Raw genomic sequence first — 115,092 nt, forward strand, 5'->3', positions numbered from 1 at the left:
CGTCTGGCGTCAGCTGAGCGGTGGCGAAGGGGCGGAAGAGTTAAAAGACTTTATCCCTTACGGCAAAGGCCTTGCACCCGCCACGCAGTACGACGTGCTGATCCACATTCTTTCCCTGCGTCACGACGTGAACTTCTCCGTAGCCCAGGCTGCTGTTGAGGCCTTTGGCGACAGCATTGAGGTGCAGGAAGAGGTTCATGGCTTCCGCTGGGTGGAGGAGCGCGATCTGAGCGGCTTCGTTGACGGCACCGAAAACCCGGCAGGCGAAGAGACGCGTCGCGACGTGGCGGTGATCAAAGACGGCGTGGACGCGGGCGGCAGCTACGTGTTCGTGCAGCGCTGGGAGCACAACCTCAAGCAGCTTAACCGCATGAGCGTGCACGACCAGGAGATGATGATTGGCCGAACCAAAGAAGCCAACGAAGAGATCGACGGCGATGACCGTCCCGTAACCTCTCACCTGACCCGCGTTGACCTCAAAGAAGACGGAAAAGGGCTGAAGATTGTCCGCCAGAGCCTGCCGTACGGTACGGCCAGCGGCACGCACGGCCTTTACTTCTGCGCCTACTGCGCGCGCCTGTATAACATCGAACAGCAGCTGCTGAGCATGTTTGGTGATACCGACGGCAAGCGCGACGCCATGCTGCGCTTCACCAAACCGGTGACCGGTGGCTACTACTTCGCCCCGTCCGTTGAGCGACTGCTGGCACTGTAAAACCGCTCTCCATACGTAGGCCGGGTAAGCGTTAGCGCCACCCGGCAATTTTCCCCGCACCCTTATTCCCTTTTCTGCTTCTAAATCACCAAACGGTATATAAAACCGTTACTCCTTTCGACCTCGTTATAAATATTATGACTATAAGATAGTCATCACATTTATAAGGGTGCGCAATGGCCGTTACTGTACTAAAAAAAGGATCGCTGGCACTGGCAGGTTTACTGCTGGTGGCGCAGGCGCAGGCAACCGAGCTGCTTAACAGTTCGTATGATGTCTCCCGCGAGCTGTTTGCCGCCCTTAACCCACCGTTTGAACAGCAGTGGGCAAAAGACAATAACGGCGACAAGCTGACCATCAAGCAGTCCCATGCCGGTTCATCCAAACAGGCGCTGGCCATCCTGCAGGGACTGAAGGCCGATGTGGTGACCTATAACCAGGTGACTGACGTGCAGATCCTGCACGATAAAGGCAAGCTGCTCCCGGCGAACTGGCAGAGCCGCCTGCCAAACAACAGCTCGCCGTTCTATTCCACCATGGGCTTCCTGGTGCGCAAGGGCAACCCGAAGAACATCCACGACTGGAACGACCTGGTGCGTTCCGACGTAAAACTGATTTTCCCGAACCCAAAAACCTCCGGCAACGCGCGTTATACCTATCTGGCGGCATGGGGCGCGGCGGATAAAGCTGACGGTAACGATAAAGCGAAGACCGAGCAGTTCATGACCCAGTTCCTGAAAAACGTCGAAGTGTTTGATACCGGCGGCCGCGGCGCGACCACAACCTTCGCAGAGCGCGGTCTTGGCGATGTCCTGATCAGCTTTGAGTCCGAAGTCAACAATATCCGTAAACAGTACGACGCGCAGGGCTTCGAAGTGGTTATCCCGAAAACCAACATTCTGGCCGAGTTCCCGGTGGCCTGGGTGGATAAAAACGTGCAGGCAAACGGTACCGAGAAAGCGGCAAAAGCCTATCTCAACTACCTGTACAGCCCGCAGGCGCAGACCATCATTACCGACTACTACTACCGCGTGAATAACCCGGACGTGATGAACAAGCTGAAAGATAAATTCCCGCAGACCGATTTGTTCCGCGTGGAAGACCACTTCGGCTCATGGCCTGAAGTGATGAAAACGCATTTTGTCAGCGGCGGTGAGTTAGATAAATTGCTGGCGGCGGGGCGTAAGTAATGTTTGCAGTATCGACAAAACGCGTGCTGCCGGGCTTTACCTTAAGCCTCGGAACCAGCCTGCTGTACGTCTGCCTGATTTTGTTGTTACCGCTGAGCGCGCTGGTGGTGCAGCTCTCTGATATGAGTTGGGCCCAGTACTGGGAGGTAATCACCAACCCGCAGGTGGTGGCAGCCTATAAGGTGACGCTGCTGTCGGCGTTTGTGGCGTCGATTTTTAACGGCCTGTTCGGCCTGCTGATGGCGTGGATCTTAACCCGCTACCGTTTCCCGGGTCGCACGCTGCTTGATGCGTTGATGGATCTGCCGTTTGCACTGCCGACGGCGGTGGCGGGCTTAACGCTGGCTTCGCTGTTCTCGGTGAACGGTTTTTACGGCGAGTGGCTGGCGAAGTTTGATATCAAAGTGACCTATACCTGGCTCGGTATCGCGGTAGCGATGGCCTTCACCAGCATTCCGTTTGTGGTGCGAACCGTACAGCCAGTGCTGGAAGATTTAGGCCCGGAATATGAAGAAGCGGCGGAAACGCTGGGGGCGACGCGCTGGCAGAGTTTCCGCAAGGTTGTGCTGCCAGAGCTTTCTCCGGCGCTGCTGGCGGGCGTGGCGCTCTCCTTCACCCGCAGCCTCGGCGAGTTTGGTGCGGTGATCTTCATCGCCGGGAACATCGCCTGGAAAACGGAAGTGACCTCGCTGATGATTTTTGTGCGTTTGCAGGAGTTTGATTATCCGGCTGCGAGCGCGATTGCTTCGGTGATCCTCGCCGCGTCGCTGCTGCTGCTGTACTCGATTAACACACTGCAAAGTCGCTTTGGTCGACGTGTGGTAGGTCACTGATGGCGGAAGTTACTCAATTGAAGCGTTACGATGCGCCCCGCATCAACTGGGCAAAATGGTTTCTGATTGGGACGGGCGTGCTGGTATCCGCGCTTATTCTCGTTGTGCCAACGGTCTATATCTTTGTCCAGGCATTCAGTAAAGGGATTATGCCCGCGCTGGAAAATCTGGCGGACCCGGATATGCTGCACGCCATCTGGCTGACCGTGCTGATTGCGTTGATAACCGTCCCGGTTAACCTGGTGTTCGGTACGCTGTTGGCCTGGCTGGTGACGCGCTTCAACTTCCCGGGACGTCAGATGCTGCTGACCCTGCTGGATATTCCATTTGCCGTGTCGCCTGTTGTTGCCGGTCTGGTTTACCTGCTCTTTTACGGCTCTAATGGCCCGCTGGGCGGCTGGCTGGATGAGCACAACCTGCAGATCATGTTCGCCTGGCCGGGCATGGTGCTGGTGACCATCTTTGTGACCTGTCCGTTTGTGGTGCGTGAACTGGTGCCGGTGATGCTAAGCCAGGGGAGCAACGAAGACGAAGCCGCGGTGCTGCTGGGCGCTTCCGGCTGGCAGATGTTTCGCCGCGTGACGCTGCCGAACATTCGCTGGGCGCTGCTTTACGGCGTGGTACTGACCAACGCCCGCGCGATTGGGGAGTTCGGGGCTGTTTCTGTTGTATCCGGTTCCATCCGTGGTGAAACGCTGTCGCTGCCGCTACAGATTGAACTGCTGCAGCAGGACTACAACACCATCGGCTCCTTCACTGCCGCAGCGTTGCTGACGCTGATGGCGATTTTGACCCTGTTTTTGAAGAGTGTGGTGCAGTGGCGTTTAGAGAATCAGGAAAAACGTCAGCATCAGGAGGGAAATCATGAGCATTGAGATTGCCAATATTAAGAAGTCTTTTGGTCGCACCCAGGTGCTGAATGATATCTCGCTGGATATCCCTTCCGGACAAATGGTCGCGCTGCTGGGGCCGTCAGGTTCCGGTAAAACCACGTTGCTGCGTATTATCGCCGGGCTTGAGCATCAGACCAGCGGGCAGATCCGCTTTCACGGTACCGACGTGAGCCGTCTGCACGCCCGCGACCGTAAAGTGGGCTTTGTTTTCCAGCACTACGCGCTGTTCCGCCACATGACCGTGTTTGACAACATCGCGTTTGGCCTCACCGTGCTGCCGCGTCGCGAGCGTCCAAATGCGGCAGCTATCAAAGCGAAAGTGACCAAACTGCTGGAGATGGTGCAGCTTGCGCATCTGGCAGACCGTTTCCCGGCCCAGCTTTCCGGCGGGCAGAAACAGCGCGTGGCGCTGGCGCGCGCGTTAGCCGTTGAGCCGCAAATTCTGCTGCTGGATGAACCCTTCGGCGCGCTGGACGCGCAGGTGCGTAAAGAGCTGCGCCGCTGGCTGCGTCAGCTCCACGAAGAGCTGAAGTTTACCAGCGTGTTTGTGACCCACGATCAGGAAGAGGCGATGGAAGTCGCGGATCGCGTGGTGGTCATGAGCCAGGGCAACATTGAGCAGGTTGACGAGCCGGAGCAGCTCTGGCGTGAACCGGCGACGCGTTTTGTTCTGGAGTTTATGGGCGAAGTGAACCGTCTGCAGGGCGCCATTCGCGGCGGTCAGTTCCACGTCGGCGCGCACCGCTGGCCGCTGGGCTATACCTCCGCGCATCAGGGGCCGGTCGATCTGTTCCTGCGTCCGTGGGAAGTGGACGTCAGCCGCCGCACCAGCCTGGATTCGCCGCTGCCGGTACAGGTGCTGGAAGCGAGCCCTAAAGGTCACTACACCCAATTGGTCGTACAGCCGCTGGGCTGGTATACCGAGCCGCTGACCGTGGTGATGCGCGACGAAGAGCCGCCGCACCGGGGGGAGCGCCTGTTTGTTGGGCTGCAGCATGCGCGTATTTATCACGGGAAGGAGCGCATCGAGACGCGCGAGGATATTGCTCTGGCAGAGACAGCCTGATAGGTTATTAGGATGTTTATCGCCCGGTGGCGCTGCGCTTACCGGGCCTACAGTTATCACTGCGTCTTGTAGGCCGGGATCGCTGCGCGCCCCCGGCTTTTTTATTGAGTAAAAAACGTGAATACACTCGAAAACACCATCGGCAACACGCCTCTGGTCAAGCTTCAGCGCATGGGGCCAGACAACGGTAGCGAAATCTGGGTCAAACTCGAAGGCAATAACCCAGCGGGGTCGGTGAAAGACCGTGCCGCACTGTCGATGATTGTTCAGGCCGAAAAGCGCGGTGAAATTAAGCCGGGCGACGTGCTGATCGAGGCCACCAGCGGCAACACCGGTATCGCGCTGGCGATGATCGCCGCGCTGAAAGGCTACCGCATGAAGCTGCTGATGCCGGACAACATGAGCCAGGAACGCCGTGCCGCGATGCGTGCCTACGGGGCCGAGCTGATTCTGGTGACCAAAGAGCAGGGAATGGAAGGCGCGCGCGACCTGGCGTTAGAAATGGCCGAGCGAGGGGAAGGTAAACTGCTCGATCAGTTCAACAATCCGGACAACCCGTACGCGCACTACACTACCACCGGCCCGGAAATCTGGCAGCAAACCGAGGGGCGAATCACCCACTTTGTCTCCAGCATGGGCACCACCGGCACCATTACCGGGGTGTCGCGTTTTCTGCGCGAGCAGGAGAAAGCCGTCACCATAGTTGGCCTGCAGCCAGAAGAGGGGAGCAGCATTCCGGGTATCCGCCGCTGGCCTGCGGAATATATGCCGGGCATCTTTAATGCTCAGCTTGTGGACCAGGTGCTGGATCTTCACCAGCGCGAGGCGGAAAATACCATGCGTGAGCTGGCCGTGCGCGAAGGCATCTTCTGCGGCGTCAGCTCGGGCGGCGCGGTAGCGGGCGCGATTCGGGTAGCAAAGGCAAACCCGGGTGCCGTCGTGGTGGCGATTATTTGCGATCGCGGCGATCGTTACCTCTCTACCGGCGTCTTTGGTGAAGAGAGTTATTCGCAGGGGGCGGGGATTTAAGCGCCATGGAGATGATTTTATTCCGGGATAAAACCCGGGCGCAGCAAACCGATATTGTTGCGGTGCAGTCGCAGGTGGTTTACGGCAGCGTGGGCAACAGTATCGCTGTGCCGAATATTCGTACCCATCGGCTGAACGTGACTGCCGTGCCGACGGTGCTGTTCAGCAACACGCCGCACTACGACACCTTCTACGGCGGGGTGATCCCTGACGAGTGGTTCAACGGCTATCTTAAGGCCCTGAACGAGCGCGAAATCCTGCGCGAGCTTAAGGCGGTCACCACTGGCTATATGGGCAGTGCCAGCCAGATAAAACTGTTGGCCCAGTGGCTCAAGACCATCAAAGTGCAGCATCCCGATCTGCTGGTACTGGTCGACCCGGTTATCGGCGATATCGACAGCGGGATGTACGTGAAACCGGATATCCCTGAAGCGTATCGCGAGCATCTGCTGCCGCTGGCGCAGGGGATTACGCCGAACGTCTTTGAGCTGGAAGTGTTAAGCGGCAAGCCGTGCCGTACTCCTGAAAGCGCGATTGTCGCCGCGCAGGGGTTGCTCTCAGATACGTTGAAATGGGTTGCGATCACCAGTGCGCCGGTGGCCGATGACCCGGAAAATATCCACGTGGTGCTGGTGAGTAAAGAAAGCGTGACCGTGAGCGCGCACCCTCGTGTCGAAACCGATCTGAAAGGGACGGGCGATCTGTTCTGTTCGGAGCTGGTCAGCGGAATTGTCGAAGGCAAAACCATTGCTGAGGCGATTCGCAAAGCAGGGGATCGGGTGACGGACGTGATGGTTTATACCCAGTCGAAAGGCTACGACGAGCTTATTCTCCCCGCATAAACAAAAATGGCGCCCTAAGGCGCCATTTCTTTGTGCGGCAAGAATTACTTCTTGATGCGGATAACCGGGGTTTCGCCCACGGTAACGCTGCCGGACAGTTTGATCAGTTCTTTGATTTCGTCCATGTTGGAGATAACAACCGGAGTCAGGGTAGACTTCGCTTTTTCTTCCAGCAGTGGCAGATCGAATTCAATCACCGGGTCGCCAACTTTCACACGCTGGCCTTCTTCCGCGATACGCTTGAAGCCTTCGCCTTTCAGTTCAACGGTGTCGATACCGAAGTGAACGAACAGCTCGATACCGCTATCAGATTCGATAGAGAACGCATGGTTGGTTTCAAAAATTTTACCGATGGTGCCGTCAACTGGAGCAACCATTTTGTTGCCAGTTGGTTTGATAGCAATGCCATCACCAACGATTTTCTCAGCAAACACTACATCCGGCACGTCTTCGATGTTGACGATCTCGCCGGAGAGCGGAGCAACAATCTCAATAGTTCCGGAGTCTTTCTTATCATCAGAAACCAGAGATTTCAGTTTATCGAACAAACCCATGATCTTCTCCTAAGCAGTAAATTGGGCCGCATCTCGTGGATTAGCAGATTGTTTTTTCTTCAATGAACTTGTTAACCAGCGTCATTAACTCGTCCGTTGTCGGTTGAGCAAGAGCTTGCTCTGCTAACACCTTCGCATCTTCGAAGTTCGTGTTACGAATAATCTTCTTAATGCGCGGGATGGAAATGGCGCTCATAGAGAATTCGTCCAGACCCATACCCAGCAACAGAAGTGTAGCACGTTCGTCGCCTGCAAGCTCACCACACATGCCAGTCCATTTACCTTCTGCATGAGAAGCATCAATTACTTGCTTAATAAGCGTCAGTACGGACGGTGACATTGGCTGGTAGAGATGTGAAATCATATCATTACCACGGTCAACTGCCAGGGTGTACTGCGTTAAATCATTGGTGCCGATACTAAAGAAATCAACTTCTTTGGCTAAATGACGCGCAATGGTCGCCGCTGCAGGTGTTTCCACCATCACGCCGATCTCGATCGACTCGTCAAACGCTTTACCTTCGTCACGCAGTTCCTGTTTGTAGATTTCGATCTCTTTCTTCAGTGCACGCACTTCTTCAACAGAGATGATCATCGGGAACATGATGCGCAGTTTACCGAAAGCAGAGGCACGCAGGATGGCGCGAACCTGGTCGCGCAGGATCTCTTTACGATCCATGGCGATACGCACGGCACGCCAGCCCAGGAACGGGTTCTCTTCTTTCGGGAAGTTCATGTACGGCAGCTCTTTGTCGCCACCGATGTCCATAGTACGGACGATGACCGCCTGAGAGCCACAGGCTTCAGCCACGGCTTTGTACGCAGCGAACTGCTCTTCTTCCGTTGGCAGCGCGTCACGGTCCATGAACAGGAATTCAGTACGATAGAGACCGACACCTTCCGCACCGTTGCGCTCAGCGCCTTCAACGTCGCGTACGGTACCGATGTTCGCGCACACTTCAACCTGATGGCCGTCCAGCGTAATGGCTGGCAGGTCTTTCAGTTTAGCGAGTTCCGCTTTCTCGGTTGCAACCTGCTCCTGAACGGCGCGCAGCTGCTCGATCTCTTCGTTAGTTGGGTTGACGTAAACCTGGTTGTTTACGGCATCCAGAATCAGATAGTCGTCGTTTTTCACCTGAGCAGTGACGCTACCGGTACCCACGATGGCAGGCAGTTCCAGAGAACGCGCCATGATAGAGGTGTGGGAGGTACGGCCACCTGCATCAGTGATGAAACCCAGCACCTTTTTCAGGTTCAGCTGTGCGGTTTCTGACGGGGTCAGATCGGCGGCAACCAGGATAACTTCGTCCTGAATCGCGCTCAGATCGATAATGGCCAGACCCAGGATGTTGCGCAGCAGGCGCTTACCGATGTCACGTACGTCAGCCGCACGCTCTTTCAGGTATTCATCATCCAGTTCTTCCAGGGCAGTTGCCTGACCTTCGATAACTTCATGCGCAGCCGCGTCGGCCGTCATGCCTTTATCTTTAATCAGGGCTATGATTTCCTGCTCCAGCTCCTCATCTTCGAGCAGCATGATGTGCCCTTCGAAGATGGCTTCTTTTTCTTCACCGAAAGTTTCGCCAGCTTTAGTTTTGATCGCTTCCAGTTGCGCAGATGCCTTGGCACGACCGCTCAGAAAACGTTCAACTTCCTGATCAACCTTGTCGGCAGAAATTTTTTTCCGGTCAATGACGATTTCGTCTTCTTTCAGCAGCAGTGCTTTGCCGAAAGCGATACCCGGGGATGCTAAAATGCCTGAAATCATAACCCTACCTTACTTGTGACTGATATTGAAAAGAACCCGTAAACTTACTCGAGCTCAGCCATCAGTTTAACCAGATGCTCAACTGCTTTCTGCTCGTCTTCACCTTCCGCAGAGATGGTGACAACGGTGCCCTGAGTCAGGCCCAGAGTCTGCAGTTTGAACAGGCTTTTTGCGCTAGCGCTTTTGCCGTTGGAAGTTACAGTGATTTCAGAAGTGAAGCCTTTCGCTTCTTTAACAAACTGAGCAGCAGGGCGGGTGTGCAGACCGTTCGGAGCGGTAATGGTAACTTCTTGCTGGAACATTGTATTTCCCCAACTTATAGGTTTAGTGTTGTGGAACTAAAGTCTAGCCTGGCGGCTTAACTTTAGCCTGTATTGTTAGCGCTGACGTTTCAATCGTCATTAAACATTATGCAGCGAAAGCAAGACTTGAACCAAATCATAAAATCGATTCAGCAAGGCTATTTCGTTCACTGATTAATTTCACGCTTCAAAATAATTGCTGGTTTAAATACCAGACACAACGGGGTGAAGCAATGCCAGGAGGGGTAAAACTTTGAAGCAGGCCACAAAAAAGCACCTGGAAAGGTGCTTTTTTACGCGTTTTTAACATGCTGGCATCACTGTTGCAGTTCTTTCTCAGTGAAGAGATCGGCAAACAGTGCAGTGCTCAAGTAACGCTCACCCGAAGATGGAAGGATAACCACAATATTCTTATTGGTAAAGGTCTCATCTTCCTGAAGTTTGAGTGCGGCCGCCACGGCAGCACCGGAAGAGATCCCCGCCAGAATGCCTTCTTCGTCCATCAGACGACGTGCGGTTGAGATCGCTTCTTCGTTGGTAATGGTCACGACTTTATCAATCAGCTTCAGATCCAGGTTACCTGGAATGAAGCCTGCGCCGATACCCTGAATTTTGTGCGGGCCCGGTTTCAGCTCCTCACCTGCCAGAGCCTGAGTGATAACCGGTGAGTCAGTCGGTTCGACGGCTACGGTAATCAGGTCTTTTTTACCTTTCGTGCCTTTAATATAGCGGGACACGCCGGTTAGCGTACCGCCGGTACCGACGCCAGAGATAAACACGTCAACCTGGCCGTCCGTATCTTCCCAGATTTCCGGGCCGGTGGTTTTCTCATGGATTTCCGGGTTTGCCGGGTTGCTGAACTGCTGCAGCAGCAGATATTTTGCCGGATCGCTGGCCACAATTTCTTCGGCCTTCTGAATGGCACCTTTCATGCCTTTCGCGCCTTCGGTCAGAACCAGGTTTGCACCCAGCGCTTTCAGCAGCTTGCGACGTTCAATACTCATGGTTTCAGGCATGGTAAGCGTCAGCTTATAGCCACGCGCCGCGGCGACATAGGCCAGAGCGATACCGGTGTTGCCGCTGGTCGGCTCAACCAGCTCTACGCCTGGCTTCAGTACGCCACGTTTTTCCGCATCCCAAATCATGTTTGCACCGATGCGGCATTTTACGCTGAAGCTTGGGTTACGTGATTCGACCTTCGCCAGAATGCGTCCATTACCGATACGGTTCAGTCGAACCAGGGGCGTGTGACCGATAGTCAGCGAGTTGTCTTCATAAATCTTACTCATGGCCTGTCCTTAACTGTATGAAATTGGGATACCGACCCAGCATACCTGTTGAACAGGTAGGGGGAAGTAAGGAATTCGCATATCTATATACTGCAAGGAAATAATGGGGATCAGTATGGAATAAGGGGCGGCATAAGCCACCCCTGCTTTACACATTTTTGCATTATTTCCATAACGCGTGCTTAGCACGGTAGCAGTCCACCCACATCGCCGTCGCGCCGCAGACGGCGACGGGCATGATGAACAGATTCAGGAACGGGATCATGGTGAACAGGCTGGTCAACGCGCCAAACTGCATATTGGCAACCTTCTGGCTGCGCAGGGCGGTGCGCATCTCTTTAAACGGCACCTTGTGGTTATCGAACGGGTAGTCGCAATATTGAATGGCCAGCATCCAGGCGCTGAACAGGAACCACAGCACCGGTGCCACCGTCTGGCCGATACCGGGCACAAAATAGAGAATAAGCAGCACAATCGCGCGAGGCAGATACCAGGCAAACTTCTGCCATTCGCGTTTCATAATGCGCGGGAGATCTTTCATGATCCCCCATATGCCCGTGTCCGGCGGCGTCGCGCCGGTGAGTCGTGCCTCAAGCTGTTCCGCCAGCAGGCCGTTAAACGGTGCGGCTATCCAGTTCGCAATCGTTGAGAAGAAATAGCCAAACACCAGCAGCACGGAGATCACCGCCACCGGCCAGAGAAGGTAGTTCAGCCACTGCAGCCAGTCCGGCACATGGCTCATCAGCGACGGGATCCAGCTCTCCAGCTTTGTGAACAGCCACCAGAACGCGCCGCCCATCAGAATAATGTTGATCAACAGTGGGAGAATGACGAAGCGTCGAATACCCGGCAGGGAGACCAGTTTCCAGCCCTGAGAAAAATACCAGACGCCGCTGCGCGGGGGAGAAGAAGATGTTGAAACCATAACCAGGCTGTACTCCTTTTTACACAACCAGTGGAATTGCCCGCCTATATTATCCAGTTACGGACCAATGACCAGTTCGGAAATGTTCGAAAAAACAGCAAAAAGCACGTTTTAGCGCATCTTTATGCTGTGAATGCTCTGCATACACTTGCACTTGAGTTAAACGGCAAATACTCTTAGTGAGTAAATGTTTGCCGTGGTGGCAAGGTGTTAGAACAACAGAGAATATAATGATGCAGGATTTGCGTCTGATATTAATCATTGTTGGCGCGATCGCCATAATCGCTTTACTGGTACATGGTTTCTGGACCAGCCGTAAAGAGCGTTCTTCTATGTTTCGCGATCGCCCACTGAAGCGCATGAAGTCCAGTCGTGATGACGATGACGTTGAAGACGACATCGACGGTAGCGACGACGACGGCGTGGGTGAAGTTCGTGTTCATCGGGTCAATACTGCGCCCGGCGCAGGACATGGGGAGCAAGAAGCGCCTCGTCCTTCGCAGCACCAGTATCAACCGCCGTATGCTTCCGCACAGCCGCGCCAGTCAGCGCCACAGCCTGTGGAAGAGCCGGTGCGTCAGCCGCCGCAACAGCCGGTTCATCAGCAGCCCGCTGCGCCGCAACCTGTGCCTCAACAGCCTGTGCAACAACCCGTGCCTCAACAGCCTGTACAGAAGCCAGTGCAGCCGATTCAGCAACCGCAACAACAGCCTGTCCACGCGCAGCCAGCGCCTCAGCCAGCGCCCGCGCCACACGTTGAGCCAGAGCCCGTTGTAGAGCCGGAGCCGGTTGTCGAAAAACCGCAGCGCAAAGAAGCGGTAATCATCATGAACGTTGCCGCTCATCATGGTAGCCACCTCAATGGTGACGTGCTGCTCAACAGCATTGAGCAGGCAGGTTTCAAATTTGGCGACATGAATATTTTCCATCGTCACCTGAGCCCTGACGGGAGCGGCCCGGCGCTGTTCAGTCTGGCAAATATGGTCAATCCAGGTACCTTTGACCCGGAAATGACCGGTGATTTCGTGACGCCGGGTGTGACGATCTTTATGCAGGTTCCGTCCTACGGTGACGAGCTGCAAAACTTCAAGCTGATGCTGCAGTCCGCTCAGCACATTGCCGACGAAGTGGGTGGTGTCGTGCTCGACGATCAGCGTCGAATGATGACCCCGCAGAAATTGCGCGAGTATCAGGACCGCATCCGCGAAGTTAAGGAAGCCAACGCGTAATCGCCGCGATGACTTCGACTCCTCCTCAACCCCCGCCTGTCGGGGGTTTTTTCTCATTGATGGTGCGATATGGACTCAATCGAACAACAACTCACTGAACTGCGAACCACGCTTCGCCATCATGAATACCTCTATCATGTTATGGACGCGCCGGAAGTACCGGATGCGGAGTACGACCGCCTGATGCGCGAGCTGCGCGAACTGGAGGCGCAGCATCCGGAACTCATCACGCCGGACTCCCCGACGCAGCGCGTCGGTGCGGAACCGCTGGGTGCTTTCAGTCAGGTACGCCACGAAGTCCCGATGCTGTCCCTGGATAACGTCTTTGATGAAGAAAGTTTCCTGGCGTTTAACAAGCGCGTCCAGGATCGTCTGAAAAGCAGTGATTCGCTGAGCTGGTGCTGCGAGCTGAAGCTGGACGGCCTGGCGGTCAGCATTCTTTATGAAAATGGCGTGCTGGTGCGTGCGGCGACGCGTGGTGACGGTACCACGGGCGAAGACATCACCACCAATGTGCGTACCATCCGCGCGATCCCGCTCAAGCTGCACGGCGAGAATATTCCTGCGCGTCTGGAAGTGCGCGGTGAAGTGTTCCTGCCTCAGGCGGGCTTCGAGAAAATAAACGAAGAGGCACGCCGCACCGGCGGGAAAGTGTTTGCTAACCCACGTAATGCGGCGGCAGGCTCTCTGCGCCAGCTTGATCCGCGTATCACCGCGAAGCGACCGCTTACTTTCTTCTGCTACGGTGTTGGTATTCTGGAGGGTGGCGAACTGCCGGACACGCACCTCGGACGTCTGCTGCAGTTTAAGGCGTGGGGTCTGCCGGTCAGTAACCGCGTTCAGCTCTGCGACTCTCCGGAGGAGGTCCTGGCGTTCTACCACAAAGTGGAAGAGGATCGTCCAACGCTCGGCTTTGATATTGATGGCGTTGTCATCAAGGTCAATTCACTGGCGCTGCAGGAACAGCTGGGCTATGTGGCGCGCGCGCCGCGCTGGGCGGTGGCGTTTAAGTTCCCTGCTCAGGAGCAGATGACCTTCGTTCGTGACGTAGAGTTCCAGGTCGGCCGTACGGGGGCAATTACTCCCGTTGCGCGTCTGGAGCCGGTCCATGTTGCTGGTGTGCTGGTGAGTAACGCCACGCTGCATAACGCCGATGAAATCGAACGACTGGGCCTGCGCATTGGTGACAAAGTAGTAATTCGTCGCGCGGGCGACGTTATTCCGCAGGTGGTTAACGTTGTGGAATCAGAGCGTCCTGACGATACGCGTGAGGTTGTCTTTCCGACCCACTGCCCGGTGTGCGGTTCGGACGTTGAGCGTGTGGAAGGCGAAGCGGTGGCGCGCTGTACGGGCGGCCTGATTTGTGGCGCGCAGCGTAAAGAGTCGCTGAAGCATTTCGTCTCCCGGCGGGCGATGGACGTCGACGGCATGGGCGATAAAATTATCGATCAGCTGGTTGAGAAAGAGTACGTTCACACGCCAGCGGATCTGTTCAAACTGACCGCGGGTAAACTGACCGGCCTGGATCGCATGGGGCCGAAGTCAGCGCAGAATGTCGTTAACGCGCTGGAAGCGGCGAAAGAGACCACTTTCGCCCGATTCCTGTACGCGCTGGGTATTCGTGAAGTCGGCGAAGCGACAGCGGCAGGGCTGGCGGCGTACTTTGGTACGCTGGAGGCGCTGGAAAAGGCAAGTATCGACGAGCTGCAAAAAGTACCGGATGTCGGTATTGTCGTCGCCACGCACGTCTTTAACTTCTTTGCTGAAGAGAGCAACCGTGAGGTCATCGGCAAACTGCTGGAAGAGGGCATCAAATGGCCCGCGCCGGTAGTGGTCAATGCAGAAGAGATCGACAGTCCGTTTGCCGGTAAAACCGTGGTGCTGACCGGTAGCCTGAGCCAGCTTTCCCGCGACGACGCTAAAGCGCGTCTGGTGGCGCTGGGGGCCAAAGTGGCGGGCAGCGTATCGAAGAAAACCGACCTGGTGATCGCCGGGGAAGCGGCGGGTTCTAAGCTGGCGAAAGCCCAGGAACTCGGCATTGAGGTTATCGACGAAGCGGAAATGATGCGTCTGTTAGGAGAGTAACGTGGAGAAAGAACAGCTCGTGGAGATCGCCAATACCGAGATGCCGTTCGGTAAATACAAGGGCCGCAGGCTGATCGATTTGCCGGAGGAGTATCTGTTGTGGTTTGCCCGCAAGGATGAATTCCCGGCAGGGCGACTGGGCGAGCTGATGGCTATCACGTTACTGATCAAAACCGAGGGGCTGACCCAGCTGGTTCAGCCCCTGAAACGTCCTTAAGCCTTCGCGGCGCGGGTCTCTTCCTGCGCCAGCTTTTCGGTCTGGCGTTTGTAGCGACGCGCCAGCACCGCGCAGACCATCAGCTGGATTTGGTGGAAAATCATCAGCGGCAGCACCATCATCCCAATCACCGAGGTTGGGAACAGAATGTTCGCCATCGGTATGCCGTTCGCCAGGCTCTTTTTCGAGCCGCAGAAGACAATCGTGATTTCATCCGCTTTATTAAAGCCGCATTTGCGCGCCACAAACACATTCACCGCAATCACTATCGCCAGCAGAATAATGCTGACGACCACGATAAACAGCAGTGAACCTGCGCCAACCTTATGCCAGATGCCGTTGACCACCGCTTCACTGAAGGCGGAGTAAACCACCAGCAGAATCGACGTCTGGTCGGTTTTTGAAATCCATTTTTTATGCTTCGCCACAAACGCGCCGGTCCACGGCCGGGAAAGATGCCCAAGCACAAACGGCAGCAGCAACTGCAGACAAATTCTTCCGACCTGCTCCAGGTTGCCCTCTGCACCGTGCATGTTCATCAGCAGGCCCACCAGCAGCGGCGAGACGAAAATCCCTAACAGGCTGGAAGCGGATGCTGAACAAACTGCCGCCGCCACGTTGCCGCCTGCCAGCGAGGTAAAGGCGATAGCAGACTGCACGGTAGCGGGAAGAATGCACAGATACAGGAATCCGGTATACAGGGCTGGATCGACATTTACCGGAGCCCACCAGGCAAACAGTACGCCCAGCACAGGGAAGAGGATAAAGGTGCTGCACATCACCCACAGATGCAGTCGCCAGTGTCCACCGCCTGCAATGATGGCCTCGCGGGAGAGTTTGGCGCCATGCATAAAGAACAGAAGGGCGATGGCCGCTGTGGTCAGCCCCTCAAAGAAGGGGACGAAACCGCCGCGAGCCGGGAAAAACGAGGCCAGTAAAACGGTAACGACCAGAGTAAGCGTGAACGGATCAAGGATACGAAAAAGTTTCATAATCACTCCTGAAAGCAGATGACGCTATTGTGCTTTCTTCCGTTTGAGAAATAAAATTGATTTATTGCATCTATTCATGAATTAAACAGATGAATTATTCATTACGTCAGCTTCGTGTTTTTGTCACCGTGGCGCAGGCTCGCAGTTTTAGCCGGGCGGGGGAGATGATCGGCCTGAGCCAGTCGGCCGTCAGTCATAGCGTTAAGGAGCTGGAAACGCAGACGGGAGTGAAGCTGCTCGACCGAACGACGCGTGAGGTGGTGCTTACCGAAGCGGGGCAGCAGCTGGCGACGCGTCTGGAAAGGCTGCTGGACGAGCTGAACAGCACGCTCAGGGATGTGGGGCGGCTCGGACAACAGCTTTCCGGCACGGTGAGGGTGGCGGCGAGCCAAACCATCTCCGCGCATCTTATTCCTCAGTGTATAGCCGAAAGTAATCATCGCTATCCGGATATTGATTTTGTTTTGCATGACAGGCCGCAGCAGTGGGTGCTGGAGAGTATCCGTCAGGGGGATGTGGATTTCGGCATTGTTATTGACCCGGGTGCGGTAAGCGACCTGGAATGCGAAGCGGTGCTCTCAGAACCCTTTTTGTTACTTTGTCGCGATGACGACGCGCTGGCATCAATGCCGCAGGTGACATGGCAGGCGCTGCAAGGGGCAAATCTGGTGCTACAGGATTATGCTTCAGGAAGCCGCCCGTTGATTGATGCCGCGCTTGTCGCACAAGGTGTGAAGGCAACCATTGTGCAGGAGATAGGGCACCCGGCCACGCTGTTCCCCATGGTCGAAGCCGGGATTGGGATAAGCGTACTACCGGCGCTAGCGCTGCCGTTGCCGCAGGGGAGTCGCTTAACGGTGAGGCGTTTTACGCCCTGCATTCAACGCCAGCTGATGCTGGTTCGACGCAAAAACCGTTCTCTCTCAGGGGCGGCTCACGCCTGCTGGGACGTGGTGCGCATGCAGGCTCAGCGCTTAATGGAAGCCCGCACGCGCGATCCCCTGTTTAACGATCAGATATAGATATCAATCTTGTGCTCAGCGGAAGGGTTGTTGACGCCTTGCGCCACTGGCTGACCGTTTTCCTGTTTTGGCATCTCTTCCTCTGCCTGCTGACGCTGCAATTGCGCCAGCTGTGCCTGCAGCATAGTCAACTGCGATTCGAGTAACTCCTGCTGCTTTTGTTTTTCTTCTGTTGTTGCATCACTCAGTGCCACTTCTTTGAGTTGCTGAGTGGCTTTTGTTATCTGTTTCATCAGCCGATTGATCTGGGAGGCAATGTCATTGCTACCAGAACTGTTATCAGGGCTGCCGATTTCCATCGCCGACAGAGAAACTGCATTGAGGGTTGTCATAATGAGATCCTTTTCGCCATAAAACAGAGGTATCGGCAAGGAAAGGATTAGCTTGAGCAGAACTGCCATATCTGGCAGGTTCGAATTGATTAAATCGCAGATAGCAAAAAAGCGCCTTTAGGGCGCTTTTTTACATTGGTGGGTCGTGCAGGATGACTCGCTTCGCTCACCCTTTGGGCCGTCGCCGTAAACGGCTCCGTTGCCTCTCTGCGTTCGGCTCGAACCTGCAGCAGGTTCGAATCGTCCATATCGCAGATAGCAAAAAAGCGCCTTTAGGGCGCTTTTTTACATTGGTGGGTCGTGCAGGATTCGAACCTGCGACCAATTGATTAAAAGTCAACTGCTCTACCAACTGAGCTAACGACCCGAAATGGTGGGCGATGACGGGCTCGAACCGCCGACCCCCTCCGTGTAAAGGAGATGCTCTACCAACTGAGCTAATCGCCCATTTCGGAACTGCTGCGATAAGATGAGAATGGTGGGCGATGACGGGCTCGAACCGCCGACCCCCTCCGTGTAAAGGAGATGCTCTACCAACTGAGCTAATCGCCCAATCTCAATTCTTATCTGCACTGCGAGTCTACTTAAAGTAGATGGTGGGTGATGACGGGCTCGAACCGCCGACCCCCTCCGTGTAAAGGAGATGCTCTACCAACTGAGCTAATCACCCCCGCTGTGTGGAGTCGCATTATAGGGAGAGTTGAAAATGAGTCAACGCATTTTCTAAAGTTTTTATTCGTTCGTCGTAAAATTAGACAAAACGATCGCGAAATGGGCGGTGTCGCATGATTTCTAAACAAAAACAGTAAACTCAGGCCCGATTCAGGGAACAACATTGAGGAATCGCCGCACAGTGATAGAATATTGCCCATTGTTTTTTCCCCAGGATTTGCCGATTGCCGGCATCTTTATAACGTAAGGCCATTTCATGAAAATCAAAACTCGCTTCGCGCCGAGCCCGACAGGCTATCTGCACGTCGGTGGTGCACGTACCGCTCTCTATTCCTGGCTTTTTGCACGCCACAACAAAGGTGAGTTCGTGCTGCGTATTGAAGACACCGATCTTGAGCGCTCCACGCCGGAAGCAATCGAAGCCATTATGGATGGTATGAACTGGCTGAATCTGGAATGGGACGAAGGCCCGTATTTCCAGACCAAACGTTTTGACCGCTATAACGCGGTCATTGATGAAATGCTGGTCGCGGGCACGGCGTATAAGTGCTATTGCTCCAAAGAGCGTCTGGATGCCTTACGTGAAGAGCAGATGGCGAACGGTGACAAGCCGCGTTATGACGGTCGTTGCCGCCACGACCATAGCGAGCATGCGGCCGATGAGCCGTGCGTTGTGCGTTTTGCTAACCCGCAAGAGGGTTCTGTTATCTTTGATGACCAGATCCGTGGCCCAATTGAATTCAGCAACCAGGAGCTGGACGATCTGATCATTCGCCGTACCGACGGCTCACCAACCTACAACTTCTGTGTGGTGGTGGACGACTGGGATATGGAGATCACCCACGTTGTTCGTGGTGAAGACCATATCAACAACACGCCACGTCAAATCAACATCCTGAAGGCGCTGAATGCGCCCGTGCCGGTGTATGCACACGTATCCATGATCAACGGTGACGACGGTAAAAAACTGTCTAAGCGCCACGGTGCGGTGAGCGTGATGCAGTATCGCGACGACGGTTATCTGCCGGAAGCGCTGCTGAACTATCTGGTGCGTCTGGGCTGGGCTCACGGTGACCAGGAGATCTTCAGCCGCGAAGAGATGATCGAACTGTTCTCTTTGAACTCTGTGAGCAAATCAGCGAGCGCATTCAATACCGATAAGCTGCTGTGGCTGAACCATCATTACATCAACACCATGCAGCCAGAATATGTCGCGACGTATCTGCAGTGGCACATAGAGCAGGCAAATATCGATACCCGTACCGGGCCTGAACTGGCCGATCTGGTGAAACTGCTCGGTGAGCGTTGCAAAACGTTGAAAGAGATCGCCGAAAGCTGCCGTTACTTCTACGAAGAATTCGATGAGTTTGATGCCGACGCGGCGAAGAAACACCTGCGTCCGGTTGCCCGCCAGCCGCTGGAAGTGGTGCGTGACAAAATCGCCGCTATCACGGAATGGACCGCGGAGAATGTGCATCATGCGATTCAGGCAACCGCAGATGAGCTTGAAGTCGGTATGGGCAAAGTAGGGATGCCGCTGCGCGTCGCCGTGACCGGTGCAGGCCAGTCTCCAGCGCTGGACGTTACCGTTCATGCTATTGGTAAGTCTCGTAGCGTGGCGCGTATCAATAAGGCACTGGGTTTTATTGCTGAGCGTGAAAGCCAGCAGTAATCAATCGCCAGTGAATCAAACGGCAGGGGAACCTGCCGTTTTTTTTGTCTGCTATTCAGCAATACCGAGACGTGAGAGAAATCCTTTTACCCCCTCGCGCTTCAGCAATACGAGAAGACGCTCCTGTTCAACCTGCGTCATGTTCTCCAGCGAGTCGATGATCTGTGGGAGCAGGGTAGACGATGACGGTATCCCATAAAGAGAGGGCGTTTCGGCCACCTGATAAATCGCCTGCCGGTGACGGATGGCAGGAAGGCTAATAATATGTTCCTTCACTCGCGCATCGACATGGATCAGTCTTGCTCTTCCACCTTTTACGCCGTTAACACCCTCCGTTTTCCATCCCTTCTGGCGTATCCAGCGGTTGACGGTTTGCCTGGCGACGCCCAGACAGTCAGCCAGTTCATCCGTGGTCATTTTGCTGCGTAATCTTTTCATATTAGTTCTGGTCGCGAATCCCTAAACGTTGCAACAATCCGGTAATCCCTTCCCGCAGTAACAGCGATGTCAGCTGCTTTTGCTCATCCGGCGTCATTTCATTTGCCAGTGTCAGAAGTAAAGTATGAAGTGAACCCTCGTAGCCAGCGCTGTCTGGCATTTCAGGCGTCTCAGACGCCCTGCGGGCACTGCGGATAAACTCCCGTACCTTTTCATTCACATGCACCAGACGCGCCTTACCACCCTGAACGCCTGGTTTTGGCGATGTAATCCAACCTTCTTTACGTACCCATTTATTGATGGTCTGACGGCTATAACCAGTGAGCACGGCTAACTCTTCTGGCGTCATTCGTTCCTTGATCATGCAATTTCCTGAGCGTTCGTGGGGTTAATTAGTGGTTCATCTTATAGCACCGTTTTACTAGAAAACGTGACAGGCTTAACTCCTGGCTGCGAGCAGGCTCGCAAAGTGATTCATTTGCATGATTTTTCAGCGATTGAAAGGTGGGGGCTGATTTTGCCGTTGACACTCAGCGGCGGAATTCATATTATGCCGCCCGTCAACATGACAGCTTTACGACGGGGCTATAGCTCAGCTGGGAGAGCGCCTGCATGGCATGCAGGAGGTCAGCGGTTCGATCCCGCTTAGCTCCACCAAACTCTGAACCCAACAGAGTGCGGTAAGTAAAGTAACATGTGGGGCTATAGCTCAGCTGGGAGAGCGCTTGCATGGCATGCAAGAGGTCAGCGGTTCGATCCCGCTTAGCTCCACCAAAATTTGAACCCTCGTCGAAAGACGGGGGTTTTTTTATGCCTTTGTAAAATGTTTATACTGCTTTTGTTGCGATAAAACGCTTTTTCTATACCTCACCTCAATTCAAACCAATAAACGAGTCTATAAATAGACTTGAACTTGATTCGAGCAATTAATAAACCTATTATCCATCCGGTCAATGATATGATGGTAAAATAGATTCCCTGACTGAATGAATAGAAAAACTTACAATAACGTAAAAATATTTATGATTGCCTTCGCGCTATGCCTGATTGCGGTGCCATTTTCCCGTTATATCTCCCCGCGCGCTATTGTTAACGGACATGACGTCTATTTAGCATGGCTACCATTAAGCGTTATGCTGGCCGTTATTTTGTTGTTTGGCCGCCGGGCAATTATTCCCATTCTGTTATGTTTTACTATTACTAATATATTTGTAGTTGATTTAGCGCCGCTACAATATGCAGTTCTTCTGTTTTGTCAGACTTTTTCAGTTTTTGCTATATGTGGCATTATCCGTCTTATGCTGGGCAGGCGCTGGCGCCACAGCGTGCCTAATAAATACATCGGGATCCGTATTTTCTGGCTGGGTTTTATGGTGCCGATAGGTATCAAAATATCAATGTATCTGGCTGGTTATTTATTCGATTTCCCGGTAACCATCTCCACTTACTTCGGTGAAGGCACCCTTATTTACAGCGTTGTGGATATTCAAAGCCTGATCTGCGCGGCGTTGATTTTCACCATGATGTTCTATTATCCATTAAGAATGATTATTAATCCCCGCTACGCCAGAACCTTCTGGCTGCGGAGCGTGAAGCCCGTGTTTTTTCACAAGAAAGCATTGTTGATATTTGTCTGGCTGACGCTTCTGATCGCCCTCATGGCAATTTTATGTGCACCGCTAGAGTCACCTATAATTGCAGGATATCTTGTGCCCATAATTTTTATTCTTTTTACGTTGGGCATCAGTTGTTTAAGCTACGCGCTCATGTCATTGCTTTGGGCGGCATCCGCACTCCTGCTACTGACCTACAACGACAACTTTCTGAACGGCGTGGAGTCGGGGCACTCGCTCTCCTTTATCCTGTCTGTACTCATTTCTTTCGCCATCTGTTTGCTTTATATGTCGCGGATTTACCGGCGAAGCGAATGGATGAAGAAGGGCTGGCAGGACAGGGCGTTAACCGATCCGTTGACCGGGTTGCCTAACATTCGCGCGCTGGATGACTTTCTCATGATCCACCCTGATACCAAGGTGTGCTGCCTGCGAATGGATAATCTGGAATTTCTGAGCCGTCACTACGGCATTCTGATGCGGGTTCACTGCAAGCGTATGATTACCGCATCGCTCCAGCCCTTACTGCAAAAAGATGAGCAGCTTTTCCAGTTGCCTGGCAGCGAGCTGGTGCTGGTATTGCTGGGGCCGGGAACGTCAGAGCGTCTGCAGCATATGGTTGATCAACTGAATAGCCGCAAGATTTACTGGAACAACACTGGGCTGGATATAGAGTTTGGGGCTTCCTGGGGGGAGGTTGAAGACGGTGAGAACCTGCACCATACGCTTGGTCAGCTTAGCTGGCTGGCAGAGCAGTCGTGTGCTGCGCATAATGTGCTTGCTCTGACGAACAGCATTGAGGACGTCTCCGGGCAAACCACCGATAGGGTGCTGATGTTAGGGCGCATTAAACGTGCGCTTGATGCCGACGGGCTCCAGCTGTACGCCCAGTCGATTCAGAATGCCGAGGGGAAAGGCTATTACGAAATCCTCTCGCGCCTGGAGAGCGAGGGAGAGACGATCGCCCCCGATCGCTTTATTCCGCTGATTGCCCAGTTTAACCTGAGCCATCGCTTTGATCTGAACGTTGTTGAAAAGTTACTGGTCTGGCTGCGGGATAATCCCGCCACGCATGCCGGTACCCGTTTCTCCGTCAATTTGATGCCGATGACCTTAATGCAAAAAGAGGTCGCCACGGAGATTATCGCGCTCTTCGCTCGCTATAACGTCCCGCCGCAGGCCGTGGTCATCGAGATAACCGAAGAACAGGCTTTCTCCAATTCGGGCAGTAGCATTAACAATATCCAGCAGCTGAGGGATCATGGGTTCCGTATTGCTATTGATGACTTTGGAACAGGCTATGCCAACTTTGAGCGTCTGAAGCGCCTCCAGGCCGACATCATCAAGATTGATGGTTGTTTCGTAAAAGATATCTGCAGCGACAACATGGATGCGATGATTGTGCAGTCGATCTGTAATCTGGCGAAAACAAAATCGCTCTGCGTGGTAGCGGAATATGTTGAAACTCCGGCGCAGCGGGATATGTTGCTGCACCTTGGCGTCGACTATCTGCAGGGCTACCTGTTAGGTAAACCCAGACCGCTTGCCGAATTACGGGCATAAAAAAACCGGGAGCTTTCATGCTCCCGGTTTTTTTCACTCTGTGAGTTAGAGTACCAGCGCTGCGATAGAGGCAGACAGTACGCTCACCAGCGTAGAACCGTATACCAGCTTCAGGCCGAAGCGAGAAACCACGTTACCCTGCTCTTCGTTCAGGCCTTTAATCGCACCGGCGATAATACCGATGGAAGAGAAGTTTGCGAAGGAAACCAGGAACACGGACAGAATACCTTCCGCACGTGGAGAGAGCGTGCTGGCAATTTTCTGCAGATCCATCATTGCCACGAACTCGTTAGAAACCAGTTTGGTTGCCATGATGCTGCCAACCTGCAGTGCTTCATGAGCCGGAACACCCATCACCCATGCAATTGGATAGAAGATGTAGCCCAGAATGCCCTGGAAGGAGATACCGAGCACCGCTGCGAACAGGGCGTTCAGGCCGGCGATCAGCGCGATAAAACCAATCAGCATAGCGGCTACAATGATGGCGACTTTGAAGCCCGCCAGAATGTATTCACCCAGCATTTCGAAGAAGCTCTGTCCTTCATGCAGGTTTGACATCTGGATGTTCTCTTCGCTTGCGTCAACACGGTAAGGGTTGATCAGCGACAGCACGATAAAGGTGCTGAACATGTTCAGCACCAGCGCCGCCACCACGTATTTTGGCTCCAGCATGGTCATGTACGCACCCACGATAGACATGGATACGGTTGACATTGCCGTTGCCGCCATGGTGTACATGCGGTTGCGGGACATTTTGCCCAGAATATCTTTATACGCGATGAAGTTTTCTGACTGACCGAGGATCAGTGAGCTCACGGCGTTAAAGGATTCCAGTTTGCCCATGCCGTTCACCTTGGACAGCAGGAAGCCAATCGCGCGGATAACCACCGGCAGAACGCGGATGTGTTGCAGAATACCAATCAGTGCAGAGATGAAGACGATAGGGCACAGTACCTTCAGGAAGAAGAAGGCCAGACCTTGATCGTTCATGCTGCCAAAGACGAAGTTAGTCCCTTCGTTAGCAAACCCGAGCAGTTTTTCGAACATCTCGGAGAAGCCTTTCACGAAGCCGAGGCCTACGTTGGAGTTCAGGAAGAACCACGCAAGTAATACTTCAATGACCAGCAGTTGGACAACATAGCGAATACGAATATTTTTGCGGTCTGTGCTGACCAGCAATGCGAGTGCAGTAACGACAACGAGTGCCAGGACAAAATGAAGGACGCGGTCCATATTTGCTCCAAATATGAGGCAGGTTTAATTTTCGTGCACATTCTATGTAACAAGCGAAAAGAAAACGAGATCAAGAACACATTATAGTTACATCCTGTGACGAGTCTCAAAAATAGTGATCCACAATACATTTTTGTTATGTTAGGTAAATGAGTGAAAAGTTAAGTTTGTGTGCTAGGCTTCACAAAAGTATGCGCTAACTCTGTCTCATTTAGAGCGCCCGCATCTCACCTGCCCATCTATCGTCAAAAGCTATCAGAGAAATCATTACAAAGCTTACAAATGATCTTGATAATCATTCTCATTTTGATAGCATTAAACATAGCAAAGGCTATATTTCAGAGGCAGAAATGACAAACAGTCGCGTAGAGGGTAGCAATGGCAGAGCAGCGCGCAAGTTGCGGTTCGCATTAATGGGACCTGCGTTCATTGCTGCCATTGGCTATATCGATCCGGGCAATTTTGCGACCAACATTCAGGCCGGAGCCAGCTTCGGCTACACATTGCTGTGGGTGGTCGTCTGGGCAAACCTGATGGCCATGCTGATCCAGATGCTCTCAGCGAAGCTCGGCATTGCCACGAGCAAAAACCTGGCCGAGCAGATCCGCGACCACTACCCGCGTCCGGCGGTTTGGCTGTACTGGGTCCAGGCTGAAATTATCGCCATGGCAACCGACCTTGCCGAATTCATTGGGGCTGCGATTGGATTTAAACTGATCCTCGGCGTGTCATTGTTGCAGGGGGCTGTGCTGACCGGGATTGCGACTTTCCTTATTCTGATGCTGCAGCGCCGAGGACAGAAGCCGCTGGAAAAAGTCATCGGTGGTCTGCTGCTGTTTGTTGCTGCAGCCTATATTGTGGAGCTGATCTTCTCCCAGCCAAATCTGGTGCAGCTGAGTAAAGGGATGGCGATCCCAAGTCTGCCCACCTCTGAAGCGGTATTCCTGGCTGCTGGCGTCCTCGGGGCGACCATTATGCCGCATGTGATTTACCTGCACTCCTCCCTGACACAACATCTGCACGGTGGCACCCGTAAGGAACGCTATTCCGCGACAAAATGGGATGTCGCGTTTGCCATGACGATTGCCGGTTTCGTGAATCTGGCGATGATGGCGACCGCCGCTGCCGCTTTCCACTTTAATGGTCACACGGGGATTGCCGATCTCGATCAGGCTTATCTGACGCTGGAACCGTTACTGAGCCATGCCGCAGCAACGATATTTGGCCTGAGCCTGGTGGCTGCCGGCCTCTCTTCCACGGTGGTAGGCACCCTGGCGGGACAAGTGGTGATGCAGGGATTCGTACGTTTTCATATTCCGCTGTGGGTGCGTCGCGCCGTCACCATGCTGCCGTCGTTTATTGTGATTCTGATGGGGCTGGATCCTACCCGCATTTTGGTAATGAGCCAGGTCCTGCTGAGTTTTGGTATTGCCCTTGCGCTGGTGCCGTTGCTGATTTTTACCAGCGATAAAACGCTGATGGGCGACCTCGTGAACTCGACGCTGGTGAAAAGGGCCGGGTGGGCGATTGTGGTCGTGGTGGTGGCGCTGAATCTGTGGTTGTTAGTCGGAACCGCGCTGGGTCTTTAAAACAAAAAAGGAGCCAAAGGCTCCTTTTAACGTTAGTGACGATGGCCGTGACCACCGTGACCGTGTTTACCACCGCGTCCGCCCCAGCCTCGACGGTCATCGCGATCGTTCCAGCCTTCACGGTAGCCGCGTTCATAGGCGTTGTTTTTGTACCAGCCGCGATGCAGGCCATTATCATGCCTGCGCCAGCGGTCACCACGCCATTCATAATGACGGTTCCAGTAATCACGGTCGCGCCAGTAGCCACCGTCCCAGTATCTGCCGTAGTCATCGCGATCGCCAATTTGTAATTTTACTGATGGCAACAGGGTGATCTCGCCAGCAGTGGCGACCAGCGGGGCAGAAGCCAGTAATACCGCTGCTAAAATCAGTGACCTGAACATACTCTTCTCCTTCACGATCGGGGCCTTGTGGGCCTGTTAACGCAATATTACGAGTTGGTAAAGCCTCGTTTCATCGCCTCAACTCCGAATTCATAGATAAGAGCACTTTTTGCTAAAAGCGGCTTTAATTTGTTCAGGCCAGAATATCTTCGATTCGCGTCAATTCATCTTCCGAGAAATGGCGATTGTCCAGCATGCCCACCGCGTCATCTATTTGCGCGGTTTTACTGGCCCCAATCAGTACTGAAGTCACAGTATCGTGGCGTAAAATCCAGGCCAGAGCCATCTGCGACAGCTTCTGTCCACGGCTTTCTGCCATGGCGTTTAACTTGCGCACTTTTTCCAGCTTTTCTTCGGTGAGCTGATCCGGGTTCAGGAACTTGCTGCCGCTGGCCGCACGGGAGTCCGCTGGAATGCCGTTCAGATAACGGTTGGTTAATTGACCACCCGCGAGAGGAGAGAAGGGAATACACCCCACCCCTGTCTGCTGCAGTACCTCCAGCAAACCCGCTTCAGGGGCACGCTCAAACATCGAATATTTAGGCTGATGGATAAGACAAGGCGTACCGAGGTCGTGAAGGATTTCAATAGCCTGGCGCGCCAGTTCAGCAGGGTAGTTGGATAACCCGACGTACAGTGCCTTGCCCTGTCGCACCAGATGGTCGAGCGCTTTCATTGTTTCCTGAAGCGGTGTTTCCGGGGCCGGGCGGTGATGATAGAAGATGTCGACATACTCCAGCCCCATGCGCTTCAGGCTCTGATCCAGACTCGATACCAGATATTTACGCGAGCCCCAGTCGCCGTAGGGACCGTCCCACATGGTATATCCCGCTTTCGTCGAGATAATTAACTCATCGCGCCAGGGGAGAAAATCTTCCAGCAAAATGCGCCCGAAATTACGTTCGGCTGAACCGGGAGGAGGGCCATAGTTGTTGGCAAGGTCGAAATGCGTAATCCCCAAATCGAACGCGCGCTGTAAAAGTTGACGGCTGTTTTCGATGAACGTGGCATCGCCAAAGTTATGCCAAAGCCCAAGCGAGATGGCGGGCAATTTCAGTCCGCTTTGTCCGCAGCGACGATACTGCATTGTCTGATAACGATTTTTATCCGGCTGATAATGCATGGTCATGACCTCTGACGCTGATAAGAAAAATGAGTGTATACGGTTACACTAACGCGAAGAAAGAGAGAATAGCGCAGCATTTTTTGTAAAGCATTCTTTCCAGGTCCTTCTTACTGCCTTTTCTGGACAGTCATCACGCTTATTTAATACTCAAGGTGAGAACAACATTAGAAGGATACCTGTATATGCGTACCCCATACTGCGTCGCCGATTACCTGCTGGACCGTCTGACTGATTGTGGAACCGATCATCTGTTTGGCGTGCCGGGCGACTATAACCTGCAGTTTCTCGACCATGTAATAGACAGCCCGGATATCTGCTGGGTGGGTTGTGCCAACGAGCTGAACGCGTCATATGCCGCCGACGGCTATGCCCGATGTAAGGGCTTTGCCGCGCTGTTAACCACATTCGGCGTCGGAGAGTTAAGCGCCATGAACGGGGTGGCGGGGAGCTTTGCCGAACACGTTCCCGTGTTGCATATTGTGGGGGCGCCGGGAATGGCGGCGCAGCAAAAAGGCGAGTTATTGCACCATACCTTAGGTGACGGTGAGTTCCGTCATTTTTACCATATGAGCGAACCCATCACCGTCGCGCAGGCGATCCTGACCGAACAAAATGCCTGCTACGAAATTGACCGCGTGCTGACCACCATGCTGCGCGAACGCCGTCCGGGATATTTGATGTTGCCTGCGGATGTGGCAAAAAAAGCCGCGACGCCACCTGTAAGCGCTCTCACCGTTAAGCCTGTTCACGCGGACAATGCCTGTCTTAAAGCGTTTCGTGATGCCGCCCGGAGTCGCCTGGCCGTGAGCAAGCGGACCGCGCTGCTGGCCGATTTTCTGGTGCTCCGCCATGGGCTAAAACCTGCGCTGCAGAAATGGGTGAAAGAGGTGCCGATGGCACACGCCACCATGTTGATGGGGAAAGGGATTTTTGATGAGCGGCAGGCGGGTTTTTACGGTACTTACAGTGGTTCAGCGAGCGCGGAGCCGGTCAAAGAGGCGATTGAAAGAGCTGACACGGTGTTGTGCATTGGAACGCGGTTTACCGATACCCTGACCGCCGGGTTCACTCACCAGCTTACTCCCGCTCAGACCATCGAAGTGCAGCCTCATGCTTCCCGCGTGGGCGACGTCTGGTTTACGGGCATTCCCATGCTGCAGGCGATTGAGACGCTGGCAGAGTTATGCAAACAACACGTGCATGAAAGCCCTGCACCCTCGACACACAGCGGTTTTTCCTGGCCTGCAGAGGGCGCTACGCTCACGCAGGAGAACTTCTGGAGCACGCTGCAAACCTTCATTCGCCCCGGCGACATCATTCTTGCCGATCAGGGAACCTCGGCGTTTGGCGCGATCGATCTTCGCTTACCTGCCGACGTTAATTTTATCGTTCAGCCGCTATGGGGGTCGATTGGCTATACGCTGGCTGCGGCCTTTGGCGCGCAGACGGCATGCCCGGACCGGCGCGTGATTGTCCTGACCGGGGACGGTGCCGCACAGCTGACGATTCAGGAAATGGGCTCAATGCTGCGCGATAATCAGCACCCGATTATCCTGGTGCTCAACAACGAAGGGTACACGGTTGAGAGGGCCATACACGGGCCTGAACAGCGCTATAACGATATCGCCCTGTGGAACTGGACGCAGATCCCGCAAGCGCTCAGCCTGGATCCTCAGGCTGAATGCTGGCGGGTCAGTGAAGTCGATCAGCTGGCGGACGTGCTGGAAAAAGTGGCGCACCATGAGCGGCTTTCGCTCATTGAGGTCATGCTGCCCAAAGCGGATATCCCCCCGCTGTTGGGCGCGATAACCAAAGCGCTGGAGGCGCGAAATAGCGCCTGATCACTTATCGTTTCGCCAGGCCATCATCATCGGTTTGCCCGCCAGCAGGAGCCAGGCGGGCAACATCACGATACAGAGCAGAGGGAAGAGGGTAGAGTCAGGCACCACGACGGCGGCCATGAACAGGCTTAGCCACGCATCCCGCGTCACTACCAGTACCAGCCCAAGAATCGAGCACGAAACGGTTATCGCAGCCGGTACGGCGTCCACATGCTCGTGCAACATCAGACCCAACGCGACCCCGACAAACACTGCCGGGAAGATGCGTCCGCCTCGAAAACCGCACGCGGCGGCCACGACCAGGGCCGCCAGCTTTATCACCGCAAACAGCAGATAATCGGACACGCTAAACACCTGACTGAATGCCAGCTGCTGCATTTCATCCAGGCCTTTAAACAGCGTCACTTTTCCGCCGATAGCGCCCAGAATGCCGAGTAACAGCCCCCCGACGCCCAAAATCAGCACCGGATGCTTGAGCTTATGCATCAGGCGATGCAGGCGCGGAAGACACCATACCGCGACCATGCCGAGCGCAATGGCGATGGCGACCACAATCGCGCCGCTGAAAATATCCGCGACCTGCATCTGGCCATAGTGGGGGAGAGGGAGAGAAAAGTGGGGATGGAAAAACAGGCTGGTGGTCAACGCACCGGCAGCGGCGGCCATCAGCGGCGCAAAGAGTTTGTCCCAGAGCGGGACCTCATTATTACCGCTCAGCGTCTGGGAGAAGATCAGCGCGGCGGCGACGGGGGTGCCGAACAGCGCGCCGATGGTGCCGGCCGAGGCCAGGATCGTCCAGTCCAGCGCGTTGACGCGCGGCAAAATACGCGAACCCAGGAAAACCGCCAGCGCGATATTGACCGCCATGATCGGATGTTCAGGCCCCAGGCTGACGCCGCCCGCCAGACCTACGATCAGCGCAACGATCAGTCCCGGCAGTGCTGCCGGGCTGACGGGCGCGCCGATCAACGGTTCCTGGGCGGGATCGGGCCCGGCATGGTCCGGACTGAAACGAATCACCAAACCCACCGCAATACCGGTGAGCGTCAGCATGACGATAATCCATGCAGAAGAATCAGGGCTAAAGCCGATATTGGCAGGCAGGACGGTCCATAACATCGTTTGCAGTACCGACGCGACTTTCATCACGACGATAAGCACCAGGCTTGAAGCAACGCCAATAACGAGCGCCGGTAGTGCTAATAACAGCATGGTTCTGGCTCGCGGGTGGAGCATGATGATTTCCTTGTACAAAACGGTATAACGTTACTTTGCACAATCAGCTTTATGGCAATAGTGCAAAAGGTGCTGAAACGGTAAAGTTATTCTGTGACGAAGATCGATAATCCTGGGGCATTCACTTTCTGGTCGTTGTTGTTATCACGCCTTGAATTTACAGTGTTCCAAAGATTTATTCTGACTTTAGCGGAGCAGTAAAAGAATGACAAAGTATGCTTTGGTAGGTGATGTGGGCGGCACGAACGCGCGCCTTGCACTCTGCGATGTAAATAGCGGTGACATTTCCCAGGCGAAAACCTATTCAGGGCTGGATTATCCAAGTCTGGAAGCCGTGGTTCGCGTCTATCTTGAAGAGCATAAGGTCAGCGTCGAAGACGGCTGTATCGCGATTGCGTGCCCCATTACCGGTGACTGGGTGGCTATGACCAACCATACCTGGGCCTTCTCCATTGCCGAAATGAAAAAAAACCTCGGCTTTGCGCATCTTGAAATTATCAATGACTTCACGGCGGTATCGATGGCGATCCCGATGCTGAAGCCGGAACACCTGATCCAGTTTGGCGGCACGGCGCCGGTCGAAGGCAAGCCGATTGCGGTTTACGGCGCGGGCACCGGGCTGGGCGTCTCTCACCTTGTCCACGTCGATAAACGCTGGATCAGTCTGCCGGGTGAAGGCGGTCACGTGGATTTCGCACCGAACAGTGAAGAAGAGGGCATTATCCTCGAAGAGCTACGCGCTGAGATCGGCCATGTTTCTGCCGAACGCGTGCTGTCGGGTCCCGGGCTGGTCAATTTGTACCGTGCGATTGTGAAATCTGATGGCCGTCTGCCTGAAAATCTGCAGCCTAAAGACGTGACCGAACGCGCACTGGCGGACAGCTGCATCGATTGCCGTCGTGCCTTGTCCCTGTTCTGCGTGATCATGGGGCGCTTCGGCGGCAACCTGGCGCTGACGCTCGGCACGTTTGGCGGCGTCTATATTGCGGGCGGTATCATGCCGCGCTTCCTCGAGTTCTTTAAAGCCTCTGGTTTCCGCGGCGGGTTTGAAGATAAAGGGCGCTTCAGAAGCTACGTGCAGGACATTCCTGTTTACCTGATTGTGCACGATAATCCAGGGCTGCTTGGCTCGGGTGCGCATTTGCGTCAGGTTCTGGGACAAATTCTCTGATGGTCATGCCCCTCTCCCGCGGGAGAGGGGAACGCTTAAAGGTGCATCAGCTGGCGAAACTCTTTTACCTTGCTGCGGCTCACCGGCACCTGGAAGTCGAGATCCTTCAGACGCAAAATATACGTGTTGTTAAACCAGGGTTCGATCTCGCGGATCTTGTTCAAATTGACGCAAAACGAGCGGTGGCAGCGGAAGAAGTGCGCCGCAGGTAGCTTGCTGCAAAACTCGGTGATGTTCATCGCCATCACGTACGATTCACGTCGCGTATAGACAAACGTCATCTTTTCATGTGCTTCGGCGTAATAAATATCGTCGATGGGCGTGACGATGATCCTTTCATCCTTCACCAGATTAATGGTGTCACTCTCCCGGATGGCGGGGCTGGCGCCTGCAGGCGCGGCTTGCTGTTTCCATGCCGCTTCCAGCTTTTGCAGCATGCTGATAATACGCGACTCCTGATAAGGCTTCAGGATGTAGTCAAACGCTTCCAGCTCGAAGGCCTCCACGGCGTGCTCTTTCCACGCGGTAACAAAGACAATAAACGGCTTGTGGGCAAACTGATTAATATTTTGCGCCAGCAGCACGCCATCCAGCGACGGAATATTGATATCGAGAAAAATGGCATCGACCCGGTTGTGCTGGAGAAACTTCAGCACGTCCAGGCCATCTTCGAAGGTGCCTACAATCTCCATCTGGCTGTGCGTTTTGATAAGCCAGCTCAGCTCCTGTTGAGCCAGAACCTCATCTTCCACAATGATGACTTTCATCTGTAACTCCGGCCTATGGCATCAGGGTTGTCGGCGCATGAACGGGGGAGCGTTCATTCGGCACGTAAAAGGCGATTTCAGTGCCCGGCTCCAGGCGATGAATGTGCAGCCCGTCGCCGTACAGCAGTTTGACCCGGTGGTGGACATTCAAAAGGCCAATCTTATTGCCCGGCATTTCGTTGGATTCCACGCGTTCAATGACCTTTGGGTCGATACCATGGCCAGTATCGCGCACCGCAACGCGCACGCGATTCCCGCTCTCGGTCACGCTAATGGTCACTACGCCTTTGCCTTTGCACGGCTGAATACCGTGAACAATGGCGTTTTCCACCAGCGGCTGGATCAGCAGGCTTGGGATCACGCAATTGACCTCTTCATCAATATCGTAAATGACGGTGAGCTTATCGCCAAAGCGGGCCTGCTCGATCGCGATGTAATCTTTGATCTGATAAAGCTCTTTTTTGATGTCGATCTGCTCGTCATCTTTCAATTCAATGTTGTAGCGCAGATAGCGTGACAGGTTGAAAATCAGCTGGCGGGCGGTGTCCGGATTAAGGCGAATGGAAGAGGAGATGGCGTTCAGCGCGTTAAACAGGAAATGAGGATTAATTTTACTTTGCAGCGCGCGTAGCTCTGCCTTATTTGCCATTTCGCGCAGCTGCTCCGCGCGCGAGACTTCCAGCTGAGTTGAGATTATTTGCGACAGACCAATCGCCATTTCCTGCAGTGAGGAGGTGATCTGGTGCGCATGACAGTAGTAAATCTTCAGCGTGCCCGTGACGACCCCTTTCTCCCACAATGGGATCACCAGCATGGAATGTATTTCGGGCGTCCTGTGGGCTTCGTCATTGTTTTTAATGATGATTTTACCGTAGTTGATCGCCTGTCGGGTGGTCGGGCTGATGGTGTCGTCGTTGTCACGATAGTTGTGTTCCCCGACGCCCACGTAGGCCAGCACGTGGTCGATATTGGTGATGGCGACGGCATCGGCGTGAATATCGCGACGGATGATGTCGCAGACCTGGCGTAAAGACTCAACGTTAACGTGGCGGAACAGGGGCAGCGTTTTGTTGGCAATATCGAGCGCCAGCTTGGCCTGGCGTGCGGCGCTGGCCTCTTTTTCCCCTTCAACACTCTGCACCAGCAGGACAATAAAGCCGATGCAGACGCTGCCGAGGATCATCGGAATACCGATTTTCGAAACTATATCCAGCCCAAGAGCGGTAGTGGGTGCCCACAACACAACCAAAATCATGGTCAAGGTTTCACACACCATGCCCGCGATGATCCCGGCGCGCCAGTGCTGTTTTTTGGGGAATTTGCAGTTAATCCAGCCGGACAAGATCCCGGCAATAATGCTGGTAATAAAACACGGAATAGCCGTCACGCCGCCGATATCAATCAAATAGCGGTGTGTACCGGCAATCAATCCGGTGATTACCCCAACCCAGGGGCCAAACAGTATCCCGCCAGACATCACGGCGATTATGCGCACGTTGACCAGCGACCCTTCGACAGGCACTCCGGACCAGGTACTGAAGAGGGCAAACATCGAAAAGATGGCGGTCACGGCCAGCAGCTCTTTTGGCGAGTGCGCTGACTTGTGCAGAAGCTCGCGGAACAGGCGAATGCGAATGAGGAAAAACAGACAAATCAGCATTAGCGCTGCGCGGTCAAATACCGCCAGCAGCATAGTGAATATTTCGTGCACAAGTGAACCTGGAAAATCGGGAAAGAACCATGATAAAAAACCTGGCGCGTATTGACCAGCTATCCGTCAGGTTTATCAAATGAGGAAAAACCATAATTTACAAAGGGGATTGCGCGGGAAGTTCTTCAGTCCGGCTGAATTTTTCTTAACGAAGTACAGCGAGGTAATGGTTATGATAACACCATGTTAAATAACAGGTATTAAAAAAATAGTAATGGTCACTGGTCTTCCGCTTTTAGCGACAGCAGGGTTCCTGTTTTAACGCGATATCTTTTTTTTACTTTCCCTCTCGACAGCATGTTTTTTTTCAGGTTATTTTCTAAGCACGCCACATCGGTGGCAGCGTCGCTCGGACGGTCCGGGCGCTAACGTTAATCTGAGGAATCTATGGCTGAATTCAGTCCTGAACGCCGTTTCACGCGTATCGATCGTCTCCCCCCTTATGTTTTCAATATCACCGCTGAGCTGAAGATGGCTGCGCGTCGGCGTGGCGAAGATATTATCGATTTCAGCATGGGTAACCCTGACGGCCCAACGCCGCCGCATATTGTTGAGAAACTCTGTACAGTTGCCCAGCGCCCGGATACGCATGGTTACTCAACGTCTCGCGGTATTCCTCGATTACGTCGTGCCATTTCCCGCTGGTACCAGGATCGCTACCAGGTGGACATCGATCCTGAAAGTGAAGCCATTGTCACCATTGGCTCGAAAGAAGGGCTGGCACACCTGATGCTGGCGACGCTGGATCACGGTGATACCGTGCTGGTGCCAAACCCCAGCTATCCGATCCATATCTACGGTGCGGTGATTGCTGGCGCGCAGGTTCGCTCTGTGCCGCTGGTGGAAGGCGTAGACTTTTTTAACGAACTGGAACGCGCGATTCGTGAAAGCTACCCGAAACCAAAGATGATGATCCTCGGTTTCCCGTCGAACCCAACGGCCCAGTGCGTTGAGCTCGAATTCTTCGAGAAAGTGGTCGCCCTGGCAAAACGTTACGACGTGCTGGTGGTTCACGATCTCGCCTATGCGGATATTGTCTACGACGGATGGAAGGCGCCTTCCATTATGCAGGTGCCGGGCGCACGCGATGTGGCGGTCGAGTTCTTCACGCTGTCGAAAAGTTACAACATGGCGGGCTGGCGCATTGGCTTTATGGTGGGTAACAAGACGCTGGTGAATGCGCTGGCGCGCATTAAGAGTTACCACGACTATGGCACATTTACGCCGTTACAGGTCGCCGCAATTGCTGCGCTTGAAGGCGATCAGCAGTGTGTACAGGATATTGCTGCCCAGTATAAGCGGCGTCGCGATGTGCTGGTGAAAGGTCTGCATGAAGCGGGCTGGATGGTGGAAATGCCGAAGGCGTCCATGTACGTCTGGGCTAAAATTCCTGAGCCCTATGCGGCAATGGGGTCGCTGGAGTTTGCCAAGAAGCTCCTGCAGGATGCAAAGGTGTGCGTCTCACCGGGCATCGGTTTTGGCGATTATGGCGATACCCACGTGCGGTTTGCGTTGATTGAAAACAGCGACCGCATTCGTCAGGCGGTCAGGGGGATTAAGAGCATGTTCCGGGCTGACGGGCTTCTCTCAACAAAAAGCGTGGCTGAACAGCCCGAAACCTGACGACACAAAAAAAACAGGCGCCTTGAGCGCCTGTTTTTTTGACTGCATGTTCTTTGCTAGATCATCAGGGCAAAGGTTCCGGCCCAGACTAAAACAATCACCGAAATGCCCATAAAGAAATATTTCACGTTTCATCACTCCGCGTATCTTTTGGTACGCATTTAAAAACAGAGTCCACCTGATTATAGAGAGTTGAAATCGGGCTAAAACGGAAATCGGAATTATCCCGCTACGCCTCAGACTCCACCTCAGAATTCTGCGCATCCCATTGTCAGACGGCGCTAATGTACGCCTAAAAAACGGGGGTGACAAGTGGGATTTTTCTAAATACTTTCCGACACTTACGAGTGTCGTGGAACGGCGACAGTTTGATTTCAGTACGCAATAAATTCCCGTTGAGCGACGCAGAATAAATACGGTTACCCAGAGTGATTACAGGTGATTGAAAAGGTTAGTTTCTTAGCGAAACTAACCTTCTGGAAGGCTTAAATATAGAGAGAGGCTTCGCCCAGCGGACGGGTTTTGAATCGGCGGTGCATCCACAAATACTGCTCAGGTGCACGCATGATCTCGAACTCGATAACCTTGTTGATAAAGGTCGCGGCTTCACACTCATTTTCAGGGTAGTTCGCCATTTCCGGGGAGATGTGCAAGCGATAACCTGATTTATCCGCTTTTCTGACCATCGTTACGGTCAGCATGGCGGCACCAGAAAGGCGTGAAATCACAAAGGTGCCGTTGGTCGTGGCAACGTCTTTAACCGCGAAGAAAGGTGCGAAGCTGCTGCCTTTACGGCCATAATCCTGATCGGGTGCAAACCAGACGGCCTCACCTTTTTTCAGCGCACCGACCATGCCGCGCAGATTGTTACGGCTGATCATCGCCTTGTTTGAGCGCATACGGCCGCGAGTCTGAACCCACTCCATCAGCGCGCTGTTGTGCGGACGGTAGGTTGCCATCATCGGCTGGCAAAGACCCATCACGCGACCGCCGAGTTCCAGGGACATGAAGTGAACCCCGACGACCATCACGCCGCGGTTATGCGCCTGGGCACGCTTCAGGTTATCCAGACCTTCTACATCAAACCATTTACGCACGCGTTCATCAGGCCAGAACCAGGCCATACCGGTTTCAAGCAATGCCATGCCGATAGATTTAAAGTTTTCAGCGATCAGCTTTTCGCGCTGCTGCGCATTGTAGTGCGGGAAGCAAAGTTCAAGATTTTTACGTGCGATAGACTCGCGACGTTTAAGGAAATAGCGCGATGCGCTGCCGAGTCTTGAGCCCAGTAAGCGGATCGCCGGGTAAGGAAGCTGGACCAGCAACCAAAGTACGCCAAGACCAAACCATGTAAACCAGTAACGCGGGTGCAAGAACGCGCGTTTGAATGAGGATTCAGACAAATTAGAGGAACCTTTGTAAAACCGGTAAAAGTAACGCGCTTAGCGATACCACGTGCCTATTAGACCGTAGTGCAAGGTCATGGTTGCAGGCTTTACCGATCTTTACGGCGTTACCTGGCCATAGCTGACATTGGATGGGCGGCATAATGTAGCACCCTTATATGATATGTGCTATTACTCGTTTTTGATTAAAAAAGCGGCGATTACGGAGAAGCTTGATTTTGCTATTGTTATAAATGAGCGAAAGTCACTCTTTTGAGGGCGTTACGATGGATACCTATCTGCAAACGGTGAAAGATGAGTGGGTGCAACTGATCAATGAAACTGAGCCACACATTCATCAAGTTACCGCCCAACTTGCCAGCGAGCATGCCACTGTTCTGATTGCTGAGTTCTATCGTGTTGTTCTGGCCGATCCTATTGTTGCTGAGTTTTTGACCACTGAACAGGTGGAAAGACAATTGCAGGAAGCGCTGCGTCGGTGGCTGGTTGATGTTCTCTCCTGTCAGGTTGGGCAGGTTGAGGAGCAAATACGCGCCCAGCAGCGTGCCGCAGATGTGCATGCCCGTATCGGCATCTCTGTCGACCTGGTCGAAATGGGTTTCAGGGTGCTGAAAAAATTGCTGTTACCCATCATTAACGCCACGCCCCATCCCTCTGACGTGAAGCTCAGCGTTTATCACTACGCCATTAACAGTATCGATCTGGCGATGGAGGTGATGTCGCGTGCGTATGTCTTCAGCGAGAACAATGCGGCGAAAGAGGATGAAAACTACCGGATTTTCTCGCTGATGGAGAATGCGGAAGAAGAGAAGGAGCGTCAGACCGCTGCGCTGCTGACCTGGGAAATGACGCTGCTCTATAAGGTGATGTTAGATTCCAGCATAGGCAACAGCCGACCGCTCGGGCAATCAGATTTTGGGCTGTGGTTTAGCCATAAAGGACGTCACTATTTCAGCGGTATTGCCGAAGCAGGGCATATCTCCCGTCTTATTCAGGAGTTTGACGAGGCGTTTAATGAGGTTCGCCAGGCTGACGATGCGCTTCGTGACAGGTCACGGCAGGTCAAATTTTTGCGGCAGGTGCGTAACACCCTCTCGCAAATCGTTACCCTGCTGCGTGAGCTGTTTGATGAGGTATCCCGCCATGAGGTGGGAATGGACGTGCTCACCCGACTGCTGAACCGTCGCTTCCTGCCGACCATTTTTAAACGTGAAATCACCCATGCCACCCGCGCCGGTACGCCGCTGTCGGCGCTACTGATCGATGTTGATAAATTCAAGCAAATCAATGATACCTGGGGCCACAATACGGGTGATGAGATCCTGCGAAAAGTGGCGGGTGCGTTTTATGACAACGTTCGCACCTGCGACTACGTATTTCGCTACGGTGGCGATGAGTTTTTAATTGTGCTGACGGAAATCACCGAAGCTGACGCACTGCGTATCGCAGAACGGATCCGCAAGCGCGTAGAAAAAATTAAGGTTAGCTCCCCGACCGGCGAGACGATCTCTCTTTCCCTTTCAATCGGGGCGGCGATGTTCAATGGGCATCCTGACTACGAACGTCTGATACAGGCAGCGGATGAAGCGCTGTATGGTGCAAAACGACGCGGGCGGAACTGTGTGGAGTTGTGGAAAATGCAGTGATTGTATGAAGTCAGGAAGAACGGAAGTGTCCCTGCAGGAATTGAATTCTTATTTATCTTATTGAGTTTATTGTGTTTTTTATTATTTAAAAAATAGATACCATCAGGTAATACACTGGGCCTGAACTAGGTTGAGGGATTGTAGTTGAAGATTGAGAACCTCAAATCCGAAATGATGACATAGAAAAACGTATTGTAGATGGTTTGAATATCTTGCATGCCTGTGAGCTAACTGGTTCTATAGTTGTTAAACAGACATGCAATATTTTTTCAATAATTTGTTTACTTAGCGCATATTATTTTTTCTGCCAAGAAACTAACTAAAGGGACATAGAAGCTAACTAATTCTTCTGATTCAGTTAGTGGGATGTGACAATCTTCACGATTATATTTGTCTGATGAGTGAACAAGTGCGTTTCTTATATGTTTTAATACATGGGCTGTATTTGGGATCATGTGCTCATTGTTCTTGATGTTTATAGATAAATTTTCACCAAATACTTTCCGTGTCTTTGTATAATGTTTCTCACCAATATTATCTTCAAATTCTTCAATGAACTGCTTCAATTCATCCGGTTCGATATATTTTTTAAGGACTCTAATCAACATATCTTTCTCATCAGATTTATCATTATGTTTTTTAACAGTATTTATTATTGATTCAATGTCTGCTAATGACCCGCAAAAATTTGTTGATTGTATGTTAGATCTCAATTTAGCTTGTAGTTCTTCTTCTGAAACACTTAGGAAGTTATATTCTAAAACATGATAATATGATAGGAATGATTGACTTGGGAACTGACTACTAACAGCAACTTTATAATAATTAACTAAATTTATATCATAACTTGCAAAAGGAATGTTAAGTTCAACTTCATCTTCTGAAGTATATGCTATATTTAAAGAGCGACGTTGTTTATATAATTCCCAAGCTTGACCGTAATCAACCGCTAGCTTAAATAAACAGCTATCGAAACATTTTAATGCATCATCTAGCATTTTTTGTTGTTCGATTTTTCTCTTAAGATTATATTTTATTGTTATCGGATTCCAAAGAAGAGTGTGGAAATAGACGTAACCCAAACGTACCCTATTAATCAATCTTCTTTTAACAATTTTTTCAATGAAGTTTTTATAGTCTTCAGATATAAAATGGCTAAGAGAAAATTCTTTGCTTGCTCTTGATAATTGTACTGTTTTTGATGAATTTGATTTGAATTCAAATGACGGTATCTCAAAAATATTTTGGTTTAATCTCTGAACTAAAATCTCAACTGTTCTATATCCAACCATGGTCCTTTTTTCAAGGTCGTATCGATATTGTCGAGATTTTGCAAAGTTCGGTATTGCCTCATCATAACCTTCGTTGAATTTTACTTCCACATCCTTGTCATCGATTTGTAAGTATAATTTACCTGCTTGAATCTTGCATTGAATTCCATTTGACTCGAAAACCTCAGTTACAAATTCAAAATTCATTTTTTAATCCTTTATTAAAACGCCGAATTGTAAGATTTAACTCATCTAAACCATGACATTTCAAGAAGGATGAATATGAAGATAGTCAACAGTCGAGGAAAACTGTTTGAGTGTCTTCCATCATGCTTCTTCACTGTCATAGGTGTAATTAATTGATTTCATTGTATGAAATATTACCTTGCTGCAAATGAATTTACAATATTGGCTTATGTGAAAAGTTGAGTGGTGTCTAAAAAATGACCATTTTATATGTTGGTAGAATAGAGGAATTATTATCATAAACAGAGCATAAAGCGCACATTGAAAATAATCTCAGAGTTATCTACTGACATAAGCCAAACAAACAATCTTAGTCTCATCACTTTTGGACTAGCCTAGGAGGTTAAAATCGATAACCGGATTATAGGGTTTGCAGTGAAAGGCAGCGTATAAGAATGTGTGAAAATTAGCTGACAGGTCATTAGCTCCGATCCCGAATAGTTATCGCCTGAGTCTTATTTTTATGAGGTAACACTGGTAACAGTGGTAACAAAAATCAGTGTGTTACCACGCGTTACCTCTTTATTTGGCTCACTGGTAACTGATTAATTTCAATTAAATCACAGACGTTACACGTGTTATCAGTGTTACACGTTCAGAACAAGAGGGAGGCAATCAAAATCCCTTCTTCTGGCAGGCAACAGAGGTTTAGCTATGCGAGTGATGAAAATTTACTGCCCGGAGTGTATGTCTGCGGCAACGGTGAGGAAAACAAACCGAAAGCACCCCTATCAGATGTGTACTGTTATTGCTCAAATGTAGAATGTGGGCATACGTTTGTGATGAACGTTTCCTTGTCACACACGATTAGTCCCAGCGCTTTGAGCGGCCAGGGACGGATTAAAGAGCTAATGGATGCCCTGCCACCGGACGAGCGACAAAAAGCATTAGAACTCCTGTTGGCAGCCAAAGAGAGCCACTGAACGATTCGCCGGGAGTATCTAAAATCTTCCCAGCTTCGGTTCATTAAATTTCAGCTGCTTAAGAAAAAATGTCTATAAGAATCAGCTTCTTAATTTTTAAGTGTGTCGTCAGTTATCATGAAAAATCTCACTTAAAATTTTATATCTCTATACTATCAATAACTTAAATAAAGTCATTACGATTTTGAGTAAAGCTAACTGAAAAAAGCTGAAATTCTTTTCACTCTTTTCAGTTCCATGCTCGCTGTAAATCCCCAGTTGTGGCGCGGTCTGGCGCTATCATTTGTAAAAAATGCCAACTGAAAAATTTTTGCGATCTGAAAACCGCAGGCGGGTGCGGTGTAGTGCAATTTTAGTCGTTAACATTTTCTTGTACAAAGCATGGATAAATATGAAATGGCGGTATACATGGTTAGAAGGTGGGCTATCTGTGCAAGGTAAATCTGCGCGCTCTAGTCTTCAGTCTGTTGTATTTGAAGGAAAACACTGGTAATGTTTTGCCAGCTCAAGCGTTTCGCTTTGAATGCTGCAACCATTTTAAAATTTGCTAGCTTTGCTTCCTTAGGGAAGCGTCTGGTTTACCAGACTCGATCCGAGGCCCCACCGCCGCCAACGACGGCTGGTGCCGTAGCTGTCGGGCATTGCTTACGATCGTAGAGAACAGAGGCTGTTGCTAGCAATATTTGGTGTATGCATCTCTGTTTTTCTGCACCCTTGATTATGGGGAGATCGTAAGCAACTTTGCCTTTGAGGTTTTGTTCTACCTTTGGGGTTTTATAATGTCTTCTGAACTACCCATAAAAAAAAGCAATTCTGGAATTTCTACCTTAGATTCTCTTTCTAAAACCTTAGGTTTCTCTCTTGAAGAACTTGAGGAAATAAGAAGTATTCCGCTAGAAAAACGATATTTTAAGTTGGAAAAACCGAAAACAGATGGAACGATGAGAACTGTTTATAGGCCTCACCATAAGCTAAAACGGTTGCAGCGTAGAATCAATAAAAGAATATTTCGTGAATTGGTAATATGGCCGGATTTTTTATTTGGTTCGGTTCCTAATGATAATGACGATGAAGATTCTATTAAAAGGGATTATATAACTTGTGCTAGTTTGCACTGCTCTGCAAAATCAATTCTTAAAATAGATATAAAAAACTTCTTTGATAATATACATAAAGATTTGGTAGGTGATATTTTTGAAGGATTTTTATGTATTAAATCAGAAGCAAAAGAATACATGATTGATGTTTGTTGTGCTGGGGAGTTTATTGTTCAAGGAGCGTTGACTTCAAGTTATATAGCGTCATTGTGTTTATATGATGTTGAAACGCAGGTGTATCGTAGGGCAAAAAGGAAAGGTCTTACCTATACAAGGCTTGTTGATGACATTACTGTGTCTTCAAAAATTTATGATTTTGATTTCACCCAGATAAGAAAGCATATTGAGGATATGCTTGCTGAAAAAGATCTTCCAATTAATTTCGACAAATCAGGTGTTTTTCAAATATCAACTAAACCTCTTCTTGTTCATGGTTTAAGAATTGATCATAATAAACCAAGATTACCTTCGAATGAAGTTAGACGAATTCGTGCGTCATTACACAACTTAATTAATAATGCAACAAAAAATAATAGTAAGACTTCTTTACCATATAGAATCGAATATAATAGATGTATGGGGAGAATTAATAAATTAGGAAGGCTAGGACATGAAAAGCATGCTGTTTTTATGGAGAAGATAAAACGAGTTCGACCAATGCCATCCTTTTCTGATGTTAAAGAGTGCAAGAAAAAGCTGAAAAAACTTGAGGAACTTCATGCCAAAGGATTCAATAAAAGTGAACGTTATTTAAGAAATTTTCAATTGGTTGGACATAGCATATCTCTCATAAAAAGAAGTGATTCATTTTCTATTCTGGCTAAAGAGTTAAGGATGAGATTAAATAGGATTAAACCCAATGTCGAAAAATAAAAAAATCAATGCAAATAGCCTTGTGTCATTTGTGCGTAATGTTTGTATTTTTGCGGCTTTTATTTTGTGTTGGTCTTTGATTTCGACGATATTCTCACAGGAATTATATGATTTAGATTTTTGTTTGCAAAGTGAATGCATTGATTTCTTTTCGAATAAAATTTCGGGTGTCGTTAAGTTGGCGCAATTTTTTGGGGGCGTTATTACTTTAATTGCGGCGCTTGGTGGTGCTATCATTGCATTGAGAACATACATTTCAGGTGTTGATAATAGTAACATAACAAATCATATAGCTCATTTTTCAATGTTTAGAGATTTTGTGAATTTAGAAGTTTCGAAGAGGAAAAAAATTTCTCCTGATAGTGTGGATATCCATTTATGGTATAGCACCATATTTCCCGAGTCTAGAAATGGGAATCTAACTCACTGTGATTTTTATAAAAATAACCTAGGTGAAATAAAGGGAGTGATTGAGGATGCTAATTGTAATATTGCTGACTTAACTGGCAAGTACAAATATCAAACACATCAGCATAAAATGAAAAAATCTTTGGAAAAAATTGGTATTGCGATAAATAATGGGCCTAAAAATATTTTTATAGATATTGAGTTTGAGATACTGAGTCTCATCGATTCAGTAAATCAAACATTTATTGGTGAGTGTCCAGAACTTTGCCAAATTGAAAGGAAATATAGTTAGGGTAATAATTGGTTGGCATACCACTGGAGCATACTTTTTCGCTGAGCTAAATATTGCGCATGATTGTAAGTACCACGAATAGAGTTCTTATCAACATGCGCAAGTTGCATTTCAATCCAGGCACTTTCAAAATCATGTTCATGCAAAATAGTACTCATGGTATGCCTGAAGCCATGACCTGTTAATCGACCATGATAGCCAAGCAGTTTTATCACCTTGTTTATACTGGCTTCACTCATTGGCTTCCTGACATCATTTCTGCCAGGGAAAACGAGATTGTAATTCCCTGTTATTTCTTGCAGCTTTTTCAGGATGCTGATCGCCTGAGTAGATAACGGAACCAGATGGGCGCGGCGCTTCTTCATTCGTTCTTTGGGAATCTCCCATAAGGCATTATCTAAATCAAACTCAGCCCATTCCGCTGCACGTAGTTCAATTGTGCGCACTCCGGTTAGCATCAACAGCTGCGTGGCGTATTTAGTGACTAAACTGCCCTGATAGTTATCTAGAGCATTGACGAACTCGGGCAACTCGCTTTCAGTCAGGAACGGGAAGTGTTGAGTTTTAGGTTTGTTGAGTGCGATAGCTAAATCGGGTGCAAAATTATACTTTGCTCTACCAGTGGCAACAGCATAACGAAGCACTTCACCACAACGGCGGCGGATCTTGCTAGTTTGCTCTAGCGCACCTCTTTTCTCTATTTTTTGCAGAACGGTTAGCAGCTCTAGTGGTTCAATCTGCTCAATTGGGCGCTGGCCGATAAAAGGAAAAATATCCTTTTCCATACAATTGAGAACCTCTTTTGCATACCCCTCTGACCAGGTGGCTTTTTTTGATAAGTGCCATTCTCTGGCCACAGATTCAAAGCTGTTCTCATGAGCAAACTGCAATGCAATCTTATTTGCCTTTCTGGCTTCACTTGGGTTGATCCCTTTGGCCAACATCGAACGCGCTTCATCACGTTTGGTACGTGCCTGTGCCAACGAAACATCGCCATATACACCAAAGGAAATCATCTTTGGCTTACCTGCAAAGCGATAGCGGAAACGCCAGCCTTTGCCGCCCGCTGTGTCGATGAGGAGTGATAGTCCCATACCATCGTTAAGCGTATAGGGTTTGTCCTTCGGTTTTGCTCTTTTTATTTGGATGTCAGATAGCAGCATGTGTATAGAAAAAAAATCGAACGCAGTTATACACAATGTTATACGCAAAGATGTATAGATTCCATTAGAAAGAATGGCACTTTACTGGACGAATAAAACAAGATGTTTGAATTAAAATCAATGAGTTATGTACAGTATTAGACTTTATAAGAAGTGGTCATGGTGTCCCCTGCAGGAATCGAACCTGCAACTAGCCCTTAGGAGGGGCTCGTTATATCCATTTAACTAAGGGGACGAGGCGGCAAGAGTATAGCGTTATTTACACTTTGCGTTAAGCGCATTGCCGCCTGACTGCTCAAAGAGTCACCATTCAGGCCGATTTTTCATTATCTTCCTGCGCCTTAAGCTCTGCTTTACGCTTGTTCGACATATCATTGCGGATTTGCGCATGGCTCAACAGCGCAAAGATAAAGGTCCCACCGCAAATATTACCCGCCAGCGTTGGCAGGGCGAACGGCCAGAAGAAATCGCTCCAGTGTAGCGTGCCATTAAAGACCAGATAGAGAATTTCAACGGTACCCACCACGATGTGCGTGGTATCGGCGAGCGCAATCAGCCACGTCATCAGGATGATCACCACAATTTTTGCGCTGCCTGCCGAGGGGAACATCCACACCATGGTGGCGATGATCCAGCCGGAGATAATCGCATTAGAGAACATCTCTAAGGGCGTGTTTTTCATCACATCCATGCCTATTTTTACAAACGCATCCCGGGTGGGCTCATCAAATATCGGCATGTACTCAAAGGCCCAGGCTGCGATGCCTGTACCAATGATATTCCCAAGCAATACCACGCTCCAGAGCCGCATCAGCAAGCCGAAATTGCCCAGGGTAGGGTTTTGCATGACGGGCAGCACGGCAGTGACGGTGTTTTCAGTAAAGAGCTGCTGGCGCGCCATGATGACGATGATAAAGCCGAAGGTGTAGCCAAGATTCTCCAGCAAAAAGCCACCCGGCACGCCCTCCAGCTGGACATGAAATATGCCTTTGGCCAGCAGCGACGCGCCCATCGAGAGACCGGCAGCAATCGCCGACCAGAACAGGGCCATGGCGTCGCGTTCCATCTCCTTTTCGCCATCCTGACGTATATGCTCGTGGATCGCCATCGCACGGGAGGGCAGGCGATCTTCGTCGATCTCTATCTTCTCGCCACGCTCTTTTTCCTCACTCTCAATTTCTACGTCCTCATTGCTCTCGCCAATTTTTTCTTCGCCCACTTCTTTCATAACCGCTCCTGGAGGATGCTCTTTCTTTAAAGCGTAGCGGCTTTTATCGTGATGCCTGTGGGGATGCTCTTAAATTAGTGGCAATGGCAACAAAGGTGATACATCTCTTTCAAAGACATTATAAAATTGCCAGCGAAACGAATTCCTAAAGCCAGGCTATGCTGAGATCAGAGTGACGGTGGTTACTGCCCGTAATTGTGCTCATAGACATCGGGAAACGTGCTGTTACAATCTCTTGCACGTTTTCATACGGAGCGCCAGATGCTCCGTTACGGATGGCAATCAACGATAGCCATACTGAACAGGGAGATAATTATGAAACTTCGGCTGTCGGCGCTTGCGCTGGGCGCGACGATGCTTGTGGGCTGCGCCAGCTCCGGGGAGCAAACGGGACGCTCCGATCCTCTTGAAGGATTTAACCGCTCGATGTACAGCTTCAACTATAACGTGCTGGATCCGTATCTGGTCCGCCCGGTTGCGGTGGCATGGCGCGATTATGTTCCACAACCTGCGCGTAATGGATTAAGCAATTTCACCAGCAACCTGGAAGAGCCTGCGGTGATGGTGAACTATTTCCTGCAAGGTGATCCGTATCAGGGGATGGTGCACTTTACGCGCTTCTTCCTGAACTCCCTGTTGGGTATGGGCGGCTTCATTGATGTCGCGGGCATGGCAAACACGAAACTGCAGCGTGAACAGCCGCACCGTTTCGGCAGCACGCTGGGGCATTACGGTGTAGGTTATGGTCCGTATGTGCATCTGCCGTTCTATGGCAGTTTCACCGTGCGTGATGATGGCGGCGATATGGTGGATACGCTGTATCCTGTGCTGTCATGGCTGACCTGGCCGCTGTCGATTGGTAAGTGGACGGTGGAAGGGATCGAAACGCGTGCGCAGCTGCTGGACTCTGACGGTCTGCTGCGCCAGTCTTCCGATCCGTATATCATGGTGCGCGAGGCGTACTTCCAGAACCATGACTTCATTGCCAACGGCGGCAAGCTGAAGCCGGAAGATAATCCGAACGCGAAAGCCATCGAGAATGAGCTAAAAGATATCGATTCGGAATAAATAAAAAAGGTGAGCGATGCTCACCTTTTTTGATCCCTGCGCGATTAGAACGCGTAGTTGAAGTTGGTACCGAACAGCCAGGCTTTACCTTCAGAGGTGAACTCGTAAGGGCCTTCCTGGAACGTCACTTTCTGACCGTGCATATAAGAGACGCCAGCGTCGACTGACGCATTCTCGTTGAATGCATAGGTTGCACCCGCACTCAGCCAGAAGCGGTCCTGATCCGGGATGGAGATGGAGCGCTTATCAGCCGGAACCGGGCTATCATCAAACGCGATACCGGTACGGAACGTCCAGTTGTCGTCCATATAGTAGGTTGTACCCAGCGCAATACGGTATGCGTCGTGGAAACTTTCGTCCTTATAGAACAGCGTCTGACCATTGGTGCCGGTCGCTTTCAACTCTTCGAACTGACTCCAGCTGGTGTATGCCAGGCTATAGTGAATAGCCCACTGTGGCGCGACGCGGTTGTAACCGGAGACTTCCCACATTTCTGGCAGATGCAGTGACAGTGAGCCTGGTACCGTCTGGTTTGAGGTGCCCCACGGGATGGTGGTGCCTGCACCCGGAACCATGCCGTTTACAGGGCTCAGGATGCCGCTTTTGTAATCGCCATCGAAATCAATTTTCACCTCTGAGCGATAGGTCAGACCCCAGCGGTTATTTTTGTCCAGCTCATACAGAATACCCGCGTTCCAGCCGTAGCCCCACTCATCGCCCTTCAGGCTGGCGATCTTGTTGCTGTTTTTCGGCAGAGCGGCAGTTTGTTCACCGGTATAACGCTCAATTTTGGCATCAGCGTAGACGGCATCAAAGCCCAGGCCGAAGCTCCAGCTTTCATTGAGACGATACGCGCCGCTCAGGTTCAGGTTGAGGGTCGTTAAATCGGTTTTGCCCCCATATTCGCCTGCCGGGTAATTGTTATTGAACTCGGTTGCCAGACCATAGTTAGAGGTGACTGACGCACCCCAACCAAATTGTTCATTAATCGGCGCAACGAAGTGCAGGTTAGGTACCCACGCTGTCGGCGCAATGTTATCCGCTTTCAGGCTCGCGCCGGTGAAAGGCGATTTGCCGGAAATATTGACATCGGGATCGATGTAAACCGCACCGGCAGAGAAGGTCGGACGATCGAACATCATGATCAATGCAGGGTTACGACTCGCGTTACCCGCATCATCCGCAATCGCACCTTCCCCCGAATACGCGCGGCCAAGGCCAGAGGAAGAAAATTCGTTTAACTGAAAGCCCGCTGACCATGCGGAAGTGGAGACGAGTGCCACTGCGACTGCCAGCGCAGTCTTGTTGAACAGGGTTTTCTGGCTCATGACCATAACCTCATTGAGTTATTTTTATTCAATAATTGTTACATACCGTAACAGGAGCGCGAAGTGTAGGGTCTGAGGTATGACAGACAAATCAGACCAGTGGCCAGAGTATAGGTCCGACCAGCATGAATGTTGCAAGTTTGTTTATTAATATTTTCAAACATGTTTCGTGAAACGAGATCTGGTTGGCAAAATTGTGACCAGCGAGACTCACCCGAAAGGGTGGTTTTTGTTTTAGATCATTTTTTAGTGTGATATTGCTCACTTATCCGATTTTGCGTCATTAACGGCTGGAGAGAGCCAGCGGCGGGGCGTAAAATATCAGCATCGTGTTTATCTCGCGCCTTGCGCGAATACAGAGGAAATTGAGCTATGAGTAAATGCAGTGCTGATGAAACCCCGGTTTGCTGCTGTATGGATGTTGGCACCATCATGGACAACACCGATTGCACCGCGTCTTACAGCCGTGTATTCACTAGCCGTGCCGAAGCGGAAGAAACCCTGGCCGCGCTGAGTCAGCGTGCGCGTGAAGTAGAATCCGATCCGTGCGAAATCAAGTCGACCTTCACCGAAGTGAACGGCGGCGTGAAGCTGGACATCGACTTTGTTTTCGCCTGTGAAGCAGAAACCCTGATTTTCCAGTTAGGCCTGCGTTAATCCTTTTTGCCCGGCGGCGCTTCGCTTGCACGGGCCTACGATCGTGTAGGCCGGGTAAGGCAACGCCGCCACCCGGCAACATACCGCACAAATGCCCCTGCTATGCAGGGGCATTTTTCTTTTTCTTCTCTGTGTTTTAGCTCTCATTTTTATGCTTCCCCAATTGGCTGAATGTAAAAAAATGGTTAAGACTGTTATCAGGTCAGACCACTTAGATATTTGTGTAAAGTTTTTTACAGGGGAATGTTATGAGTCAGGCATTACCGCTTATCACCCGCCAAGGTGATCGCATTGCCATTGTGAGCGGGTTGAGAACGCCGTTTGCGCGTCAGGCAACTGCCTTTCACGGTATACCGGCCGTCGATCTGGGAAAAATGGTCGTAGGCGAGATGCTGGCTCGCAGCGAAATCCCGCCTGAGGTCATCGAACAGCTGGTCTTCGGACAGGTCGTGCAGATGCCTGAAGCCCCCAATATTGCACGTGAAATTGTTCTCGGCACGGGAATGAATGTGCATACCGATGCCTACAGCGTCAGCCGCGCCTGCGCGACCAGTTTCCAGGCCGTGGCGAACGTGGCCGAAAGCCTGATGGCGGGGACTATTCGCGCGGGTATCGCGGGCGGGGCGGACTCCTCTTCGGTACTGCCGATTGGGGTCAGTAAAAAGCTGGCGCGTATCCTGGTCGATGCTAACAAAGCCCGTACGACGGGTCAGAAACTCAAGCTCTTCTCGCGTTTACGCCTGCGCGATCTGATGCCTGTCCCGCCCGCGGTGGCTGAATATTCCACCGGCCTGCGCATGGGCGATACCGCCGAGCAGATGGCGAAAACCTACGGCATTACCCGTGAACAGCAGGATGCGCTGGCGCATCGCTCGCATCAGCTTGCGGCAAAAGCCTGGTCGGAAGGCAAGCTGACCGACGAGGTCATGACCGCCTACATTCCGCCCTATCGCGAACCGCTTGCGGAAGATAACAATATTCGCGGCACCTCAACGCTGGCGGATTACGCCAAACTGCGCCCGGCGTTTGACCGCAAGCACGGCACGGTGACGGCGGCGAACAGTACGCCGCTGACGGACGGGGCCGCCGCCGTGATCCTGATGACCGAATCCCGTGCGAAGGAGCTGGGCATTACTCCCCTCGGCTATTTACGCAGCTACGCCTTTACGGCAATTGACGTCTGGCAGGACATGCTGTTAGGTCCGGCATGGTCCACGCCGCTGGCGCTGGAACGCGCGGGGCTGACGCTGGCTGACTTAACCCTGATTGATATGCACGAAGCCTTTGCCGCGCAAACCCTGGCAAACGTCCAGCTGCTGGCAAGCGAGCGTTTCGCACGCGATGTGCTGGGCCGCGCCCACGCGACCGGCGAAGTGGATCAGAGCAAATTCAACGTGCTGGGCGGCTCTATCGCCTACGGTCATCCGTTTGCCGCCACCGGCGCGCGCATGATCACACAAACATTACATGAACTCCGTCGCCGCGGCGGCGGGTTTGGCCTTGTTACCGCCTGTGCGGCGGGCGGCCTTGGCGCAGCAATGGTTCTGGAGGCTGAATAATGGATATGCCATCTGCATTTAATCTGACGGTTCGCCTCGATAACGTGGCCGTTATCACTATTGATGTGCCTGATGAAAAGATGAATACCCTGAAGGCCGAATTTGGCGTTCAGGTGCGCGCGATGCTAAAGCAGATCCGCGAGAACAAAGCCATTCGCGGCCTGGTGTTTATCTCCGCCAAGCCGGATAACTTTATCGCCGGGGCCGATATCAACATGATCGCCCGGGCGCAAAGCGCGCTGGAGGCCGAAGAGCTGGCGCGTCAGGGCCAGCAGGTGATGGCGGAGATCAACAGCCTGCCGATCCCGGTTATCGCCGCTATCCACGGTGCCTGTCTGGGCGGTGGGCTGGAGCTGGCGCTGGCCTGCCATAGCCGTATATGTACCGACGATCCGAAAACCATTCTGGGCCTGCCGGAAGTGCAGCTGGGCCTGCTGCCTGGCTCCGGCGGAACGCAACGTCTGCCGCGCCTGGTGGGCGTCAGCACGGCGCTGGAGATGATCTTAACCGGCAAGCAGCTGCGCGCCCGTCAGGCGCTGAAGGCCGGTCTGGTCGATGACGTCGTGCCGCAGTCCATTTTGCTGGAGGCCGCCGTTGAGCTTGCGCTGAAAGGACGTCAGGTAAGACGTCCTCTTCCTGTGCGTGAGCGCGTGCTGGCAGGGCCACTGGGGAGAACGCTCCTGTTTAATATGGTGGGTAAAAAGACCGAACAAAAAACCAAAGGCAACTATCCGGCGGCGAAGCGCATTCTTGAGGTGATTGAGACCGGGCTGTCGCAGGGTAGCAGCAGCGGTTATGCCGCCGAGGCAAAAGCTTTTGGCGAACTGGCGATGACGCCGCAGTCTCAGGCGCTGCGCAGCATCTTCTTTGCCAGCACAGACGTCAAAAAAGATCCGGGAAGCGATGCTGAACCTGCGCCGCTGCGCGCCGTTGGCGTGCTGGGAGGCGGGCTTATGGGCGGCGGTATCGCTTTTGTTACCGCAAGCAAAGGCAAATTGCCTGTACGCATCAAAGACATTAATCCTAAGGGGATCAACCACGCGCTGCAGTACAGCTGGCAGAACCTTGATCAAAAGGTCAAGCGCCGCCATATCAAGGCAAGCGAGCGTGATAAAACCCTGGCGACGATCTCCGGGACAACGGATTACAGCGGTTTTGCGCACCGCGATCTGGTGATTGAAGCCGTGTTTGAGGATCTGGCGCTTAAGCAGCAGATGGTGGCAGACGTTGAACAGCATTGCGCCCCGCACACCATTTTTGCTTCCAACACGTCGTCATTACCGATTGGCGACATTGCGGCGAACGCCGCGCGTCCGGAGCAGGTGATTGGACTTCACTTCTTCAGCCCGGTCGAAAAAATGCCGCTGGTGGAAGTTATTCCACATGCTACCACCAGTCCGCAAACCATCGCCACGGTAGTCAAGCTTGCGAAGAAGCAGGGTAAAACGCCGATCGTGGTAGCAGATAAAGCCGGCTTCTACGTCAACCGCATTCTGGCGCCCTACATTAATGAAGCCATGCGGCTGCTGACGGAAGGGGAGAAGATTGAGCACGTCGACGAGGCGCTGGTAAAGTTTGGTTTCCCCGTTGGCCCAATCCAACTTTTGGATGAGGTGGGAATAGACACCGGCACTAAAATTATACCTGTACTGGAGGCGGCTTACGGAGACCGTTTTAGCCCGCCTGCAAACATTGTTTCTGCAATTTTGAAGGACGATCGCAAAGGCAGAAAAAATGAACGCGGTTTCTATCTTTACGGGACAAAAGGGCGTAAAAGCAAGAAACAGGTCGACCCTGCGGTTTATGGGCTTATTTCTGTTACCGGTCAGGGAAAACTTTCCGCGGTTCAGTGCGCTGAACGCTGCGTGATGATGATGCTCAATGAAGCGGCGCGCTGCTTTGGTGAGCAGGTCATCAAAAGCGCGCGCGATGGCGACATCGGCGCGGTATTTGGCATTGGTTTCCCGCCGTTCCTTGGCGGCCCGTTCCGGTATATGGACTCCCTTGGTGCGGGTGAAGTGGTCGCAATTCTGCAACGTCTGGCTTCGCAATATGGTCCACGGTTTACACCCTGTGACGAATTATTGCAGATGGCGGAACGGGGCCAGACATTTTGGCCTGCAAGGGAAACTGTCCTCGTAAGCTGAGGTCAAAGAAGGGTAAATCCTGAAGTGAATGAACCTGTTTTGGCGATTTTGTAAACAGAGATTGACTATACTTACGCCATTGAGGTAAAAAACAGCGTTTCATTCACCGAATGGATCAGGCACAATGCCCGGCCATCGGGTTTTCTACCTCTCTGCTTTAATCGCGGGTAGTCAACGCCGGTGATTCTGGTTAACAAAAGCGGTGCAATATGCAAGTTTTTATCATGCGTCACGGCGACGCGGCACTCGATGCCGCCAGTGACTCAGTACGTCCTTTGACAGTCTGTGGCTGCGACGAATCCCGTCAGATGGCGACCTGGCTTAAAGGTCAAAAGGTGGACATTGAACGCGTTCTGGTGAGTCCGTTCCTGCGTGCAGAACAGACGCTGGATGTGGTAGGGGAGTGTATGAACCTGCCTTCCAGTGTGGATGTTCTCCCTGAACTCACGCCGTGTGGCGATGTAGGTCTGGTGAGTGCCTATCTTCAGGCGCTGTGCAATGAAGGTGTCGCTTCCGCACTGGTCATTTCCCACCTGCCGCTGGTCGGCTATCTGGTATCTGAGCTGTGCCCTGGCGAAACGCCGCCTATGTTCACGACTTCCGCCATTGCCAATGTCACCCTCGACGAAACCGGCAAAGGTGTCTTTAACTGGCAAATGAGTCCGTGCAACCTGAAGATGGCAAAAGCGATCTGACGTGACGTGCGATATGGCGGGGTGCAATGTGCTTCCCGCCATCCTGTCAGGGCAATTCTGGCGGCTGCCATTCCTCGACTTCAATCAACACCAGCAATGCGGCATCTCCGCCGTACTCTTTGGGTGCCTGATGAAACGCCATCACGTGTGGATGCTGAGCCAGCCACAGCGGCGTCTGCTGCTTGAGAATATGCTTGCCGTGGCCATGCATCACGCAGGCGCAGAAAACATGTTCACGACGACAGGCTGCAATCAATGCCCCCAGCTCCTGCTTCGCCTGCATCTGGGTTAACCCGTGCAGATCGAGAAACAGCTCCGGTGAATAGTCCCCACGGCGTAACTTTTTCAGCTCAAAATGGCTGACGTCTTCGCGTACGTACTTCACCGCCCCCTGCGTGTTGAGCAGCGGCTGAAATTCATCTGAAAAATAGTGGCTGTTATCGGCCTGCTCCTGAAGCAGTCGTTTGACCGGCACTTCGCTGATTTTTTTGCGCTGAGGACGATGAACGATGGTGTCCTGCGTGATTTTACGCGTCCCGGTCATCAGCTGTCGGAAGAGCGTCTGATCCTCCTCGCTGAGCGATGTTTTCTTTTTCATTTGGCATTCTCATCTCGTATTTCCGATAGTGTACCCGACTAAACGCATTTTTTAACCTCAAGCGGTACGCGTCATTGCTGATTTATCGCCGTCTTCATGGCAAACTAGCCGCCGAAAATTATGCGAGCATGCCCTGGAGGAAAGAGTGGATAAAATTTTTGTCGATGAAGCAGTAAACGAGCTGCATACCATACAGGACATGCTGCGCTGGTCGGTTAGCCGCTTCAGCGCCGCCAACATCTGGTACGGTCACGGTACCGATAACCCGTGGGATGAGGCCGTTCAGCTGGTGCTGCCGTCCCTCTACCTGCCGCTGGATATCCCGGAAGACATGCGCACCGCGCGCCTGACCTCCAGCGAAAAACACCGCATCGTTGAGCGCGTGATCCGCCGCGTGAACGAGCGTATTCCTGTCGCCTACCTGACCAACAAGGCCTGGTTCTGCGGCCACGAGTTCTATGTTGATGAACGCGTGCTGGTGCCGCGCTCGCCGATTGGCGAGCTGATCAACAACCACTTTGAAGGACTGATTAACCATCAGCCGCAGCATATTCTGGATATGTGTACCGGTAGCGGCTGCATCGCGATTGCCTGTGCCTACGCATTCCCGGAAGCGGAAGTGGACGCGGTCGATATCTCTACTGACGCGCTGGCCGTAACCGAGCACAACATTGAAGAGCACGGCCTGATCCATCACGTTACGCCAATTCGCTCCGATCTGTTCCGCGATCTGCCGACGCTGCAGTACGATCTGATCGTCACCAATCCGCCGTACGTCGATGCAGAAGACATGTCCGATCTGCCAAACGAATACCGCCATGAGCCGGAGCTGGGCCTGGCATCAGGCTCTGATGGCCTGAAGCTGACCCGCCGCATTCTGGCCTGCGCGCCGGATTACCTGACCGACGACGGCGTTCTGATTTGTGAAGTGGGCAACAGCATGGTACATCTGATAGAGCAGTACCCGGATGTGCCGTTCACCTGGCTCGAGTTCGACAACGGCGGTGACGGCGTCTTTATGCTGACCAAAGCGCAGCTGCTCGACGCGCGCGAACACTTCAGCATCTATAAAGATTAATCCAGCGGGCTTCGGCCCGTTTCACAACGCTCAAACACAAACAACAACATCGGAGCCGTGATGGCAGGAAACAGTATTGGACAGGTATTCCGCGTGACCACCTTTGGGGAATCGCACGGGTTGGCACTCGGTTGTATCGTAGACGGCGTACCGCCAGGCATCGAACTGACCGAAGCCGATTTACAGCACGACCTCGACCGCCGACGTCCGGGCACCTCTCGCTACACCACGCAGCGTCGCGAGCCGGACCAGGTCAAAATTCTCTCCGGCGTCTTTGAAGGGCGCACCACCGGGACCAGCATTGGCCTGCTGATCGAAAATACCGATCAGCGCTCTCAGGACTACGGTGCCATCAAAGACGTGTTCCGTCCGGGCCACGCCGACTACACCTACGAACAAAAGTACGGCTTCCGCGACTATCGCGGCGGCGGACGCTCTTCCGCGCGTGAAACCGCGATGCGCGTGGCGGCTGGCGCCATTGCCAAGAAATACCTGCAGCAGAAATTTGGCATCGTTATCCGCGGCTGTCTGACCCAGATGGGCGACATTCCGCTGGCGATCAAAGACTGGGAGCAGGTCGAGCAAAATCCGTTCTTTTGCGCGGATGCCGACAAGCTGGAGGCGCTCGACGAACTGATGCGCGGCCTGAAAAAAGAGGGCGACTCCATCGGTGCGAAAGTCACGGTGGTGGCTGACGGCGTTCCGGCTGGCTGGGGCGAGCCGGTATTCGACCGCCTCGACGCCGACATCGCCCACGCGCTGATGAGCATCAACGCGGTGAAGGGCGTCGAGATTGGCGACGGTTTTGACGTGGTCCAGCTGCGCGGCAGCCAGAACCGCGACGAAATCACGAAAGCGGGCTTCCAGAGCAACCACGCGGGCGGCATTCTGGGCGGTATCAGCAGCGGGCAGCAAATTATTGCCAACATCGCGCTGAAGCCGACCTCCAGCATTACCGTGCCGGGCCACACGATTAACCGCTCTGGTGAAGAAGTTGAGATGATCACCAAAGGACGTCACGATCCGTGCGTGGGGATCCGCGCGGTGCCGATCGCTGAAGCAATGCTGGCGATCGTGCTGATGGATCACTTCCTGCGCCAGCGCGCGCAGAATGCGGATGTGACGACCACCATTCCACGCTGGTAAACATGAAAAAAACCGCAATTGCTCTGCTGGCGCTGCTCGCCAGTGGAGCCTCTCTGGCCGCCACGCCGTGGCAAAAAATCACCCATCCGGTGGCGGGCAGTGCGCAGTCCATTGGTGCTTTCTCTAACGGCTGCATCGTAGGTGCGCAGGAACTTCCGCTGCAGTCGGACACCTACCAGGTGATGCGTACCGATCAGCGCCGCTATTTCGGCCATCCGGATCTGGTGCTGTTTATACAGCGCCTCGGTAATCAGGTGCATAACCTGGGGCTGGGCACGATGCTGATTGGCGATATGGGAATGCCTGCCGGGGGCCGCTTCAACGGCGGTCACGCCAGCCACCAGACCGGACTGGATGTCGATATCTTCTTACAATTGCCGAAAACGCGCTGGACGTCTTCGCAGCTGCTGAAACCGCAGGCGCTGGATTTGGTCGCGAGCGACGGTAAGCGCGTGGTGCCCTCCCTGTGGACGCAGGATGTCTCCAGCATGATCAAGCTGGCGGCAGAAGATAACGACGTCACGCGGATTTTCGTTAACCCGGCCATTAAGCAGCAGCTCTGTCTGGATGCCGGAACGGATCGCGACTGGCTGCGCAAAGTGCGTCCGTGGTTCCAGCACCGTGCACATATGCACGTTCGTCTGCGCTGCCCGGCGAACAGCCTGGAATGTGAAGATCAGCCGCTTCCACCGCCTGGCGATGGCTGTGGTTATGAACTGCAAAGCTGGTTTGAACCGGCGAAGCCTGGAACCTCTAAGCCTGAGAAGAAGACACCGCCTCCGCTGCCGCCTTCCTGCCAGGCGCTACTGGATGAGCATGTACTTTAATGGATAATTTCGTCGATCTGTTTATGGTGTCACCGCTGCTGCTGGCGGTGCTCTTTTTTGTTGCTATGCTCGCCGGGTTTATCGATGCGCTGGCGGGTGGGGGCGGTTTGTTGACGGTTCCGGCGCTGCTGGCGGCGGGCATGAGCCCGGCTCAGGCGCTGGCTACTAACAAGCTGCAGGCCTGTGGCGGCTCGCTCTCGGCGTCGCTCTATTTTATCCGCCGCAAGGTGGTGAGCCTGGCCGATCAAAAGCTCAATATTCTGATGACCTTTATTGGCTCGACGTCGGGCGCGCTGCTGGTTCAGCACGTGCAGTCGGATGTTTTGCGCCAGATCCTGCCGATCCTGGTTATTTGCATTGGCCTTTATTTTTTACTGATGCCCAAACTCGGTGAAGAAGATCGGCAGCGTCGCCTGCACGGCCTGCCGTTTGCGCTGGTTGCCGGGGGCTGTGTTGGTTTTTATGACGGTTTCTTCGGCCCGGGCGCAGGCTCGTTTTATGCGCTGGCGTTCGTGACGCTGGCCGGATTCAACCTCGCCAAATCCACCGCCCATGCCAAAGTGCTCAACGCGACCTCAAACGTCGGCGGTCTGCTGCTGTTTATCATTGGCGGCAAGGTTATCTGGGCAACCGGCTTTGTGATGATGGTGGGCCAATTTTTAGGCGCGCGCGCGGGCTCGCGTCTGGTATTGAGTAAGGGGCAAAAGCTGATCCGTCCGATGATTGTTGTGGTCTCGGCGGTGATGAGTGCCAAACTGCTTTATGACAGCCATGGACAGGAGATCCTCACCTGGTTGGGGATGCACTAATGAACAGTACGCATAAATACGAACAGCTGATTGAGATTTTCGACGGCTGTTTTGCTGATGATTTTAATACCCGTCTGATTAAAGGCGACGACGAACCGATCTATCTTCCTGCTGATGCAGAGGTTCCGTATAACCGCATCGTGTTCGCCCACGGCTTTTACGCCAGCGGTTTGCACGAGATTTCGCACTGGTGCATCGCGGGGAAAGCACGTCGCGAGCTGGTGGACTTCGGTTACTGGTATTGCCCGGACGGGCGAGATGCCGCGACGCAGGGGCAGTTTGAGGATGTGGAAGTCAAACCCCAGGCGCTGGAGTGGCTGTTCTGCGTGGCGGCGGGCTTCCCGTTCAACGTGAGCTGCGACAACCTGGAAGGCGACTTCGAGCCGGATCGTATCGTCTTCCAGCGCCGCGTTCATAAGCAGGTGATGGAATATCTTGAGAAGGGCATCCCGGAACGTCCGGCGCGCCTGATCGAGGCTTTACAGAATTATTACCACACGCCGGCGATCGCGGCGGAATGCTTCCCGTGGCCGGAAGATCTTTAACAGAGGAAAGAAGATGATCGCAGAATTTGAATCACGCATTCTGGCGTTAATTGATGACATGGTGGAACACGCCAGTGATGATGAGCTGTTCGCCAGCGGTTATCTGCGTGGTCACCTGACGCTTGCCGTCGCCGAGCTGGAGGCAGGTGACGATCACTCTGCCGACGCCGTTCACGAAGAAGTGACGCGCAGCCTGGAAAAAGCCATTCAGGCCGGGGAGCTCTCTCCGCGCGACCAGTCTTTGGTGCTGGGCATGTGGGACAATCTGTTCCAGCAGGCGAAAGCGAAGTAAATGTATCGCCACCCTCTCCCTGTGGGAGAGGGTTAGGGTGAGGGCACCAGACCGCGCCCTACTTAACCTTCTTCCCCTTCAGCAGTTTCCGCACCCACAATCGATTCGGATTCAGCCCCGCAAGCGTAACCCTGTCCAGCGGAATCGGCTCGTCGCTCATCTGCGCGGCTAACACTTCAGCCAGCAGCGGGGCTGAGCACAGCCCGCGAGACCCTAATCCACCCAGCATATACAGTTCCGGATAAACCGGCGCGCTTACCGCTTTATCCCGGTTATCAGCAAGGTCCTGATAGGCCTCAAGCGTCGCGTCGTAGTCCGGCACATTTCCCGCCATCGGCAGATGGTCACGCGTGGCGCAGCGTACGCCGCAGCGGGCTTCCCCCTCGCTGACGTCAACCTCTTTCGCCCACGCCGCATCCGGGAAACAGTCAACCAGACGCTGGCGGCTCTGCTGCTGGTCCGCGTCGCTGTAGCGCATCTCCGTTTTGCCACGATGATAGCTCGCCCCGATGCAGTGATGGCCGTTAGACGGATTTTGCGGCGTCAGATAGCCGTCATAGCACAGCACCTGACGCAGTTTGCCGAGCGCAGGCGCGGTTGGGATATGGCTGACCTGACCACCGACCGGATAAACAGGCAACGTTTCTGTCTGGATAAACTGGCTGATGTTATGCCCGTTTGCCAGCACAACGCTGGCATGCTGCGCCGCTTTGCCATCAGCAAAGTGCAGATTCCAGCATTCTGTCCGGCTAAGCGATTCGACCTTGTGGGCATAGTGAACCGTCAGCCCGCGCGACTGGGCCAGCGTGATTGCCGCCGCCGTCAGATCGGCCGGGCATAGCCAGCCGCCGAGCGGATACTGTATGCCGTCACAGCGCGTGTCGACGCCGGTGGTATCAGCAATCTGCTGTGCAGTGACCGAATGGGCGATCGCCTCCGGCAGACCCAGCGACAGCATTTGCGCAATTTTTTGCTGGCTCTTCTCATCCCAGCCAAGCTGCGTTACGCCGCACCAGTCGTGGTCAAAATCAACAGGCAGAAGATCGTACAGACGACGAGCAAACGTAAATGCCGCCGGGAAAAACTGGAACAGCGCCGGGTCGTGCGCGCTCAACAGAGGATAAAGCGCGCCCTGACGGTTGCCTGAGGCCCCCGTCGCGGGTTTCTCATCAGCGCAGTAGAGCGTGACCTGCCAGCCACGGTGCAGAAGCGCGAGCGAGAGCAGGGCGCTCGCAATGCCGCCGCCAATGAGTGCTACCTCGCGTGTTGCACTGGCGCGACGGGAAAACCACGGCGCCTGTGCGGGGACATTCAACGTCTGTTCCATCGTCCCGACCAGCATGTCGCGTTTGCGGCCAAACCCCTTGGTTTTACGCATGGTAAAGCCCGCTTCCTGCAGCCCGCGGCGGACAAAGCCTGCCGAGGTAAAGGTGGCGAGCGTTGCGCCCGGGCGGGCCAGACGCGCCATTGCGCTAAACAGATGCTGACTCCACATATCCGGATTTTTGGCGGGGGCAAAACCGTCCAGGAACCAGGCGTCCACTTTCTGGTTCATCGAATCGTCGAGCCGATCGGTAAGTTCGTTAATGTCCCCCAGCCATAAATCCAGGGTGACGCGTCCACCGTCCAGAATCAGACGATGGCAGCCACCCACGGCCGGTGGCCATTGCGCCTGAAGCTGCTCTGCCCAGGTTGCCAGTTCCGGCCAGCGCCGATGTGCAAGCTGCAAATCGTGCAAAGTGAGCGGGAATTTTTCAAAACTGACGAAATGTAATCTTTTGAGGGTAGCCTCAGGGTGGGCAGCGTGAAACCGATCAAACGCCTGCCAGAGGGTCAGAAAATTGAGTCCGGTGCCGAATCCGCTTTCCGCTACCACGAACAGACTGCGGGGATGCTCGGGGAATCGGGCGCCCAGCTGGTTTCCGTCGAGAAAAACATAACGTGTCTCTTCAAGTCCGTTATCATTAGAAAAATAGACGTCATCAAAATCTCGGGAAACAGGTGTACCCTCAGCGTTGAATTCGAGGTTGGCGGGTTGTATAGCGTTTTGTTTCACGTAAGTTACTCGTCTGACAGGCAGTGGCACGATCTTAACGATGTGAGTCCATCGGTGCAAATTTCCGCAGAAAATGTCTGATCGGACTTGTTCGGCGTACAAGTGTACGCTATTGTGCGACTCGAAACTTACTATAGTGCGACTTACAGAGGTATTGAATGAAACGTGCAGTGATTACTGGCCTGGGCATCGTTTCCAGCATCGGTAATAACCAGCAGGAAGTCCTGGCATCTCTGCGTGAAGGACGCTCCGGGATCACTTTCTCTGAAGAGTTTAAAGATTCAGGTATGCGTAGCCACGTATGGGGTAACGTCAAACTGGACACCACCGGTTTGATTGACCGCAAAGTGGTTCGTTTCATGAACGATGCCTCTATTTATGCTTATCTCTCCATGCAGGAAGCGATCAAAGATTCTGGCCTGAGCGAAGAGGTTTATCAGAACAACCCGCGCGTGGGTCTGATTGCCGGTTCCGGCGGCTCATCTAAAGCGCAGGTATTCGGTGCTGACGCCATGCGTAGCCCGCGCGGCCTGAAAGCGGTAGGTCCATACGTTGTGACCAAAGCCATGGGTTCAGCGGTTTCTGCCTGCCTGGCGACACCGTTCAAAATTCACGGTGTGAACTACTCCATCAGCTCCGCCTGTGCGACTTCCGCGCACTGTATCGGTAACGCGGTTGAGCAAATCCAGCTGGGCAAACAGGACATCGTGTTTGCTGGCGGCGGCGAAGAGCTGGGCTGGGAAATGGCCTGTGAGTTCGACGCAATGGGCGCACTGTCCACCAAATACAACGAGACGCCAGACAAAGCGTCCCGTACCTATGACGCACACCGCGACGGTTTCGTTATCGCGGGCGGCGGCGGTATGGTTGTGGTTGAAGAGCTGGAACACGCACTGGCTCGCGGCGCGCACATCTACGCTGAAATCGTGGGCTACGGTGCAACGTCTGACGGCGCCGATATGGTTGCGCCATCCGGCGAAGGCGCAGTGCGCTGCATGAAGATGGCGATGCACGGCGTTGATACCCCAATCGACTACCTGAACTCCCACGGTACCTCTACGCCGGTAGGCGACGTGAAAGAGCTGGGTGCGATCCGCGAAGTCTTCGGCGACAACAGCCCGGCGATCTCTGCAACCAAGGCCATGACCGGTCACTCTCTGGGTGCGGCTGGCGTTCAGGAAGCGATCTACTCTCTGCTGATGCTGGAAAACGGCTTTATCGCGCCAAGCATCAACATTGATGAGATGGACGAGCAGGCTGCTGGCCTGAACATCGTCACCAAACCAACGGATGCGACGCTGACGACCGTGATGTCCAACAGCTTCGGTTTCGGCGGCACCAACGCCACGCTGGTCATGCGTAAGCTGAAAGCATAAGCGTTTGAATGTATAGTAGAAGGGAGCCTGAAGGCTCCCTTTTTTATGCCTGAAATCGGAGTTATGCATGACGGCCGCTACATCAGATATAAACGCCACGTCCGGGAACATCTCGCTGTTCCGCATCGCTTTTGCGGTATTTCTTACCTACATGACCGTTGGCCTGCCGCTGCCGGTGATCCCGCTGTTTGTTCACCAGGAGTTGGGCTATGGCAATACCCTGGTTGGCATCGCCGTGGGAATTCAGTTTTTAGCGACGGTGTTAACGCGCGGTTATGCCGGACGCCTGGCGGATCAGCACGGTGCAAAACGCTCCGCGCTGCAGGGCATGTTTGCCTGCGGGCTGGCGGGCGGCGCGTGGCTGCTGGCCGCGCTCCTGCCGGTAGACGCCGCGTATAAATTTGCGCTGCTGGTGCTGGGGCGTTTAATCCTCGGATTCGGTGAAAGTCAGCTGCTGACCGGTACCCTGACCTGGGGGATGGGGCTGGTTGGCCCTGCGCGTTCGGGCAAGGTCATGTCCTGGAACGGGATGGCCATCTACGGTGCTCTGGCCGCAGGTGCTCCTCTGGGTCTGCTGATCCACAGCCAGTTTGGTTTTGCGGCGCTGGCGGGTACCACCATGGTGCTGCCGCTGCTGGCGTGGGCATTTAATGGTTCAGTGCGAAAAGTCCCGGCCCATAAAGGCGAACGCCCATCCCTGTGGAGCGTCGTCGGTCAAATCTGGCAGCCGGGTCTCGGCCTGGCGCTACAGGGCGTTGGCTTCGCGGTGATAGGTACCTTCGTCTCCCTGTACTTTATGAGCCGTGGCTGGGCAATGGCGGGCTTTACGCTCACCGCGTTTGGCGGCGCGTTCGTGCTGATGCGCGTGCTTTTTGGCTGGATGCCGGATCGCTTAGGCGGCGTGAAGGTGGCGGTAGCCTCGCTGGTCATTGAGACCATTGGTCTGCTGCTGCTCTGGCAGGCACCCAATGCCTACGTTGCGCTGCTGGGGGCGGCGCTGACCGGCTGCGGTTGCTCGCTGATCTTCCCGGCGCTGGGCGTTGAGGTGGTGAAACGCGTGGCCCCGCAGGTGCGCGGCACCGCGCTCGGTGGGTATGCCGCGTTTCAGGATATCTCGTACGGCGTCACCGCGCCGCTGGCGGGGCTGCTGGCGACATCCTTTGGCTATCCGTCCGTATTTCTTGCCGGGGCCGTTTCAGCGGTGGTGGGGATTGTGGTGACGCTGGTGGCGTTTCGCAGGATTTGAGCTGTTGTTGCCGGGTAGCGGCTCTGCCTTACCCGGCCTACGGTTCGATCCGTTGTAGGCCCGGTAAGCGGAGCGCCACCGGGCAAAAAGGTCAGGCAACCAGCCAGAAAATCGCCAGCGCAATTATCAACGCAATAAACATCAGCCCCGGACGGGCGGACAGCGTTTTGAAGGTTTCCACGACGGGCGCAAACAGCGGGCTGTAAATCGGCTGAATGTTTCGCGCTTCAGGAATGCCGCCTTCGCGCTCGGCGCGACGAACAAAGATCTGATTCAATATATCCTGCACCTGCGCCGTGGTCAGCACCGTTTGCGGTGTGGCCTGCCAGGTCTGCTGGGCATAATCCCGCACCGCCTCAAACTCGTGCGGTTCGAGCGGCTGTTTCAGTGCAGCCTGTACCGTGTGCAGGGTCGGGGCAGTTTGCGTGCTGAGCGTCTGGCGCGCCTGCAGCCAGGTGACCAGATGCGTAAACTGTCTGGCCGGGATCAACTCGCCGCTTTTCACGTCGGACAGCTCCAGCATGGATTGCCAGATGAGCTTTGTCGACTCGCCGGTGGCGGCGGCCAGTTTGGTCACCATCTGATTAAGCGTGTTGTGCTCAGCGGGCAGCAGCGGGCGTTCGGTCGCCTGGCGCTGCTGAGGCTGTGGAATCGACAGCTGATTGGTTTGCAGCAGCGTCAGCACCGTTTTGAGCTGATCGGGCGTGAGCTGGCTCAGGGCGGTCTGACCATACTGTTGGCGAATAAAATCACTGACCGCCTGACGATTGTTCCCCTGGCCCAGTAGCTCGGTCAACTGCGACACAATCTGGCGAGTGGTGTGATTTTGTTGCGCGGCGTTGATTCGCTGGTTTAGGTTCTGCTCGGCGGCAGGGAAGTGGCGCGACTGCAGCGGTACGTCGTTCTTCACGCCCAGGTCATGCTTCACCCCGGCCCAGACTTCCGCGTTTTGTTGCGACGTCAGCGCAATCAGGCGCGTGATCAGTCGCTCCAGCACGGTGCGCTGTTGCGTGGAGAGCGGCTGTTCGCCTGCAACACTCGGCGGCGTTAAGGGGCCTTCACCCGGAGGGCGCGGCGGCGTACCTGAAATAGGCTGCATCGTCGGAATCCTTAAAGTCAAAACTCAGCGTTAACCCGGCGGACATATATGCCTGGCGGCGAGATTATGGCACACTTGGCAGGTTTTCTTCCTCTCAAACAGGTACTCAGACGTGAAAATCCTCGTTGATGAAAATATGCCTTACGCCCGCGAGCTGTTTAGCCGCCTTGGCGACGTTAAGGCTGTCCCTGGTCGCCCGATTCCGGTGAACGAACTGGATGATGCCGATGCCCTGATGGTGCGCTCGGTGACCAAAGTAAATGAGGCGTTGCTCTCCGGCAAAACGGTGAAATTTGTCGGGACCGCAACGGCAGGGACCGATCATGTGGATGACAGGTGGCTTCAGCAGGCGGGGATTGGTTTTTCCGCCGCGCCGGGCTGTAACGCCATTGCCGTTGTGGAATACGTTTTCTCCTCGCTGCTGATGCTGGCCGAGCGCGATGGTTTTGCGCTGAAAGACCGCACCGTGGGGATTGTCGGCGTGGGCAACGTGGGCGGTCGACTGCAAAAGCGTTTTGAAGCGTTAGGGATCCGCACCCTGCTGTGCGACCCGCCGCGCAAAGATAACGGCGATGAAGGCGACTTCCGCTCGCTGGATGAGCTGGTTGAACGGTGCGATGTGATCACCTTCCACACGCCGCTTTTCAAAGAGGGGCCGTATAAGTCTCTGCATCTGGCCGATGAAACGCTGATCCGCCGTCTGAAGGCTGGCACTATTCTGATAAATGCCTGCCGTGGCCCGGTCGTGGACAACGCCGCGCTGTTGAAATGTCTGACAGAGGGGCAAGATCTGAGCGTGGTGCTGGACGTCTGGGAACCCGAGCCGGACCTCAACGTTGAGCTACTCAACAAGGTGGACGTGGGCACCGCGCATATCGCTGGCTACACGCTTGAAGGCAAAGCGCGCGGCACGACGCAGGTGTTTGAAGCCTACAGCGCCTTTATCGGTCATCCGCAGCAGGTGGCGCTGGATACCTTACTCCCCGCGCCAGAATTTGGTCGCATCACTCTGCACGGCCCGCTCGATCAGGCAACGCTGAAAAGGCTGGTGCATTTGGTGTATGATGTGCGCCGCGATGACGCGCTGCTGCGTAAAGTGGCGGGTATCCCGGGTGAGTTTGATAAGCTGCGCAAAAACTACGTTGAGCGCCGCGAGTGGTCTTCCCTGTATGTGATGTGCGACGACGCGTCGGCGGCGACGCTGCTGCATAAACTAGGGTTTAACGCCGTTCATCACCCGGCACGTTAATGTCTTCTTAATGCTCCCTGTCGGAAACTCCGACAGGGACGCTTTTTTATTTCTGGAGTAAACCACCATGTCTGAAGGCTGGAACATTGCCATTTTAGGTGCCACGGGTGCCGTGGGCGAAGCCCTGCTCGAAACCCTTGCTGAGCGTCAGTTCCCGGTGGGCGACATCTATGCGCTGGCGCGTACCGACAGCGCAGGTGAGCATCTGCGTTTTAACAGTAAATCCGTGATGGTCCAGGACGCGGCAGCGTTCGACTGGACGCAGGCGCAGCTGGCGTTTTTCGCCGCGGGCGCTGAAGCGACTGCGGCATACGTTGAAGAGGCGACCAACGCAGGCTGCCTGGTGATCGACCTGAGCGGCCTGTTCTCAATGGAGCCGGATGTGCCGCTGGTGGTGCCGGACGTGAACCCGTTCGTGCTGGCTGACTACCGCAACCGCAACCTCATCGCGGTACCGAACAGCCTGACCAGCCAGCTGTTGACTGCGCTGAAACCGCTGATCGACGACGGCGGCCTGTCTCGTATTAATGTGACCAGTCTGCTGTCGGCCTCCGCTAACGGTAAAAAAGCGGTCGATGCGCTGGCCGGACAGAGCGCCAAGCTGCTGAACGGTATTCCGATTGATGAAGATGATTTCTTTGGTCGCCAGCTGGCGTTCAACATGCTGCCACTGCTGCCGGATCGTGAAGGTTCCGTGCGCGAAGAGCGTCGAATCGTCGATGAAGTACGCAAAGTGCTGCAGGATGAAGGGCTGATGATCTCCGCTAACGTTGTGCAGTCGCCTGTCTTCTACGGCCACGCGCAGATGGTAGGCTTTGAAGCCCTGCGTCCGCTGGCGGCGGAAGAAGCGCGCGATGCGTTTAGCCGCGGTGAAGATATCGTGCTTTCTAAAGAGAGTGAATTCCCGACCCAGGTGGGCGATGCCACCGGCAGCGCGCATCTTTCCGTTGGCTGCGTGCGCAACGATTACGGCATGCCGGAGCAGGTTCAGTTCTGGTCCGTTGCCGATAACGTACGCTTTGGCGGCGCGCTGATGGCAGTTAAAATCGCCGAGAAGCTGGTACAGGAGTACCTGTACTGATGTCAGAAGTGGAACAAAAGCCGGTCCATAGAATTGCTCTCGGCATTGAGTACGACGGCAGTAAATATTATGGCTGGCAGCGTCAGAACGAAGTGCGCAGCGTTCAGGAAAAGCTGGAGAAAGCGCTTTCTCAGGTCGCGAATGAGCCGATTAACGTCTTATGCGCAGGCCGAACCGACGCCGGTGTTCACGGCACAGGGCAGGTGGTGCACTTTGAAACCACCGCCGTGCGCAAGGATGCTGCCTGGACGCTGGGTGTAAATGCGAATTTACCTGGTGACATTGCCGTGCGTTGGGTGAAAGCTGTGCCGGATGATTTTCATGCGCGTTTCAGCGCCACCGCGCGCCGTTACCGCTACGTCATCTACAACCAGCGTCTGCGTCCGGCAGTGTTAAGCCTGGGCGTGACGCATTTTTATGAGCCGCTTGATGCAGAACGTATGCAGCGTGCGGCGCAGTGTCTGATTGGAGAAAATGACTTTACGTCGTTTCGCGCGGTGCAGTGTCAGTCCCGCACGCCGTGGCGTAACGTCATGCACATTAACGTCAGTCGTTATGGCGCGTATGTGGTGGTTGATATCAAAGCCAATGCCTTTGTACATCATATGGTGCGGAATATTGTTGGCAGCCTGATGGAAGTGGGCGCCGGACACCAGCCGGAGAGCTGGATTGCAGAACTGCTGGCAGCGAAGGACAGAACGCTTGCGGCAGCAACGGCGAAAGCGGAAGGGCTGTATCTGGTCTCGGTGGATTATCCGGATCGGTTTGACCTGCCAAAACCGCCAATGGGCCCGCTGTTTTTAGCGGACTAAACAAAGGTGCAATTAAGGCTTAGACAATATGGACGTAATACGTTTTCTGATTGATTTCATTCTGCATATTGATGTTCACCTGGCGGAGCTGGTCGCGCAGTATGGCGTCTGGGTATATGCCATTCTGTTCCTGATCCTGTTCTGTGAAACCGGTCTGGTGGTGACGCCGTTCCTGCCCGGCGATTCGCTGCTGTTTGTGGCCGGTGCGTTGTCCGCTCTGCCGACCAATGACCTGAATGTCCATCTAATGGTTGTGCTGATGATCGTCGCCGCCATTGTGGGAGACGCGGTCAATTACACCATCGGGCGCGTGTTCGGCGAACGGCTGTTCAGTAACCCGAATTCCAAAATTTTCCGCCGCAGCTATTTAGATAAAACGCATGCCTTCTACGAGCGTCACGGCGGCAAAACCATTATTCTTGCCCGTTTTGTCCCCATCGTTCGTACCTTTGCACCGTTTGTGGCAGGAATGGGGCATATGTCCTATCGTCATTTTGCGATGTATAACGTTGTCGGTGCGCTGCTGTGGGTACTGCTCTTTACTTACGCAGGCTACCTGTTTGGCGATCTGCCAGTGGTTCAGGAAAACCTTAAGTTGCTGATTGTAGCGATTATTGTGCTTTCCGTACTGCCGGGCGTTATCGAAATCATCCGTCACAAACGGGCGGCAGCTAAACAAGCGAAGTAAATGCACGCTGGCGGTTCGACCACTTTTTTATCCAAAGTTTCGGGCTGTTATGTTTTAATGTGCAACATTCATGGTCTGTTGGAGGCAAAAATGGCATTATTCGCCTCTTATAGCAAAACTGGCATACGACCAGGTTCAGGCAGAAAGGTTATCAATGAGCTGGATTGAACGAATTAAAAGCAACATTACCCCAACGCGTAAAGCGAGCATTCCTGAAGGGGTATGGACGAAGTGTGATAGCTGCGGCCAGGTTCTGTATCGCGCAGAACTGGAGCGCAATCTTGAAGTGTGTCCAAAATGTGACCACCACATGCGTATGTCGGCGCGCAACCGCCTGCATAGCCTGCTGGACGAAGGCTCTCTGGTAGAGCTGGGTAGCGAACTTGAGCCAAAAGACGTGCTGAAGTTCCGCGATTCCAAAAAATACAAAGATCGCCTGGCCTCAGCACAGAAAGAGACCGGTGAGAAAGACGCGCTGATCGTCATGAAGGGCACCCTGCATGAGATGCCGGTTGTTGCCGCCGCGTTTGAGTTCTCCTTTATGGGTGGCTCAATGGGCTCTGTGGTCGGTGCGCGCTTCGTGCGTGCCGTTGAGCAGGCGCTGGAAGACAACTGTCCGCTGATCTGCTTCTCTGCCTCCGGCGGTGCGCGTATGCAGGAAGCGCTGATGTCGCTGATGCAGATGGCGAAAACCTCTGCTGCGCTGGCGAAAATGCAGGAGCGCGGTCTGCCGTATATCTCCGTGCTGACCGACCCAACCATGGGCGGCGTCTCCGCGAGCTTCGCAATGCTGGGCGACCTGAACATCGCTGAGCCAAAAGCGCTGATCGGCTTTGCCGGTCCTCGCGTTATCGAGCAGACCGTACGTGAAAAACTGCCGCCGGGCTTCCAGCGCAGTGAGTTCCTCATCGAGAAAGGCGCCATCGACATGATCGTCCGCCGTCCGGAAATGCGCCTGAAGCTGGCAAGCATCCTGGCGAAGCTGATGAATCTGCCCGCGCCGAACCCGGACGAGCCGCGCGAAGGCGTGATCGTACCGGATCAGGAACCCGAGGCCTGATAACTGAAAAGGGCAGGGCCGGTTGGCGCTGCCCTTTTGCTTTCTAATCTGTTAATGACAACCGGGCATTATGGAAAATAAAAGCATTCCCCAAGCCACGTCGCCCCTGGCCGCGTGGCTTTCTTATCTGGAAAACCTGCACAGTAAAACCATCGATATGGGGCTTGAACGCGTAAGCCAGGTCGCCTCGCGTCTTGATGTGCTCAAACCGGCTCCGTTCGTGTTCACCGTCGCGGGCACCAACGGGAAAGGCACGACCTGCCGCACGCTGGAATCTGTCCTGATGGCGGCGGGTTACAGGGTAGGCGTTTACAGCTCCCCACACCTGGTGCGCTACACCGAGCGGGTGCGCGTGCAGAACCGCGAACTGCCGGAATCTGCCCATACGGCGTCATTCGCGGAAATTGAAGCCGCTCGCGGTGAAATCTCATTAACCTATTTCGAATACGGCACGCTTTCAGCGCTGTGGCTGTTCAAACAGGCGCAGCTTGACGTGGTAATTCTGGAAGTTGGGCTCGGTGGTCGTCTTGACGCCACCAATATGGTGGATGCGGATGTCGCCGTCGTTACCAGCATCGCGCTGGATCATACCGACTGGCTGGGGCCAGACCGTGAAAGCATTGGCCGCGAGAAGGCCGGCATTTTCCGGGCAAACAAACCCGCCGTGGTCGGCGAGCCGGATATGCCACACACTATTGCTGACGTGGCAAACGAGAAGGGCGCTCATTTAATGCGCCGCGACGTGGACTGGCACTATGAGGTGCAGGACAACGGCTGGCGCTTTAGCGATGCGCAGGGGGCGCTGGACGACCTGCCGTTACCGCAGGTACCGCAGCCGAACGCGGCCACCGCGCTGGCGGCACTGCGTGCCAGTGGATTGACGGTGAGCGAGCAGGCGATCCGCGACGGTATCCAGAACGCGATCCTGCCGGGGCGTTTCCAGATTGTCAGCGAGTCGCCGCGTCTTATTCTGGACGTGGCCCACAACCCGCACGCGGCGGCGTATCTGGCAGGACGTCTCAAATCGTTACCAAAAACCGGGCGCGTGCTGGCGGTTATCGGTATGCTTCATGATAAAGATATCGGCGGGACGCTGGCCTGCATGGAGAGTGTGGTCGATAGCTGGTATTGTGCTCCTCTGGAGGGGCCGCGCGGCGCGACGGCTGAGCAGCTGATGGAACATCTCGGCACAGGCGCAATCTACAGTAGCGTGGCTCAGGCCTGGCATGCTGCGATGGCGGATGCTAAACCAGAAGATACCGTGCTGGTGTGTGGTTCATTCCACACGGTGGCACATGTCATGGAAGTGATGGACGCGGGGAGAACCGGTGGCGAGTAAGTTTCAGAACCGTTTAACAGGAACCATTGTGCTGGTCGCGCTCGGGGTGATTATTCTTCCGGGACTGCTCGACGGGCAGAAAAAGCATTATCAGGACGAATTTGCGGCCATTCCGCTGGTGCCGAAACCGGGCGATCGCGATGAGCCAGACATGCTGCCTGCCGCGACGCAGGCGCTGCCAGCTCAGCCGCCGGAGGGCGCGGCAGAAGAGGTGCGCGCAGGCGATGCTGCTGCTCCGTCGCTCGATCCTTCTCGCCTGGCTGCGAATAACAATATCGAAATCGATCCGGTGCCGGTGGAGCAGCCTAAGGCTGTTGAAAAACCGAAGCCTGTCGAGAAACCGCAGCCGAAGCCGCAGCGGGATAAAGCGGTCGAGCAGTTGGCTGCAGCGTCAGAAACCCCACCGCCGGCGAAACAAGACGCGGCACCGACGGGTAAAGCCTACGTTGTTCAGCTTGGCGCATTAAAAAACGCCGATAAAGTCAACGAGGTGGTGAGTAAACTGCGCGGTGCGGGATACCGTGTTTACACTTCACCTTCCACGCCGGTGCAGGGTAAAATTACCCGTATCCTGGTGGGGCCGGAAGCGTCGAAAGATAAGCTGAAAGGGTCGCTGGGTGAGCTGAAGCAGATCTCCGGGCTAAGCGGTGTGGTGATGAACTACAGCGCAAACTGATAAGAACTTTCCCTCACCTTAACCCTCCCCCCAAAGGAGCGAGGGGGCGGTTTGCTCCCTCTCCCTTGAGGGAGAGGGCCGGGGTGAGGGGGAGGCAGACGTCCACAGAGACGTCAAACGAAGGGGGCGTTGAGCGTTTTTTCAGCGCCTTTTTTATTTACGCGCGGGAAGGAAATCCCTACGCAAACGTTTTCTTTTTCTGTTAGAATTCGCCCCGAACTGGATGACAGGGCGTTAAATCGTGGGACACATATGGTCTGGATTGATTACGCCATCATTGCGGTGATTGGTTTTTCCTGTCTGGTTAGCCTGATCCGTGGCTTTGTTCGTGAAGCGTTATCGCTGGTGACATGGGGTTGTGCTTTCTTTGTTGCCAGTCATTACTACACTTACCTGTCTGTCTGGTTCACGGGCTTTGAAGATGAACTGGTCCGAAACGGAATCGCCATCGCGGTGCTGTTTATCGCGACGCTGATTGTTGGCGCTATCGTCAATTACGTGATAGGTCAGCTGGTCGAGAAAACCGGTCTGTCAGGAACGGACAGGGTGCTCGGGATCTGTTTCGGTGCGTTGCGAGGCGTGCTGATTGTGGCCGCGATACTGTTCTTCCTGGATACCTTCACCGGGTTCTCCAAAAGCGAAGACTGGCAGAAATCGCAGCTCATTCCAGAGTTCAGCTTCATCATCAGATGGTTCTTTGACTATCTGCAAAGCTCGTCGAGTTTTTTGCCCAGGGCATAAACCCTGAGATGTGGCTTAACGAGGAAAAGACGAATGTGCGGTATTGTCGGTATCGCCGGTTTCATGCCGGTAAACCAGTCGATTTATGACGCGTTAACGGTGCTTCAGCACCGTGGGCAGGATGCTGCGGGTATCATCACCATTGATGCAAACAACTGCTTCCGTTTACGCAAGGCGAATGGCCTGGTAAACGATGTGTTTGAAGCCCGCCATATGCAGCGTCTGCAAGGTAATATGGGGATCGGTCACGTTCGTTATCCTACTGCTGGCAGTTCCAGCGCCTCTGAGGCACAGCCTTTCTACGTCAACTCGCCGTATGGCATCACCCTTGCTCATAACGGCAACCTGACCAACGCGCACGAGCTGCGTAAAAAGCTGTTCGAAGAGAAACGTCGCCACATTAACACCACCTCTGATTCTGAAATCCTGCTCAATGTGTTCGCCAGCGAGCTGGATAACTTCCGTCACTACCCGCTGGAAGCAGACAACATCTTTGCTGCCATTGCCGCAACAAATCGTCAGATCCGCGGCGCGTATGCCTGCGTGGCGATGATTATCGGTCACGGCATGGTCGCCTTCCGCGATCCAAACGGCATTCGTCCTCTGGTGCTCGGCAAACGTGAGTTCGGCGATGGTCGTACGGAGTATATGGTCGCCTCAGAAAGCGTGGCGCTGGACACGCTGGGCTTTGAATTCCTGCGTGACGTTGCGCCCGGTGAAGCGGTCTACATCACTGAGAAGGGCCAGCTGTTTACCCGCCAGTGTGCTGACAATCCGGTCAGCAACCCGTGCCTGTTCGAATACGTTTACTTCGCCCGTCCGGATTCCTTCATCGACAAGATTTCCGTCTACAGCGCGCGCGTGAACATGGGTACGAAGCTCGGAGAGAAGATTGCCCGCGAGTGGGACGATCTCGATATCGACGTCGTGATCCCTATCCCGGAAACCTCCTGTGATATCGCGCTGGAAATCGCGCGTATTCTGGATAAGCCTTACCGCCAGGGCTTCGTGAAAAACCGCTACGTTGGCCGCACCTTTATCATGCCGGGCCAGCATCTGCGCCGTAAGTCCGTACGTCGTAAGCTGAACGCCAACCGCGCCGAGTTCCGCGACAAGAATGTACTGCTGGTGGATGATTCCATCGTACGCGGTACGACGTCTGAGCAGATTATCGAAATGGCACGCGAAGCCGGTGCGAAGAAAGTGTACCTGGCATCTGCGGCGCCAGAAATTCGCTTCCCGAACGTGTACGGCATCGACATGCCAACCGCGACGGAGCTGATCGCTCACGGTCGTGAAGTGGACGAAATTCGCCAGATCATCGGTGCCGATGGCCTGATTTTCCAGGATCTGAACGATCTGATCGACGCGGTGCGTGCCGAGAACCCGGACATTCAGCAGTTCGAATGCTCAGTGTTTAACGGCGTGTACGTGACCAAAGATGTTGACCAGCAGTATCTCGACTACCTGGATTCCCTGCGTAACGACGATGCGAAAGCCGTCCAGCTGCAGAACGATCTTGAGAGCTTAGAGATGCACAACGAAGGTTGATGCTTCTGCAGGTGAGGGCAGACGCCCTCACTTGCAACTCCCCGCAAAATCCTGCACAGTCTGCCCTGAATCAGTAAGGGCAAAAATCATGAAACGACTCATTATTGGGATCAGCGGTGCCAGCGGCGCGATTTACGGCGTACGTCTGTTGCAGGTGCTGCGTGACGTAGCAGATGTGGAAACCCATCTGGTGATGAGCCAGGCGGCGCGCCAGACCCTCTCCCTTGAAACCGACCTTTCACTGCGTGACGTTCAGGCGCTGGCGGATGTCGTCCACGATGCCCGCGATATCGCGGCCAGTATCTCTTCAGGCTCGTTTAAAACGGCGGGTATGGTTATCCTGCCCTGTTCAATAAAAACGCTCTCCGGCATTGTGAACAGCTATACCGATACCCTGGTGACGCGAGCGGCGGATGTGGTGCTGAAAGAGCGTCGTCCTCTGGTACTCTGTGTGCGGGAAACACCGCTGCATTTGGGGCATCTACGCTTAATGACGCAGGCGGCAGAACTTGGGGCTGTCATCATGCCGCCGGTCCCCGCGTTCTACCACCGCCCGCAAACGCTTGATGACATCATCAACCAGACCGTTAACCGCGTGCTGGACCAGTTTGATATTGACCTGCCTGAAGATCTCTTCACCCGCTGGCAGGGTGCCTGAATCTGTGCACAAACAAGGTGCATGAAAAGACAAGTTGCCCTGTTTCAGGGCAATTATGCAACGGCGATCATATCCTCGACATTTAATTCGTTTTTTCCCTTCTTCCCTCTCCGGTTCGTTCGGCAGACCTGCTATCTTTCACCACTAAGGCAATATCGCAACGTTTTATTAACATATTTAACGTCGAATTTTTGACCGGACGGGAATGTGGCATAAGACCTGCAAGAGAAGCCTGCAACACAACACACTACACAATACATAATAAAATCACGGTACTTGAGGGTAAATGTATGAAGAAGACGGTTCTGGCTCTGTCTTTGCTCGTGGGGTTAAGTGCAGCAGCAGGTAGCTACGCAGCACTGCCACAGACGGTTCGCATCGGTACAGACGCAACCTACGCGCCATTCTCTTCCAAGGATGCGAAAGGCGATTTCGTGGGGTTTGATATCGATCTGGGAAATGAAATGTGCAAACGCATTGCGGTGAAATGCACATGGGTGGGCAGCGACTTTGACGCATTGATCCCGTCGCTGAAAGCCAAAAAAATCGACGCCATTATCTCTTCTCTCTCCATCACCGAAAAACGTCAGCAGGAGATCGCCTTCTCTGACAAGCTCTACGCTGCGGATTCTCGTCTGATTGCCGCCAAAGGCTCCCCGATTCAACCAACCATCGACTCGCTGAAAGGCAAGCAAGTCGGCGTGCTTCAGGGATCGACGCAGGAAGGTTTTGCTAATGCCAACTGGCGTGAGAAGGGCGTAGACGTGGTGGCTTACCAGAACCAGGATCTGATTTACTCTGACCTGGCCGCAGGACGTCTGGATGCCGCATTCCAGGATGAAGTCGCCGCGAGCGAAGGCTTCCTGAAGCAGCCAGCCGGTAAAGAGTACGCCTTTGCGGGCCCGTCCGTGAAAGACAAAAAATACTTTGGTGACGGCACCGGTATCGGCCTGCGTAAGGACGATACCGAGCTGAAAGCCGCCTTTGACAAAGCCTTCGCTGAGCTGCGTAAAGACGGTACCTACGACAAACTGGCGAAGAAATACTTCGACTTCAACGTCTACGGTGACTAACGCATAGCGGTGATGCACTGACCTGGTGCGTTGCTGGTGTGGGCGATCCGATATGGTGCAGCGTGTGCACCATATTGGGTCGTCGCGTGCATACTTAAGCATTTATAATGCAAAAAATCCCGCCCGAAAGGCATTATTCTTTGCCTGACAGCGTGGATTAATGGCACATTAACCGCACCCCGTCGTCGTAAAAAAACGTATGAAGACAGTTTGTTGAGGATATATATGAAAAAACTCGTGTTGTCACTCTCTCTGGTACTGGCTTTTTCCAGCGCCACCGCGGCATTCGCAGCCATTCCGCAAAAAATTCGTATTGGTACTGACCCTACCTATGCCCCCTTTGAATCGAAAAATGCGAAGGGTGAACTGGTGGGTTTTGACATCGATCTGGCCAATGAGCTGTGCAAACGTATAAAAGCGCAATGTACCTACGTTGAGAACCCGCTGGATGCTCTGATCCCGTCGCTGAAAGCGAAAAAAATCGACGTCATCATGTCCTCTCTTTCCATCACTGAAAAACGCCAGCAGGAGATTGCCTTCACCGACAAACTCTACGCAGCGGATTCTCGTCTGGTAGTGGCTAAGTCATCAGACATTCAGCCTACTCTTGAGTCGCTGAAGGGCAAACGCGTCGGCGTGCTGCAGGGCACCACCCAGGAAACCTACGGCAACGAACACTGGGCGCCGAAGGGGATCGAAATCGTCTCTTATCAGGGCCAGGAAAATATCTACGCCGACCTGACGGCAGGCCGAATTGATGCGGCATTCCAGGATGAAGTCGCGGCAAGCGAAGGCTTCCTGAAAACGCCGGTGGGTAAAGATTACAAATTTGGCGGCCCGTCCATTAAGGACGTGAAGCTGTTTGGTGTGGGCACCGGTATGGGCCTGCGCAAAGAAGACAACGAGCTGCGTGAAGCGCTGAACAAAGCCTTCGCCGAAATGCGTGCTGATGGCACCTACGACAAGCTGGCGAAAAAGTACTTTGATTTTAATGTTTACGGCGGCTAATCGCCCCGTCAAATAACGTGCGGCCCCTCCCACTCGGGGAGGGGAAAAGACACGGTTCCACCACTCACGACACGACAGGGCACGCGGTATGCTGTACGGATTTTCTGGCGTTATTTTACAAGGCGCGCTTGTCACCCTTGAGCTGGCTATCAGCTCCGTGGTACTGGCGGTGCTGATAGGTCTGGCGGGCGCAGGGGCAAAGCTGTCGGCGAATAAACCCCTGGCGCTCATATTCGAAGGCTATACCACGCTCATTCGCGGCGTACCCGATCTGGTGCTGATGCTGCTGATTTTTTACGGTCTGCAGATTGCGCTGAACGGCATTACCGACGCCGTCGGCATGGAACAGATCGATATCGACCCGATGGTCGCCGGTATTATTACCCTCGGCTTTATCTACGGAGCTTATTTCACGGAAACCTTCCGTGGCGCTTATATGGCAGTCCCCAGAGGGCACATTGAAGCGGCAACCGCATTTGGTTTTACCTCCTCACAAACGTTTCGCCGGATCATGTTCCCGGCCATGATGCGCTATGCGCTTCCGGGCATCGGTAACAACTGGCAGGTTATCCTCAAAGCGACAGCGCTGGTCTCGCTGCTTGGTCTGGAAGACGTCGTCAAAGCGACTCAGCTGGCGGGCAAGAGTACCTGGGAGCCCTTCTACTTTGCGGTAGTCTGTGGCGTGATCTATCTGGTGTTTACGACGGTCTCCAATGGTGTGCTGCTTCTACTCGAGCGCCGCTACTCCGTGGGTGTGAAGAGGGCTGACCTGTGATTGAGATTATTCAGGAATACTGGAAATCCCTGCTGTGGACGGATGGCTACCGCTTTACCGGCGTGGCGATTACGCTCTGGCTGCTGATTTCTTCCGTGGTGATGGGCGGTATTCTGGCGGTGTTTCTCGCCATTGGCCGCGTGTCGAACAACAAATTTATCCAGTTCCCGATCTGGCTGTTCACCTATGTGTTTCGCGGTACGCCGCTGTACGTGCAGCTGCTGGTGTTCTATTCGGGAATGTACACGCTTGAGATCGTCAAAGGCACAGAGATGCTGAATGCGTTCTTCCGCAGCGGTCTGAACTGTACGGTGCTGGCGTTGACGCTCAACACCTGCGCCTACACCACCGAGATTTTCGCTGGGGCAATTCGCTCTGTCCCTTACGGTGAGATTGAAGCCGCGCGGGCCTACGGCTTTTCGTCGGTGAAGCTCTATCGCTGCATCATTCTGCCGTCGGCGCTGCGCATTGCGCTGCCTGCGTACAGCAACGAAGTGATTCTGATGCTGCACTCCACCGCGCTAGCCTTTACCGCGACGGTGCCGGATCTGCTCAAAATCGCGCGCGATATTAACTCCGCGACCTATCAGCCGTTTACCGCGTTTGGCATTGCGGCCGTGCTCTACTTAATTATCTCTTATGTTTTGATTAGCCTGTTCCGTAAGGCTGAAAAACGCTGGTTGCAGCATATAAAACCTTCTTCGACGCACTGAGAAAGATGATGGCTGAGAACAAATTAAACGTTATTGATTTGCACAAACGCTACGGCGAACATGAAGTGCTGAAAGGGGTGTCGCTGCAGGCTAACGCAGGCGATGTGATCAGTATCATCGGTTCATCCGGCTCGGGTAAAAGTACCTTCCTGCGCTGCATTAACTTCCTCGAAAAGCCGAGTGAAGGCTCGATCGTGGTGAGCGGGCAGAACATCAACCTGGTGCGTGACAAAGACGGCCAACTGAAGGTGGCAGATAAGCATCAGCTGCGCCTGCTGCGCACGCGCCTGACGATGGTGTTCCAGCACTTCAACCTCTGGAGCCACATGACGGTGCTGGAGAACGTGATGGAAGCGCCGGTTCAGGTACTGGGGCTGAGCAAGCAGGAAGCCCGCGAGCGCGCGGTGAAATACCTGGCAAAAGTGGGCATCGACGAGCGCCAGCAGATGAAGTACCCGGTGCATCTCTCCGGCGGTCAGCAGCAGCGTGTCTCCATCGCCCGCGCGCTGGCAATGGAGCCAGAAGTGCTGTTGTTCGACGAACCGACCTCCGCGCTGGACCCGGAACTCGTTGGCGAAGTGCTGCGCATCATGCAGAAGCTGGCCGAAGAGGGCAAAACGATGGTGGTGGTGACGCACGAGATGGGCTTTGCCCGTAACGTCTCCAACCACGTTATTTTCCTGCATCAGGGAAAAATTGAAGAGCAGGGGCATCCGGACGAGGTGTTAGCGAACCCGCAAAGCCCGCGTTTACAGCAGTTCCTGAAGGGGTCGTTGAAGTAGGTTTTGCCCTTCTCCCTCTCCCTGTGGGAGAGGGGCGGGGTGGGGGCATCAAACCGCACCACACTCCAGCCGATACACCCAGTCGTCATAGCGCACGCCGTCAATTTCATACGCCTTTTCCAGCACCTGCGTGCGCACAAACCCCGCTTTCTCCAGCACCCGCACAGACCCGCCGTTGTCCGCCAGCACGTACGCGTTAATCGCTTTTACGCTGGTCTGGCTAAACACATAGTCACACACCGCGCGCAGCGCCTCGCTGGCGATGCCTTTTCCCTGTGCGGCAGGCACAACCGTGTAGCCGATATCCGCCTCTGCACGGTTCTCAGGGCTGATTTGCAGGCCGATATCGCCCAGCGGCGTATCGTCATCCTGAAAGCGAATCACGAAAACATGCTCCGCCATCAGGCGCGCGGCAAACACGCGTCGGGTCTCTTTTTCGGGTGCAATCGCGGCCATATAGCGCATGACATCGCGGTTTTCGCGCAGCGAGCGGAAAAACGCCCAGTCAGAGGGTTCGAAAGGGGTGAGGTGAAGCCGGGGAGTGGTGATGGTTGCCATTGTTACGCCATTTCATCAGAACATGGCGTATCACTGTAACATATTCAGCGCACCACATCCCCCAGCGCCTCTTCTAAATCATACCAGCGGAAGGCAAACCCGGCCGCTTCAAGACGTTTTGGCAGCGCGCGCTGCCCGCCCAGCACCAGCACAGATGATTCCCCCATCAGCAGCCGGATCGCCGTCGCAGGCACGCGTAAAATCGCCGGACGATGCAGGGCATGCCCCAGCGCGTGGGCAAACTGTTCATTACGCACCGGATAGGGCGCAACCATGTTAAACGGCCCGCGCAGATCGTTATCCAGCAGCCAGATAATGCCGTTCACCATATCGTCGATGTGGATCCACGCCAGATACTGACGCCCGCTGCCAATTGGCCCGCCGAGCCCCAGCTTGAAGGGAGGAAGCATTTTACCCAGAATGCCGCCTTTCGGCGCAAGCACCACGCCGGTACGCAGCAGGCAGACGCGGGTACGATCGCTCTGCGCCGCGCAGGCGATACGCTCCCACTGGGCGCAAAGTTTATGGGTAAATTCGTTGTGCGGCGGCTCCTCTTCGGTCACCACCACTTCGCCGAGATCGCCGTAATAGCCCGTCGCAGAGCCTGAAATGAGCACCGATGGCGGCGTATGGCTGTTGCGAATCAGCTCGACCAGCTTCTCGGTGATCGTCCAGCGGCTGCTGCACAACCGCTGCTTCTGCTCTTCGGTCCAGCGTTTGTCGGCAATGGGTTCACCCGCGAGGTTGATGACGGCATCAAAGCCGTCCAGATTCTGCTGCTCAGCCAGACCTTTCCAGATGTCGACACCTGCCCCCAGCACCTGACGTGCTTTCTCCGGGCTGCGCGTCACCACGGTAATCTCGTGATGCAGCGCCTGCAGACGGGGAATGAGATGACGGCCAATCAGGCCCGTACCGCCGGTCAGCAGAATCTTCATACAACCTCCAGGTTTATGCCTGGCGTCGCCAGCTTAACGTCATGGAGACGGAGTCGGCGTAACGCAGGGCGTGAAGTTTATCGATCTCGACTTCAGCATAAGTGACCCAGTGATGTTCGCGTGCGATGTCGAGCACATCCTGAGTTAATTTTTCCAGCAAAGAGAAGCGGTTGTTCTCCACGTACTGGATAATGTTTTTGGTGATTGTGCGATAGTTCAGCGCGTCATTGATATCTTCGCTGGCCCGCGCTTTGTCTGCGGGGTAGTGAATAACCACATTGATGACAATATCCTGCCGGTTGGCAATCTCTTCCTCTTTGATACCGATGAACGTCCGTAAGCGTAAATTTTTTATACGTATAATCGCGTCATGCTGTGACATTGCAGGTCTTCTCCGTGTCAGTATTTGCTGCCCATAATACATGAGAGCGCGTCATGCACCCAGCGGGGCAGTGGTCTAAATCTGCTGGATTATTTGCATAGCGCGCTCGGTCGCAGGGCGGGTCCGAATACGTTCAAACCAGTTATTCACGGCAGGGAATGCCGCAAGGTCAATACGGTGCTTTTCATGGGTGTTGATCCACGGCCAGCAGGCGATATCGGCAATGCTGTAATGATCGCCGCCAAGCCACGGCGTTTTCTCCAGCCGGCGATTTAGCACGCCATATAACCGCTGGGTTTCAACCTGATAGCGTTCGATTGCATAAGGAATGGGCTGCGGGGCATAGGCAGTAAAGTGATGATTTTGCCCGAGCATCGGCCCGAGGCCGCTTGACTGCCAGAAAAGCCATTGCAGGGTGTGGTGACGCTCGCGCAGTTCACCGCTCAGCAGCTTGCCGGATTTCTCCGCCAGATAGAGCAAAATCTCCCCGGATTCAAACAGACTTAACGGCCTGCCGCCGTCGGCAGGCAGATTATCAATAATGGCCGGAATTTTATTGTTGGGCGATATCGCCAGAAAGACCGGCCTGAACTGATCGCCTTTGCTGATATCCACGCGAATGATCCGGTACTCCAGTTCGGCTTCTTCCAGAAAAAGGGTGATCTTATGGCCGTTTGGGGTAGGGGCATAGTAAAGGTCGATCATTCTCAACTCCTGTTAGTGTGAAAAGTGATGCCATAAAAATCAGTATAGGTGCCTGTTGTAAATCGTGAGTTTTCATCAAGTGACAGCGAGCCAAAGAGATTATATGTTGAGTGAAAACCGTTCAGCCAATGAGGAAGTTATGAACCAGCCTGCGATAACGTTGTGGTCCGATGCCTGTTACTTTTCACCCTATGTGATGAGCGTTTACGTCGCTCTGGCGGAAAAAGGATTGTCTTTCACCCTGAAGACCATCGATCTGGACAGTGGCGAACACCTGAAACCGCAGTGGCAGGGTTACGACCTGACCCGACGCGTGCCGGTGCTGGAGATTGACGGTTTTGCATTGAGCGAATCCTCGGCGATCGATGAATACCTTGAAGATCGCTTTGCGCCGCCGGAGTGGGAGCGAATTTATCCTCACGATCTGCAAAAGCGCGCGCGCGCACGACAGATCCAGGCGTGGTTGCGTAGCGATCTGGTGCCGATCCGCGGTGAACGTTCCACTGACGTGGTTTTCGCCGGCGTGAAAAAGCCCGCGTTGAGCGCGGAGGGCAGCGCCAGTGCGCAAAAGCTGATTGAGACCGCGTCTGCGTTGCTGGCGCACGGCAACCCGAATCTCTTCGGCGAGTGGTGCATTGCGGACACCGATCTGGCGCTGATGCTGAACCGTCTGATCCTCAACGGCGACGAGGTTCCTCAACTGCTGGTGGATTATGCTGCATTCCAGTGGCAGCGCGCTTCCGTACAGCGCTATGTGGCACTCTCCGCTAAGCGCGCGGGCTGATAAGCCCTGGCGCTTCGGGTATGATAGGGGCAGTCTGTTTTCCTGAGGAGTGACTGATGAAACTCATGTTTGCGTCGGATATCCATGGATCGCTGCCCGCTACCGAGCGCGTTCTTTCTCTGTTTGCCGAAAGCGGGGCACGGTGGCTGGTGGTGCTGGGCGATGTGTTAAACCATGGCCCGCGAAATGCGCTGCCGGAAGGGTATGCACCCGCGCAGGTGGCGGAAAAACTTAATGAACATGCCTCGCGTATTATCGCGGTGCGCGGTAACTGCGACAGTGAAGTTGACCAGATGCTGCTGCATTTTCCCATCACCGCGCCCTGGCAGCAGGTCCTGCTGGAAAAGAACCGTCTTTTTTTGACTCACGGTCATCTTTTTAGTCCGGATAACCTTCCGGCACTCGCCGCTGGCGATGTCCTGGTTTATGGTCATACTCATATTCCGGTAGCGGAAAAACGCGGTGAAATTTATCACTTTAACCCCGGTTCGGTCAGCATTCCGAAAGGCGGTCATCCGGCGAGCTATGGCATGCTGGATGGAAATACCCTGAGCGTTATCGCACTTAATGATCAGCAAGTTATTGCGCAGGTAGCGATTAATCCGTAAGTTACACCACAACTGCAAACGCGCCGAAAGAGCGCTTAGACGAGAAGGTTTCCCGATGGTGGAGCAGAATCATTTGGCAAGTACTGAGTGGGTTGACATTGTCAGCGAAGAGAATGAAGTGATCGCGCAGGCCAGCCGCGAACAAATGCGCGCGGAGCGACTGCGTCACCGCGCTACGTACATTGTTGTGCATGACGGCATGGGCAAGATTCTGGTCCAGCGCCGCACGGACACCAAAGATTTTCTCCCCGGTATGCTGGATGCCACGGCGGGCGGCGTTGTGCAGGCCGATGAAGTGCTGCTGGATTCCGCGCGTCGCGAAGCAGAAGAAGAGCTAGGTATCGCCGGCGTGCCGTTTGCCGAGCACGGCCAGTTCTATTTCGAGGACGAAAACTGTCGCGTCTGGGGCGGGCTGTTTAGCTGCGTCTCTCACGGGCCTTTCGCCCTGCAGGAAGAGGAAGTGAGCGAAGTCTGCTGGATGACGCCGGAAGAGATCACCGCGCGCTGCGACGAATTCACCCCGGACTCCTTAAAAGCACTGGCGCTGTGGATGACCCGCAACGCCAAAAACGAATCCGCTAAGCCAGAAAGCAAAGCGGAAAAAGAGGAAGAGGCTGAGTAAGCCTTAACAGCTTTCCCGCAGGCAGAGGCTGGACGCGATAGGTTTATGGTCGCGCCAGTCTCCATCATTCAGACGTTCCAGCAACGCTTTCCCGGCCTCAATTCCAATCTTACGATGCGGTACCGCCATGGTCGTCAGCGGCGGCTGACAGACGCGGCTCACGTCGCTATCGCCAAAGCCTACCACGGCTAAATCGTCTGGCACTTTAATGCGTCGACGCTGGCATTCATAGAGTGCCCCGCAGGCCAGTTCGTCCGAGACGCACACCAGCGCATCCAGCTCCGGCCAGGCCAGCAGGAATTCCGGCAACTGTGCCGCGCCCGTGGAGAAATTTGGCGGCATGGCGGCGTTAATCACTCTGTTCGGCGACAAATGGTGGCGAAGCATGGCTTTGTACCAGCCCTGCAAATGCTGCTGGAAAATCCACTGCTCCTGGTTGGCGCACAGCAGGCCGATATTTTGATAGCCGCGCTGAATCACCATTTCCGTCAGTTCGTACATGGCGGCGACGTTATCAATGCCGATATTCATATCAATCGGATCGGCGCGCATCGCCCCCATTTCCATCACCGGAATGGAGGCATTTTTCAGCCAGTGGCGCACGGTATCCGTGTGCTCGACGCTGAGCAAAATGGCGGCGGCGATATTTGACGCCAGCAGCGTTTCCAGTAATTTCTCTTCCTGCTCAAGACGGTGCTGGGACTCTGCCAGCATGATCTGATATCCGGCGGGTTGCAGTACCTGCTGTAGCCCGGCGAACATCTCTGAGCAACCGGCTTCGGAGAGGTTAGGAACAACCATTGCGATCGTCCATGAAGAGGCTGACGCCAGCGCGCTGGCCGCAAGATTAGGCATGTAGCCCAGCTCCTGCACCGCAGCGTCTATTTTTTCTCGCAGTTTATCGGAAACCTGTTCGGGCGTGCGGAGCGCACGTGACACGGTCATTGTGCCCACACCGGCAAGCAGTGCGACATCGGCCAGCGTCACCTTACCGGTACTGCGTCGTTTTCGGGTTAGAGACATACACCTTCCTGCTAACAGGGCGCGACTACTTTCATCCTTCGCTTCACGTGAAAGGCAGTATACGCCTTAAATCCCTTTTTTTGCTGTGATTTAGCACCGTGATTGCAATTTGATAGCGCTATCACATTTCTGCATGTTAACTATTGGTAGCGCTATCTTTGTGATCTTGATCGCAGTCAATCAGTGAGGTGTTGAATAAAGTTTGCTCATCTTTAGCGTTGTAGCCGGAGGGCAAAATGCTCAAAAAATGGATATATGATACAACCATCACGCTGCAGGAGAGCGTAGAGGACTGGCCGCAGGCGCTGGAGCTATGCGCGAAGCCGCTGCTGGATTTGCAGGTGATTGAGCCTGAATACGTCACCGCCATCATCCATCAGCACCACACGTTAGGACCCTATTATGTGCTGGCACCAGGGCTGGCGATGCCGCATGCGCGGCCGGAGGAAGGCGCCAAAGGACTGGGGTTGTCGTTATTAAAACTAAAACAGGGCGTCTCGTTTGGTGCCGGTGAGTTTGACCCTGTCGACGTCATTATTATGCTCGCTGCACCCGACAAAAATAGCCATATCGAGATGATCTCGTCGCTGGCAGAGTTATTTTCCAGCGATGCCGATATGGCCGAACTGCATCAGGTGAATACCCTGGAGGAAATTAAAACGATTATTAACCGCTTCTGATTTAATTCTTTAATCCGTTTTTTCACAACATTACGCGTCAGCGTGGTGGGGCGTACTCTACTCAAAATAAGGGGACAACAATGAAAATTATGGCTATTTGCGGTTCTGGCCTGGGCAGCAGTTTTATGGTCGAAATGAATATTAAAAAGGTGCTCAAAAAGCTGGAGATTGAAGCTGAGGTTGAACACTCCGACCTCTCGTCTGCAACGCCTGGCGCGGCCGACCTGTTCGTGATGGCAAAAGACATCGCGGCCAGCGCCAGCGTGCCGGAAAGCCAGCTGGTGGTGATCAACAACATCATCGACATCAACGAACTTGAAGCGCAGCTGCGCGCCTGGTTCGAAAGACAATAACCCTGTTTAGGCGAGGTGGATATGTTTATCCTTGAAACGCTGAATTTCGTTGTTGATATTTTAAAAGTCCCTTCGGTGCTGGTGGGGTTAATTGCTTTAATCGGTCTGGTTGCGCAGAAAAAAGCGTTTTCCGACGTGGTGAAAGGGACCATCAAAACTATTCTGGGCTTTATTGTGCTGGGCGGCGGCGCCACGGTGCTGGTGGGGTCGTTAAATCCTTTGGGCGGGATGTTTGAGCACGCCTTTACTATCCAGGGCATTATTCCAAACAATGAAGCCATCGTGTCGATTGCGCTGGAAAAATACGGTGCCTCGACCGCGCTGATTATGGCCTTCGGGATGGTGGCGAATATTATTGTCGCCCGCTTTACCCGACTGAAGTACATCTTCCTGACCGGACACCACACGTTTTACATGGCGTGCATGATTGGCGTGATCCTGACGGTCGCAGGCTTTGAGGGCGTGGGGCTGGTCTTTACCGGCTCGCTGATCCTCGGCCTGATCATGGCCTTCTTCCCGGCGATTGCGCAGCGCTACATGAAGCGCATTACCGGTAACGATGAAATTGCCTTCGGCCACTTCGGCACGCTGGGCTACGTGCTGTCCGGCTGGATTGGCAGCAAGATCGGCAAAGGCTCCCGCTCAACGGAAGAGATGAACCTGCCGAAGAACCTGAGCTTCCTGCGCGACAGCTCGATCTCCATCTCCCTGACCATGATGATTATCTACCTCATCCTGGCGGTGAGCGCCGGACGTGAGTACGTGGAGGCCACCTTCAGCGGCGGTCAGAACTACCTGGTCTACGCCATCATCATGGCGATCACCTTTGCGGCGGGCGTGTTCATCATCCTGCAGGGCGTACGCCTGATTCTGGCGGAAATCGTTCCTGCCTTTACCGGCTTCTCGGAAAAGCTGGTACCCAATGCGCGTCCTGCGCTGGACTGCCCGGTGGTGTATCCCTATGCGCCAAACGCGGTGCTGATTGGCTTCCTGTTCAGCTTCCTCGGCGGGATTGTGGGGTTGTTCATCTGCGGTCAGTTTAGCTGGGTGCTGATCCTCCCGGGCGTGGTGCCGCACTTCTTCACCGGCGCAACGGCGGGCGTGTTCGGTAACGCCACCGGCGGACGTCGCGGGGCAATGATTGGCGCCTTTGCTAACGGCCTGCTGATCACCTTCCTGCCGGTCCTGCTGCTGCCGGTGCTGGGCGCCATTGGCTTTGCCAACACCACCTTCTCTGACGCCGACTTCGGCGCGGTCGGGATTGTCCTCGGCAACCTGGCGCGCTTCCTGTCGCCGCTTGCGATCACCGGGCTGGTTGTGGCGCTGTTCGCGCTGCTGGTGGCGTACAACGTCTTCGCGAAAAACAAACCTGCGGGCGGTAACGCGCAGGAAAACACCGGAGCCAAATCATGAATGAGAAAGAGATAACCGAACTCGCGCGTCAGATCCGTCTTGAGACGCTGAAATCCCTGACGCAGCTGGGCTTTGGCCACTACGGCGGCAGTATGTCGGTGGTTGAAACCCTGGCCGTGCTGTACGGCGCGGTGATGAAAATCGACCCGGCGGATCCGGACTGGCCGGAGCGAGACTACTTTGTCCTGTCGAAAGGTCATGCGGGCCCGGCGCTCTACAGCACGCTGGCGATCAAGGGCTACTTCCCGGTGGAAGAGTTGAGCACTCTGAACCAGAACGGTACGCGCCTGCCAAGCCACCCGGACCGCCTGAAAACGCGCGGCGTGGATGCCACCACCGGCTCGCTGGGACAGGGTATCTCCATTGCGGGCGGTATGGCGCTCTCGCACAGGCTGGCGGGGCGACCGAATCGGGTCTTCTGCATCGTCGGTGACGGCGAGCTGAACGAAGGGCAGTGCTGGGAAGCCTTCCAGTTTATCGCCCATCATCGCCTGAACAACCTGACGGTGTTCGTGGACTGGAACAAACAGCAGCTCGACGGCGAGCTGGACGAGATCATCAGCGCGTTCGACCTGGAAGGTAAATTCCGCGCCTTTGGCTTTGACGTGGTGACGGTGAAGGGGGGCGACATTCCTGCGCTGCTGGAGGTGACGTCGCGGGTGCCTGCCGCAGACGCACGCCCGCGGGTGGTGATCCTCGACAGTATCAAAGGCCAGGGGGTGCCGTATCTGGAGCAGCTCAGCAACTCGCACCACCTGCGACTGACCGCGGAGAGCAAAGCGGTCCTCAACGAGACGATTCGCCAACTGGAGGCTTCACATGATTAAGGTTGCACCGGCAGGAAAGAAAGACGCCGTTGAGATGCGTAAAGTTTACGCTGGCTTCGTGGCAAAACAGATTGAGGCCGGAAGTGACATCATTGCGCTCGAAGCAGACCTGATGAGCTCAATGGCGATGGACGGCGTGGCGCGCGATTATCCGCAGCACGTGATTAACTGCGGCATTATGGAGGCCAACGTCATCGGCACGGCAGCCGGGCTGTCGCTTACCGGACGTAAGCCTTTCGTGCACACCTTCACCGCGTTTGCCAGCCGCCGCTGCTTCGATCAGCTGTTTATGTCCCTGGACTATCAGCGCAACAACGTGAAGGTGATAGCGTCGGACGCGGGCGTGACGGCCTGCCACAACGGCGGCACGCACATGTCCTTTGAGGATATGGGCATCGTGCGCGGCCTGGCGCACTCGGTGGTGCTGGAGGTGACCGACGCGGTGATGTTCGAGGACGTGCTGCGCCAGCTTATCGACCTCGAAGGCTTCTACTGGGTGCGGACCATTCGTAAACAGGCGCCGAGCGTCTACGCCCCGGGCTCAACCTTCACCATTGGCAAAGGCAACGTGCTGCGCGAGGGGAGTGATATTACGTTGATCGCCAACGGCATCATGGTGGCGGAAGCGCTGGAGGCGGCGCGTCAGCTGGAGCAGGAGGGCGTAAGCGCGGCGGTTATCGACATGTTTACCCTGAAGCCCATCGACCGGATGCTGGTGAAAAACTACGCCGAGAAAACCGGGCGCATCGTCACCTGTGAAAACCACAGCATTCACAACGGGCTGGGGTCCGCGGTGGCGGAAGTGCTGGTGGAAACTTGTCCGGTACCGATGCGGCGGGTGGGCGTCAAGGAGCGTTACGGCCAGGTGGGTACGCAGGATTTCCTGCAGAAGGAGTATGGCCTGACGGCACATGACATTGTGTCGGCGGCGCGCGAGCTGCTGTAAATAAAAAAGGCGACCGGTTAAGTGGTCGCCTTTCTTGCCGGATGGCGCTTCGCTTATCCGGCCAACAAAACCGTAGGCCCGGTAAGCGCTAGCGCCACCGGGCTTTTTAACATTACTGCTGCTGCGAAGACTGGATCGCCGTCAGCGCGATGGTGTAGACGATATCGTCTACCAGTGCGCCACGGGACAGGTCGTTCACAGGTTTGCGCATGCCCTGCAGCATTGGCCCGATGGAGATCAGGTCTGCAGAACGCTGTACCGCTTTGTAGGTGGTGTTACCGGTGTTCAGATCCGGGAAGATGAACACGGTAGCGCGACCTGCAACCGGCGAGTTCGGCGCTTTGGATTTCGCAACGTCAGCCATTACCGCAGCATCGTACTGCAGCGGGCCGTCGATCATCAGGTCAGGACGTTTTTCCTGCGCCAGACGGGTCGCTTCGCGCACTTTCTCTACATCGCTACCTGCACCCGAGGTACCGGTGGAGTAGGAGAGCATCGCTACGCGCGGTTCGATACCGAAGGCAATCGCAGAGTCCGCGGACTGGATAGCGATTTCTGCCAGCTGTTCTGCGGTTGGGTCCGGGTTGATCGCGCAGTCGCCGTAAACGTAAACCTGTTCAGGCAGCAGCATGAAGAACACGGAAGAAACCAGAGAGCTGCCCGGTGCAGTTTTGATCAGCTGCAGCGGTGGACGGATGGTGTTCGCCGTGGTGTGAACCGCACCGGAAACCAGACCGTCAACTTCGTCCTGCTCCAGCATCAGCGTGCCCAGCACTACGTTGTCTTCCAGCTGTTCGCGCGCAACGGCTTCGGTCATGCCTTTGCTCTTACGCAGCTCAACCAGACGGGCAACGTAGCTTTCACGAACCACTTCAGGGTCAACGATTTCGATGCCAGCGCCCAGCTCAACGCCCTGAGACGCCGCAACGCGGGTGATCTCATCCGGGTTACCCAGCAGCACACAGGTCGCGATGCCGCGCTCTGCACAGATAGCCGCCGCTTTAACGGTACGTGGTTCGTCGCCTTCTGGCAGAACAACGCGTTTGCCCGCTTTACGCGCCAGCTCGGTCAGCTGGTAACGGAATGCTGGAGGAGACAGACGGCGGCTGCGCTCGGAGGTCGCCGTCAGGGATTCGATCCAGTCTGCGTTGATGTAGCCCGCAACGTATTCCTGAACTTTCTCGATACGCTCGTGGTCATCAACCGGTACTTCCAGGTTGAAGCTCTGCAGGCTCAGGGAGGTCTGCCAGGTGTTGGTGTTCACCATGAAGACCGGCAGGCCGGTGGCGAACGCGCGTTCGCACAGCTTGCTGACGCGTGGGTCCATCTCGTAGGCACCGGTCAGCAGGATCGCACCGATTTCCACGCCGTTCATTGCGGCCAGACAGGCTGCAACCAGAACGTCAGGACGGTCTGCGGAGGTGACCAGCAGGGAACCTGCGCGGAAGTGTTCCAGCATGTGCGGAATGCTGCGCGCACAGAAGGTCACGGACTTCACGCGACGGGTGTTGATGTCGCCTTCGTTAATCACGGTGGCGTTCAGGTGACGCGCCATGTCGATTGCACGGGTGGCAATCAGATCGAAGCTCCACGGCACCGCGCCCAGTACTGGCAGCGGGCTGGAGTCCTGCAGCTGAGCCGGATCAACTTTGATGACTTTCGCTTTGGAAGAGTCGTCGAAGATTTCGGACAGGTCAGGGCGAGTACGGCCCTGCTCATCTACCGGTGCGTTCAGCTTGTTGACGATCACGCCGGTGATGTTGGTGTTTTTCGCGCCGCCGAAGCTGCTGCGCGTCAGTTCGATACGCTCGTTCAGCTGCTCCGGGGTGTCAGTGCCCTGAGACATCACGAAAACGATCTCTGCGTTCAGGGTTTTCGCGATTTCAAAGTTCAGAGACTGGGCAAACTGGTGTTTGCGCGTCGGGACCAGGCCTTCAACCAGCACCACTTCCGCATCTTGCGCGTTAGCGTGGTAGTTGGCGATGATCTCTTCCATCAGCACGTCTTTCTGGTTGCTGGAGAGCAGAGATTCAACGTGGCTCATCTTCAGCGGTTCAGCCGCCGGCAGATTGGAGTTCTTGCGAACGATGGTGGTGGTCTGGTCTGGCGCATCACCACCGGCACGCGGCTGGGCGATTGGCTTAAAGACGCTCAGACGAACGCCTTTGCGTTCCATAGCACGGATCACGCCAAGGCTGACGCTGGTCAGGCCGACGCTGGTTCCGGTAGGGATCAGCATAATAGTACGGGACACGGTTTATCCTCTTTCGTTACCGCCGCGATTGGGCGGGTGACAAAACAGCACCGCCAGCATTGCTGGCGGTGTGGAATCAGGCAGTCAGACGGTTCGCGTCTTGCGCGATGACCAGCTCTTCGTTAGTTGGAATAACGATAGCAGGGCGGGTACCTTCTTTGTTGATGAAGCCAGACTTGCCGAAACGGGCAGCCAGGTTACGCTCGTGATCAACCTCGAAGCCCAGAACGCCCAGTTTGCCCAGGGACAGTTCACGAACCATTGCCGCGTTCTCACCAATACCACCGGTGAAGATAACCGCATCCAGACGGCCTTCCATCAGTGCAGTGTAAGAACCGATGTATTTCGCCAGACGGTGGCAGTAAACGTCCATTGCACGTTTAGCGTCCGCTTTCTCTGCGTAGTTGTCTTCAACGTAACGGCAGTCGCTGGTCACTTCGGTCAGACCCAGCAGGCCAGACTCTTTGGTCAGCATTTTGTTGATGTCGTCAACGCTCATGCCCAGGGTGTCGTGCAGGTGGAAGATGATCGCCGGGTCGATGTCACCGGAACGGGTACCCATCACCAGACCTTCCAGCGGGGTCAGACCCATGGAGGTATCAACACATTTACCGTTGCGGATAGCGGAAACAGAACCACCGTTACCCAGATGGCAGGTGATGATGTTGACTTCTTCAACCGGCTTGTTCAGAACTTTTGCGGCTTCCTGAGTCACATAGAAGTGGCTGGTGCCGTGTGCGCCGTAACGACGTACTCCGTGTTCTTTGTACAGGCTGTACGGCAGGGCATACAGGTAAGACTCTTCCGGCATGGTCTGATGGAACGCGGTGTCAAACACGGCCACGTTTTTGTCTTTCAGATTCGGGAAGGATTTCAGCGCTTCAGCGATACCGATCAGGTGAGCCGGGTTGTGCAGCGGCGCGAAGGATGCAGAGTCTTTGATGCCCTGAATGACAGATTCGTCGATCACGACGGAGCTGGTGTATTTTTCGCCGCCGTGGACGATACGGTGACCAATCGCAGTCAGCTGAGCAGACAGTTCTGGTTTTTGTGCCAGAATAGTGTTAACGATAAAGTTCAGCGCTTCACTGTGAGCGGCGCCTGCACCTAAAGCCGCTTCTTGTTTGCTGCCGTCCATCTTCCACTTGATACGTGCTTCAGGCAGATGGAAACATTCGGCCAAACCAGAGAGGTACTCGTCACCGTTGAGCGCATCGATGATGGCGAATTTCAGTGAGGAGCTACCGCAGTTCAGAACCAGTACTAACTTACTCGACATGGAAGTACCTATTATTGATACGTGGCTAAAAAAACGTCAGTGAGTCTAACAGCGTAACGCATGATGACTCGGACATTTATGATTAACATCATGCCAAACGAACATTGTGGCATGATGGAAGAAATAACTATGATTTTATGCCATTTTGAACATTTTTCAGACAATGGCATAATATGCGATAATTTGACGAGTTAACGGTTCTCGTCTACGGCCCTATCAGGCTGGCACAGGATACCCGATACGGGGTAGCGATGACAAAATATTTTGAACGTTGTCATAGCCTGTTGTGGTTTTGCACAAAAATTTTAATTTTTATATGTGAAGTTGAGGTACAGCCATGTCGACACCCGAAATCCCATCCGTGAATTTCTTTAGTCTGTTTCGTCGGGGGCAGCATTACGCGAAGACGTGGCCACTGGAAAAGCGCCTCGCGCCGATGTTTATAGAGAATCGCACTATCCGCGCCACGCGCTTTGCGATTCGCTTTATGCCGCCTGTTGCCATCTTTACCCTGTGCTGGCAAATTGCCCTCGGCGGCCAGCTTGGCCCTGCCGTTGCCACCGCGCTCTTTGCGCTGAGCCTGCCGATGCAGGGTCTATGGTGGCTGGGGAAACGCTCAATTACGCCGCTGCCGCCTACCATTTTACACTGGTTTTATGAAGTCCGCGGAAAACTTGAGGAAGCCGGTCAGGCGCTGGCACCGGTCGAAGGCAAGCCGGATTACCAGGCGCTGGCTGACACGCTCAAGCGTGCTTTTAAGCAACTTGATAAAACATTCCTTGATGACTTGTGATTGATCATCGAAACGACTAATAAAAGAAGGCACAGTAACAAACAGTTACCGTGTCTTTTTTTTAAAGTGCAATGCGCTACAGGAGTCGAAAGATGGAAATGACCCATGCCCAACGTCTGATTTTGTCTAACCAGTACAAGATGATGACTATGCTTGATCCCGATAACGCAGAACGCTACAGCCGCTTGCAAACTATCGTCGAACGCGGATTTGGTTTACAGATGCGCGAACTGGATCGCGAGTTTGGCGAACTGAAAGAAGAAACCTGCCGCATCGTGATCGACATCATGGAGATGTATCATGCGCTGCATGTGTCCTGGACGAATCTCAAAGATCGCCAGTCCATCGACGAGCGCCGCGTCACTTTTTTAGGCTTTGATGCCGCAACGGAAGCGCGCTACCTGAGCTACGTTCGCTTCATGGTGAACACCGAAGGGCGCTATACCCATTTTGATGCGGGTACTCACGGCTTTAACGCGCAAACCCCAATGTGGGAAAAATACCAGCGCATGCTGGGCGTATGGCACTCCTGCCCGCGCCAGTACCATTTAAGCAGCAACGAAATTCAACAAATCATTAATGCCTGACGGAGGTGCATGTGCAGTGTAAAGGTTTTCTGTTTGATCTGGACGGTACGCTGGTGGATTCGCTGCCGGTAGTGGAGCGTTCATGGTGCCATTGGGCCGACAGGCACGGCATCGACCATCAGGACGTACTGAATTTCATCCATGGCAAACAGGCCATTACCTCCTTGCGACACTTCTTAGCGGGACGTACTGAGGAAGAGATTCAGGCAGAGTTCAAATACCTCGAGAACATTGAGGCTACCGATACGGAAGGCATCACCGCGCTGCCGGGCGCGCGCGAGCTGCTTGAACATCTTAACGAGGCGCATATTCCGTGGGCCATTGTGACCTCCGGCTCCATTCCCGTAGCCCATGCTCGCCATAAGGCGGCGGGGTTACCGAAGCCAGAGGTGTTCATTACTGCAGAGCGCGTCAAGCGCGGCAAGCCAGAGCCAGATGCGTTCTTGCTTGGTGCAGAGCTGCTGGGCCTTGCACCGGCGGACTGCGTGGTGGTTGAAGATGCAGCTGCCGGCGTGCTGGCCGGGCTTAACGCAGGGAGCCACGTGATCGCCGTTAACGTCCCGGCGGATTCCCCCCGGTTGAGTGAGGCGGATTTTGTGCTGAATACGCTGACCGCGATTAACGTCACGAAGGGACCCGACGGAGTTGTAACCGTCTCGCTAAAAGTGTAATCCCATGATATAGCCCCACATTGCTGGGGCTTTTTTATGGCAGAATTTCTTATCTTCCACTGACAAGGATAGGTTGTGAACGGTGAACTGATTTGGGTCCTGTGCCTGCTGTTAATCGCCATCATTCTTTTCGCTACAGGCAAGGTGCGCATGGATGCCGTCGCCCTGTTTGTCATCGTCGCATTTGTGCTGAGCGGCACGCTCACGCTGCCCGAGGCATTCTCCGGGTTTAGCGACCCCAACGTTATTCTTATCGCCGCCCTGTTTATCATTGGCGACGGGCTGGTGCGCACCGGGGTAGCGACCGTCATGGGAACGTGGCTGGTGAAGGTGGCGGGCAGCAGTGAAACCAAAATGCTGATCTACCTGATGGTGACGGTTGCCGGACTGGGGGCGTTTATGAGCTCAACGGGCGTGGTCGCCATCTTTATTCCTGTGGTGCTGAGCGTCTCCATGCGGATGCAGATCTCGCCGTCGCGCCTGATGATGCCCCTGAGCTTTGCCGGTTTGATCAGCGGGATGATGACGCTGGTGGCGACGCCGCCAAACCTGGTCGTCAACAGCGAGCTGATCCGCGAAGGATTCCAGGGCTTCAGCTTTTTCAGCGTTACCCCGATTGGGCTGGTCGTTCTGGTGATGGGCGTGGTCTACATGCTGCTGACCCGTTTTGCCCTGAAAGGCGAAAATCAGGAAAAAAGCAAAGAGGGCTGGAAGCGGCGCACCTTCCGAGATCTGATTAAAGAGTACCGTCTCACCGGGCGCGCCCGACGTCTGGCTATTCGCCCCGGCTCACCGATGATTGGCCAACGGCTGGACGATCTTAAGCTCCGTGAACGCTACGGTGCGAACGTCATCGGCGTGGAGCGCTGGCGTCGCTTTCGGCGAGTGATCGTCAACGTTAACGGAGTGTCGGAATTCCGCGCGCGGGACGTTCTGCTAATTGATATGTCCACCGCAGAGGTAGACCTGCGTGAGTTTTGCAGCGAACAGCTTCTGGAGCCGATGGTGCTGCGCGGCGAGTATTTCTCCGACCAGGCGCTGGACGTCGGTATGGCCGAAGTGTCGCTGATCCCGGAATCGGAGCTGTTGGGTAAAACCGTGAGGGAAATGGGGTTCCGAACCCGCTATGGCCTGAACGTCGTGGGGCTGAAGCGCGATGGCGTGGCAATGGAAGGGGCGGTGGTGGATGAACCGATCCTGCTGGGCGATATTTTTCTCGTCGTCGGTAACTGGAAGCTGATAAGCCAGCTCGGGCAAAAAGGGCGTGATTTTGTGGTGCTCAATATGCCTGTTGAGGAGAGCGACGCCTCCCCGGCCCACAGCCAGGCACCGCACGCAATTTTCTGTCTGGTGCTGATGGTGGCGCTGATGCTGACCGATGAAATCCCCAACCCGGTTGCCGCAATCATTGCCTGTCTACTGATGGGCAAATTCCGCTGTATTGACGCCGAAAGCGCCTATAAAGCCATTCACTGGCCGAGCATTATTCTCATTGTCGGGATGATGCCCTTCGCCCTGGCGCTGCAAAAAAACGGCGGGGTGGATTTGATCGTTAAAGGCTTAATGGACGTTGGCGGCGGGTATGGGCCGTACATGATGATGGTCTGCCTGTTTATCATGTGTGCCACCATCGGTCTCTTTATCTCCAATACCGCGACGGCGGTACTGATGGCGCCGATTGCGCTGGCGATGGCGAAATCCATGGGCGTGTCGCCGTATCCGTTCGCGATGATGGTGGCGATGGCGGCCTCGGCGGCATTTATGACGCCGGTATCTTCGCCGGTGAACACGCTGGTGCTGGGGCCCGGAAATTATAGGTTCAGCGATTTCGTGAAGATTGGCGTGCCGTTCACCGTGCTGGTGATGGTGGTGTGCGTGGTGCTGATTCCGGTGTTATTCCCGTTCTGAGAATATTGCCGGGTGGCGGCTGCGCCTTACCCGGCCTACAACGCCGTTGGGCGAAAATCAGAGTGGCGAATCCTGGCTGATCTCATCCAGCGATAAATGGAAGCTCGGTACAAACACCTGCATAAAATAATCCATCTCTTCGCTGCGGCGGGACTCCAGCGTTTTTTCCAGACGCGTTTTCGCTAGTAGAAACTCATTATTTCCCGCGGACAGCTCTTCCAGACATTTCAGGTAGGCGCACAGCGCGTCGGCCTGCTTCACCAGCGACTTTTCATCTTCCGTGTACTGATGTTCATCGATAAGCGGCTCAAAGATATCGCGTAATTCATCCGGCACCATATCGATCAGCTTCTGCTGAGCAATCTTCTCAATCGCCTTATATTCCTGCGCAATCTGCGAGTTGAAATATTTCACTGGCGTCGGCAGATCGCCGGTCAGCACTTCCGAGGCATCATGGTACATCGCCAGCAGGGCAATACGTTCGGCGTTGACCTGCCCGTTAAATTTGCGGTTCTTTATGGCGGCCAGCGCGTGAGCGACCATCGCAACCTGCAAGCTGTGTTCTGACACATTTTCCGTGCGGACGTTGCGCATCAGCGGCCAGCGGTTGATCAGCTTCAGGCGGGAGAGGTGGGCAAAGAAATGACTCTGACTCATAGGTTACCTTTTGTCTTTACTGCGACAGGCGTTCATTGTGCGGGGAGGGGAGGCAAGATGCAAATTTGTGGGTTTTGTAGGCCGGGCAAGCGCAACGCCGCCCGGCAGAAAGGCAAGGTTACTGATGGTATCCAGAGAGGAAGCGCCCGAAGCGGCTGATGGCCATTTCGAGGTCATCTTCGCGCGGCAGGGTCACAATGCGCACGTGATCCGGCCACGGCCAGTTAAACGCGGTACCCTGAACCAGCAGCACTTTCTCCTGCAGCAGGAAGTCGAGCACCATCTTCTGGTCGTCGTGAATATTGAAGCGCTTCGCGTCAATTTTCGGGAACATATAGAGCGCGCCGTTAGGCTTCACGCAGGATACGCCTGGAATATCGTTGATCAGTTCCCACGCACGGTTGCGCTGTTCGTACAGGCGACCGCCTGGGACGATAAACTCGCTAATGCTCTGATAGCCGCCGAGCGCCGTCTGGATCGCGTGCTGTGCCGGCACGTTGGCACATAAACGCATCGACGCCAGCATTTCTAGCCCTTCAATGTAGCCTTTGGCGTGCTTTTTCGGACCGTTCAGTACCATCCAGCCCTGACGGAAACCGGCTACGCGGTAGGTTTTAGACAGGCCGTTAAAGGTGACGGTCAGCAGATCCGGGGCCAGCGCGGCGATCGAGTGGTGCTGCGCCGCGTCGTACAGAATTTTGTCGTAGATTTCGTCGGCGAAAATGATCAGGTTGTGCTGGCGGGCGAGCTCGACGATCTCCATCAGCAACTCTTTCGAATAGACCGCACCCGTCGGGTTGTTCGGGTTAATGATCACGATCCCACGCGTGCGGGGCGTAATCTTCGCGCGAATGTCATCAAGATCCGGGAACCAGTCAGAGGACTCGTCGCAGAGATAATGTACTGCTTTACCGCTCGACAGCGACACGGCCGCCGTCCACAGCGGGTAGTCCGGCGCAGGGACCAGCATTTCGTCGCCGCTGTTCAGCAGCGCCTGCATCGCCTGCACAATCAGTTCCGAGACGCCGTTGCCGATATAGATATCTTCAACGGTAACGTCACGCATGCCGCGCGCCTGATAGTGCTGCATAATGGCTTTACGCGCGGAGTAAAGTCCTTTTGAATCGCAATAGCCTTGTGCAGTAGGAAGGTTGCGGATCACATCAACCAGAATTTCATCCGGCGCTTCAAAACCAAATGGCGCAGGGTTACCAATGTTGAGTTTCAGAACCTTATTGCCTTCTTCTTCAAGGCGTTTGGCCTCTTTCAGAACCGGGCCGCGGATGTCGTAACAGACGTTATCTAGTTTGCTGGATTTTTCGATAGGGGACATGAACCTTTAACCTTTTCGCTATTATTGCCACTCCCTGCCGTGGAAGTCAGCACGGAACAATGTACTCCCCCATCGCTTCGTTTAGAAGGGTGTACAGGAGAAGATTTTGTACAATGCGTCAATTCCTGTGGAATCTATTTCACTGCTTGCGGCGAGTTCTGTTGTGCTAAAGTAATGTAATAAGTGTGTTCTTAAGTTGATTATGCTGTTTATTTTGGATAACTTTCAACATTGTGCTGCTAAAAATAAAAAACATGCCCAATACGCAGTAAGAGGTTCCCCTGAGTGACTTTTCGTAAAATCAGATGCTTCGAGACAGACTGTTGGAATAGTATGCTTAGGCTAAAAGTTACTCATGTGAAATTAATGTTAAGTGTTATTAATGAATGGCCTTAATCAAAATTAAAATTTATTTATTATTAACCAACAAAATGCAACTTTAGTTAATTTTAATAAAATTAGTTGAGAGGCTTAACGGTCCCTCTTAATCCTTAATATTGCAATAAGACTTATAAATAAAGTGGATTTGGGTTAAGATGTCTTTCAGGAAAGCAGGTGCCAGAGCCCTATGTTTTGTATATCTGGATCCGCTCTTCTAAATTAATTGATTGTTATTGTTGGATTTATCTCTGGCTGGTGTGTGCCGAACACATCCTGCTACGTTAACCGCGCTGCGATACAGATGGCCGTAAAGGTGTCATACCTTTAATGTAATTTACAGAAACCTGCGAACATCTAAATATTCTGAACGTTTAAGAGAATAAAAATAACGTCATGAAACGTGCTTTCTGACTGTTGATATACAGCAGCACAATAACTATCTGTCAGGCAGTCTGCCGGGCCGGGATGCGAGGGAAACCTTCAGAGGGAATTGCTTAACTGTTACACACAGCTTCAACCCGGGCAGCTCCGCACGAGCAACCTGAAAGTGAATAGATATGATAAATGCAAATCGTCCGATAATGAATCTCGACCTCGATCTGCTGAGAACGTTTGTTGCGGTCGCCGATCTCAACACTTTTGCAGCAGCTGCTGCCGCCGTTTGCCGAACCCAGTCTGCCGTTAGCCAGCAAATGCAGCGGCTGGAGCAACTGGTCGGTAAAGAGCTTTTTGCGCGTCATGGACGTAATAAGCTCTTAACGGAACACGGTATTCAGCTACTGGGTTATGCCAGGAAAATACTTCGCTTTAATGACGAAGCATGTATGTCTTTAATGTTTAGCAACCTCCAGGGGGTGTTAACATTAGGCGCATCTGATGAGTCAGCGGATACGATATTGCCGTTTCTTCTCAATCGTATCAGTTCGGTTTATCCGAAGCTTGCGCTGGATGTTAGCGTAAAGCGTAATGCCTTTATGATTGAGATGCTTAAAGAGAATGAAGTGGATCTGGTGGTCACGACGCATCGTCCCGGGCAATTTAATTGCCTGACGCTGCGAACTTCTCCAACGCATTGGTATTGTGCGGCTGAATATGTACTGCAAAAAGGTGAGCCCATTCCATTGGTCTTACTGGACGATCCAAGCCCGTTCCGGGATATGGTACTGTCGGCGCTCAACGAGGCCAATATTCCGTGGCGTTTGGCCTATGTGGCCTCAACGCTACCCGCTGTTCGAGCTGCCGTGAAAGCGGGGCTCGGCGTAACAGCGCGTCCGGTGGAAATGATGAGTCCGGATCTCCGCGTGTTGGGTAAAAGTGATGGTCTTCCTGCGTTGCCGGATACGGAGTATCTGTTGTGTCACAACGCAACCAGCAATAACGAGCTGGCGAAAGTCGTGTTCGAGGCGATGGAAAACTACCATAATCCCTGGCAGTACGAGCACGTTACTCCGGAAGGGGGGGATGACTCCCTGATCGTTGAAGGGGACTTTGAGTGATCGAGCACTCAAAATTCTCGTAACAAATTGTAAGTGTAAAAAAGAGCCACTCGCGCGATTTTCGCGTGAAGTGGTTTTTTTTTGGTAAAAATACCCTTTCCTGATACAGGGTTTAATCAGATAAGCTCTATATATCAATGAGCTAAATGCGTTTGATTAAATCGTGTTCGTTTTCCGTTCTAACTTGCCGCTTCTCCATCCGATGTTAAAAAAACAGGAAAGATGTTGCCGTTTTCCAGGTTGAATTAACAAAAGCGTGTCTCAGATCAAGAAAATACTCCTATTTGGGGGGAGGAATCGTTGGCAAATCCTGTCAAAATAGGAGGGTTATTTTTTTTACTTCCAAAACGGACACGATTCAACAACATGCATTTGACGTAAAGTCATGTACCCACCAGGGTTAAAGGGCACCAAATGTTAATGAGAATCGCTCGATGTAATTTAATGTGAAGAAACCTTTGTTAAAGTTGACAATAGGTTATAGAAAGGAGTAAAAAACCCCATCATTTTGCTGTCTACGTCTCATTTCTGACAGTTAGTGTAAGGTTATTTGTTCCTCCCCATGAATCGATGTGATGCCCATCTGCCAGCAAGAGCAGTGTCGTCGGTATCACTTTTGATGAGTAAGCAATGAGTATGTCAACATCCACAGAAGTCATCGCTCATCACTGGGCATTCGCAATCTTTCTTATTGTAGCCATTGGCCTGTGCTGCCTGATGTTAGTCGGCGGCTGGTTCCTGGGCGGTCGCGCCCGTGCAAGGCACAAAAACACACCTTTCGAATCAGGTATTGATTCAGTAGGTACCGCTCGCTTACGCCTGTCTGCCAAGTTCTACCTGGTAGCCATGTTCTTCGTCATCTTCGACGTGGAAGCGCTTTACCTTTTCGCATGGTCGACCTCCATTCGCGAAAGTGGTTGGGTGGGCTTTGTCGAGGCCGCAATTTTCATTTTAGTGCTACTGGCCGGTCTGGTTTATCTGGTGCGTATTGGCGCGCTGGACTGGACGCCTGCGCGTTCACGCCGTGAGCAGATCAACCCGGAAAACAGTATCTCTAATCGTCAGCAGTAACAGCGAGGCAATAAGATGGATTATACGCTCACCCGCATAGATCCTAACGGTGAGAATGACCGTTACCCCCTGCAAAAACAGGAGATCGTAACCGACCCCCTGGAGCAAGAAGTCAATAAAAGCGTGTACATGGGCAAGCTCGAACATGCCATGCACGATATGGTCAACTGGGGTCGAAAGAACTCCATCTGGCCATACAACTTTGGCCTTTCTTGCTGCTACGTTGAAATGGTGACGTCATTCACTGCGGTGCATGACGTTGCGCGTTTTGGGGCAGAGGTACTGCGTGCTTCCCCACGTCAGGCTGACCTGATGGTGGTGGCCGGTACGTGCTTTACCAAGATGGCCCCGGTTATTCAGCGTCTTTATGACCAGATGCTGGAGCCAAAATGGGTTATCTCCATGGGCGCATGTGCAAACTCCGGCGGTATGTACGACATTTATTCCGTCGTGCAGGGCGTAGATAAGTTTATCCCGGTGGATGTCTACATCCCGGGCTGTCCGCCGCGTCCCGAAGCCTACATGCAGGCGCTGATGCTGCTGCAGGAGTCTATCGGTAAAGAACGTCGCCCACTGTCGTGGGTTGTTGGCGATCAGGGTGTGTATCGCGCGAACATGCAGTCCGAGCGCGAGCGTAAACGTGGTGAACGTATTGCCGTCACCAACCTGCGTACGCCTGACGAAATTTAATTTGCGCCTGTAGGCCTGGAGAACACCTTCGCATATCACTACTCAAATAGCGCGAAGCCAGGCTTGACAGTCACCACGGACCATTTGCAATGGTGAACAATATGACCGACTTAACCGCGCAAGAAGCCGCCTGGCAGACCCGGGATCATCTGGATGACCCAGTCATTGGCGAACTGCGCAACCGTTTTGGGCCGGATGCCTTTACTGTTCAGGCCACCCGCACCGGGGTACCCGTTGTTTGGGTGAAGCGTGAACAATTACTGGAAGTGGTCGATTTCCTCAAGAAATTGCCGAAACCTTACGTCATGCTGTTTGACTTACACGGCATGGATGAACGTCTGCGTACTCACCGCCAGGGTCTCCCTGCTGCGGATTTTTCCGTTTTCTACCACCTGATCTCAATAGACCGTAATACGGATATCATGCTCAAGGTGGCATTGTCTGAAAACGACATGCATTTGCCGACGATCACCAAACTGTTCCCGAACGCTAACTGGTACGAGCGTGAAACCTGGGAAATGTTCGGCATGACCTTCGACGGCCACCCGCACCTGACGCGCATCATGATGCCGCAGACCTGGACCGGCCACCCGCTGCGTAAAGACTACCCGGCACGTGCCACCGAATTCGATCCGTTTGAGCTGACCAAAGCCAAGCAGGATCTGGAGATGGAAGCGCTGACCTTCAAGCCGGAAGACTGGGGCATGAAGCGCGGTACCGACAACGAGGACTTCATGTTCCTCAACCTCGGTCCAAACCACCCGTCTGCGCACGGTGCATTCCGTATTATTCTTCAGCTTGACGGCGAAGAGATTGTCGACTGCGTGCCTGATATCGGCTACCACCACCGTGGTGCTGAGAAGATGGGCGAGCGTCAGTCCTGGCACAGCTACATTCCGTATACCGACCGTATCGAGTACCTCGGCGGCTGCGTCAACGAAATGCCATACGTGCTGGCCGTTGAGAAACTGGCGGGTATCACCACGCCGGATCGCGTTAACGTGATTCGCGTCATGCTGTCTGAACTGTTCCGTATCAACAGCCACCTGCTGTACATCTCCACGTTCATTCAGGACGTCGGCGCGATGACCCCGGTATTCTTCGCCTTTACCGACCGTCAGAAAATCTACGATCTGGTGGAAGCGATTACCGGTTTCCGTATGCACCCGGCCTGGTTCCGTATCGGCGGCGTGGCACACGATCTGCCGCGTGGCTGGGACCGTCTGCTGCGTGAATTCCTCGACTGGATGCCAAAACGTCTGGCCTCTTACGAGAAAGCCGCGCTACGTAACACCATCCTGAAAGGCCGTTCCCAGGGCGTTGCTGCCTACGGCGCGAAAGAAGCGCTGGAGTGGGGGACGACAGGTGCAGGTCTGCGTGCGACCGGTATTGATTTCGACGTGCGTAAGGCCCGTCCTTACTCTGGCTACGAGAACTTCGACTTTGAAGTTCCGGTGGGCGGCGGCGTGTCCGACTGCTACACCCGCGTGATGCTCAAAGTGGAAGAGCTGCGCCAGAGTCTGCGCATCCTTGAGCAGTGCCTCAACAACATGCCGGAAGGCCCGTTCAAGGCGGATCACCCGCTGACGACGCCGCCGCCGAAAGAGCGCACGCTGCAACATATCGAAACCCTGATCACCCACTTCCTGCAGGTTTCCTGGGGTCCGGTCATGCCGGCGCAAGAATCCTTCCAGATGATTGAAGCGACCAAGGGTATCAACAGTTACTACCTGACCAGCGACGGCAGCACCATGAGCTACCGTACCCGCGTGCGTACGCCAAGCTTCGCGCACCTGCAGCAGATCCCGGCTGCCATTCGCGGCAGTCTGGTCTCCGACCTGATTGTGTATCTGGGTAGTATCGATTTTGTTATGTCAGATGTGGACCGCTAATTATGCACGAGAATCAACAACCACAGACCGAGGCTTTTGAGCTGAGTGAAGCAGAACGTGCCGCCATTGAGCACGAGATGCACCACTACGAAGACCCGCGTGCGGCGTCCATTGAAGCGCTGAAAATCGTACAGAAACAGCGTGGCTGGGTGCCGGATGGGGCGATCTATGCGATCGCGAAAGTGCTGGGTATTCCGGCAAGTGACGTAGAAGGCGTAGCCACGTTCTACAGCCAGATCTTCCGTCAGCCGGTAGGCCGCCATGTGATCCGCTACTGTGACAGCGTGGTCTGCCACATCACCGGTTATCAGGGCATTCAGGCTGCGATTGAGAAGAAGCTCAATATCAAGCCGGGCCAGACCACGTTCGATGGTCGCTTTACTCTGCTGCCAACCTGCTGCCTGGGTAACTGCGACAAGGGGCCGACCATGATGATTGATGAGGACACTCACAGTCATCTGACGCCGGAAGCGATTCCTGACCTGCTGGAGCAGTACAAATGAAAACTGTAATTCGTACTGCTGAGACGCATCCGCTGACCTGGCGTCTGCGTGATGACAAACAGCCGGTATGGCTCGACGAATATCAGAGCAAAAACGGCTATGCCGGTGCGCGTAAAGCCCTTGGCGGCATGGCGCCGGACGACATCGTTAACGCGGTAAAAGAGTCTGGCCTGAAAGGCCGCGGCGGCGCGGGCTTCTCCACCGGTCTGAAGTGGAGCCTGATGCCAAAAGACGAATCCATGAACATCCGTTACCTGCTGTGTAACGCCGATGAAATGGAGCCGGGCACCTATAAAGACCGCCTGCTGATGGAGCAGCTGCCGCACCTGCTGGTGGAAGGCATGCTGATCTCCGCGTTTGCGCTGAAAGCGTACCGTGGCTACATCTTCCTGCGCGGTGAGTACATCGAAGCAGCGGAAAACCTGCGTCGCGCGATTGCCGAAGCCACCGAAGCGGGCCTGCTGGGCAAAAACATCCTGGGTACCGGGTTTGACTTCGAACTGTTCGTGCACACCGGTGCCGGGCGTTACATCTGCGGTGAAGAGACCGCGCTGATTAACTCCCTGGAAGGCCGCCGCGCGAACCCGCGTTCCAAGCCACCGTTCCCGGCCAGCTCCGGCGTGTGGGGGAAACCGACCTGCGTAAACAACGTCGAAACCCTGTGTAACGTTCCGGCTATCCTCGCGAACGGCGTGGAGTGGTATCAGGGCATCTCCTCAAGCAAAGATGCCGGTACCAAGCTGATGGGCTTCTCCGGTCGCGTGAAAAATCCTGGCGTCTGGGAACTGCCGTTCGGTACTACCGCGCGCGAAATTCTTGAAGACTACGCCGGCGGCATGCGCGATGGCCTGAAATTCAAAGCCTGGCAGCCGGGTGGGGCAGGGACAGACTTCCTGACCGAAGCCCACCTTGACCTGCCGATGGAATTCGAAAGCATTGGTAAAGCAGGCAGCCGTCTGGGTACGGCGCTGGCGATGGCCGTCGACCACGAGATCGGCATGGTGTCGCTGGTGCGTAACCTGGAAGAGTTCTTCGCCCGTGAGTCCTGCGGCTGGTGTACACCGTGCCGTGACGGTCTGCCGTGGAGCGTGAAGATCCTGCGTGCAATCGAACGTGGCGAAGGCCAGCCTGGCGATATCGAGACGCTTGAGCAACTGTGTCGATTCTTAGGGCCGGGTAAAACCTTCTGTGCCCACGCACCGGGTGCCGTCGAGCCGCTGCAGAGCGCGATTAAATATTTCCGCGACGAATTCGAAGCAGGCATCAAGCAGCCGTTCAGCAATACCCATTCGATCAATGGGATTCAGCCGAACCTGCTGAAAGCGCGCTGGTAAAAACAGAATTTTGATTAACGCTCGGCTTCGGCCGAGCCAACTGGAAGCATGCTAATGGCTACGATTCATGTAGACGGCAAAGAATACGAAGTCAACGGGGCGGACAACCTGCTGGAAGCTTGTCTGTCTCTTGGCCTCGATATTCCGTACTTTTGCTGGCATCCGGCGCTGGGCAGCGTCGGTGCTTGCCGCCAGTGTGCGGTGAAGCAATATCAAAACGCGGAAGACACGCGTGGTCGCCTGGTGATGTCCTGTATGACGCCAGCCACCGAAGGCACCTTTATTTCGATTGATGACGAAGAAGCCAAACAGTTCCGCGAAAGCGTGGTGGAGTGGTTGATGACCAACCACCCGCACGACTGTCCGGTTTGTGAGGAGGGCGGTAACTGCCACCTTCAGGATATGACCGTCATGACCGGTCACAGCTTCCGTCGCTATCGCTTTACCAAGCGTACCCACCGCAACCAGGACCTGGGGCCGTTCATCTCTCACGAAATGAACCGCTGCATCGCCTGCTACCGCTGCGTGCGTTACTACAAAGACTACGCAGACGGTCAGGATCTGGGCGTGTATGGCGCGCATGACAACGTCTACTTCGGTCGTCCGGAAGACGGTACGCTGGAGAGCGAATTCTCCGGTAACCTGGTGGAAATCTGCCCGACCGGCGTATTCACGGATAAAACCCACTCCGAGCGTTACAACCGTAAATGGGACATGCAGTTTGCGCCAAGCATCTGCCAGCAGTGTTCCCTCGGCTGTAACACCAGCCCGGGTGAGCGTTACGGCGAACTGCGCCGTATCGAAAACCGTTACAACGGTACCGTTAACCACTACTTCCTCTGCGACCGCGGTCGTTTCGGCTACGGCTATGTGAACCTGAAAGACCGTCCGCGTCAGCCGGTTCAGCGCCGTGGCGACGACTTCATTACCCTGAACGCTGAACAGGCGATGCAGGGCGCGGCAGATATTCTGCGCCAGTCGAAGAAAGTGATCGGTATCGGTTCCCCGCGCGCCAGTATCGAAAGCAACTTCGCGCTGCGCGAGCTGGTTGGGGCGGAAAACTTCTATACCGGTATCGCTCAGGGCGAGCAGGAACGTCTGCAGCTGGTGCTGAAAGTGCTGCGTGAAGGCGGTGTTCACACCCCTGCGCTGCGCGAAATTGAATCTTATGATGCGGTTCTGGTGCTGGGTGAAGACCTGACGCAGACCGGCGCACGCGCGGCTCTGGCGGTTCGTCAGGCGGTGAAGGGGAAAGCACGTGAAATGGCGGCGGCGCAGAAAGTGGCCGACTGGCAGATTGCGGCGATCCTGAACATCGGCCAGCGCGCGAAGCATCCTCTGTTTGTGACCAACGTTGACAATACCCGTCTGGACGACATCGCGGCGTGGACCTACTGCGCACCGGTTGAAGATCAGGCGCGCCTTGGCTTTGCGATTGCCCACGCGCTGGACAACAGCTCGCCGGCGGTAGAACTGGATCGCGACCTGCAGAACAAGGTTGACGTGATTGTTCAGGCCCTGGCAGGTGCAAAAAAACCGCTGATTATTTCCGGCACCAATGCCGGCAGCGTGGAGATTATTCAGGCGGCAGCCAACGTGGCCAAAGCCCTGAAAGGCCGCGGTGCGGATGTCGGTGTGACCATGATTGCCCGTGCGGTGAACAGCATCGGTCTGGGCATGATTGGCGGCGGCTCGCTGGAAGCCGCGTTAAGCGAACTGGAATCCGGTTCTGCTGACGCCGTGGTGGTGCTGGAAAACGACCTGCATCGTCATGCTTCTGCCGCTCGCGTTGACGCCGCGCTCTCCAAAGCGCCGCTGGTGATGGTGATTGACCATCAGCGCACCGCGATTATGGACAAAGCGCACCTGGTGCTCTCTGCGGCAAGCTTCGCAGAAAGCGACGGTACGGTTATTAACAACGAAGGCCGCGCCCAGCGTTTCTTCCAGGTTTATGACCCGGCGTACTACGACAGCAGCACCGTGATGCTGGAAAGCTGGCGCTGGCTGCACTCCCTGCACAGCACCGTGCAGAGCCGTGAAGTGGACTGGACGCAGCTCGACCACGTTATCGACGCGGTAGTCGAAAAACTGCCTCAGCTGGCAGGCATTAAAGATGCCGCGCCTGAAGCAAGCTTCCGCATTCGAGGCCAGAAACTGGCGCGTGAACCGCACCGTTACAGCGGCCGTACCGCAATGCGCGCCAATATCAGCGTGCACGAACCGCGCCAGCCGCAGGATAAAGACACCATGTTCGCCTTCTCCATGGAAGGGAACAACCAGCCGTCTGCACCGCGTTCGCAAATCCCGTTCGCGTGGGCACCAGGCTGGAACTCCCCGCAGGCGTGGAACAAGTTCCAGGCTGAAGTGGGCGGTTCCCTGCGCCACGGCGATCCGGGCGTGCGTCTGATTGAAGCTTCCGAAACCGGTCTGGACTTCTTCACCACCGTACCGGCGAGCTTCCAGGCACAGGATGGCAACTGGCGTATCGCGCCGTACTATCATCTGTTCGGTAGCGACGAGCTGTCCCAGCGTTCACCGGTCTTCCAGACCCGTATGCCGCAGCCTTACATCAAGCTCAACCCGGCGGATGCCGCTAAGCTTGGCGTCAACGCGGGCGCGAACATTGCCTTTAGCTATGACGGCCAGACCATCAGCCTGCCGCTGATTATTTCTGACGGTCTGACGGCAGGGCAGGTCGGTCTGCCAATGGGTATGCCTGGCATCGCGCCGGTACTGGCGGGTGCGCGTCTTGATAACCTGCAGGAGGCAAAAGCATGAGTTGGTTAACGCCGGATCTTATCGACATCCTGCTGAGCATTCTGAAAGCGGTTGTGATTCTGCTGGTGGTGGTCACCTGCGGCGCGTTCATGAGCTTTGGTGAACGTCGTCTGCTCGGTTTGTTCCAGAACCGTTACGGACCGAACCGCGTGGGCTGGGGTGGTTCACTCCAGCTGGTGGCGGACATGATCAAGATGTTCTTTAAAGAGGACTGGATCCCGCGCTTCTCGGACCGCGTGATCTTTACTCTGGCGCCGATGATCGCCTTCACCTCGCTGCTGCTGGCGTTTGCTATCGTTCCGGTCAGTCCGACCTGGGTGGTCGCTGACCTGAACATCGGCATTCTGTTCTTCCTGATGATGGCAGGCCTCGCGGTTTACGCGGTCCTGTTCGCAGGCTGGTCCAGTAACAACAAATACTCGCTGCTGGGTGCGATGCGTGCTTCCGCGCAGACGCTGAGCTACGAAGTGTTCCTGGGCCTCTCCCTGATGGGCGTGGTGGCGCAGGCCGGTTCATTTAACATGACCGACATCGTCAACAACCAGGCCGACATCTGGAACGTTATCCCGCAGTTCTTTGGGTTTATTACCTTTGCTATCGCGGGCGTGGCGGTGTGTCACCGTCACCCGTTTGACCAGCCAGAAGCCGAACAGGAACTGGCCGACGGTTACCACATTGAATATTCCGGTATGAAATTCGGTCTGTTCTTCGTGGGCGAGTACATCGGTATCGTCACCATTTCCGCGTTGATGGTAACGCTGTTCTTTGGTGGCTGGCATGGCCCGTTCTTACCGCCGTTCATCTGGTTCGCGCTGAAAACCGCGTTCTTCATGATGATGTTCATTTTGATTCGTGCGTCCTTACCGCGTCCGCGTTATGACCAGGTAATGTCCTTCGGCTGGAAAGTGTGCCTGCCGCTAACGCTCGTCAACTTGTTGGTAACGGCAGCTGTCATTCTCTGGCAGCAGCCATAAGGGGCTTTAGACCATGACCTTAAAAGAATTATTAGTAGGTTTCGGCACCCAGGTACGCAGTATCTGGATGATCGGCCTGCACGCGTTTGCCAAACGCGAAACCCAGATGTACCCGGAAGAGCCGGTATATCTGCCGCCGCGCTACCGTGGCCGTATCGTGCTGACGCGCGATCCGGACGGTTCGGAGCGCTGCGTTGCCTGTAACCTGTGTGCGGTAGCGTGCCCGGTAGGCTGTATCTCTCTGCAAAAAGCCGAGACGGTCGACGGCCGCTGGTACCCTGAGTTCTTCCGCATCAACTTCTCACGCTGCATCTTCTGCGGCCTGTGTGAAGAAGCGTGCCCAACCACGGCGATTCAGCTGACTCCAGACTTCGAGCTGGGTGAGTACAAGCGTCAGGATCTGGTGTACGAGAAAGAGGATCTGCTGATTTCCGGTCCGGGCAAATACCCGGAATATAACTTCTACCGGATGGCGGGTATGGCAATCGACGGCAAAGATAAGGGCGAAGCAGAGAACGAAGCTAAGCCTATCGACGTCAAGAGCCTGTTACCGTAAGGAGAGGGCAATGGAATTCGCTTTTTATATCTGTGGCCTTATCGCCATCCTGGCTACGCTGCGAGTGATAACGCACACCAATCCGGTGCATGCGCTGCTGTACTTAATCATCTCGCTGCTGGCTATTTCCGGGGTGTTCTTTGCGCTGGGCGCGCACTTCGCCGGTGCGCTGGAAATCATCGTCTACGCGGGTGCCATCATGGTGCTGTTCGTGTTCGTGGTGATGATGCTGAACCTGGGCGGCTCTGAAATTGAGCAGGAACGTCAGTGGTTAAAACCGCAGGTGTGGATTGGTCCGGCAATTCTGTCGGCCATCATGCTGGTGGTGATTGTTTACGCCATTCTGGGTGTGAACGATCAGGGCATCGACGGTACGCCAATCAGCGCTAAGACAGTCGGTATTGCGCTGTTTGGCCCTTACGTTCTGGCGGTTGAACTGGCGTCAATGCTGCTGCTGGCAGGTCTGGTTGTTGCCTTCCACGTCGGCCGTGAAGAGCGTGCTGGCGAGGTGCTGAGCAACCGCACTGATGACCGCGCGAAAAGAAAAACGGAGGAGCGCGCATGATCCCCTTAACACATGGACTGATCCTCGCTGCGATTTTGTTCGTTCTGGGCTTAACCGGTCTGGTTATCCGCCGCAATCTGCTGTTTATGCTGATTGGTCTGGAAATCATGATTAACGCCTCCGCGCTGGCCTTCGTGGTCGCAGGGAGCTACTGGGGCCAGGCCGACGGTCAGGTGATGTACATTCTCGCCATCAGCCTCGCGGCTGCTGAAGCGAGTATTGGCCTGGCGCTGTTGCTGCAGCTCCATCGTCGCCGCCAGAACCTGAACATCGATTCAGTAAGTGAGTTGCGTGGATGAACATGCTTGCCTTAACCATTATTTTTCCGCTGATTGGCTTCGTGCTGCTGGCGTTTTCTCGCGGCCGCTGGTCTGAGAATCTGTCCGCGACCGTGGGTATCGGCTCAATCGGTCTGGCTGCGCTGGTCACAGCGTATGCGGGTATCGACTTCTTTAACAACGGACGCCAGCCTTTCAGCGTGCCGCTGTGGACGTGGATGTCGGTCGGTGATTTCAACATCGGTTTCAACCTGGTGCTGGATGGTCTGTCTCTGACCATGCTCTCCGTTGTCACCGGCGTGGGCTTCCTGATCCACATGTTCGCCTCCTGGTATATGCGCGGTGAAGAGGGATACTCCCGCTTCTTCGCCTACACCAACCTGTTTATCGCCAGCATGGTGGTTCTGGTGCTGGCCGATAACCTGCTGCTGATGTACCTGGGCTGGGAAGGCGTAGGTCTGTGTTCTTACCTGCTGATCGGCTTCTACTATACCGATCCGAAGAATGGCGCGGCGGCCATGAAAGCGTTCGTCGTGACCCGCGTGGGTGACGTCTTCCTCGCTTTCGCGCTGTTCATTCTTTACAACGAACTGGGCACGCTTAACTTCCGCGAAATGGTGGAACTGGCGCCGGCGCACTTCGAAGCAGGCAACAACATGCTGTGGTGGGCAACGCTGATGCTGCTGGGTGGTGCGGTGGGTAAATCCGCGCAGCTGCCGCTGCAGACATGGCTGGCCGACGCGATGGCGGGTCCAACTCCTGTTTCCGCGCTGATCCACGCCGCGACCATGGTTACCGCCGGTGTCTACCTGATTGCGCGTACCCATGGCCTGTTCCTGATGACCCCGGAAATTCTGCATCTGGTGGGTATCGTCGGTGCAGTCACGCTGGTGCTGGCAGGCTTTGCCGCGCTGGTGCAGACCGACATCAAACGCGTTCTCGCGTACTCCACCATGAGCCAGATTGGCTACATGTTCCTGGCGCTGGGCGTTCAGGCGTGGGACGCGGCCATTTTCCACCTGATGACGCACGCATTCTTTAAAGCGCTGCTGTTCCTCTCATCCGGTTCGGTGATCCTGGCCTGCCACCACGAGCAGAACATCTTCAAGATGGGCGGACTGCGTAAGTCCATCCCGCTGGTCTATGTCTGCTTCCTGGTGGGCGGCGCGGCGCTGGCGGCACTGCCGCTGATCACCGCGGGCTTCTTCAGTAAGGACGAAATCCTTGCGGGTGCCATGGCGAATGGTCATATCAATCTGATGGTTGCGGGTCTGGTCGGTGCGTTCATGACCTCCCTGTATACCTTCCGTATGATTTTCATCGTATTCCACGGTAAAGAACAAATTCACGCTCACGCAGGGAAGGGGATCACCCATCACCTGCCGCTGATTGTGCTGCTGGTACTCTCCACCTTCGTTGGCGCGATGATCGTGCCGCCGCTGCAGGGCGTACTCCCGGCGACAACCGAGCTTGAGCACGGTCGCGTTCTGACGCTTGAAATCACCTCCGGCGTGGTCGCTATCGCGGGCATCCTGATTGCTGCATGGCTGTGGCTGGGTAAACGTACGCTGGTGACTGCCGTTGCCAACAGTGCGCCGGGCCGCCTGCTGGGCACCTGGTGGTACAACGCGTGGGGCTTCGACTGGCTGTACGACATGATCTTCGTTAAGCCGTTCCTGGGCATCGCGTGGCTGCTGAAGCGCGACCCGCTGAACAGCCTGATGAACATCCCGGCGATCCTCTCCCGCTTTGCAGGTAAAGGCCTGCTGTACAGCGAGAACGGTTACCTGCGCTGGTATGTGGCGTCCATGAGCATCGGTGCGGTTGTCGTGCTGGCGCTGCTGATGGTGTTGCGATAGTGGTTTTGCCCGGTGGCGCTGCGCTTACCGGGCCTACGAGACCGTAGGTCGGGTAAGCGTGAGCGCCACCCGACACTACAAACCGCACTAACGCGTGAATTTTGTCGAATTTGTTGAAAATCGGTCCCTTAGGGACTTTAACAAGGAATAAAAATCGCCATGTTACTACCCTGGCTAATATTAATTCCCTTCATCGGCGGCTTCCTGTGCTGGCAGACTGAACGCTTTGGCGTGAAGATGCCGCGCTGGATCGCGCTGATCACCATGGGATTGACGCTCGCGCTTGGCCTGCAACTGTGGTTGCAGGGCGGTTACTCACTGACCCAGTCTGCGGGCATTCCGCAGTGGCAGTCTGAGTTCATCCTGCCGTGGATCCCACGTTTCGGCATTACGATCCACCTGGCGATTGACGGTCTGTCGCTGCTGATGGTGGTGCTGACCGGTCTGCTCGGCGTTCTGGCGGTACTTTGCTCCTGGCGTGAAATCGAAAAATACCAGGGCTTCTTCCACCTGAACCTGATGTGGATCCTGGGCGGCGTAATCGGCGTGTTCCTTGCCATCGACATGTTCCTGTTCTTCTTCTTCTGGGAGATGATGCTGGTGCCGATGTACTTCCTGATCGCGCTGTGGGGCCACAAGGCGTCCGACGGTAAAACGCGTATCACGGCGGCAACCAAGTTCTTCATCTACACCCAGGCGAGCGGTCTGGTGATGTTGATTGCCATCCTGGCGCTGGTGTTTGTGCACTACAACGCCACGGGCGTCTGGACCTTCAACTACGAAGAGCTGCTGAAGACCCCGATGTCTCACGGCGTGGAATATCTGCTGATGCTGGGCTTCTTCATCGCCTTTGCGGTGAAAATGCCGGTGGTTCCGCTGCACGGCTGGCTGCCAGACGCGCACTCTCAGGCGCCAACGGCGGGTTCCGTTGACCTGGCGGGCATCTTGCTGAAAACGGCGGCCTACGGCCTGCTGCGTTTCGCCCTGCCGCTGTTCCCGAACGCCTCCGCAGAGTTCGCACCGATTGCCATGTGGCTGGGCGTGATCGGTATCTTCTACGGTGCCTGGATGGCGTTTACGCAGTACGACATCAAGCGTCTGATTGCCTACACCTCCGTATCCCACATGGGCTTCGTGCTGATTGCTATCTACACCGGCAGCCAGCTGGCGTACCAGGGGGCGGTGATCCAGATGATTGCGCACGGTCTGTCCGCAGCCGGCCTCTTCATCCTGTGCGGCCAGCTGTATGAACGTCTGCACACCCGCGACATGCGTATGATGGGCGGTCTGTGGAGCAAAATAAAATGGCTGCCAGCGCTCTCCATGTTCTTCGCGGTGGCGACGCTGGGTATGCCGGGCACCGGTAACTTCGTCGGCGAATTTATGATCCTGTTCGGCAGCTTCAAAGTGGTTCCGGTGATCACCGTCATCTCCACCTTTGGTCTGGTGTTCGCTTCCGTTTACTCGCTGGCGATGCTGCACCGCGCTTACTTCGGTAAAGCGAAGAGCGAAATTGCTGCACAAGAACTGCCGGGGATGTCGCTGCGTGAGCTGTTCATCATCCTGCTGCTGGTCGTACTGCTGGTGCTGCTGGGCTTCTATCCGCAGCCGATTCTGGATACCTCGCATAGCGCGATGGGTAACATCCAGCAGTGGTTTGTTAATTCTGCTTCTACTACAAGGCCGTAATTCGCCATGACAATAACTCCACAACAACTGATCGCGCTGCTACCGCTGCTGATCGTCGGATTGACGGTGGTGGTTGTGATGCTCTCCATTGCGTGGCGACGCAATCACTTCCTGAATGCGACCCTGTCCGTTTTGGGTCTGAACGCTGCGTTAGTCTCCCTCTGGTTTGTTGGCCAGGCGGGCGCGATGGACGTCACGCCGCTGATGCGCGTTGACGGTTACGCCATGCTGTACACCGGTCTGGTTCTGCTGGCGAGCCTGGCAACCTGCACCTTTGCGTACCCGTGGCTTGAAGGCTACAACGACAACAAAGAAGAGTTTTACCTGCTGGTACTGATTGCCGCACTGGGCGGCATTCTGCTGGCGAACGCGAACCACCTGGCCGCGCTGTTCCTCGGTATTGAGCTGATCTCACTGCCGCTGTTCGGCCTGATTGGTTACGCCTTCCGCCAGAAACGTTCTCTGGAAGCGGCGATCAAGTACACCATTCTGTCCGCTG

107 protein-coding genes, 7 tRNA genes and 1 pseudogene (2 of these 115 running past the window's edge) are annotated in these 115,092 nt (G+C 54.2%); 77 read left to right on the forward strand and 38 right to left on the reverse strand.

Annotated features, from left to right (window positions below; translation table 11 throughout):
- The 7 genes from KK102_RS09220 to pdxK all read left to right on the forward strand — a co-directional run.
- A protein-coding gene (locus tag KK102_RS09220) for a Dyp-type peroxidase (protein WP_089597869.1) crosses the window boundary here: on the forward strand, positions 1-715 show its 3' portion. It extends 185 nt beyond the left edge of the window; the window shows 715 of its 900 coding nt (coding positions 186-900); its start codon lies off the left edge, out of view; its stop codon occupies positions 713-715.
- Between the two features lie 176 nt (positions 716-891).
- Complete coding sequence (locus tag KK102_RS09225; protein WP_216357432.1) at positions 892-1,905, forward strand: sulfate ABC transporter substrate-binding protein; 1,014 nt, start codon at positions 892-894, stop codon at positions 1,903-1,905.
- A complete protein-coding gene (gene cysT / locus KK102_RS09230; protein ID WP_089597870.1) occupies positions 1,905-2,738 on the forward strand; it encodes a sulfate/thiosulfate ABC transporter permease CysT in 834 nt (277 codons plus the stop codon). The genes KK102_RS09225 and cysT overlap by 1 nt, the downstream gene beginning before the upstream one ends.
- Positions 2,738-3,613, forward strand: a complete 876-nt coding sequence (gene cysW / locus KK102_RS09235; RefSeq protein ID WP_216357433.1) for a sulfate/thiosulfate ABC transporter permease CysW — start codon at positions 2,738-2,740, stop codon at positions 3,611-3,613. Before cysT ends, cysW begins: the two co-directional genes overlap by 1 nt.
- Positions 3,603-4,697 (forward strand): sulfate/thiosulfate ABC transporter ATP-binding protein CysA, encoded by a 1,095-nt coding sequence (gene cysA / locus KK102_RS09240; protein WP_216357434.1) that lies wholly within the window; start codon positions 3,603-3,605, stop codon positions 4,695-4,697. The genes cysW and cysA overlap by 11 nt, the downstream gene beginning before the upstream one ends.
- A 117-nt stretch (positions 4,698-4,814) precedes the next feature.
- The gene (gene cysM, locus KK102_RS09245; protein ID WP_126544310.1) at positions 4,815-5,726 is read left to right on the forward strand and encodes a cysteine synthase CysM; all 912 of its coding nucleotides are present in this window, start codon (positions 4,815-4,817) and stop codon (positions 5,724-5,726) included.
- A gap of 5 nt (positions 5,727-5,731) precedes the next feature.
- Positions 5,732-6,568 carry a pyridoxine/pyridoxal/pyridoxamine kinase gene (gene pdxK, locus KK102_RS09250; protein ID WP_126544311.1) on the forward strand — a complete coding sequence of 279 codons (837 nt, stop codon included), beginning with the start codon at positions 5,732-5,734 and terminating at the stop codon, positions 6,566-6,568.
- Positions 6,569-6,612: 44 nt separating this feature from the next.
- On the opposite strand, the gene crr is transcribed toward pdxK, so the two are convergent.
- From crr to cysZ, 5 genes are all read right to left on the reverse strand, one after another.
- Positions 6,613-7,122 carry a PTS glucose transporter subunit IIA gene (crr, locus tag KK102_RS09255; protein WP_003861316.1) on the reverse strand — a complete coding sequence of 170 codons (510 nt, stop codon included), beginning with the start codon at positions 7,120-7,122 and terminating at the stop codon, positions 6,613-6,615.
- Positions 7,123-7,162: 40 nt separating this feature from the next.
- On the reverse strand, positions 7,163-8,890 hold the full coding sequence (gene ptsI, locus KK102_RS09260) for a phosphoenolpyruvate-protein phosphotransferase PtsI (protein WP_216357435.1): 1,728 nt from the start codon (positions 8,888-8,890) through the stop codon (positions 7,163-7,165).
- A 44-nt stretch (positions 8,891-8,934) separates the two neighbouring features.
- Entirely contained in the window at positions 8,935-9,192 is a 258-nt protein-coding gene (ptsH, locus tag KK102_RS09265) for a phosphocarrier protein Hpr (protein WP_000487600.1), read from the reverse strand.
- Positions 9,193-9,509: 317 nt separating this feature from the next.
- The gene (gene cysK / locus KK102_RS09270) at positions 9,510-10,481 is read right to left on the reverse strand and encodes a cysteine synthase A (RefSeq protein ID WP_010433759.1); all 972 of its coding nucleotides are present in this window, start codon (positions 10,479-10,481) and stop codon (positions 9,510-9,512) included.
- A 163-nt stretch (positions 10,482-10,644) separates the two neighbouring features.
- Entirely contained in the window at positions 10,645-11,406 is a 762-nt protein-coding gene (gene cysZ, locus KK102_RS09275) for a sulfate transporter CysZ (protein ID WP_126544313.1), read from the reverse strand.
- A 230-nt stretch (positions 11,407-11,636) separates the two neighbouring features.
- On the opposite strand from cysZ, the gene zipA reads away from it, so the two are divergent.
- From zipA to KK102_RS09290, 3 genes are all read left to right on the forward strand, one after another.
- Positions 11,637-12,635 carry a cell division protein ZipA gene (zipA, locus tag KK102_RS09280; RefSeq protein WP_216357436.1) on the forward strand — a complete coding sequence of 333 codons (999 nt, stop codon included), beginning with the start codon at positions 11,637-11,639 and terminating at the stop codon, positions 12,633-12,635.
- Between the two features lie 69 nt (positions 12,636-12,704).
- The gene (ligA, locus tag KK102_RS09285; protein WP_216357437.1) at positions 12,705-14,720 is read left to right on the forward strand and encodes an NAD-dependent DNA ligase LigA; all 2,016 of its coding nucleotides are present in this window, start codon (positions 12,705-12,707) and stop codon (positions 14,718-14,720) included.
- A 1-nt stretch (position 14,721) separates the two neighbouring features.
- A complete protein-coding gene (locus KK102_RS09290) occupies positions 14,722-14,937 on the forward strand; it encodes a DUF3820 family protein (RefSeq protein WP_003861328.1) in 216 nt (71 codons plus the stop codon).
- Here the strand turns inward: KK102_RS09290 and KK102_RS09295 are convergent.
- Positions 14,934-15,929, reverse strand: coding sequence for a bile acid:sodium symporter family protein (locus KK102_RS09295; RefSeq protein ID WP_010433751.1), 996 nt, complete (start codon positions 15,927-15,929; stop codon positions 14,934-14,936). The two genes, KK102_RS09290 and KK102_RS09295, sit on opposite strands and share 4 nt — an antisense overlap.
- 89 nt (positions 15,930-16,018) lie before the next feature.
- Between KK102_RS09295 and KK102_RS09300 the strand changes: the two genes are divergently transcribed.
- Positions 16,019-16,951, forward strand: a complete 933-nt coding sequence (locus tag KK102_RS09300) for a LysR family transcriptional regulator (protein WP_216357438.1) — start codon at positions 16,019-16,021, stop codon at positions 16,949-16,951.
- On the opposite strand, the gene KK102_RS09305 is transcribed toward KK102_RS09300, so the two are convergent.
- The 5 genes from KK102_RS09305 to KK102_RS09325 all read right to left on the reverse strand — a co-directional run bounded on the left by KK102_RS09305 (position 16,942) and on the right by KK102_RS09325 (position 17,953).
- Positions 16,942-17,283 carry a FlxA-like family protein gene (locus tag KK102_RS09305; protein ID WP_126544317.1) on the reverse strand — a complete coding sequence of 114 codons (342 nt, stop codon included), beginning with the start codon at positions 17,281-17,283 and terminating at the stop codon, positions 16,942-16,944. The genes KK102_RS09300 and KK102_RS09305 overlap by 10 nt on opposite strands.
- A 291-nt stretch (positions 17,284-17,574) precedes the next feature.
- Positions 17,575-17,650 (reverse strand) — tRNA-Lys (locus KK102_RS09310).
- A gap of 4 nt (positions 17,651-17,654) precedes the next feature.
- Positions 17,655-17,730: transfer RNA gene (locus KK102_RS09315), tRNA-Val, on the reverse strand.
- Positions 17,731-17,759: 29 nt separating this feature from the next.
- Positions 17,760-17,835: transfer RNA gene (locus tag KK102_RS09320), tRNA-Val, on the reverse strand.
- A 42-nt stretch (positions 17,836-17,877) separates the two neighbouring features.
- Positions 17,878-17,953: transfer RNA gene (locus tag KK102_RS09325), tRNA-Val, on the reverse strand.
- A 258-nt stretch (positions 17,954-18,211) separates the two neighbouring features.
- Here KK102_RS09325 and gltX point away from each other — a divergent pair.
- Positions 18,212-19,627 (forward strand): glutamate--tRNA ligase, encoded by a 1,416-nt coding sequence (gene gltX, locus KK102_RS09330; RefSeq protein ID WP_089597878.1) that lies wholly within the window; start codon positions 18,212-18,214, stop codon positions 19,625-19,627.
- 51 nt (positions 19,628-19,678) lie between these two features.
- On the opposite strand, the gene KK102_RS09335 is transcribed toward gltX, so the two are convergent.
- Complete coding sequence (locus tag KK102_RS09335; protein ID WP_089597879.1) at positions 19,679-20,065, reverse strand: YfeC-like transcriptional regulator; 387 nt, start codon at positions 20,063-20,065, stop codon at positions 19,679-19,681.
- 1 nt (position 20,066) lies between these two features.
- Positions 20,067-20,429 carry a YfeC-like transcriptional regulator gene (locus tag KK102_RS09340; protein WP_010426183.1) on the reverse strand — a complete coding sequence of 121 codons (363 nt, stop codon included), beginning with the start codon at positions 20,427-20,429 and terminating at the stop codon, positions 20,067-20,069.
- A 217-nt stretch (positions 20,430-20,646) separates the two neighbouring features.
- Between KK102_RS09340 and KK102_RS09345 the strand changes: the two genes are divergently transcribed.
- From KK102_RS09345 to KK102_RS09355, 3 genes are all read left to right on the forward strand, one after another.
- Positions 20,647-20,722, forward strand: a tRNA-Ala gene (locus KK102_RS09345).
- Positions 20,723-20,763: 41 nt separating this feature from the next.
- Positions 20,764-20,839, forward strand: a tRNA-Ala gene (locus KK102_RS09350).
- A 212-nt stretch (positions 20,840-21,051) separates the two neighbouring features.
- Positions 21,052-23,241, forward strand: a complete 2,190-nt coding sequence (locus KK102_RS09355) for an EAL domain-containing protein (protein WP_216357439.1) — start codon at positions 21,052-21,054, stop codon at positions 23,239-23,241.
- A 45-nt stretch (positions 23,242-23,286) separates the two neighbouring features.
- On the opposite strand, the gene nupC is transcribed toward KK102_RS09355, so the two are convergent.
- Entirely contained in the window at positions 23,287-24,474 is a 1,188-nt protein-coding gene (nupC, locus tag KK102_RS09360; protein ID WP_126544319.1) for a nucleoside permease NupC, read from the reverse strand.
- Between the two features lie 350 nt (positions 24,475-24,824).
- Between nupC and KK102_RS09365 the strand changes: the two genes are divergently transcribed.
- Positions 24,825-26,063: an Nramp family divalent metal transporter gene (locus tag KK102_RS09365; RefSeq protein WP_216357440.1), complete on the forward strand. Its 1,239-nt coding sequence runs from the start codon at positions 24,825-24,827 to the stop codon at positions 26,061-26,063.
- 32 nt (positions 26,064-26,095) lie between these two features.
- On the opposite strand, the gene KK102_RS09370 is transcribed toward KK102_RS09365, so the two are convergent.
- Together KK102_RS09370 and mgrA are read right to left on the reverse strand one after the other, a co-directional pair.
- Positions 26,096-26,446: a DUF2502 domain-containing protein gene (locus tag KK102_RS09370; RefSeq protein ID WP_126544321.1), complete on the reverse strand. Its 351-nt coding sequence runs from the start codon at positions 26,444-26,446 to the stop codon at positions 26,096-26,098.
- Positions 26,447-26,579: 133 nt separating this feature from the next.
- Positions 26,580-27,569 carry an L-glyceraldehyde 3-phosphate reductase gene (gene mgrA / locus KK102_RS09375; RefSeq protein WP_216357673.1) on the reverse strand — a complete coding sequence of 330 codons (990 nt, stop codon included), beginning with the start codon at positions 27,567-27,569 and terminating at the stop codon, positions 26,580-26,582.
- Between the two features lie 185 nt (positions 27,570-27,754).
- Here mgrA and ipdC point away from each other — a divergent pair, with 185 nt between their 5' ends.
- The gene (gene ipdC / locus KK102_RS09380) at positions 27,755-29,413 is read left to right on the forward strand and encodes an indolepyruvate decarboxylase (protein WP_216357441.1); all 1,659 of its coding nucleotides are present in this window, start codon (positions 27,755-27,757) and stop codon (positions 29,411-29,413) included.
- Here the strand turns inward: ipdC and KK102_RS09385 are convergent, their stop codons facing one another.
- Positions 29,414-30,649: an ion channel protein gene (locus KK102_RS09385; protein WP_126544324.1), complete on the reverse strand. Its 1,236-nt coding sequence runs from the start codon at positions 30,647-30,649 to the stop codon at positions 29,414-29,416.
- 205 nt (positions 30,650-30,854) lie between these two features.
- Here KK102_RS09385 and glk point away from each other — a divergent pair, with 205 nt between their 5' ends.
- Complete coding sequence (gene glk / locus KK102_RS09390; protein WP_126544325.1) at positions 30,855-31,820, forward strand: glucokinase; 966 nt, start codon at positions 30,855-30,857, stop codon at positions 31,818-31,820.
- A 35-nt stretch (positions 31,821-31,855) separates the two neighbouring features.
- On the opposite strand, the gene KK102_RS09395 is transcribed toward glk, so the two are convergent.
- A complete protein-coding gene (locus KK102_RS09395) occupies positions 31,856-32,587 on the reverse strand; it encodes a LytR/AlgR family response regulator transcription factor (protein WP_126544326.1) in 732 nt (243 codons plus the stop codon).
- Positions 32,588-32,600: 13 nt separating this feature from the next.
- The gene (locus KK102_RS09400; protein ID WP_126544327.1) at positions 32,601-34,298 is read right to left on the reverse strand and encodes a sensor histidine kinase; all 1,698 of its coding nucleotides are present in this window, start codon (positions 34,296-34,298) and stop codon (positions 32,601-32,603) included.
- A gap of 387 nt (positions 34,299-34,685) precedes the next feature.
- Here KK102_RS09400 and alaC point away from each other — a divergent pair, with 387 nt between their 5' ends.
- Positions 34,686-35,921, forward strand: a complete 1,236-nt coding sequence (gene alaC, locus KK102_RS09405; protein WP_216357442.1) for an alanine transaminase — start codon at positions 34,686-34,688, stop codon at positions 35,919-35,921.
- Between the two features lie 56 nt (positions 35,922-35,977).
- On the opposite strand, the gene ypdK is transcribed toward alaC, so the two are convergent.
- Complete coding sequence (gene ypdK, locus KK102_RS22310) at positions 35,978-36,049, reverse strand: membrane protein YpdK (protein WP_099458937.1); 72 nt, start codon at positions 36,047-36,049, stop codon at positions 35,978-35,980.
- A gap of 357 nt (positions 36,050-36,406) precedes the next feature.
- Positions 36,407-37,324: a kdo(2)-lipid IV(A) palmitoleoyltransferase gene (gene lpxP / locus KK102_RS09415; protein WP_216357443.1), complete on the reverse strand. Its 918-nt coding sequence runs from the start codon at positions 37,322-37,324 to the stop codon at positions 36,407-36,409.
- Between the two features lie 269 nt (positions 37,325-37,593).
- On the opposite strand from lpxP, the gene KK102_RS09420 reads away from it, so the two are divergent.
- Positions 37,594-38,973, forward strand: a complete 1,380-nt coding sequence (locus tag KK102_RS09420; protein ID WP_216357444.1) for a diguanylate cyclase — start codon at positions 37,594-37,596, stop codon at positions 38,971-38,973.
- A gap of 281 nt (positions 38,974-39,254) precedes the next feature.
- Here the strand turns inward: KK102_RS09420 and KK102_RS09425 are convergent, their stop codons facing one another.
- Entirely contained in the window at positions 39,255-40,451 is a 1,197-nt protein-coding gene (locus KK102_RS09425; RefSeq protein WP_216357445.1) for a hypothetical protein, read from the reverse strand.
- 693 nt (positions 40,452-41,144) lie between these two features.
- Between KK102_RS09425 and KK102_RS09430 the strand changes: the two are divergent.
- From KK102_RS09430 to KK102_RS09440, 3 genes and pseudogenes are all read left to right on the forward strand, one after another.
- Positions 41,145-41,413 (forward strand): annotated as a pseudogene (locus KK102_RS09430) (Ogr/Delta-like zinc finger protein).
- A 779-nt stretch (positions 41,414-42,192) separates the two neighbouring features.
- Positions 42,193-43,383, forward strand: a complete 1,191-nt coding sequence (locus KK102_RS09435; protein WP_216357446.1) for a reverse transcriptase family protein — start codon at positions 42,193-42,195, stop codon at positions 43,381-43,383.
- Positions 43,370-44,083 (forward strand): retron Ec48 family effector membrane protein, encoded by a 714-nt coding sequence (locus KK102_RS09440; RefSeq protein ID WP_216357447.1) that lies wholly within the window; start codon positions 43,370-43,372, stop codon positions 44,081-44,083. Before KK102_RS09435 ends, KK102_RS09440 begins: the two co-directional genes overlap by 14 nt.
- On the opposite strand, the gene KK102_RS09445 is transcribed toward KK102_RS09440, so the two are convergent.
- From KK102_RS09445 to KK102_RS09455, 3 genes are all read right to left on the reverse strand, one after another.
- The gene (locus KK102_RS09445) at positions 44,080-45,246 is read right to left on the reverse strand and encodes a tyrosine-type recombinase/integrase (RefSeq protein WP_216357674.1); all 1,167 of its coding nucleotides are present in this window, start codon (positions 45,244-45,246) and stop codon (positions 44,080-44,082) included. The genes KK102_RS09440 and KK102_RS09445 overlap by 4 nt on opposite strands.
- A 160-nt stretch (positions 45,247-45,406) precedes the next feature.
- Positions 45,407-45,481: transfer RNA gene (locus KK102_RS09450), tRNA-Arg, on the reverse strand.
- A gap of 75 nt (positions 45,482-45,556) precedes the next feature.
- A complete protein-coding gene (locus tag KK102_RS09455; RefSeq protein ID WP_126544330.1) occupies positions 45,557-46,474 on the reverse strand; it encodes a formate/nitrite transporter family protein in 918 nt (305 codons plus the stop codon).
- A gap of 315 nt (positions 46,475-46,789) precedes the next feature.
- On the opposite strand from KK102_RS09455, the gene mlaA reads away from it, so the two are divergent.
- On the forward strand, positions 46,790-47,542 hold the full coding sequence (mlaA, locus tag KK102_RS09460; RefSeq protein WP_126544331.1) for a phospholipid-binding lipoprotein MlaA: 753 nt from the start codon (positions 46,790-46,792) through the stop codon (positions 47,540-47,542).
- A 44-nt stretch (positions 47,543-47,586) separates the two neighbouring features.
- Here the strand turns inward: mlaA and fadL are convergent, their stop codons facing one another.
- Entirely contained in the window at positions 47,587-48,870 is a 1,284-nt protein-coding gene (gene fadL, locus KK102_RS09465) for a long-chain fatty acid transporter FadL (protein ID WP_216357448.1), read from the reverse strand.
- Between the two features lie 372 nt (positions 48,871-49,242).
- On the opposite strand from fadL, the gene KK102_RS09470 reads away from it, so the two are divergent.
- The 4 genes from KK102_RS09470 (at position 49,243) to sixA (ending at position 53,928) form a co-directional block, all read left to right on the forward strand.
- Entirely contained in the window at positions 49,243-49,527 is a 285-nt protein-coding gene (locus KK102_RS09470) for a YfcZ/YiiS family protein (protein WP_216357449.1), read from the forward strand.
- 248 nt (positions 49,528-49,775) lie between these two features.
- Entirely contained in the window at positions 49,776-51,086 is a 1,311-nt protein-coding gene (fadI, locus tag KK102_RS09475) for an acetyl-CoA C-acyltransferase FadI (RefSeq protein ID WP_032666638.1), read from the forward strand.
- Entirely contained in the window at positions 51,086-53,233 is a 2,148-nt protein-coding gene (gene fadJ / locus KK102_RS09480; RefSeq protein WP_216357450.1) for a fatty acid oxidation complex subunit alpha FadJ, read from the forward strand. The genes fadI and fadJ overlap by 1 nt, the downstream gene beginning before the upstream one ends.
- Before the next feature lie 209 nt (positions 53,234-53,442).
- Positions 53,443-53,928: a phosphohistidine phosphatase SixA gene (gene sixA, locus KK102_RS09485; RefSeq protein WP_003861375.1), complete on the forward strand. Its 486-nt coding sequence runs from the start codon at positions 53,443-53,445 to the stop codon at positions 53,926-53,928.
- Between the two features lie 46 nt (positions 53,929-53,974).
- Here sixA and smrB read toward each other — a convergent pair whose 3' ends face one another.
- Positions 53,975-54,526 (reverse strand): endonuclease SmrB, encoded by a 552-nt coding sequence (smrB, locus tag KK102_RS09490; protein ID WP_042718983.1) that lies wholly within the window; start codon positions 54,524-54,526, stop codon positions 53,975-53,977.
- Positions 54,527-54,671: 145 nt separating this feature from the next.
- Between smrB and prmB the strand changes: the two genes are divergently transcribed.
- The 6 genes from prmB to KK102_RS09520 are packed head-to-tail and all read left to right on the forward strand — an operon-like array spanning position 54,672 to position 59,223.
- Positions 54,672-55,604, forward strand: coding sequence for a 50S ribosomal protein L3 N(5)-glutamine methyltransferase (prmB, locus tag KK102_RS09495; RefSeq protein ID WP_023312578.1), 933 nt, complete (start codon positions 54,672-54,674; stop codon positions 55,602-55,604).
- A gap of 60 nt (positions 55,605-55,664) precedes the next feature.
- Positions 55,665-56,750, forward strand: a complete 1,086-nt coding sequence (gene aroC, locus KK102_RS09500; protein ID WP_216357451.1) for a chorismate synthase — start codon at positions 55,665-55,667, stop codon at positions 56,748-56,750.
- A 2-nt stretch (positions 56,751-56,752) separates the two neighbouring features.
- On the forward strand, positions 56,753-57,577 hold the full coding sequence (mepA, locus tag KK102_RS09505) for a penicillin-insensitive murein endopeptidase (protein WP_010433221.1): 825 nt from the start codon (positions 56,753-56,755) through the stop codon (positions 57,575-57,577).
- Positions 57,577-58,386: a sulfite exporter TauE/SafE family protein gene (locus KK102_RS09510; protein WP_126544336.1), complete on the forward strand. Its 810-nt coding sequence runs from the start codon at positions 57,577-57,579 to the stop codon at positions 58,384-58,386. Before mepA ends, KK102_RS09510 begins: the two co-directional genes overlap by 1 nt.
- The gene (locus tag KK102_RS09515; RefSeq protein ID WP_126544337.1) at positions 58,386-58,931 is read left to right on the forward strand and encodes an elongation factor P hydroxylase; all 546 of its coding nucleotides are present in this window, start codon (positions 58,386-58,388) and stop codon (positions 58,929-58,931) included. Before KK102_RS09510 ends, KK102_RS09515 begins: the two co-directional genes overlap by 1 nt.
- 13 nt (positions 58,932-58,944) lie before the next feature.
- Positions 58,945-59,223 carry a YfcL family protein gene (locus KK102_RS09520; protein ID WP_048029667.1) on the forward strand — a complete coding sequence of 93 codons (279 nt, stop codon included), beginning with the start codon at positions 58,945-58,947 and terminating at the stop codon, positions 59,221-59,223.
- Between the two features lie 58 nt (positions 59,224-59,281).
- Here KK102_RS09520 and mnmC read toward each other — a convergent pair whose 3' ends face one another.
- Entirely contained in the window at positions 59,282-61,279 is a 1,998-nt protein-coding gene (mnmC, locus tag KK102_RS09525; RefSeq protein WP_216357452.1) for a bifunctional tRNA (5-methylaminomethyl-2-thiouridine)(34)-methyltransferase MnmC2/FAD-dependent 5-carboxymethylaminomethyl-2-thiouridine(34) oxidoreductase MnmC1, read from the reverse strand.
- 158 nt (positions 61,280-61,437) lie between these two features.
- On the opposite strand from mnmC, the gene fabB reads away from it, so the two are divergent.
- Both fabB and KK102_RS09535 read left to right on the forward strand, forming a co-directional pair.
- On the forward strand, positions 61,438-62,655 hold the full coding sequence (gene fabB / locus KK102_RS09530) for a beta-ketoacyl-ACP synthase I (protein WP_047652586.1): 1,218 nt from the start codon (positions 61,438-61,440) through the stop codon (positions 62,653-62,655).
- Positions 62,656-62,722: 67 nt separating this feature from the next.
- A complete protein-coding gene (locus KK102_RS09535) occupies positions 62,723-63,901 on the forward strand; it encodes an MFS transporter (RefSeq protein ID WP_216357453.1) in 1,179 nt (392 codons plus the stop codon).
- 91 nt (positions 63,902-63,992) lie between these two features.
- On the opposite strand, the gene flk is transcribed toward KK102_RS09535, so the two are convergent.
- Positions 63,993-65,000: a flagella biosynthesis regulator Flk gene (flk, locus tag KK102_RS09540; protein WP_216357454.1), complete on the reverse strand. Its 1,008-nt coding sequence runs from the start codon at positions 64,998-65,000 to the stop codon at positions 63,993-63,995.
- Positions 65,001-65,112: 112 nt separating this feature from the next.
- Here flk and pdxB point away from each other — a divergent pair, with 112 nt between their 5' ends.
- From pdxB to hisP, 15 genes are all read left to right on the forward strand, one after another.
- Positions 65,113-66,249 (forward strand): 4-phosphoerythronate dehydrogenase PdxB, encoded by a 1,137-nt coding sequence (gene pdxB, locus KK102_RS09545; protein WP_216357455.1) that lies wholly within the window; start codon positions 65,113-65,115, stop codon positions 66,247-66,249.
- A 67-nt stretch (positions 66,250-66,316) separates the two neighbouring features.
- Positions 66,317-67,330 carry an aspartate-semialdehyde dehydrogenase gene (locus KK102_RS09550; RefSeq protein ID WP_216357456.1) on the forward strand — a complete coding sequence of 338 codons (1,014 nt, stop codon included), beginning with the start codon at positions 66,317-66,319 and terminating at the stop codon, positions 67,328-67,330.
- Positions 67,330-68,142, forward strand: a complete 813-nt coding sequence (gene truA, locus KK102_RS09555) for a tRNA pseudouridine(38-40) synthase TruA (RefSeq protein WP_216357457.1) — start codon at positions 67,330-67,332, stop codon at positions 68,140-68,142. The genes KK102_RS09550 and truA overlap by 1 nt, the downstream gene beginning before the upstream one ends.
- A 28-nt stretch (positions 68,143-68,170) precedes the next feature.
- Positions 68,171-68,830, forward strand: coding sequence for a DedA family protein (locus KK102_RS09560; RefSeq protein ID WP_216357458.1), 660 nt, complete (start codon positions 68,171-68,173; stop codon positions 68,828-68,830).
- 154 nt (positions 68,831-68,984) lie between these two features.
- Positions 68,985-69,890 carry an acetyl-CoA carboxylase, carboxyltransferase subunit beta gene (gene accD, locus KK102_RS09565; protein WP_216357459.1) on the forward strand — a complete coding sequence of 302 codons (906 nt, stop codon included), beginning with the start codon at positions 68,985-68,987 and terminating at the stop codon, positions 69,888-69,890.
- A 70-nt stretch (positions 69,891-69,960) separates the two neighbouring features.
- A complete protein-coding gene (gene folC, locus KK102_RS09570) occupies positions 69,961-71,229 on the forward strand; it encodes a bifunctional tetrahydrofolate synthase/dihydrofolate synthase (protein ID WP_216357460.1) in 1,269 nt (422 codons plus the stop codon).
- Positions 71,219-71,905: a cell division protein DedD gene (gene dedD / locus KK102_RS09575; protein ID WP_216357461.1), complete on the forward strand. Its 687-nt coding sequence runs from the start codon at positions 71,219-71,221 to the stop codon at positions 71,903-71,905. The genes folC and dedD overlap by 11 nt, the downstream gene beginning before the upstream one ends.
- 252 nt (positions 71,906-72,157) lie before the next feature.
- Positions 72,158-72,646 carry a colicin V production protein gene (gene cvpA, locus KK102_RS09580; protein ID WP_000262116.1) on the forward strand — a complete coding sequence of 163 codons (489 nt, stop codon included), beginning with the start codon at positions 72,158-72,160 and terminating at the stop codon, positions 72,644-72,646.
- 33 nt (positions 72,647-72,679) lie between these two features.
- Positions 72,680-74,197, forward strand: coding sequence for an amidophosphoribosyltransferase (gene purF, locus KK102_RS09585; protein ID WP_042716999.1), 1,518 nt, complete (start codon positions 72,680-72,682; stop codon positions 74,195-74,197).
- Between the two features lie 88 nt (positions 74,198-74,285).
- The gene (locus tag KK102_RS09590; RefSeq protein ID WP_010433259.1) at positions 74,286-74,855 is read left to right on the forward strand and encodes a UbiX family flavin prenyltransferase; all 570 of its coding nucleotides are present in this window, start codon (positions 74,286-74,288) and stop codon (positions 74,853-74,855) included.
- A 290-nt stretch (positions 74,856-75,145) separates the two neighbouring features.
- Positions 75,146-75,928 (forward strand): lysine/arginine/ornithine ABC transporter substrate-binding protein ArgT, encoded by a 783-nt coding sequence (gene argT / locus KK102_RS09595; protein WP_182401037.1) that lies wholly within the window; start codon positions 75,146-75,148, stop codon positions 75,926-75,928.
- A gap of 225 nt (positions 75,929-76,153) precedes the next feature.
- Complete coding sequence (gene hisJ / locus KK102_RS09600) at positions 76,154-76,936, forward strand: histidine ABC transporter substrate-binding protein HisJ (protein WP_126544347.1); 783 nt, start codon at positions 76,154-76,156, stop codon at positions 76,934-76,936.
- 88 nt (positions 76,937-77,024) lie between these two features.
- Positions 77,025-77,711, forward strand: coding sequence for a histidine ABC transporter permease HisQ (locus tag KK102_RS09605; protein WP_089597903.1), 687 nt, complete (start codon positions 77,025-77,027; stop codon positions 77,709-77,711).
- Positions 77,708-78,424 (forward strand): ABC transporter permease, encoded by a 717-nt coding sequence (locus tag KK102_RS09610; protein ID WP_008502590.1) that lies wholly within the window; start codon positions 77,708-77,710, stop codon positions 78,422-78,424. The genes KK102_RS09605 and KK102_RS09610 overlap by 4 nt, the downstream gene beginning before the upstream one ends.
- Positions 78,425-78,432: 8 nt before the next feature.
- Entirely contained in the window at positions 78,433-79,206 is a 774-nt protein-coding gene (gene hisP / locus KK102_RS09615; RefSeq protein ID WP_010433274.1) for a histidine ABC transporter ATP-binding protein HisP, read from the forward strand.
- 48 nt (positions 79,207-79,254) lie between these two features.
- Here the strand turns inward: hisP and KK102_RS09620 are convergent, their stop codons facing one another.
- The 4 genes from KK102_RS09620 to yfcG form a co-directional block, all read right to left on the reverse strand.
- A complete protein-coding gene (locus tag KK102_RS09620; protein WP_216357462.1) occupies positions 79,255-79,764 on the reverse strand; it encodes a GNAT family N-acetyltransferase in 510 nt (169 codons plus the stop codon).
- A 44-nt stretch (positions 79,765-79,808) separates the two neighbouring features.
- The gene (locus KK102_RS09625) at positions 79,809-80,702 is read right to left on the reverse strand and encodes a TIGR01777 family oxidoreductase (RefSeq protein ID WP_042717010.1); all 894 of its coding nucleotides are present in this window, start codon (positions 80,700-80,702) and stop codon (positions 79,809-79,811) included.
- A gap of 13 nt (positions 80,703-80,715) precedes the next feature.
- A complete protein-coding gene (folX, locus tag KK102_RS09630; RefSeq protein WP_010433280.1) occupies positions 80,716-81,084 on the reverse strand; it encodes a dihydroneopterin triphosphate 2'-epimerase in 369 nt (122 codons plus the stop codon).
- A 75-nt stretch (positions 81,085-81,159) separates the two neighbouring features.
- Positions 81,160-81,789: a GSH-dependent disulfide bond oxidoreductase gene (gene yfcG / locus KK102_RS09635; protein WP_126544353.1), complete on the reverse strand. Its 630-nt coding sequence runs from the start codon at positions 81,787-81,789 to the stop codon at positions 81,160-81,162.
- Positions 81,790-81,928: 139 nt separating this feature from the next.
- On the opposite strand from yfcG, the gene yfcF reads away from it, so the two are divergent.
- Genes yfcF through yfcD form a run of 3 tightly spaced genes read left to right on the forward strand, consistent with a single transcriptional unit; the run spans position 81,929 to position 83,803 of the window.
- Positions 81,929-82,573 (forward strand): glutathione transferase, encoded by a 645-nt coding sequence (gene yfcF / locus KK102_RS09640; protein WP_216357463.1) that lies wholly within the window; start codon positions 81,929-81,931, stop codon positions 82,571-82,573.
- Positions 82,574-82,629: 56 nt separating this feature from the next.
- Positions 82,630-83,181, forward strand: a complete 552-nt coding sequence (yfcE, locus tag KK102_RS09645) for a phosphodiesterase (protein WP_216357464.1) — start codon at positions 82,630-82,632, stop codon at positions 83,179-83,181.
- Between the two features lie 55 nt (positions 83,182-83,236).
- Complete coding sequence (gene yfcD, locus KK102_RS09650; protein WP_010433290.1) at positions 83,237-83,803, forward strand: NUDIX hydrolase YfcD; 567 nt, start codon at positions 83,237-83,239, stop codon at positions 83,801-83,803.
- Between the two features lie 3 nt (positions 83,804-83,806).
- Here yfcD and KK102_RS09655 read toward each other — a convergent pair whose 3' ends face one another.
- Positions 83,807-84,826, reverse strand: coding sequence for a LacI family DNA-binding transcriptional regulator (locus KK102_RS09655; RefSeq protein ID WP_010433293.1), 1,020 nt, complete (start codon positions 84,824-84,826; stop codon positions 83,807-83,809).
- A 236-nt stretch (positions 84,827-85,062) separates the two neighbouring features.
- On the opposite strand from KK102_RS09655, the gene KK102_RS09660 reads away from it, so the two are divergent.
- The 5 genes from KK102_RS09660 (at position 85,063) to KK102_RS09680 (ending at position 89,045) form a co-directional block, all read left to right on the forward strand.
- The gene (locus KK102_RS09660; protein WP_126544357.1) at positions 85,063-85,506 is read left to right on the forward strand and encodes a PTS sugar transporter subunit IIA; all 444 of its coding nucleotides are present in this window, start codon (positions 85,063-85,065) and stop codon (positions 85,504-85,506) included.
- 80 nt (positions 85,507-85,586) lie between these two features.
- A complete protein-coding gene (locus KK102_RS09665; protein WP_003861447.1) occupies positions 85,587-85,859 on the forward strand; it encodes a PTS sugar transporter subunit IIB in 273 nt (90 codons plus the stop codon).
- A 21-nt stretch (positions 85,860-85,880) separates the two neighbouring features.
- Complete coding sequence (locus tag KK102_RS09670; protein ID WP_216357465.1) at positions 85,881-87,272, forward strand: PTS ascorbate transporter subunit IIC; 1,392 nt, start codon at positions 85,881-85,883, stop codon at positions 87,270-87,272.
- Complete coding sequence (locus KK102_RS09675; RefSeq protein ID WP_126544359.1) at positions 87,269-88,099, forward strand: transketolase; 831 nt, start codon at positions 87,269-87,271, stop codon at positions 88,097-88,099. The genes KK102_RS09670 and KK102_RS09675 overlap by 4 nt, the downstream gene beginning before the upstream one ends.
- Complete coding sequence (locus KK102_RS09680; RefSeq protein ID WP_216357466.1) at positions 88,092-89,045, forward strand: transketolase family protein; 954 nt, start codon at positions 88,092-88,094, stop codon at positions 89,043-89,045. The genes KK102_RS09675 and KK102_RS09680 overlap by 8 nt, the downstream gene beginning before the upstream one ends.
- A 112-nt stretch (positions 89,046-89,157) precedes the next feature.
- Here the strand turns inward: KK102_RS09680 and pta are convergent, their stop codons facing one another.
- Together pta and ackA are read right to left on the reverse strand one after the other, a co-directional pair.
- Complete coding sequence (gene pta, locus KK102_RS09685) at positions 89,158-91,299, reverse strand: phosphate acetyltransferase (RefSeq protein ID WP_216357467.1); 2,142 nt, start codon at positions 91,297-91,299, stop codon at positions 89,158-89,160.
- Between the two features lie 76 nt (positions 91,300-91,375).
- Complete coding sequence (gene ackA / locus KK102_RS09690; protein ID WP_010433314.1) at positions 91,376-92,578, reverse strand: acetate kinase; 1,203 nt, start codon at positions 92,576-92,578, stop codon at positions 91,376-91,378.
- A gap of 337 nt (positions 92,579-92,915) precedes the next feature.
- Between ackA and yfbV the strand changes: the two genes are divergently transcribed.
- The 4 genes from yfbV (at position 92,916) to KK102_RS09710 (ending at position 96,537) form a co-directional block, all read left to right on the forward strand.
- On the forward strand, positions 92,916-93,371 hold the full coding sequence (gene yfbV / locus KK102_RS09695; RefSeq protein WP_126544362.1) for a terminus macrodomain insulation protein YfbV: 456 nt from the start codon (positions 92,916-92,918) through the stop codon (positions 93,369-93,371).
- A 92-nt stretch (positions 93,372-93,463) separates the two neighbouring features.
- The gene (locus KK102_RS09700) at positions 93,464-93,958 is read left to right on the forward strand and encodes a YfbU family protein (RefSeq protein ID WP_010433320.1); all 495 of its coding nucleotides are present in this window, start codon (positions 93,464-93,466) and stop codon (positions 93,956-93,958) included.
- 11 nt (positions 93,959-93,969) lie between these two features.
- The gene (locus tag KK102_RS09705; protein ID WP_126544364.1) at positions 93,970-94,629 is read left to right on the forward strand and encodes a sugar phosphatase; all 660 of its coding nucleotides are present in this window, start codon (positions 93,970-93,972) and stop codon (positions 94,627-94,629) included.
- Between the two features lie 75 nt (positions 94,630-94,704).
- Positions 94,705-96,537, forward strand: a complete 1,833-nt coding sequence (locus tag KK102_RS09710; protein ID WP_216357468.1) for an SLC13 family permease — start codon at positions 94,705-94,707, stop codon at positions 96,535-96,537.
- A 57-nt stretch (positions 96,538-96,594) separates the two neighbouring features.
- On the opposite strand, the gene yfbR is transcribed toward KK102_RS09710, so the two are convergent.
- Entirely contained in the window at positions 96,595-97,194 is a 600-nt protein-coding gene (gene yfbR, locus KK102_RS09715; RefSeq protein WP_010433329.1) for a 5'-deoxynucleotidase, read from the reverse strand.
- A gap of 118 nt (positions 97,195-97,312) precedes the next feature.
- Entirely contained in the window at positions 97,313-98,527 is a 1,215-nt protein-coding gene (gene alaA, locus KK102_RS09720; protein ID WP_008500204.1) for an alanine transaminase AlaA, read from the reverse strand.
- 938 nt (positions 98,528-99,465) lie between these two features.
- On the opposite strand from alaA, the gene lrhA reads away from it, so the two are divergent.
- The 14 genes from lrhA to nuoN form a co-directional block, all read left to right on the forward strand.
- The gene (lrhA, locus tag KK102_RS09725) at positions 99,466-100,404 is read left to right on the forward strand and encodes a transcriptional regulator LrhA (protein ID WP_126544366.1); all 939 of its coding nucleotides are present in this window, start codon (positions 99,466-99,468) and stop codon (positions 100,402-100,404) included.
- Between the two features lie 630 nt (positions 100,405-101,034).
- Positions 101,035-101,475 (forward strand): NADH-quinone oxidoreductase subunit NuoA, encoded by a 441-nt coding sequence (gene nuoA / locus KK102_RS09730; RefSeq protein WP_010433335.1) that lies wholly within the window; start codon positions 101,035-101,037, stop codon positions 101,473-101,475.
- A gap of 15 nt (positions 101,476-101,490) precedes the next feature.
- Positions 101,491-102,165 (forward strand): NADH-quinone oxidoreductase subunit NuoB, encoded by a 675-nt coding sequence (nuoB, locus tag KK102_RS09735; RefSeq protein WP_003861482.1) that lies wholly within the window; start codon positions 101,491-101,493, stop codon positions 102,163-102,165.
- An 89-nt stretch (positions 102,166-102,254) separates the two neighbouring features.
- A complete protein-coding gene (gene nuoC, locus KK102_RS09740; RefSeq protein WP_126544367.1) occupies positions 102,255-104,057 on the forward strand; it encodes an NADH-quinone oxidoreductase subunit C/D in 1,803 nt (600 codons plus the stop codon).
- A 2-nt stretch (positions 104,058-104,059) separates the two neighbouring features.
- Entirely contained in the window at positions 104,060-104,560 is a 501-nt protein-coding gene (gene nuoE / locus KK102_RS09745; RefSeq protein ID WP_008500208.1) for an NADH-quinone oxidoreductase subunit NuoE, read from the forward strand.
- Positions 104,557-105,894 carry an NADH-quinone oxidoreductase subunit NuoF gene (gene nuoF, locus KK102_RS09750; RefSeq protein ID WP_003861487.1) on the forward strand — a complete coding sequence of 446 codons (1,338 nt, stop codon included), beginning with the start codon at positions 104,557-104,559 and terminating at the stop codon, positions 105,892-105,894. The genes nuoE and nuoF overlap by 4 nt, the downstream gene beginning before the upstream one ends.
- Before the next feature lie 54 nt (positions 105,895-105,948).
- Positions 105,949-108,672 carry an NADH-quinone oxidoreductase subunit NuoG gene (gene nuoG / locus KK102_RS09755; RefSeq protein WP_216357469.1) on the forward strand — a complete coding sequence of 908 codons (2,724 nt, stop codon included), beginning with the start codon at positions 105,949-105,951 and terminating at the stop codon, positions 108,670-108,672.
- Positions 108,669-109,646 carry an NADH-quinone oxidoreductase subunit NuoH gene (gene nuoH / locus KK102_RS09760; RefSeq protein WP_010433351.1) on the forward strand — a complete coding sequence of 326 codons (978 nt, stop codon included), beginning with the start codon at positions 108,669-108,671 and terminating at the stop codon, positions 109,644-109,646. Before nuoG ends, nuoH begins: the two co-directional genes overlap by 4 nt.
- A gap of 13 nt (positions 109,647-109,659) precedes the next feature.
- Positions 109,660-110,202: an NADH-quinone oxidoreductase subunit NuoI gene (gene nuoI, locus KK102_RS09765; RefSeq protein WP_010433353.1), complete on the forward strand. Its 543-nt coding sequence runs from the start codon at positions 109,660-109,662 to the stop codon at positions 110,200-110,202.
- A gap of 10 nt (positions 110,203-110,212) precedes the next feature.
- The gene (gene nuoJ, locus KK102_RS09770) at positions 110,213-110,767 is read left to right on the forward strand and encodes an NADH-quinone oxidoreductase subunit J (protein ID WP_126544369.1); all 555 of its coding nucleotides are present in this window, start codon (positions 110,213-110,215) and stop codon (positions 110,765-110,767) included.
- Positions 110,764-111,066, forward strand: coding sequence for an NADH-quinone oxidoreductase subunit NuoK (nuoK, locus tag KK102_RS09775; protein WP_006176506.1), 303 nt, complete (start codon positions 110,764-110,766; stop codon positions 111,064-111,066). Before nuoJ ends, nuoK begins: the two co-directional genes overlap by 4 nt.
- Entirely contained in the window at positions 111,063-112,904 is a 1,842-nt protein-coding gene (gene nuoL, locus KK102_RS09780) for an NADH-quinone oxidoreductase subunit L (protein WP_126544370.1), read from the forward strand. The genes nuoK and nuoL overlap by 4 nt, the downstream gene beginning before the upstream one ends.
- Positions 112,905-113,063: 159 nt before the next feature.
- Positions 113,064-114,593, forward strand: coding sequence for an NADH-quinone oxidoreductase subunit M (gene nuoM, locus KK102_RS09785; protein WP_126544371.1), 1,530 nt, complete (start codon positions 113,064-113,066; stop codon positions 114,591-114,593).
- Positions 114,594-114,599: 6 nt separating this feature from the next.
- Positions 114,600-115,092, forward strand: the beginning of a protein-coding gene (nuoN, locus tag KK102_RS09790) for an NADH-quinone oxidoreductase subunit NuoN (protein ID WP_126544372.1). The gene runs 965 nt beyond the window's last position; the window shows 493 of its 1,458 coding nt (coding positions 1-493); the start codon lies at positions 114,600-114,602; its stop codon lies off the right edge, out of view.

The organism is Enterobacter quasimori, from assembly GCF_018597345.1.
Taxonomy (GTDB): Bacteria; Pseudomonadota; Gammaproteobacteria; order Enterobacterales; family Enterobacteriaceae; genus Enterobacter; species Enterobacter mori.

Coding starts and splice junctions, on each gene's coding strand:
- fadL (WP_216357448.1), bottom strand. CDS start 48,870: ATGAGCCAGAAAACCCTGTTCAACAAGACTGCGCTGGCAGTCGCAGTG.
- KK102_RS09370 (WP_126544321.1), bottom strand. CDS start 26,446: ATGTTCAGGTCACTGATTTTAGCAGCGGTATTACTGGCTTCTGCCCCG.
- KK102_RS09620 (WP_216357462.1), bottom strand. CDS start 79,764: ATGGCAACCATCACCACTCCCCGGCTTCACCTCACCCCTTTCGAACCC.
- cysZ (WP_126544313.1), bottom strand. CDS start 11,406: ATGGTTTCAACATCTTCTTCTCCCCCGCGCAGCGGCGTCTGGTATTTT.
- purF (WP_042716999.1), top strand. CDS start 72,680: ATGTGCGGTATTGTCGGTATCGCCGGTTTCATGCCGGTAAACCAGTCG.
- KK102_RS09225 (WP_216357432.1), top strand. CDS start 892: ATGGCCGTTACTGTACTAAAAAAAGGATCGCTGGCACTGGCAGGTTTA.
- crr (WP_003861316.1), bottom strand. CDS start 7,122: ATGGGTTTGTTCGATAAACTGAAATCTCTGGTTTCTGATGATAAGAAA.
- KK102_RS09445 (WP_216357674.1), bottom strand. CDS start 45,246: ATGCTGCTATCTGACATCCAAATAAAAAGAGCAAAACCGAAGGACAAA.
- alaC (WP_216357442.1), top strand. CDS start 34,686: ATGGCTGAATTCAGTCCTGAACGCCGTTTCACGCGTATCGATCGTCTC.
- yfcD (WP_010433290.1), top strand. CDS start 83,237: ATGGTGGAGCAGAATCATTTGGCAAGTACTGAGTGGGTTGACATTGTC.
- KK102_RS09340 (WP_010426183.1), bottom strand. CDS start 20,429: ATGATCAAGGAACGAATGACGCCAGAAGAGTTAGCCGTGCTCACTGGT.
- accD (WP_216357459.1), top strand. CDS start 68,985: ATGAGCTGGATTGAACGAATTAAAAGCAACATTACCCCAACGCGTAAA.
- nuoH (WP_010433351.1), top strand. CDS start 108,669: ATGAGTTGGTTAACGCCGGATCTTATCGACATCCTGCTGAGCATTCTG.
- KK102_RS09680 (WP_216357466.1), top strand. CDS start 88,092: ATGATTAAGGTTGCACCGGCAGGAAAGAAAGACGCCGTTGAGATGCGT.
- cysT (WP_089597870.1), top strand. CDS start 1,905: ATGTTTGCAGTATCGACAAAACGCGTGCTGCCGGGCTTTACCTTAAGC.
- alaA (WP_008500204.1), bottom strand. CDS start 98,527: ATGTCCCCTATCGAAAAATCCAGCAAACTAGATAACGTCTGTTACGAC.
- truA (WP_216357457.1), top strand. CDS start 67,330: ATGTCAGAAGTGGAACAAAAGCCGGTCCATAGAATTGCTCTCGGCATT.
- KK102_RS09700 (WP_010433320.1), top strand. CDS start 93,464: ATGGAAATGACCCATGCCCAACGTCTGATTTTGTCTAACCAGTACAAG.
- yfcE (WP_216357464.1), top strand. CDS start 82,630: ATGAAACTCATGTTTGCGTCGGATATCCATGGATCGCTGCCCGCTACC.
- smrB (WP_042718983.1), bottom strand. CDS start 54,526: ATGAAAAAGAAAACATCGCTCAGCGAGGAGGATCAGACGCTCTTCCGA.
- KK102_RS09660 (WP_126544357.1), top strand. CDS start 85,063: ATGCTCAAAAAATGGATATATGATACAACCATCACGCTGCAGGAGAGC.
- KK102_RS09295 (WP_010433751.1), bottom strand. CDS start 15,929: ATGAAACTTTTTCGTATCCTTGATCCGTTCACGCTTACTCTGGTCGTT.
- zipA (WP_216357436.1), top strand. CDS start 11,637: ATGATGCAGGATTTGCGTCTGATATTAATCATTGTTGGCGCGATCGCC.
- sixA (WP_003861375.1), top strand. CDS start 53,443: ATGCAAGTTTTTATCATGCGTCACGGCGACGCGGCACTCGATGCCGCC.
- nuoC (WP_126544367.1), top strand. CDS start 102,255: ATGGTGAACAATATGACCGACTTAACCGCGCAAGAAGCCGCCTGGCAG.
- KK102_RS09305 (WP_126544317.1), bottom strand. CDS start 17,283: ATGACAACCCTCAATGCAGTTTCTCTGTCGGCGATGGAAATCGGCAGC.
- KK102_RS09335 (WP_089597879.1), bottom strand. CDS start 20,065: ATGAAAAGATTACGCAGCAAAATGACCACGGATGAACTGGCTGACTGT.
- aroC (WP_216357451.1), top strand. CDS start 55,665: ATGGCAGGAAACAGTATTGGACAGGTATTCCGCGTGACCACCTTTGGG.
- ptsI (WP_216357435.1), bottom strand. CDS start 8,890: ATGATTTCAGGCATTTTAGCATCCCCGGGTATCGCTTTCGGCAAAGCA.
- yfcG (WP_126544353.1), bottom strand. CDS start 81,789: ATGATCGACCTTTACTATGCCCCTACCCCAAACGGCCATAAGATCACC.
- ackA (WP_010433314.1), bottom strand. CDS start 92,578: ATGTCGAGTAAGTTAGTACTGGTTCTGAACTGCGGTAGCTCCTCACTG.
- KK102_RS09440 (WP_216357447.1), top strand. CDS start 43,370: ATGTCGAAAAATAAAAAAATCAATGCAAATAGCCTTGTGTCATTTGTG.
- nuoB (WP_003861482.1), top strand. CDS start 101,491: ATGGATTATACGCTCACCCGCATAGATCCTAACGGTGAGAATGACCGT.
- nuoG (WP_216357469.1), top strand. CDS start 105,949: ATGGCTACGATTCATGTAGACGGCAAAGAATACGAAGTCAACGGGGCG.
- yfbV (WP_126544362.1), top strand. CDS start 92,916: ATGTCGACACCCGAAATCCCATCCGTGAATTTCTTTAGTCTGTTTCGT.
- flk (WP_216357454.1), bottom strand. CDS start 65,000: ATGCAGCCTATTTCAGGTACGCCGCCGCGCCCTCCGGGTGAAGGCCCC.
- nuoE (WP_008500208.1), top strand. CDS start 104,060: ATGCACGAGAATCAACAACCACAGACCGAGGCTTTTGAGCTGAGTGAA.
- mlaA (WP_126544331.1), top strand. CDS start 46,790: ATGAAACTTCGGCTGTCGGCGCTTGCGCTGGGCGCGACGATGCTTGTG.
- cvpA (WP_000262116.1), top strand. CDS start 72,158: ATGGTCTGGATTGATTACGCCATCATTGCGGTGATTGGTTTTTCCTGT.
- nuoF (WP_003861487.1), top strand. CDS start 104,557: ATGAAAACTGTAATTCGTACTGCTGAGACGCATCCGCTGACCTGGCGT.
- ipdC (WP_216357441.1), top strand. CDS start 27,755: ATGCGTACCCCATACTGCGTCGCCGATTACCTGCTGGACCGTCTGACT.
- nupC (WP_126544319.1), bottom strand. CDS start 24,474: ATGGACCGCGTCCTTCATTTTGTCCTGGCACTCGTTGTCGTTACTGCA.
- mgrA (WP_216357673.1), bottom strand. CDS start 27,569: ATGCATTATCAGCCGGATAAAAATCGTTATCAGACAATGCAGTATCGT.
- KK102_RS09365 (WP_216357440.1), top strand. CDS start 24,825: ATGACAAACAGTCGCGTAGAGGGTAGCAATGGCAGAGCAGCGCGCAAG.
- KK102_RS09395 (WP_126544326.1), bottom strand. CDS start 32,587: ATGAAAGTCATCATTGTGGAAGATGAGGTTCTGGCTCAACAGGAGCTG.
- KK102_RS09420 (WP_216357444.1), top strand. CDS start 37,594: ATGGATACCTATCTGCAAACGGTGAAAGATGAGTGGGTGCAACTGATC.
- ligA (WP_216357437.1), top strand. CDS start 12,705: ATGGACTCAATCGAACAACAACTCACTGAACTGCGAACCACGCTTCGC.
- KK102_RS09670 (WP_216357465.1), top strand. CDS start 85,881: ATGTTTATCCTTGAAACGCTGAATTTCGTTGTTGATATTTTAAAAGTC.
- pdxK (WP_126544311.1), top strand. CDS start 5,732: ATGGAGATGATTTTATTCCGGGATAAAACCCGGGCGCAGCAAACCGAT.
- cysK (WP_010433759.1), bottom strand. CDS start 10,481: ATGAGTAAGATTTATGAAGACAACTCGCTGACTATCGGTCACACGCCC.
- folC (WP_216357460.1), top strand. CDS start 69,961: ATGGAAAATAAAAGCATTCCCCAAGCCACGTCGCCCCTGGCCGCGTGG.
- nuoA (WP_010433335.1), top strand. CDS start 101,035: ATGAGTATGTCAACATCCACAGAAGTCATCGCTCATCACTGGGCATTC.
- KK102_RS09385 (WP_126544324.1), bottom strand. CDS start 30,649: ATGCTCCACCCGCGAGCCAGAACCATGCTGTTATTAGCACTACCGGCG.
- nuoI (WP_010433353.1), top strand. CDS start 109,660: ATGACCTTAAAAGAATTATTAGTAGGTTTCGGCACCCAGGTACGCAGT.
- lrhA (WP_126544366.1), top strand. CDS start 99,466: ATGATAAATGCAAATCGTCCGATAATGAATCTCGACCTCGATCTGCTG.
- ptsH (WP_000487600.1), bottom strand. CDS start 9,192: ATGTTCCAGCAAGAAGTTACCATTACCGCTCCGAACGGTCTGCACACC.
- KK102_RS09550 (WP_216357456.1), top strand. CDS start 66,317: ATGTCTGAAGGCTGGAACATTGCCATTTTAGGTGCCACGGGTGCCGTG.
- KK102_RS09470 (WP_216357449.1), top strand. CDS start 49,243: ATGAGTAAATGCAGTGCTGATGAAACCCCGGTTTGCTGCTGTATGGAT.
- KK102_RS09425 (WP_216357445.1), bottom strand. CDS start 40,451: ATGAATTTTGAATTTGTAACTGAGGTTTTCGAGTCAAATGGAATTCAA.
- KK102_RS09520 (WP_048029667.1), top strand. CDS start 58,945: ATGATCGCAGAATTTGAATCACGCATTCTGGCGTTAATTGATGACATG.
- cysW (WP_216357433.1), top strand. CDS start 2,738: ATGGCGGAAGTTACTCAATTGAAGCGTTACGATGCGCCCCGCATCAAC.
- yfbR (WP_010433329.1), bottom strand. CDS start 97,194: ATGAGTCAGAGTCATTTCTTTGCCCACCTCTCCCGCCTGAAGCTGATC.
- hisP (WP_010433274.1), top strand. CDS start 78,433: ATGGCTGAGAACAAATTAAACGTTATTGATTTGCACAAACGCTACGGC.
- KK102_RS09665 (WP_003861447.1), top strand. CDS start 85,587: ATGAAAATTATGGCTATTTGCGGTTCTGGCCTGGGCAGCAGTTTTATG.
- nuoL (WP_126544370.1), top strand. CDS start 111,063: ATGAACATGCTTGCCTTAACCATTATTTTTCCGCTGATTGGCTTCGTG.
- fabB (WP_047652586.1), top strand. CDS start 61,438: ATGAAACGTGCAGTGATTACTGGCCTGGGCATCGTTTCCAGCATCGGT.
- fadI (WP_032666638.1), top strand. CDS start 49,776: ATGAGTCAGGCATTACCGCTTATCACCCGCCAAGGTGATCGCATTGCC.
- nuoM (WP_126544371.1), top strand. CDS start 113,064: ATGTTACTACCCTGGCTAATATTAATTCCCTTCATCGGCGGCTTCCTG.
- KK102_RS09535 (WP_216357453.1), top strand. CDS start 62,723: ATGACGGCCGCTACATCAGATATAAACGCCACGTCCGGGAACATCTCG.
- KK102_RS09655 (WP_010433293.1), bottom strand. CDS start 84,826: ATGTCTCTAACCCGAAAACGACGCAGTACCGGTAAGGTGACGCTGGCC.
- KK102_RS09355 (WP_216357439.1), top strand. CDS start 21,052: ATGAATAGAAAAACTTACAATAACGTAAAAATATTTATGATTGCCTTC.
- KK102_RS09515 (WP_126544337.1), top strand. CDS start 58,386: ATGAACAGTACGCATAAATACGAACAGCTGATTGAGATTTTCGACGGC.
- hisJ (WP_126544347.1), top strand. CDS start 76,154: ATGAAAAAACTCGTGTTGTCACTCTCTCTGGTACTGGCTTTTTCCAGC.
- KK102_RS09605 (WP_089597903.1), top strand. CDS start 77,025: ATGCTGTACGGATTTTCTGGCGTTATTTTACAAGGCGCGCTTGTCACC.
- KK102_RS09300 (WP_216357438.1), top strand. CDS start 16,019: ATGAATTATTCATTACGTCAGCTTCGTGTTTTTGTCACCGTGGCGCAG.
- nuoK (WP_006176506.1), top strand. CDS start 110,764: ATGATCCCCTTAACACATGGACTGATCCTCGCTGCGATTTTGTTCGTT.
- KK102_RS09560 (WP_216357458.1), top strand. CDS start 68,171: ATGGACGTAATACGTTTTCTGATTGATTTCATTCTGCATATTGATGTT.
- KK102_RS09510 (WP_126544336.1), top strand. CDS start 57,577: ATGGATAATTTCGTCGATCTGTTTATGGTGTCACCGCTGCTGCTGGCG.
- glk (WP_126544325.1), top strand. CDS start 30,855: ATGACAAAGTATGCTTTGGTAGGTGATGTGGGCGGCACGAACGCGCGC.
- KK102_RS09675 (WP_126544359.1), top strand. CDS start 87,269: ATGAATGAGAAAGAGATAACCGAACTCGCGCGTCAGATCCGTCTTGAG.
- KK102_RS09455 (WP_126544330.1), bottom strand. CDS start 46,474: ATGAAAGAAGTGGGCGAAGAAAAAATTGGCGAGAGCAATGAGGACGTA.
- mepA (WP_010433221.1), top strand. CDS start 56,753: ATGAAAAAAACCGCAATTGCTCTGCTGGCGCTGCTCGCCAGTGGAGCC.
- yfcF (WP_216357463.1), top strand. CDS start 81,929: ATGAACCAGCCTGCGATAACGTTGTGGTCCGATGCCTGTTACTTTTCA.
- KK102_RS09625 (WP_042717010.1), bottom strand. CDS start 80,702: ATGAAGATTCTGCTGACCGGCGGTACGGGCCTGATTGGCCGTCATCTC.
- argT (WP_182401037.1), top strand. CDS start 75,146: ATGAAGAAGACGGTTCTGGCTCTGTCTTTGCTCGTGGGGTTAAGTGCA.
- nuoJ (WP_126544369.1), top strand. CDS start 110,213: ATGGAATTCGCTTTTTATATCTGTGGCCTTATCGCCATCCTGGCTACG.
- folX (WP_010433280.1), bottom strand. CDS start 81,084: ATGTCACAGCATGACGCGATTATACGTATAAAAAATTTACGCTTACGG.
- cysA (WP_216357434.1), top strand. CDS start 3,603: ATGAGCATTGAGATTGCCAATATTAAGAAGTCTTTTGGTCGCACCCAG.
- fadJ (WP_216357450.1), top strand. CDS start 51,086: ATGGATATGCCATCTGCATTTAATCTGACGGTTCGCCTCGATAACGTG.
- gltX (WP_089597878.1), top strand. CDS start 18,212: ATGAAAATCAAAACTCGCTTCGCGCCGAGCCCGACAGGCTATCTGCAC.
- KK102_RS09590 (WP_010433259.1), top strand. CDS start 74,286: ATGAAACGACTCATTATTGGGATCAGCGGTGCCAGCGGCGCGATTTAC.
- KK102_RS09435 (WP_216357446.1), top strand. CDS start 42,193: ATGTCTTCTGAACTACCCATAAAAAAAAGCAATTCTGGAATTTCTACC.